The sequence below is a fragment of the Pseudoalteromonas luteoviolacea NCIMB 1944 genome, assembly GCF_001625565.1.
GTDB classification, from domain to species: domain Bacteria; phylum Pseudomonadota; class Gammaproteobacteria; order Enterobacterales; family Alteromonadaceae; genus Pseudoalteromonas; species Pseudoalteromonas luteoviolacea_F.
In genome coordinates this window covers 173,015-274,098 of the sequence record NZ_AUXS01000013.1, presented here as the reverse complement: position 1 = coordinate 274,098, position 101,084 = coordinate 173,015, and the positions used below count along the sequence as shown (strand labels likewise).

80 protein-coding genes and 1 tRNA gene (1 of these 81 cut by a window edge) are annotated in these 101,084 nt (G+C 43.3%); 22 read left to right on the top strand and 59 right to left on the bottom strand.

Translation table 11 applies throughout. From position 1 onward, the window contains the following. Positions 1-285: 285 nt before the first annotated feature. Positions 286-756 carry an RNA recognition motif domain-containing protein gene (locus tag N483_RS03090; protein ID WP_023400637.1) on the top strand — a complete coding sequence of 157 codons (471 nt, stop codon included), beginning with the start codon at positions 286-288 and terminating at the stop codon, positions 754-756. On the opposite strand, the gene murI is transcribed toward N483_RS03090, so the two are convergent. Further along, a complete protein-coding gene (gene murI / locus N483_RS03085) occupies positions 740-1,552 on the bottom strand; it encodes a glutamate racemase (protein ID WP_023400638.1) in 813 nt (270 codons plus the stop codon). The genes N483_RS03090 and murI overlap by 17 nt on opposite strands. A gap of 75 nt (positions 1,553-1,627) precedes the next feature. Next, positions 1,628-2,731 carry a DUF5610 domain-containing protein gene (locus tag N483_RS03080; protein WP_023400639.1) on the bottom strand — a complete coding sequence of 368 codons (1,104 nt, stop codon included), beginning with the start codon at positions 2,729-2,731 and terminating at the stop codon, positions 1,628-1,630. Positions 2,732-2,892: 161 nt separating this feature from the next. Here N483_RS03080 and trmA point away from each other — a divergent pair, with 161 nt between their 5' ends. Then, positions 2,893-3,990 (top strand): tRNA (uridine(54)-C5)-methyltransferase TrmA, encoded by a 1,098-nt coding sequence (gene trmA, locus N483_RS03075; RefSeq protein WP_023400640.1) that lies wholly within the window; start codon positions 2,893-2,895, stop codon positions 3,988-3,990. Positions 3,991-4,053: 63 nt separating this feature from the next. On the opposite strand, the gene N483_RS03070 is transcribed toward trmA, so the two are convergent. From N483_RS03070 to ccoG, 4 genes are all read right to left on the bottom strand, one after another. Further along, a complete protein-coding gene (locus tag N483_RS03070) occupies positions 4,054-4,686 on the bottom strand; it encodes a thiol:disulfide interchange protein DsbA/DsbL (RefSeq protein WP_023400641.1) in 633 nt (210 codons plus the stop codon). Positions 4,687-4,701: 15 nt separating this feature from the next. Next, positions 4,702-5,325, bottom strand: a complete 624-nt coding sequence (locus N483_RS03065; protein ID WP_023400642.1) for a thiol:disulfide interchange protein DsbA/DsbL — start codon at positions 5,323-5,325, stop codon at positions 4,702-4,704. A gap of 19 nt (positions 5,326-5,344) precedes the next feature. Then, entirely contained in the window at positions 5,345-6,319 is a 975-nt protein-coding gene (locus tag N483_RS03060; RefSeq protein ID WP_023400643.1) for a serine/threonine protein kinase, read from the bottom strand. Between the two features lie 151 nt (positions 6,320-6,470). Further along, the gene (gene ccoG, locus N483_RS03055) at positions 6,471-7,892 is read right to left on the bottom strand and encodes a cytochrome c oxidase accessory protein CcoG (protein WP_023400644.1); all 1,422 of its coding nucleotides are present in this window, start codon (positions 7,890-7,892) and stop codon (positions 6,471-6,473) included. Between the two features lie 216 nt (positions 7,893-8,108). On the opposite strand from ccoG, the gene N483_RS03050 reads away from it, so the two are divergent. Both N483_RS03050 and N483_RS03045 read left to right on the top strand, forming a co-directional pair. Further along, entirely contained in the window at positions 8,109-8,465 is a 357-nt protein-coding gene (locus N483_RS03050) for a hypothetical protein (RefSeq protein WP_023400645.1), read from the top strand. Then, positions 8,465-8,671 (top strand): hypothetical protein, encoded by a 207-nt coding sequence (locus N483_RS03045; RefSeq protein ID WP_023400646.1) that lies wholly within the window; start codon positions 8,465-8,467, stop codon positions 8,669-8,671. Before N483_RS03050 ends, N483_RS03045 begins: the two co-directional genes overlap by 1 nt. A gap of 30 nt (positions 8,672-8,701) precedes the next feature. Here the strand turns inward: N483_RS03045 and N483_RS03040 are convergent, their stop codons facing one another. The 13 genes from N483_RS03040 to gspC form a co-directional block, all read right to left on the bottom strand. Further along, positions 8,702-9,277: a UPF0149 family protein gene (locus N483_RS03040; protein WP_023400647.1), complete on the bottom strand. Its 576-nt coding sequence runs from the start codon at positions 9,275-9,277 to the stop codon at positions 8,702-8,704. Between the two features lie 3 nt (positions 9,278-9,280). Continuing rightward, a complete protein-coding gene (locus N483_RS03035; RefSeq protein WP_023400648.1) occupies positions 9,281-10,039 on the bottom strand; it encodes a type II secretion system protein N in 759 nt (252 codons plus the stop codon). A gap of 2 nt (positions 10,040-10,041) precedes the next feature. Further along, on the bottom strand, positions 10,042-10,518 hold the full coding sequence (gene gspM / locus N483_RS03030) for a type II secretion system protein GspM (RefSeq protein WP_023400649.1): 477 nt from the start codon (positions 10,516-10,518) through the stop codon (positions 10,042-10,044). Beyond that, positions 10,515-11,723 (bottom strand): type II secretion system protein GspL, encoded by a 1,209-nt coding sequence (gspL, locus tag N483_RS03025; protein WP_023400650.1) that lies wholly within the window; start codon positions 11,721-11,723, stop codon positions 10,515-10,517. Before gspL ends, gspM begins: the two co-directional genes overlap by 4 nt. Further along, the gene (gene gspK / locus N483_RS03020; protein ID WP_023400651.1) at positions 11,720-12,700 is read right to left on the bottom strand and encodes a type II secretion system minor pseudopilin GspK; all 981 of its coding nucleotides are present in this window, start codon (positions 12,698-12,700) and stop codon (positions 11,720-11,722) included. The genes gspL and gspK overlap by 4 nt, the downstream gene beginning before the upstream one ends. After that, positions 12,697-13,431, bottom strand: a complete 735-nt coding sequence (gene gspJ / locus N483_RS03015) for a type II secretion system minor pseudopilin GspJ (protein ID WP_023400652.1) — start codon at positions 13,429-13,431, stop codon at positions 12,697-12,699. The genes gspK and gspJ overlap by 4 nt, the downstream gene beginning before the upstream one ends. Further along, on the bottom strand, positions 13,431-13,817 hold the full coding sequence (gene gspI, locus N483_RS03010) for a type II secretion system minor pseudopilin GspI (RefSeq protein ID WP_023400653.1): 387 nt from the start codon (positions 13,815-13,817) through the stop codon (positions 13,431-13,433). The genes gspJ and gspI overlap by 1 nt, the downstream gene beginning before the upstream one ends. Then, positions 13,810-14,412 (bottom strand): type II secretion system minor pseudopilin GspH, encoded by a 603-nt coding sequence (gene gspH, locus N483_RS03005; protein ID WP_023400654.1) that lies wholly within the window; start codon positions 14,410-14,412, stop codon positions 13,810-13,812. Before gspH ends, gspI begins: the two co-directional genes overlap by 8 nt. After that, entirely contained in the window at positions 14,412-14,837 is a 426-nt protein-coding gene (gene gspG, locus N483_RS03000; protein WP_023400655.1) for a type II secretion system major pseudopilin GspG, read from the bottom strand. The genes gspH and gspG overlap by 1 nt, the downstream gene beginning before the upstream one ends. Positions 14,838-14,911: 74 nt before the next feature. Further along, entirely contained in the window at positions 14,912-16,138 is a 1,227-nt protein-coding gene (gene gspF, locus N483_RS02995; protein ID WP_023400656.1) for a type II secretion system inner membrane protein GspF, read from the bottom strand. Beyond that, positions 16,138-17,697 (bottom strand): type II secretion system ATPase GspE, encoded by a 1,560-nt coding sequence (gene gspE, locus N483_RS02990; RefSeq protein ID WP_023400657.1) that lies wholly within the window; start codon positions 17,695-17,697, stop codon positions 16,138-16,140. Before gspE ends, gspF begins: the two co-directional genes overlap by 1 nt. Further along, positions 17,690-19,750 (bottom strand): type II secretion system secretin GspD, encoded by a 2,061-nt coding sequence (gene gspD / locus N483_RS02985; RefSeq protein WP_023400658.1) that lies wholly within the window; start codon positions 19,748-19,750, stop codon positions 17,690-17,692. The genes gspE and gspD overlap by 8 nt, the downstream gene beginning before the upstream one ends. Before the next feature lie 28 nt (positions 19,751-19,778). Further along, the gene (gspC, locus tag N483_RS02980; RefSeq protein ID WP_023400659.1) at positions 19,779-20,675 is read right to left on the bottom strand and encodes a type II secretion system protein GspC; all 897 of its coding nucleotides are present in this window, start codon (positions 20,673-20,675) and stop codon (positions 19,779-19,781) included. Between the two features lie 263 nt (positions 20,676-20,938). On the opposite strand from gspC, the gene hslR reads away from it, so the two are divergent. The 3 genes from hslR to N483_RS02965 all read left to right on the top strand — a co-directional run bounded on the left by hslR (position 20,939) and on the right by N483_RS02965 (position 24,005). Then, complete coding sequence (hslR, locus tag N483_RS02975; RefSeq protein ID WP_023400660.1) at positions 20,939-21,349, top strand: ribosome-associated heat shock protein Hsp15; 411 nt, start codon at positions 20,939-20,941, stop codon at positions 21,347-21,349. 10 nt (positions 21,350-21,359) lie between these two features. Further along, the gene (gene hslO / locus N483_RS02970) at positions 21,360-22,205 is read left to right on the top strand and encodes an Hsp33 family molecular chaperone HslO (RefSeq protein ID WP_023400661.1); all 846 of its coding nucleotides are present in this window, start codon (positions 21,360-21,362) and stop codon (positions 22,203-22,205) included. 261 nt (positions 22,206-22,466) lie between these two features. Next, positions 22,467-24,005: a phosphoenolpyruvate carboxykinase gene (locus tag N483_RS02965; RefSeq protein ID WP_023400662.1), complete on the top strand. Its 1,539-nt coding sequence runs from the start codon at positions 22,467-22,469 to the stop codon at positions 24,003-24,005. Between the two features lie 358 nt (positions 24,006-24,363). Here N483_RS02965 and envZ read toward each other — a convergent pair whose 3' ends face one another. Both envZ and ompR read right to left on the bottom strand, forming a co-directional pair. After that, on the bottom strand, positions 24,364-25,668 hold the full coding sequence (gene envZ, locus N483_RS02960; RefSeq protein ID WP_023400663.1) for a two-component system sensor histidine kinase EnvZ: 1,305 nt from the start codon (positions 25,666-25,668) through the stop codon (positions 24,364-24,366). Next, positions 25,668-26,387, bottom strand: coding sequence for a two-component system response regulator OmpR (gene ompR / locus N483_RS02955; RefSeq protein WP_023400664.1), 720 nt, complete (start codon positions 26,385-26,387; stop codon positions 25,668-25,670). Before ompR ends, envZ begins: the two co-directional genes overlap by 1 nt. A 149-nt stretch (positions 26,388-26,536) precedes the next feature. Between ompR and greB the strand changes: the two genes are divergently transcribed. After that, the gene (greB, locus tag N483_RS02950; protein WP_023400665.1) at positions 26,537-27,010 is read left to right on the top strand and encodes a transcription elongation factor GreB; all 474 of its coding nucleotides are present in this window, start codon (positions 26,537-26,539) and stop codon (positions 27,008-27,010) included. 85 nt (positions 27,011-27,095) lie between these two features. After that, a complete protein-coding gene (locus tag N483_RS02945; RefSeq protein ID WP_023400666.1) occupies positions 27,096-29,429 on the top strand; it encodes a Tex family protein in 2,334 nt (777 codons plus the stop codon). Between the two features lie 65 nt (positions 29,430-29,494). On the opposite strand, the gene N483_RS02940 is transcribed toward N483_RS02945, so the two are convergent. The 3 genes from N483_RS02940 to bioH form a co-directional block, all read right to left on the bottom strand. After that, positions 29,495-30,403 (bottom strand): putative metalloprotease CJM1_0395 family protein, encoded by a 909-nt coding sequence (locus tag N483_RS02940; protein WP_023400667.1) that lies wholly within the window; start codon positions 30,401-30,403, stop codon positions 29,495-29,497. 2 nt (positions 30,404-30,405) lie between these two features. Continuing rightward, positions 30,406-30,714 (bottom strand): hypothetical protein, encoded by a 309-nt coding sequence (locus N483_RS02935; RefSeq protein WP_023400668.1) that lies wholly within the window; start codon positions 30,712-30,714, stop codon positions 30,406-30,408. 103 nt (positions 30,715-30,817) lie between these two features. Then, positions 30,818-31,555 (bottom strand): pimeloyl-ACP methyl ester esterase BioH, encoded by a 738-nt coding sequence (gene bioH, locus N483_RS02930; protein WP_023400669.1) that lies wholly within the window; start codon positions 31,553-31,555, stop codon positions 30,818-30,820. Positions 31,556-31,612: 57 nt separating this feature from the next. Between bioH and N483_RS02925 the strand changes: the two genes are divergently transcribed. Beyond that, positions 31,613-32,290, top strand: a complete 678-nt coding sequence (locus N483_RS02925; protein ID WP_023400670.1) for a ComF family protein — start codon at positions 31,613-31,615, stop codon at positions 32,288-32,290. 4 nt (positions 32,291-32,294) lie between these two features. Here N483_RS02925 and N483_RS02920 read toward each other — a convergent pair whose 3' ends face one another. Continuing rightward, positions 32,295-34,829: a M14 metallopeptidase family protein gene (locus N483_RS02920; RefSeq protein ID WP_023400671.1), complete on the bottom strand. Its 2,535-nt coding sequence runs from the start codon at positions 34,827-34,829 to the stop codon at positions 32,295-32,297. A 144-nt stretch (positions 34,830-34,973) separates the two neighbouring features. On the opposite strand from N483_RS02920, the gene nfuA reads away from it, so the two are divergent. Continuing rightward, complete coding sequence (nfuA, locus tag N483_RS02915) at positions 34,974-35,549, top strand: Fe-S biogenesis protein NfuA (RefSeq protein ID WP_023400672.1); 576 nt, start codon at positions 34,974-34,976, stop codon at positions 35,547-35,549. Between the two features lie 10 nt (positions 35,550-35,559). Beyond that, positions 35,560-35,835 carry a hypothetical protein gene (locus N483_RS26530; protein ID WP_036976815.1) on the top strand — a complete coding sequence of 92 codons (276 nt, stop codon included), beginning with the start codon at positions 35,560-35,562 and terminating at the stop codon, positions 35,833-35,835. Here N483_RS26530 and dinF read toward each other — a convergent pair. Beyond that, positions 35,780-37,111: an MATE family efflux transporter DinF gene (gene dinF, locus N483_RS02910; protein WP_080672641.1), complete on the bottom strand. Its 1,332-nt coding sequence runs from the start codon at positions 37,109-37,111 to the stop codon at positions 35,780-35,782. The genes N483_RS26530 and dinF overlap by 56 nt on opposite strands. Here dinF and N483_RS02905 point away from each other — a divergent pair. Next, a complete protein-coding gene (locus tag N483_RS02905; RefSeq protein ID WP_023400675.1) occupies positions 37,097-38,122 on the top strand; it encodes a polysaccharide deacetylase family protein in 1,026 nt (341 codons plus the stop codon). The genes dinF and N483_RS02905 overlap by 15 nt on opposite strands. An 8-nt stretch (positions 38,123-38,130) precedes the next feature. On the opposite strand, the gene N483_RS02900 is transcribed toward N483_RS02905, so the two are convergent. From N483_RS02900 to N483_RS02840, 13 genes are all read right to left on the bottom strand, one after another. Further along, positions 38,131-39,162: a protein-glutamate methylesterase/protein-glutamine glutaminase gene (locus tag N483_RS02900; RefSeq protein ID WP_023400676.1), complete on the bottom strand. Its 1,032-nt coding sequence runs from the start codon at positions 39,160-39,162 to the stop codon at positions 38,131-38,133. Positions 39,163-39,173: 11 nt separating this feature from the next. Further along, positions 39,174-39,797 (bottom strand): chemoreceptor glutamine deamidase CheD, encoded by a 624-nt coding sequence (gene cheD / locus N483_RS02895; RefSeq protein WP_023400677.1) that lies wholly within the window; start codon positions 39,795-39,797, stop codon positions 39,174-39,176. Next, positions 39,794-40,618 carry a CheR family methyltransferase gene (locus N483_RS02890; protein ID WP_023400678.1) on the bottom strand — a complete coding sequence of 275 codons (825 nt, stop codon included), beginning with the start codon at positions 40,616-40,618 and terminating at the stop codon, positions 39,794-39,796. Before N483_RS02890 ends, cheD begins: the two co-directional genes overlap by 4 nt. Before the next feature lie 107 nt (positions 40,619-40,725). Next, positions 40,726-43,461, bottom strand: a complete 2,736-nt coding sequence (locus N483_RS02885; protein ID WP_023400679.1) for a methyl-accepting chemotaxis protein — start codon at positions 43,459-43,461, stop codon at positions 40,726-40,728. Between the two features lie 12 nt (positions 43,462-43,473). Beyond that, positions 43,474-43,980, bottom strand: a complete 507-nt coding sequence (locus N483_RS02880; protein ID WP_023400680.1) for a chemotaxis protein CheW — start codon at positions 43,978-43,980, stop codon at positions 43,474-43,476. Beyond that, positions 43,977-46,142 carry a chemotaxis protein CheA gene (locus tag N483_RS02875; RefSeq protein ID WP_023400681.1) on the bottom strand — a complete coding sequence of 722 codons (2,166 nt, stop codon included), beginning with the start codon at positions 46,140-46,142 and terminating at the stop codon, positions 43,977-43,979. Before N483_RS02875 ends, N483_RS02880 begins: the two co-directional genes overlap by 4 nt. Positions 46,143-46,160: 18 nt before the next feature. Next, on the bottom strand, positions 46,161-46,523 hold the full coding sequence (locus N483_RS02870; protein WP_023400682.1) for a response regulator: 363 nt from the start codon (positions 46,521-46,523) through the stop codon (positions 46,161-46,163). A 9-nt stretch (positions 46,524-46,532) separates the two neighbouring features. Next, positions 46,533-46,805, bottom strand: coding sequence for an STAS domain-containing protein (locus N483_RS02865; protein WP_023400683.1), 273 nt, complete (start codon positions 46,803-46,805; stop codon positions 46,533-46,535). 133 nt (positions 46,806-46,938) lie between these two features. Further along, the gene (locus N483_RS02860; protein WP_023400684.1) at positions 46,939-47,538 is read right to left on the bottom strand and encodes an SCO family protein; all 600 of its coding nucleotides are present in this window, start codon (positions 47,536-47,538) and stop codon (positions 46,939-46,941) included. Further along, the gene (gene cyoE, locus N483_RS02855; RefSeq protein WP_023400685.1) at positions 47,538-48,443 is read right to left on the bottom strand and encodes a heme o synthase; all 906 of its coding nucleotides are present in this window, start codon (positions 48,441-48,443) and stop codon (positions 47,538-47,540) included. Before cyoE ends, N483_RS02860 begins: the two co-directional genes overlap by 1 nt. Then, positions 48,440-49,435, bottom strand: coding sequence for a COX15/CtaA family protein (locus N483_RS02850; RefSeq protein WP_023400686.1), 996 nt, complete (start codon positions 49,433-49,435; stop codon positions 48,440-48,442). Before N483_RS02850 ends, cyoE begins: the two co-directional genes overlap by 4 nt. A gap of 9 nt (positions 49,436-49,444) precedes the next feature. Beyond that, the gene (locus N483_RS02845; RefSeq protein ID WP_023400687.1) at positions 49,445-49,918 is read right to left on the bottom strand and encodes a hypothetical protein; all 474 of its coding nucleotides are present in this window, start codon (positions 49,916-49,918) and stop codon (positions 49,445-49,447) included. Beyond that, positions 49,911-50,651 (bottom strand): SURF1 family protein, encoded by a 741-nt coding sequence (locus N483_RS02840; protein ID WP_036976842.1) that lies wholly within the window; start codon positions 50,649-50,651, stop codon positions 49,911-49,913. The genes N483_RS02845 and N483_RS02840 overlap by 8 nt, the downstream gene beginning before the upstream one ends. Here N483_RS02840 and N483_RS26525 point away from each other — a divergent pair. Next, complete coding sequence (locus tag N483_RS26525) at positions 50,635-50,952, top strand: DUF2909 family protein (RefSeq protein ID WP_331245856.1); 318 nt, start codon at positions 50,635-50,637, stop codon at positions 50,950-50,952. The genes N483_RS02840 and N483_RS26525 overlap by 17 nt on opposite strands. Here the strand turns inward: N483_RS26525 and N483_RS02835 are convergent. The 8 genes from N483_RS02835 to N483_RS02800 form a co-directional block, all read right to left on the bottom strand. Further along, the gene (locus N483_RS02835; protein ID WP_023400689.1) at positions 50,858-51,733 is read right to left on the bottom strand and encodes a cytochrome c oxidase subunit 3; all 876 of its coding nucleotides are present in this window, start codon (positions 51,731-51,733) and stop codon (positions 50,858-50,860) included. The genes N483_RS26525 and N483_RS02835 overlap by 95 nt on opposite strands. Beyond that, entirely contained in the window at positions 51,726-52,325 is a 600-nt protein-coding gene (locus N483_RS02830) for a cytochrome c oxidase assembly protein (RefSeq protein ID WP_023400690.1), read from the bottom strand. Before N483_RS02830 ends, N483_RS02835 begins: the two co-directional genes overlap by 8 nt. Next, positions 52,326-53,915, bottom strand: coding sequence for a cytochrome c oxidase subunit I (gene ctaD / locus N483_RS02825; RefSeq protein WP_023400691.1), 1,590 nt, complete (start codon positions 53,913-53,915; stop codon positions 52,326-52,328). Beyond that, positions 53,915-55,060, bottom strand: coding sequence for a cytochrome c oxidase subunit II (coxB, locus tag N483_RS02820; RefSeq protein ID WP_023400692.1), 1,146 nt, complete (start codon positions 55,058-55,060; stop codon positions 53,915-53,917). The genes ctaD and coxB overlap by 1 nt, the downstream gene beginning before the upstream one ends. A 338-nt stretch (positions 55,061-55,398) precedes the next feature. Then, a complete protein-coding gene (locus tag N483_RS02815) occupies positions 55,399-55,602 on the bottom strand; it encodes a hypothetical protein (RefSeq protein ID WP_023400693.1) in 204 nt (67 codons plus the stop codon). Positions 55,603-56,213: 611 nt separating this feature from the next. After that, positions 56,214-56,363, bottom strand: a complete 150-nt coding sequence (locus tag N483_RS02810) for a hypothetical protein (protein WP_155250790.1) — start codon at positions 56,361-56,363, stop codon at positions 56,214-56,216. A 261-nt stretch (positions 56,364-56,624) separates the two neighbouring features. Beyond that, positions 56,625-57,839: a serine hydrolase domain-containing protein gene (locus N483_RS02805; protein ID WP_023400695.1), complete on the bottom strand. Its 1,215-nt coding sequence runs from the start codon at positions 57,837-57,839 to the stop codon at positions 56,625-56,627. A 46-nt stretch (positions 57,840-57,885) separates the two neighbouring features. Next, a complete protein-coding gene (locus N483_RS02800) occupies positions 57,886-58,719 on the bottom strand; it encodes an alpha/beta hydrolase (RefSeq protein WP_080672643.1) in 834 nt (277 codons plus the stop codon). A gap of 277 nt (positions 58,720-58,996) precedes the next feature. Here N483_RS02800 and N483_RS02795 point away from each other — a divergent pair, with 277 nt between their 5' ends. Beyond that, positions 58,997-61,150, top strand: a complete 2,154-nt coding sequence (locus N483_RS02795; RefSeq protein ID WP_023400697.1) for a winged helix-turn-helix domain-containing protein — start codon at positions 58,997-58,999, stop codon at positions 61,148-61,150. A gap of 376 nt (positions 61,151-61,526) precedes the next feature. Here the strand turns inward: N483_RS02795 and N483_RS02790 are convergent, their stop codons facing one another. The 4 genes from N483_RS02790 to N483_RS02775 all read right to left on the bottom strand — a co-directional run bounded on the left by N483_RS02790 (position 61,527) and on the right by N483_RS02775 (position 65,408). Then, positions 61,527-61,994: a hypothetical protein gene (locus N483_RS02790; protein ID WP_023400698.1), complete on the bottom strand. Its 468-nt coding sequence runs from the start codon at positions 61,992-61,994 to the stop codon at positions 61,527-61,529. 714 nt (positions 61,995-62,708) lie between these two features. Beyond that, positions 62,709-64,358 (bottom strand): chaperonin GroEL, encoded by a 1,650-nt coding sequence (groL, locus tag N483_RS02785; protein WP_023400699.1) that lies wholly within the window; start codon positions 64,356-64,358, stop codon positions 62,709-62,711. Positions 64,359-64,417: 59 nt separating this feature from the next. Then, on the bottom strand, positions 64,418-64,705 hold the full coding sequence (locus N483_RS02780; RefSeq protein ID WP_023400700.1) for a co-chaperone GroES: 288 nt from the start codon (positions 64,703-64,705) through the stop codon (positions 64,418-64,420). A 169-nt stretch (positions 64,706-64,874) separates the two neighbouring features. Next, complete coding sequence (locus tag N483_RS02775) at positions 64,875-65,408, bottom strand: FxsA family protein (protein ID WP_023400701.1); 534 nt, start codon at positions 65,406-65,408, stop codon at positions 64,875-64,877. Positions 65,409-65,648: 240 nt separating this feature from the next. On the opposite strand from N483_RS02775, the gene cutA reads away from it, so the two are divergent. The 7 genes from cutA (at position 65,649) to N483_RS02740 (ending at position 73,674) form a co-directional block, all read left to right on the top strand. Beyond that, the gene (gene cutA / locus N483_RS02770; protein WP_036976846.1) at positions 65,649-65,969 is read left to right on the top strand and encodes a divalent-cation tolerance protein CutA; all 321 of its coding nucleotides are present in this window, start codon (positions 65,649-65,651) and stop codon (positions 65,967-65,969) included. Then, positions 65,969-67,801: a protein-disulfide reductase DsbD gene (locus N483_RS02765; RefSeq protein WP_023400703.1), complete on the top strand. Its 1,833-nt coding sequence runs from the start codon at positions 65,969-65,971 to the stop codon at positions 67,799-67,801. The genes cutA and N483_RS02765 overlap by 1 nt, the downstream gene beginning before the upstream one ends. A 216-nt stretch (positions 67,802-68,017) precedes the next feature. Beyond that, positions 68,018-68,479: a type II 3-dehydroquinate dehydratase gene (aroQ, locus tag N483_RS02760; RefSeq protein ID WP_036976820.1), complete on the top strand. Its 462-nt coding sequence runs from the start codon at positions 68,018-68,020 to the stop codon at positions 68,477-68,479. A 19-nt stretch (positions 68,480-68,498) separates the two neighbouring features. Continuing rightward, positions 68,499-68,960 carry an acetyl-CoA carboxylase biotin carboxyl carrier protein gene (gene accB / locus N483_RS02755; protein WP_023400705.1) on the top strand — a complete coding sequence of 154 codons (462 nt, stop codon included), beginning with the start codon at positions 68,499-68,501 and terminating at the stop codon, positions 68,958-68,960. A 20-nt stretch (positions 68,961-68,980) separates the two neighbouring features. Continuing rightward, entirely contained in the window at positions 68,981-70,321 is a 1,341-nt protein-coding gene (gene accC / locus N483_RS02750; protein ID WP_023400706.1) for an acetyl-CoA carboxylase biotin carboxylase subunit, read from the top strand. 198 nt (positions 70,322-70,519) lie between these two features. Then, positions 70,520-70,596: transfer RNA gene (locus N483_RS02745), tRNA-Ile, on the top strand. A 1,050-nt stretch (positions 70,597-71,646) separates the two neighbouring features. Continuing rightward, complete coding sequence (locus tag N483_RS02740; RefSeq protein ID WP_023400708.1) at positions 71,647-73,674, top strand: hypothetical protein; 2,028 nt, start codon at positions 71,647-71,649, stop codon at positions 73,672-73,674. Positions 73,675-74,447: 773 nt separating this feature from the next. Here the strand turns inward: N483_RS02740 and N483_RS02730 are convergent. The 8 genes from N483_RS02730 to N483_RS02700 all read right to left on the bottom strand — a co-directional run. Next, on the bottom strand, positions 74,448-75,656 hold the full coding sequence (locus N483_RS02730) for a prohibitin family protein (protein WP_023400710.1): 1,209 nt from the start codon (positions 75,654-75,656) through the stop codon (positions 74,448-74,450). Next, complete coding sequence (locus tag N483_RS02725; RefSeq protein WP_023400711.1) at positions 75,653-77,257, bottom strand: cyclic peptide export ABC transporter; 1,605 nt, start codon at positions 77,255-77,257, stop codon at positions 75,653-75,655. Before N483_RS02725 ends, N483_RS02730 begins: the two co-directional genes overlap by 4 nt. A 140-nt stretch (positions 77,258-77,397) precedes the next feature. Next, on the bottom strand, positions 77,398-77,574 hold the full coding sequence (locus N483_RS27210) for a hypothetical protein (RefSeq protein ID WP_023400712.1): 177 nt from the start codon (positions 77,572-77,574) through the stop codon (positions 77,398-77,400). A gap of 79 nt (positions 77,575-77,653) precedes the next feature. Then, on the bottom strand, positions 77,654-78,217 hold the full coding sequence (locus tag N483_RS02720; protein WP_023400713.1) for a YcjF family protein: 564 nt from the start codon (positions 78,215-78,217) through the stop codon (positions 77,654-77,656). A 217-nt stretch (positions 78,218-78,434) separates the two neighbouring features. Then, positions 78,435-79,805 (bottom strand): serine hydrolase domain-containing protein, encoded by a 1,371-nt coding sequence (locus N483_RS02715; protein ID WP_023400714.1) that lies wholly within the window; start codon positions 79,803-79,805, stop codon positions 78,435-78,437. A 95-nt stretch (positions 79,806-79,900) separates the two neighbouring features. Beyond that, complete coding sequence (locus N483_RS02710) at positions 79,901-80,869, bottom strand: TauD/TfdA family dioxygenase (RefSeq protein ID WP_023400715.1); 969 nt, start codon at positions 80,867-80,869, stop codon at positions 79,901-79,903. Positions 80,870-80,915: 46 nt separating this feature from the next. Beyond that, positions 80,916-92,987 carry a non-ribosomal peptide synthetase gene (locus N483_RS02705; RefSeq protein ID WP_023400716.1) on the bottom strand — a complete coding sequence of 4,024 codons (12,072 nt, stop codon included), beginning with the start codon at positions 92,985-92,987 and terminating at the stop codon, positions 80,916-80,918. After that, a protein-coding gene (locus tag N483_RS02700) for a non-ribosomal peptide synthetase (protein ID WP_023400717.1) crosses the window boundary here: on the bottom strand, positions 92,984-101,084 show its 3' portion. It continues 1,793 nt past the right edge of the window; only the last 8,101 of its 9,894 coding nucleotides appear in the window; its start codon lies beyond the right edge, outside the window; its stop codon occupies positions 92,984-92,986. The genes N483_RS02705 and N483_RS02700 overlap by 4 nt, the downstream gene beginning before the upstream one ends.

Here is a 101,084-nt window from a genome sequence, read left to right as displayed (position 1 = left end):
CCTTCACTTTGGTTTGCGTTTCTGTTTGCGTCCCGCCGTGTCAGTGGGTGCGCATTATAGGGAGATTTAAGATTGGCGCAAGCGTTTTTTTATTAAATTTAAAAAAAAACATTCAATCGCTCAAAATCCCAGCAAAACCATACCTTAAGACGCTTAAAGCTCAATAAATCAGCATAATTTTACACAACATCTATATTTTATTATTGCGATGTTTAATTAAGTCGTTAAGATAGCAACCTTTCTTTGTTAAATTAATGTGTATTCACTGTTTATTGGTAGATCGTTATGAATTCTTCAGGTCGTAAAACACTCGTTACTATTTTTATACTCGCAATTCTAGGGTATGCAGTAGTGACGTTTTTATTCGCAAATAAAATCGATTCCGCGATTTTATTTGCACTTGGTATTGTGGTAGGTGGTCTGGTAGCACTAACAATTAATAAAACAACTATTGCGCAGCCGGATAATGGCAACACAATTCCAACCAAAACGCTTTATGTAGGCAATTTGCCCTATAGAGCAAATGAACAAGCAGTCAGAGAACTTTTTGAGGAAAAAGGGCAAGTTTTCTCTGTTCGTCTATTAAAAGATAAAAATACTGGGAAAAGAAGAGGCTTTGGTTTTGTTGAAATGTCTGAAAACGATGCAAACAAAGCAATTAAAGAACTTAATGAAATGGAATTTCAACAGCGCACTTTAAAAGTCCGCGAAGCAAAGCAGAAGCAAGAAGAGTCTGAGCCTAATTCTCTAGCTTAATTAATTGCAGCTTTGAACATTGCGCGGCACCATTTGTGTGTGTCGCATACCAATGCGTCATGTCAATTTGAGATGACGCTAACTCTTCTACTCCAATAGCTGTTTGGCTACTTACTATTGATAACCTGCCTGTTTGCATTAATAGATATTCTACCCGCTTTGCTATTGCGTAACCTGAGTCCACCAATTCAACTTCATTATGCAAAAGCTCTTTCAGTGCTTCTTTAATGATTGGGAAATGAGTACAACCTAAAACTAGTCTATCGAGGCGAGGATCTACTTTTAAACGTTTCAGTTCCTCTTTCAATCGCTCATAGGGTAATTCTCTATGCCAGTAGTAAGACTCAGCAATATTTACCAATTCTGTCGAGTGGTGAATATCTACTTTACATCCTTGTGCAAAGTTTGAAATTAAATTTGCTGTGTATGCATTTTTGGAAGTCGCTGGCGTCGCAAGGAGACCAATGTGTTTATTGGTGCTACTAAGAGCAGCAGGCTTAATGGCAGGCACGACACCAACAATTGGGATTTCAGTGTGCTTTCTGGCAGTCTCTAAGGCGTAAGTGGAGGCTGTATTACACGCAATAACTATAATATCAACGTTCACGTCATTTTGGTGTATCCAAAACAACAGAGATACTAATCTATTTGTAATTGTTTCTTGTGACTGGAGTCCATAGGGCAAAAGCGCATTATCCATTACATAGCTGTAACGTGCATCAGGAAGCCTTAGCTGAAGCTCTGATAATACACTTGTCCCACCAATTCCTGAATCAAAAACTAATATATGCGGCAAACTTCAATCCCCCAAAAACGAGGATTGAAGTTTGCCATGCAATACACATAAAATAAACTGCGCCGTGTAAGCTATCTAGCTATTTTGCGTCTCAGCTTTATTATTTAACGCTCCAAAATAGGATTGTGCATAATCTAAAAACTGATTGAGTCTTTGCTGCCCTTCATTCATCCAGGCCATAATATCTGGCAATTGTGCTTGTATTCCCAAAGACTCCGCATCCGCGTTAATTCCTTCAAGCCTCTTGTCAAGTGGTGCAAACGCCTGCTCCAACTCTTTCATTGGATTGCTTTGTTGATACTGTGCAATAGCAGCTGATGTTTTACTCTGCCTTAAATCCATAGTGAAGTTTGATATTTGTTCACTGTTAAGGCTTAATCCTTGAGCAAGCTCAAACGCTTCGTCATATTCACCCGCAAAAAACGAATCACTGACGTCACGAATATCTTCCATCATCGCATTAATGGCTTCTTGTTCTTTTTCATTAAGCTCACCATTGACACTTATAGAGAAGCTCACTTCTTGAGATTGACTTTCTCCATAGGCAAAACCGACATTGTTTCCATCTCGTTCGTAACTGGCTGCGCGTGATTGGCTGTAGGCATCGCTAAATGAAATTACCACTTCATCGCCTTCAGCGGTAGTAAACGCGTACTCAGCTTTATTAGATAAACTCGCAAATTGGGCCGCGCTCACAGACAAATGCTGAGGACTTGGATCAAACAATTCTTTTTCAAATTCATCCAAGCCATTAAAGATGCCCTCTTTAGACTTTTCAATTCCCTCGGTGATGTCATCATTCAATAAACCAGATTCGGTTAATTCATCGGTCGCTTCATCAATCCCCATCTGCACCCCTTTACGGGCTTGCTCAAGCATACCTTTTAATGTGTCATCATCTTTGCCATCAGCTTTTGCTTTATTAATTGCACCTTGTACAAAGCCAAGGACATTTTTGACAATCTCTTCGAAATCAAAGAGCGGTTTTTCTTGCTCTTCTTTTTTCTCAATACCAAGCGCTTGCGCCAACTTATCATCGAGCACTTTCGCTGCGACCTGAGACTTATTACCTTGATAAACATCGGAGTTTATTGAGATATTAGGAATGGTCGGTTTAGCTTTGGCAGCATTGTGCTGCATCGCTGGGTTTAACAGCTGATTCAACTGTCCGATCTTCATGATTGCTCTCCGCTATACCCTATCAGTTAATTATCGGCCATATACGCTAAAGCTAAAGCTATTTTGTACAATAAAAGTGCAATTTTAATGGTAAGCACTGGACAAATGTTCCTCGCCACCTAAAATAGCGCCTCCTTGCAATACATAAAGGTAATCTCAGCATGGCCGTGATCAATATTGATACTTCTTTGTATAGCCAACAGCTATCAGAAAAAAAACAGCGCATCAGCACGCAATTTGCACGCTTTAACGCACCTGAATTAGAGGTTTATGACTCTGAAAAAAATCACTACAGGCAACGCTGTGAATTTCGAGTATGGCACGATGGAGAAGACTTGTATCACATAATGTTTGATCAACAAAGCAAAGAGAAAATACGCGTTGATCAATTTGATCCAGGTGCACCATTGGTCAATGAGCTTATGCAAGTGATGATGAATAAATTACGTCACAATGAAATACTGAGACGCAAGCTATTTCAAATCGACTATCTGTCAACACTCAGTGGTGAGATATTAGTTAGTTTGCTTTATCACAAAAAGCTGGATGATGACTGGCAGCAAGCGATGACCACGCTTAGAGCTGAGCTACAAGAAACTTATAAAATTGATTTTATTGGCCGCGCGCGAAAGCAAAAAGTCGTTTTTGGTGATGACTTTGTGACTGAAAGGCTCAATGTAGATGGTAAAGAGTATATTTACCAGCAAGTAGAAAACAGCTTTACACAGCCTAACGCCAAAGTGAATGAAAAAATGTTGTCATGGGCAAAATCTATCGCGGCCCCACTATCGAATGATTTGCTAGAGTTATATTGCGGTAATGGTAACTTTTCAATCGCCTTAGCTGAGCACTTCGATCGTGTTCTTGCAACTGAAATATCAAAATCATCAGTCCATTCTGCACAGTACAATATTGCAGCGAATCAAGTCGGTAATCTTGATATTATTCGCATGTCGAGTGAAGAGTTTACTGACGCAATGCAAGGCAAACGCTCCTTTTCTCGACTCAACGGAATAGATTTACAATCTTACAACTGTCAGACAATTTTAGTTGACCCACCCCGTGCAGGCATGGATGAACTAACCTGTCGCTTAGTGAGTAACTACGACAACATTATCTACATTTCTTGCAACCCAGATACACTAGAGCGAGACCTCGAGATATTAACTGAGACGCATACTATCGCGCGAATAGCTATATTTGATCAGTTCCCTTATACGCATCATGTCGAATCAGGTGTATTTTTAACTCGTAAGTAAGCCACTTGGCCCTAGAACAAAAAAACCCCGCACATGCGGGGTTTTTGTATGCTAAACGTTTTGTTATTTACTCGCCAAGTAGTTAATTAGTTTAGCGATATCATCTGGACTCGTAATGCCAGAGCTTCTACCTAATACCAACTTATATTTACCATTAACGATAAATGTAGGTACACTCGATAGAGCACCTTTATCTTGAAGTTGTTTTTGCTGCCTCGCCATTTTTGAGGCTTTAGTACGCACAGAAAAACTCTTGTACATCTTGTCAAATTTTGCGCCATCTACACCTTGAGCAACAAACACATCTTTAATGTCTGCAAGTTCATTAAACTTCCCACGCTTAGTATGAATGTGACTAAAAATTGCCGATACAATTTGTTTTTTCTGAGGTAATACCTCTGCAGTAGCCAATGCTGTAGCAATCATTTTTTGATGTTCAGGATCACGGACACCAACAAAGTCAACGTGGCTTTTTTTGAACTTAACACCAGAGTCTAACTTAGGCTTGAATTGATCTATTAGGCCTTCAAAGTTATTACATGCTGGGCAATAAAATGAAAAGTACTCCGTCACTTCTGGCTTTTTAGTGCCACGCTCAGCAATCACTTCATAGTGTTTACCTGCTTCAAAAGTCATTGCATTGGCCGCCAATGGCAGCATAAGTGCCAACAAGGCAGCTTTAATTGATTTCAACATCATATTCTCCGACAATTATTTTTCTAGTAAGTGTTTAACTAATTCGTTGAACTCGGCTTGGCTTCTTAATGAATGCGTGATAACGCGATATTTATCGTTAACAATAAAAGTAGGTACGCCTTTCAATGCGCCAGCTTCGCTAAATCTCTTTTGCTCACCTTGCATTGCTTTCTCTGCAGAGATAACAGGCATACTTGCCAATGCAGAGTCGAACTTCTCAGCTGATACGCCGTGCGCTTCTAATAATTTCTGAACATCTTTCATGCTTGCGAAACGACCATTTTGCTCATGTATGGTCTTAAAGATTTGCTCAACTACCTGAGAGTCAACACCAAACTGCTTAGCAATTATGTAGCCATAACTCAAAAATGACTGTGCTTCAGGCGGGATCCCGCCCATAAAATTTACGTGAATTTTTTCGAATGGCACAGTAATAGGCAAGCTCGCTTGTAAAGCGCGCGCTGGCCCCTCAAATTTATAACAATGTGGACAATAAAAAGAAAAGAACTCAATTACTCTAGGTGTTTTGCTCTTTTCTAAAGTCAGTGTTTCATAGTGCACACTTTCTTTGAATTCAGCAGCGAATGCAGCAAGTGGCATGCATAGCGCCAATAATGCCACTTTAATAGATTTTAACATGTACTTTCTCTCTTAAATTTTATGGATAAACTGTTAGTGCCGGCTCATCTAGCGCGGCTAATTGTTCTTTTAGTGCCAAGATCTGCTGTTCCCAATATTTGTCTGTCGCAAACCAAGAAAAGTTCCTTGGAAAGGCAGGATCATGCCAACGTTTTGCCAACCACCCCATATAATGGATCATACGCATCGCTCTTAACGGTTCAATCAGCTGTAACTGAGCCATATCTAATTCGCTAAACTCTTCATAACCACCTAGCAAAGTGTCTAGTTGCAATACTTGATTTTGGCGATCGCCATTTAACATCATCCAGAGATCTTGAATAGCGGGTCCCTGACGGCAGTCATCTAAATCTACGATCATCAATTGTTCTTGAGACCACAGAATATTGCCAGCATGGCAGTCTCCATGCAATCTGATCGTATCATTAACTACAAATTTTTCTTCCGTTTTTTTAACAACTTGCTCTAGCACTGTCGAAAAAGCCAATTGCAGCGATTGCGGCAGACATTCACTGCTTAAAATGTCTTGGCTAGCCTGTGTCAAATAACTATCGGTATTTATACTTGGACGATGGGTGAAATCATATTGTTTTGCGACACTGTGCAACCGACCAATGTAACGGCCAAGTACTTCGAGCTGATCCAAACTATCCATTTCAAATTGTCGTCCCCCCACACTAGGAAATAAAGCAAATCGATAGCCTTGATGTTCAAACAAACTTTCACCATCTCGTGTGATAGGGCTAACAACCGGTACTTCTGAATCAGCCAATTCAAATGAAAACGCATGCTCTTCTTTTATTTGCTCATCAGACCAACGGTTTGGCCTATAAAACTTAGCGACATAACGCTTCGCATCGTCGCTGCGAAACTGGTAAACACGATTTTCGTAGCTGTTCAGAGGGAGTAGCCCCGACTCAGGATAAATACCAATACTCTCTATTGCATCCAGAATTAAATCTGGCGTGAGATTTTGATAACTAAAGTCACTCATTGCTGCTGTCCATTTATAAAGTAAAAAGTTCTGGTATTGGCAAATAAAGCCTGTGGGTCACAGCGCACTAGGATAAAGCGAAGTATGATAGGAAGCAAAATATATTATGGCTTCAGGGTCACACTAAGTATGGAACCCTGAAGCCAATGGTTCAACGGCCTTTAAAAAAGTTTGTTGGTTGAGATATTTGAGACTGAGAGAGTCCATCGCTTGACAGCACAAAATGAAACTCTGTTACCGGTTTATTTAAGTCGAAGGGGTCCATTACAACTGATACAGGCACATCTAAAGTAGAGCCAGCTGCAACCGTGACCGCTTGCTTACCTAGTAATTCGAAATGAGACAACCCTCTTACAGAGATCGAAAACGTTTGCGAAGTTTGTGCTTTGTTGATCAATTTAAGTGTGTAGGTGTTTTCAACCATGCCGTCAAAGTTAACCCTGTATAGCTGATTTCTATCCCGAATAATATCCAATTCAAAAGTTTTTCGCATCGCGATATTCATTGCAAGCGCACCTGTCAACACCAGTAAAATCAGTACATAGCCAATGAGTTTTGTGCGCACGGGCTTAGTCACTTTTTTTGCATGTTCCAAGTTACGCTCTGTGGTATATGAGATGAGACCTTTGGCATAATTCATCTTGTCCATTACACCATCACAGGCATCGATACAGGCGCCACAGTTAATACACTCATACTGCAGGCCATTTCGTATATCTATGCCGGTGGGACAGACCTGAACACAGAGCTTGCAGTCTATACAGTCACCTAGACCAAGCTCTTTCGGATCTTGTTTCCGACCTCTCGGTCCGCGCCCTTCACCACGCTTATTGTCATAACTGACCGTAAAGGTGTCTTTATCAAACATCGCCGATTGAAAACGCGAATAAGGGCAAATATGTAAACACATGATCTCCCTCATCCACCCCGCATTACCATATGTACAAACTGCAAATACGACCACACTCAAAGTGGCATAGCCACTTGCAGAAAGCATCATTAAGTCCGGTAACAAGGTTCTGATCGGCGTAAAATAGCCAACAAACGTGACGGCCGTATATAGTGAAAAAGCCCCCCAGAAAAAATGTTTAGCACCTTTCCTAAGAAACTTATCGAAATCCATTGGCCGTTGATCTAATTTTTTACGCTGGTTTGCTGAACCCTCACATTTTTCTTCAAACCAGATAAAAATAAAAGTCCAAACCGTTTGCGGGCAAGTATAACCACACCACACACGACCATAAAAAGTCGTTACTAAAAATAAGGCAAACGCCGCTATCATCAAAATGAATGCCAGAATGGTCAAATCTTGTGGCCATAGTGTCAAACCAAAAATATTGAACTTCTGTTCCAATAGGTCAAACAACACCGCTTGCTGTCCATTAAAATTGATCCAAGGAAGAAGCATAAAGGCCAACATCCCTAAAAAGCCGATTCTCTGACGCAATAGTTGATGCATCCCCTTAACAGCTCGGACATAAATTCGATTGCGAGGGTTAAATCGATCAGGTTGAAGGTTTTCTGGCGTTTGGACCTCAACGGGAATATTTTTAATTTTGATCTTATTGTCCATACAAGCTCCTTAAGCGCCTTGGACAGGTTACTTGCTACAGTGACCTTACTTTTACTAAGGATATTATATGCAACAGCTCGCTTTTCGCGTAGCCATAAATCGCACGACGGTGACAAAAACTACGAATAATTCCTGAGTAATTCGCTTGCTTTTGATTCTTGCATTTTATTACACTGTGACTTTGATTGAGTCGAATAGATCAAATTAGCGAGCTTTATGAAAAAATATCTGTTACTTGTACTGATTGTATTAGCACTATTCACCATTGATCACCCTTTGATCAAAGAGCCCAGAGATAAATTGCTAAAGCAAGGTGTAGACACCCTTGGAGAGACCAGTGAAACACAATATAGTCTTGCCGCTAAGCAAGCTAGGCAACATATTGCCAACGAGATTGAATTAACTGAATCTGAAAAAGAATATTTGCTGACAGCACTCGCTACAAACGAAAAAGTAAAAGTCTTTCACGTACGTTATTGTCAAGAGCACGAGCTGAACTTGTACTTTTACGGGCCTAAATTAAAAACAATTTGTGACGCAGCTGCAAAGGCTATAAACAAAGCGGAATTCTAATGATAGACATAGCACAATTTAATAAACTAAGAGCACGCTCTTTTAATGAACAGCGCGCCTTGCTCAAAAAATTATCGAAAGGGCAAACTGTATTGTGCCAGACATGTGGTAACGCGATAAGTTTAAATATTGCGGTTAAAGAGGGTGAAAAAGCTGTCGCACAATGCGCCAAAGGTTGCACACATATCGAACTAGATGTAGCTTAAGCATACCAGCTTAAGCTACAGCACTTTATTTTACTCATCGTATAAGCCGCTATTCACAGCAACTTGTTCTATTAGCTCAGCGTAAGCGGGCGCAATTTCAGCCGCGAGTTGATATTGTTGCTCCACAAATGCATTGATGTCAGCTTCTATCGATTGACAGTAAGCTTCTATTTGATCATGTCCTAGACTAAAAAAGCCTAACAGCTCAGTACTGGTTACCAACGCCTGTTGCAACTCCTCTGAGAGCTGCTCACATTGACTCAACTTATTCAAATACCCTTGGCAGCCATGCAAAAAACCTACGCTCCATTGTTGTTTATCCTGCCACGAGGACGACAACGTGAATGGCAGCGAAAAGCCCTGCGTAAATACCTGCTCACTAATTTGATGGTGCAGAGCTAATAATGCAAATACCACTTCTTCGGAAATATGTTCATCCGCAGCGGTTGCTTCACTCAACCACATTTCAGGTTCCACACCGTCAGGACTACAAACGATGGCAAACAAAAAACCCTCGAGTGCATGTAAGTTAAGTGCCTCTGGACGCTGCTCCAAATATTGAGTGAGCAACGTTTCGTGTGCAGGCAAGTAATTAAAATCCATCATCGGTTACATACTCACCGGATATCGGCCTTCAGCATCCGGACGACCTAAATACTTAACCGCTTCGTGAACTTCTTTAGGCAGTGATGCATCTGGTTTTACGTTTCCTGCAACTTTAAATTGCATATTCTCAGCAAGCGTTGCATCTGCGCGTAGGCCTAGCAGGTTTTCTGGCTCAACAACAATCGCTATATCGCCCGATTTACAGCTTAATAAACCGCTTAAATCTCCAATGCTAAACCAACCTGACATACCTTTAACTTGAATCTCAGGGCTACTGATATCGCCTTTTAGATTTTCGCAATAAGGCTGGCCACTATTAAATTCTTCAAGCTTTAATATGATGCGACCTTTGGCGTCAACGGGTAAAGGCAGATTAACTTGATGCATTGCCTGCTCGACGCTAAACCTTAGAGTTGTTTGACTCAACTCTAAATCATTGCCAAAAAGTGACACTCCAAATGTACTGCGACCAGATATTTCAGACGCTTGGCGCGGGTTGCCAAAGTTTAATTTCCCCTGAAGCTGGCCCGATAATAAGCCCCAGCCGTTGAGCTGCCACTTCACATCGTTAAACTGTAAATTCTGATATCTAACACCGCTGATTTGCCCCTGCCAAAGGGTACCTGTCACCGCCCCTAAACGTACATTATTTGGGATATGTGATTGCACTAATTGTAAGGCTACGGGTGCCGGAATACTTATGACCGTAAAAACAATAAACGCGAATAAGAAAGCCAATACTACACTAACTGCATTTTTCATATTTAATTCTCTAACACCAAACGACTAACACGTACATAGCCTTGTTGTGGCTCCTCACCTAAATCAAGATTGGCTACCTTTACACCGTATTGGTTCGTAAGTACATCCAGCCAGCTGACCAATTTGTTAAACTCAACATTGTCGATATTAATTCTTAGCGTATTGTCTCTCGGCTGCATTTTGCTTATCTGAATACCATGTCTGCCTCGAGTGCGGTTCACTAGCTGAGTTAAATTCTGATTACTTGATGTGGCACGGTTCGCACCACTGGCTTTTAGTTGTGCAACACTTTTTGAAACCCATGCATGAAAGTTTTGCTGCTTTTGCAAATCGGCTTGTGCTTTTTCGACTCCTGCATTAAGTGGCTTTATCACGCCCATCACCAGTACAAAAATAACAAACACCACACCCGCTACAATGAGTAACTTTTGCTCCTGCTCTTTAAGCGATTGCCAATAATTAATCACTTGCTGCTTCATGCTGCACCTCTAATTCTTATTTCACCAATGACATAATCGCCGTCATTGTTCAGAGCACCTTGTTGTACTTCAATGCCTCTTTGCTCGAGAATAGATTTCACTTGGCTGAATATCTGAAACCCTTTGGCTTTTGCTCGGATCCTAAGCTCATTGCGTTTACGATCGTAACGGAAAGTCTCTGGACTAAAATCATCTACTTGCGAATAAATCGATACAAAGTGATTAGTCAACTCTAAAAAGCCGCCTTGCTCGCCACCACTGAGCGCATCGAGCTCATCTTGAATTTGCTTACGCAACAGGTGAGGCCTAACCACTTTATTTGGAAACGCTTGCTTGTACACGCTCATGGCTTGGGTTTTATACATGTCAGCTTCGCTTTGCAGCATAAACAATTGTGCAGATTTAACTGACACAAATGCCAACAAAGCAACACTTGCCGCAATCAAACCAGATCTCCAATCACGCCACCATTGAGGCTGCTTTTTCTTCGCTGCAAATGGACCTTGGCGCAAGTTTATTGGCAGCGCATTTAAGCCCTGTGCACAAATTGCCAAAGGCAAGTCATATTCAGCTTCTTTGGCGCATAGACTCTTGGTCGTCGCTAAACTATCAGCGGGACTATAATGCACAACCTCCGACTCGGGCGAGAGCATTAAATAGTCATTCACCCAATCAAGTTCTACTGCACCGATATGCCAATGGGCACCTTTAAACAACCACTGATGCTGTAATTGAATGGCGCTTAATGTTCCCTCTTCTGGTGTGGGTAACAATAGCGCATCTGGGACTATCACAGTTGGTTCAATATCAAAATCACCAAATACAGACATCCAGCTTTGCAACCACTCTAAATCACACAATGCGATATTGATATAGTGCTGCTCTTCAACTGTGGTCGGTTCACCCAGTGCGATGAATACCTCATCGATGTCACTGGCTACGTGCTCTTCAAGCATAAAGGGTAGTGCCCTTTCCAACTTGCGATTCCACTTTGTTGGTAAGGCAACTTGTTTAAGTTGCACGCTTGATGCTGGTAGCAACAATGCTACGCTGCGACCCGACGCTTTTTCCGTTAACTCTCCAAGTAACCCACTGTGTTCTAACTCACCACTGGCAATGATCTGTGAATCTGAATCAGACCATATTAACCAACTGACAGGTTCCTGCTGTGACTGGCCGACACGGACCAATAATTTTTCTGTCACTGAACGCCTCCAAACTTGCGTGCTAATACAGTTGCTCGACCATCTTTTATTTCGAGTATTGAGGTCATTTTAAACAACCGCTCATCAAATGATGCCTTGGCACGCAACTTAAAATAATTGCTTGTTATTGTGAAAATTTTCTCAGCTTTTTTAGTATCCTGAGCACCTTGATTTTTTGCTTCGGTAAAGAAGTCTTGCAAGTTATCAAATCCTTCTTCCGGGCGCGCGGCAATCACAGCCTCAGCCCCTGATAAGCTCAGCCCATCAAATAATGCACTTAATAATAATGCTTGCTCAGGCAATACAGTGTTCACGTTGATGGCTAAATCTGTACTGCCAGGGATAACACACACATAAGGCAACAGTTTTTCCATTACCAATGGATTGAAGCCTTTAATTACTCTTAACTCGCTTTCTGACGCCATTAAATTATTGGCTGTCATGTAGGGCATTTGGCGAGACATATACTCATCTTCTTCAGCACCTGAGCGATACGTAATACTGTCTTCATCTAACCAGTCATAGACACTGTCAGCCATTGCCTCTTCACTTTCTTGCGCTGGCAAATCTTCAATATTTTTCAAAAGCTCTAAAAGGGCTTTGTGAGCTGGGTTGGTATCAGTGCTCTTGGCATTTTGCTCTTTTGGTGCTCTGAGCGCATTTAAGTTTAAACACGCTTGTAAATCAGTTACTTTTCCACTCAATGTACCATGGTCTACTGGGTAGGGGACTTCGTCAATTGCCCACGGCTGACCTAAATGGACTTTATCAGGATCATCTTTGCGGCTTTCTAAAAGCACTTTTTTTACCAATTCCTCTGTGCCGTAGCTATACCATTTAGCTTGCTGATGAGTTTGAATATTCGCGGCCTTTTGCACTTGCACCATCAAAGAAGACGACATTTCAGCTGCGAGACTCGCAGCCAGTGCAACAATAAACAATACAATGATCAGTGCAGCACCTTGCTGTTTTCTCATGGCCTGCCTCCTCGCTGGTTATTATTACCGCCGGCATTATTATCTCGATTTTGGTTATCATCGAGACCATTGGAGATATTGTTGCCATTGCCCCGTGCCGCTTTTGCTTGTGTAACTTTGCCATCTCCCGGGGTTAGAAATATACGTCGTAAGGGCTCTGAATCCTGTCTTTGAATAGTAACGGCAACTGCTAGCGGCAGTGCCTTTAACTGCCAATTATCCTGCCATTTATGTTTGTCGTCTAAAAACTCAAACTTAAGTTCTTCAACGTCTTCTAATAGCACCTGAGCGCGCGGCTCAGCGCCGTCTAATTCGTCAATGTATACGCGATAAATTCGTTCAAGGTTATCATCTTTTACCCGATAGCCCACGGCCTGCAATTCAGAGCGCGGTAATAAACTCACTGGGTTAGTCCAACCATCACGTACAAATGCAATTCCATCATATTGGCTTTCCAATGAATAACGGCCATGGACAACGTAAGTAGGGCTAAAATCCCCCGCTTCGTTACGTACTTCCCGTTTGGTCATTTGATTGAAGTCTTGATCCATCAAGCGAAAGGTGGTTTGCAACCCTTCGAGCTCGGCAATCGTTTCATCCGATGCTTCTTTGGCCATGATAGAAGTATCTAAGATCTGGTGAGACGCGATCACTATAAATGTCAGAATAAATAGGGCAACCAACACTTCAATCAGTGTAAAACCAGTTTGTGTGCGCTTAATTGACAACATCACTTTTTGCCCTTATGCATAAAAGTGGTTAAATCATAGACTGAGTTTTCTCGCCTCTCGTCTTCAAACACTTCTATTGTCAATTTAACAAACTCAGCATCTGCGGTTTTTTCGACTTTTTGGCTCCAATACCAAGTATGCCCGGCAAACTCTTCATCGCCATTGTCTGAGTTTTTGCCACTCCATTTGCCACCACTGGCTTTTGCTCGCGCCATTACCATTTGGTTTTCAGCAACCCAAGCCGCATAGGTTTGCTGCTCGATGGTGCTCATATGATTAATGTGAGCGCCTGTTGCTTCTAATGCTGCAATACCGGCAACTGCGCAGATCCCCATCGCGACCATCACCTCCAGCAAAGTGAACCCCGACTGCTTTGACTTAATCATGTTCAGGCTCCCGTCGCAATTTTACCGGTGCCATAAACTCACCTTCAACGTAATAAACTGGCTCAGGCTCCTGCGCCAGTTCAAGGGTGACTTGAAACGCGCTCACTTCTCCAGACGATAAAATCAGCACTTGCGGGATTTTTTTCTTTTGAAGTTCCAACAAATTATCATCTTCACCGGAGCCCATAATTTCCTGCCAGTCGGATTGTTCTAGCAAATTATCCTGCGCCCAAGATAAATCCTCTAACACCAACTCAACCTTGTATTCTTCGCCATACTCTATGGGCTTGTAAAGCTCTTCGGCTTCGAAAGTAGTCCATTGCTCACCGTCGAAGACCAAGAACTCTAGCGTCCTCTTGTCCAAGTGAAGACCCAACTCAACTTGATTCAAAACGGCAAACTCCGATGCCATATTCACTATGCCATGCAGTTTTAGGGCTTCTTTCTCCAGAAGGTCCTCGTCACTTTCACCCACAGTGAAAGTCACAAGCTGAATTGAAATACCGATTATCAAGAGAACCACCAAGATCTCAAGTAGACTAAATCCACGAGATCTTGTTGGTAATTGAGTTGAGTTATTCACAGGCTGAGACATTAGCGGTCTTCTTCATCTCTCCAGTTACCGATATCATCTTCGGTACCTACTTCACCATCTGGACCCATTGAGAAAATATCGATTTTACCGATCTCACCTGGACTCACTAGCTGGTAAGGGTTGTCCCATGGATCTAGTGGAAGTTCATCTAAAAAGCCACCGTCAGGAAAACGCTTTGGTACTGGATCAATGGTCGTTTTCTCAACCAGTGCTTCTAAGCCCTGCTCAGTTGTTGGATAGCGCTTATTTTGTAGCTTGTAGATTTTCATCGCACTTTCAATTTGCGTGATATCAAGATTCGCTTTATCAATTGCAGCTTCCTCTTGGCTACCCATGATATTTGGTGCCACAATTGACATGATCATACCGATAATAACCAGTACGACCATTACTTCTAGTAATGAAAAACCTGACTGTTTCTTCACAATTTATACCTCTATGCTGTTGCATTGGCTACACGACGTGTGTAGTCCAGTGTGTTTATCTTTAAATATGTTGACTACAAACCAATTGCTTTGTTCATTGCCATAATAGGTTGGAGTATTGCCATGACGATAAAGAGTACAATTAATGCCATACTGGCAATCATCGCCGGCTCAAGTAATTTGAGTGAAACACTCACCATACTTTCAAACTCCCTGTCTTGGTTATTGGCAGCACGTTCTAACATTTGCTCCAACTCTCCAGACTTTTCACCACTGGCAATCATATGTAGCATCATTGGCGGAAATAGCTTTGTTTGATGCAGAGCTGCTTTGAGGCTCGCACCTTCACTTACGTGGGTTGCAGCTTCAGCAACTGCGGCTTTAATTTTTTGATTTTCAAGTACTTGCCCGGATATTTTCATACCTTCAAGCAAGGGCACTGCACTCGATGACAAAATACTTAATGTTCTTGCAAAGCGCGCAGTATTGATACCTCTGCTAATCTTACCAATGCCCGGTAATTGCAATAACTTAGTATCATACCAAAAGCGTGCTTTAGGGCGCTTTAACGTTTGCTGAACAGCAACGATCAATCCAATCAATGCCAGGGTCGCTTGCATCCAGTAGTCCTGAACAAAGTTACTCGCAGCCAGTACCCATTCAGTCGTCCAAGGCAGCACTTGGTTCGATTTTTCAAATGATTTAAGAATTTCTGGTACCACGGTACCAAGCAAAACCGAAACTATGGCAATGGCAAAAATAACCAGAATCGTCGGATATACCATTGCTTGAGTAATTTGGCTGCGCATATGCTGGCGCTGCTCAGTGTAATCAGCGAGGCGATTTAGTACTTCATCAAGGTGACCTGACTTTTCACCCGCAGCAACCATTGAGCGATACAAGTTATCAAATACGTGTGGAAAATCAGACATCCCATCTGCTAGCGTATAACCTTCAACAACTTTTGAGCGCACAGCCATGAGCATGCGTTTTAAACGCGGTTTTTCACACTGCTCGGCAACTGCCATTACAGCGGCTTCAACAGGCAAAGAAGATTGGATCAAGGTGGCAAGTTGTCGCGTAATAAGTGCGATGTCGCTCACCGAAGGCTTGTACCCTCTCGATAGCGTAAAGCCACCCGTAGCTTGCGACTTCTCTTTTTCAGCTGCGGGCTCTACTTCTAAAGGCATCATTGCCTTTTCGCGCAGCATTTGCCTGACCTGCTTGGCTGTATCGGCTTCTAAAATGCCTTTTTTTTCCTTGCCTTTTGCATCCAAGGCACGATATTCAAACGCCGCCATTACCCTTCCTCACGCGTCACTCGCATTACTTCTTCTAGCGTGGTTTGCCCTGCCAGAACTCGTGAACAACCATCTTGACGAATGCTTGGGCTGTTTTTACGAATATACTTTTCTACGGCCTGCTCACCTTTACCATTGTGAATAAGCTCGCGAATATGCTCATCAACAACCAGTAACTCGTGGATACCTGTTCGGCCTTTGTAGCCGTTAAAGTTACACTCTTCACAGCCAACTGCACGATAAATGGTAGTTTGAGAATCTTTGTCTATGCCCAACAACTCACATTCACGCTCATCAGCAAAGTGTGGCTCTTTACAACTTGAGCAAAGCGTACGCACAAGTCGTTGCGATAATACACCTAGCAAAGATGAAGATAGTAGGAATGGTTCAACCCCCATATCTTCCATACGTGTAATCGCACCTGATGCGGTATTAGTGTGCAGCGTCGACATCACTAAGTGACCTGTTAATGACGCTTGCACAGCGATTTGACCTGTTTCTAAGTCACGGATCTCACCGACCATAACCACATCAGGATCCTGACGTAGAATCGCTCGTAATCCGCGCGCAAATGTCATGTCCACTTTCGGGTTAACTTGCGTCTGACCAATCCCAGGGATTTCATATTCAATGGGATCTTCAACGGTCAAAATATTTCGATCTTTGGAGTTTATTTGCGTCATGCCCGCATACAAAGTGGTACTTTTACCAGAGCCCGTTGGGCCTGTTACCAAAATGATACCGTGTGGCTTAGCAATAATTTCAGAGAACAATTCACGATTGCGCTCCGTCATCCCCAAATCTTCGAGGTTAAGTCGCGCGTTATTTTTATCGAGTAGACGTAACACCACACGCTCACCAAAACTAGATGGCATAGTTGATACACGCACATCAACGGCACGCCCAGCAATTCTCAAGCTGATCCGGCCATCTTGCGGTACACGTTTTTCAGCGATATCTAGTTTCGCCATAACCTTAATACGAGAGACTAAAAGCGAGGATAGTTTACGGTTTGGCTTGAGTACTTCTTTGAGTACACCGTCAACCCTGAAGCGGATAACCAGATCTGCTTCAAAGGTCTCAATGTGAATATCCGACGCCCCTTCTTTGATTGCTTCACTAAGCATGGCGTTGATCAACTTAATGATCGGCGCATCATCGTCCGCCGCTAACAGATCCTCTGTTTGTGGCATCTCTTCAGCAAGTGAGAATAAATCGACTTCATTCCCAATGTCTTCCATCATTTGCTGAGTTTCAGAGCTGTCTCGCTGGTAAGACGCTTCAAGCAATAGTTCAAACTTTTCTTCGTCGATAACTTCAATGGTAAAGCCGCCACCGGCGACTCGACGCACTTCCAATAGGGCCTCAAGCGAAACATCACCTTTGTGAAATACCTTCAAGCCCTTGGGGTCGTCACTGAGCAATACACCTTCTCGGCGAGCGAAAGAGAAAGGCAAACGCAATTGAACTTGCTGTTCCTCTAATGTAGCCTCGTCAGTCACTGCCGCAGACTCTGCTTCAATAGGTGCCTCAACAACACTCATACTTGCTTCAGTCATCGTTCTTCTCGTTTTGCTGATCTAAGTATTGTTCATATGTCGGTGGCAACACCATCGCATCATTCCACTCTGGCAGTACTGGTGCATCTTCAAGCGGCATCAATTGAATGCCATCATCTTGCTTTTTGATCTGCTCGTTGCGAATAAACTTATATTTAGCATGGCTTAACTCATTCATGCTGCGGCTATCGCGAACAATAGTTGGGCGAATAAATACCAATAGATTACGTTTACGCTTGCTCGTATTAGTCGACTTAAACAAGTGACCTAAGATAGGAATATCGCCAAGTAGTGGTACTTTAGACACACTTTCTTGGACATCTTCATCAATTAGGCCGCCAAGAATAACCATGCCACCATCATCAGCAATAACCGTGGTATTAATCGCACGCTTGTTCACTGAAATATCGACTGACGTTGCACCACTGACGCTTGATACTTCTTGCTCAATCGTTAATTGTACCGCTGTACCATCATTAATTTGTGGTGTGACTTTTAACTTGATACCAACTTCTTGACGGTCAACTGTTTGGAATGGATTGGAGTTATTATCACCAGCCGCTGAACCAGTAATAATCGGAACCTCTTGACCCACAATCATAGATGCTTCTTCATTGTCCATGGTGGTCACAGACGGCGTTGCTAGAATATTCGAGTTGGTATCTGTCGACACAGCCTGGATAATTGCACCCCAGTCATTTTTAACCACACCTGCGGCTAGACCGTTTACACCACCTAGCAACTGACCTAATGCATTTAAATCACCTTCAACGGTTTCTTCAAAGTCATTTAGCTGCGCATCATCACCGGTAACGGTTCTTTTAATCGTTTTGTCACGGGCTTGCTCTGCTGCTACAGCCAGTGCGCCAACAGGTACCGTTGTACCATTGTTGAATTGCAGCATACCACCTTGCTCTGTGATCCACTGTAAGCCAAAGTTGATACCATCACCTTCAAGCACTTCAACGACAATTGCTTCAACCAAAACTTGTGCACGGCGTACATCTAGTTTTTCGATGACGTTTGCCAGAGAACGCATGGTATCCGGCTGAGCGGTAATAACTAGCGAGTTTGAGTCATCATGCGCTTCAATACTGGTTTCATTTCGATTACTGCTACGAGAGCGGTTAGATTTACCGCCACCTTGCGCTTCTTCTTGTAGTGTTTTACTAACACCTTGCAACACTTTTACAAGGTCTTCAGCTTTGGCATAGTCAAGATAAAATACCTGTGTATTACCATGATTCTCAAGCTCATCATCAAGGCGCTTAATTAACTCTATTGCTTTGGTACGTGCTTGGCTTTCACCACTGACAACCACGCTATTGGTTCGGCCATCAGCAACGATTTTTGGTATTAGGAATTCAGGAACACGGCCTTTACCCGTGTCCTTATAGATTTTTTCTACAACTTGAACCACATCATCAGCGGTAGCGTGCTTTAATCTAACAATATCTACCCGCTGATCACCCGCTTGGTCGACCGACTTGATAATATTAACCAATCGATTTACCGATGCAGCATGACCTGTCAACATCATTACGTTTGCAGAGTTAAAGTTGGTGACATGACCACCATCTTTTTGGTCACTAAATTGGCGAATAAGCGGACCAAGCTCTTGTACCGATACATTTTTCACTTCGACGACGCGAGTGATCATCACATCTCCATCGCCTTCGCTGCTATCGTTTACCAGAGGTACGTTGGACTTTTTAGCATCAGAGCTTCGTACAACCTTCATAATGCCGTTTGGCATTTCTACCACTGAATAGCCATATACTTCTAGTACACTTAAGAAAAACTGGTAATACAATTCTTCGTCCATCAGTTCAAAACTGCGCACATTGATATTACCGCGCACGTTTGGATCTATGATGATGGTTTTATTAAGCGTTTTACCAACAATGAGAATAAACTCATTGATATCAGTCCCTTTAAAGTTGGCCGCATACTCAACCGCAGACACTGACAATGACAATCCAGCCGCAAACAACAGAGCTGCATATTTAGCTAACCCTTTTCTGATTCTTGTGAGGTGTAGCTTTCTACCCATTATTCTTTAACTCCAAAATTAGTGTCTTTTACAGGCTGAATTGCACATCTAAAGTGCGGCCATCGCGTTCGATAGTTATGTTGGCATCCGTACTCTCTCTGAGCTCGTTCATTGCCGACATAGCCTGTTTCATATCCGTGAGTTGATAACCATTTATCGCAATGGCCAGATCGTTATTTTTGAGACCCATCTTCGCGAAAAGCTGAGGATCTTTACCAGGGCGCAAGCGATAACCAACAAGTTGACCATTGCGACGCTCTGGCGAAATTCTTATGTAATCAAATAGTTTACCTGGCTCGTTTAAAAGCTCTTGGCGACGTTGGGCAAGCTCTGAACGTGTTTCATCACTGATACGACGCTTTGCGGGTTCTGAATTACGCTTAGCTGTTGTAGGCATAGCTACTGTCTGCGTAAAATCCAAGCCATCCAACATGAGTGTTTCAAATCGGCCGCTGACGTCTAAAATAACGCGATCAGGTAACACCTGAGCTAGTTTAGCTCGAGTGCCTTTCACCACATCTTGCACTAAATAAGTTTCCTGTCGGCCTTGAGATTCAATAATTGCAAGTCCTGCACTGTCATTTTTACTAATCGCAACAATCCCCGTTAACTTCACATTTAAGCGAGTTTCAGGTGCATTTGAGATGACAGGTTTTGGCTTTTCAGCTTCTTTCGGCTTCTCATTGGCTTTGCCAAAAATGTTTTGCGCAAGAATGGTTGCACTACTTACAGCTTGAGCGCTGCTTTGAGCTTGATGAGGCGCAATATCTAACGGCGCACTATCAGGTTTGGGAAAAAGTAACCAGAATAGCTGAGAGAGTAAAAATGCAATATATACAACAGCTAAGAACACCACTGCACGACTAAGCTTAGCGTGGGGCAAGCCTTGTAATATTTTCTGTAACTGTTGTATTTGTAATTCCATATAAAATTCTTTAATGAGACTGTTCTTATTCTATTAAGCGCCTCAGTGTACCGTTTAGATTTCGATTCAACAAGCGCCCAAATGTGAAACTTTAAATTAAATCGGTACAAGATATGACACGAGTAACATGAACACAGTATTAACCATTTGTTCATCTACTCTTCATATGCCATTCCTTGACCTATCGGGCGGTATGCTTTTTTTGACGGTTAAAATATGATAAATTTCACCATCGAGCAAGACGCCAACGTAGTTAAAGAATTGTGACAAAAGTCAATCCAGAAAACAACCAAGATGATACAAAAGTCAGATTGGACAAATGGCTTTGGGCTGCGCGCTTTTATAAAACGCGTACAACAGCCCGTGAAATGATCCAAGGTGGCAAAGTCAGATATAATGGCCAGAGATGCAAACCAAGCCGTCATGTCGATGTCGGGGCCACCATCGAACTCGCTCAGGGTCACGATGAAAAACACATCACCGTTTTAAAGTTAATGGACAAACGCCAAGCCGCTCCAATAGCCCAAACTCTTTACGAAGAGTCGGCGGAAAGCATTGAAAAGCGGGCTCAAAATGCCATTGCTAGAAAAAACAATAGTTTCTTCGCACCGCGTCCGGAGCACAAGCCAGATAAAAAGCAGCGCCGTGAGCTGCTTAAGTTAAAATCAAATTAGGGTCTCATAGATGAAACAAGATTTACTTCATCGCTATATTTTTGACGATCTCGACGTACGAGGTGAATTAGTCCAGGTCGAGCATACACTGAAGGATATTGTTGCTGGTCACAACTACCCAGTAGAAGTTCAAACTTTGTTAGGTGAGCTATTAGTCGCCTCAAGTTTACTGACTGCAACACTTAAATTTGAAGGGGATATTGCAGTACAACTTCAAGGGGACGGCCCAGTGAAGTACGCTGTTATCAATGGTAACCACCAACAAAATATGCGTGGAATCGCACGAGTTGAAGGTGAAATCACCGGTTCAGGTATTAGCGATCTGATCGGCAAGGGTCATATGATCATTACTATTTCTCCCGAAAAAGGCGAGAGATACCAAGGCGTAGTTCCTCTTACCTCAGATTCCCTAGCAAAATGTCTTGAAGATTATTTTGTTCAATCTGAACAATTAAAGACGCGATTATGGTTTGCAACTCAAATTGACCAAGACTCAGTAAAAGCAGCAGGTCTATTTTTGCAAGTTCTGCCTGTCAACAAAGAAAAGTCTCAAAGTGACTTCGAGCACCTCGAGGCATTAAGTGACACAATTAAGGAAGCTGAATTATTAACGTTAGACGCACAAACTGTGTTGACACGCTTATATCATGAAGACAATCCTCAATTATTCGAGCCACAAGAAGTCAACTTTGTTTGTGGCTGCAGTCGAGAAAAAACCATTAGTGCTTTAGTTAATGTAGGGCAACAAGCACTTTTGGAAGATGTAGAGCAACATGGTGAAGTTAAACTCAGCTGTCACTATTGCTTAACTGATTACCGTTTTAGCGAACAGGACATCAAATCTATTTTTAATTAAATAAGGTACATCCTGTGCATTCGAATTAAAGCCGCCATTTTGGCGGCTTTTTGTTTGCAAAAAAATGATACCGGTGTCATAAAGATGGCTAATTTTATGACACCGGTATCATTGAAATTATTCAGTTTTTTTGTCAAAAAATTGCAATTTCTGCCCCCTTTAGGGCTCGAATATCTCAAATGCTTCTGTTAGTATGAATTCAAGCTTTAGGTACTTAATAACCAGAGCTATCCCGTTCAATTCTCACATTTAGGTATAAACATGACTTCAAGCGCTACTCGTTTTGTCGATTTAACTGCAGCTGAACTTGTCGAACACGCTATCTCGCGTGGTGAAGGGACTTTAGCAGCGAATGGAGCTTTTGTAGCAAAAACAGGCCGCCGTACAGGTCGCTCTCCAAACGATCGCTTTATCGTTCAAGAGCCAAGCACTGAAAATGACATCCAATGGGGTAACGTAAACCGTCCATTCGATGCCGAAAAATTTGATGCTCTTTGGGCTCGTGTAGAAGCACACGTACACAGCAATGACCACTTTGTCTCTCACTTAGAAGTTGGTTCAGATCCTGAGCACTATTTACCAGTAGTCGTTACTACTGAAACTGCTTGGCATCACATTTTTGCTAAAAACATGTTTATTGAACCTAGCAAATACAATGCAGCTGATTTACCCCAATGGCAGGTAATGAATGTTCCTTCATTTGTATGTGACCCTGAGCGTGATGGCACAAACAGTGACGGTACAGTTATTATCAACTTTGCAGAGCGCAAAGTGCTAATCGCAGGTATGCATTACGCCGGTGAAATGAAAAAGTCGATGTTCTCTGTTCAGAACTTCTTGTTACCAGCAAAAGGTGTTTTACCTATGCACTGTAGTGCAAACGTTGGTGAGCAAGGCGACACTACATTGTTCTTTGGGTTATCAGGTACTGGTAAAACAACCCTTTCAGCAGACCCTAAACGCTTCCTTATCGGTGATGATGAGCATGGCTGGGCACCTGGCAGTGTATTTAACATCGAAGGCGGTTGTTACGCAAAATGTATCGACTTATCTCAAAAAAATGAGCCTGTAATTTGGAACGCAATCAAGTTTGGTACAATTTTAGAAAACGTTGTACTTGATGAAAATCGCGTACCTGACTTTGCAGATACAAGCCTTACACAGAACACACGTGCAGCTTACCCATTAGAGCACGTTGAGAAACGTAAAGTTGAAAACCGTGCAGGCGAGCCTCGCGCAGTTGTTTTCCTAACTTGTGACGTAAGTGGTGTACTACCTCCGGTATCTATCCTATCTGAGGAAGCGGCAGCTTATCACTTCCTAAGTGGTTACACTGCAAAAGTTGGTTCAACAGAAATTGGCTCAACATCTGATATCGAGTCTACGTTCTCTACATGTTTTGGCGCGCCATTCTTCCCACGTCCAGCAGGTGTTTATGCTGAGCTTCTGATGAAGCGTGTTCGTGAATTTGGTGCAAAAGTATACCTAGTAAATACTGGTTGGACTGGTGGTCCTTACGGTGTAGGTAAGCGTTTTGATATCCCAACGACTCGTGCAGTTATCGACGCAATCGTTAATGACACGCTAGAAGGCGTTGAAACGCAACATATCGAAGCACTTAACCTAGATATTCCTGTTGCTGTTGAAGGTGTAGATGAAAAACTACTTAACCCTGTCAATACATGGGAAGATAAAGACAAGTATGCGGAGTACGCGGCTAAACTAGCGGCTGACTTTAAAGCTAACTTCGAGAAATACGACGTATCTGACGCAATCAAGTCAGCTGGTCCTCGCGGTTAAGCACTACCTTTTCCTTTATCAAAGGCGCCCCTCGTTGGGCGTTTTTTTATGCCTGTAATTTGGGAGCTTGCAGCTATAAATTATTACGTCATTGAGAATCGAATTAAGCAACAAGGCTGCTCCCCTCTCTCGGTAACAGTTCACCTACAGAAACTTTGAAGCTGAACACTCCATCGTAAAGCAGCACTACAACACGCGCAGCGGCAGCTAAAATAGACATTCATTATTGCCAACCACCTTAGACACAGCTCTAAAACTGCTTGGCTTTAGACTCCGTTAGACTGTGCCATTAGAAATGAGTGTGATGTAAAGGAGGTAAGCTTGGCAAAATACCAAGCTGTATGAGCGGAAAAGTGAATTACTTTTTACCTAGCGGTAAGGCAACTTCTGCAGACAGCCCTCCCTCAGCCCGGTTCCTCAAGGAAACTTTGCCACCATGTGTTGCAACAATGCGTTTGATAATTGCCAAACCTAGCCCGCTACCATCAGAGCCCCTAGCTTGATCGCCTTGTTTAAACGGTTCAAATACTGATTCTAGCTCAGATTCAGGGATCCCCGGTCCTCTATCTTTTACTTGGATAACCATCACTTTATTTTTGGGATCTAACTGGGTATGGACGTCAATTTCGCCTTCTGAATACTTGATGGCGTTTTCAATCATATTGGTTAAAACACGCTTTAAAGCGACGTGATTCGCCACAACCCAAGGCGTGCCTTCAGCTAAACTCAGGTTGATCACCCGCTTATGTTGCTGCTCCGCATGAACCACTTCTTCCACCAGAGTATTGACGTTTTCTAAGTGCATCTCACCACTGCTATGGTGTCGAAGATACTCAATAAACTGATCAATGATCGCGTTCATATCTTCAATATCGTCAATGATGCCCTCTTTGAGATATTCATCCTCATCAGACATCATTTCCGTTGCTAGTCTGATCCGAGTTAAAGGTGTGCGCAAATCATGAGAGACACCCGCCATTAAAAGCCGTCTATCACTTTCTAATTCAGCAATCCCCTTAGACATTTGGTTGAACGCCTTCGTTACCTCAATAACCTCTGTGGATCCTTGCTCAACAAGCCGAGTCGAGAAATCACCTACCCCAACTCTACTTGCAGCTGTTTGCAATGCTCTAAGCGGTCTATTTAAATGCCGAGCAAAAAGCCACCCACCCAAAACACTTAAAAAACCAATGCTGGATAAATAAAACACCAAAAATTCTAATTTGGTCTCAGAAAAGCCGGTTAGTGGAACTCGAACCCAATACCCAGGAGCCTGGGGAGCTTCAACCCAATAAACGATAGGGTCCCCTTGGCTGATCCTCACTCGCGCTGACCCATTTAGTTGTTCTGACATGCTGCGAGAGAGCAAGCTGTATTCACGCGCTTGCCCCAAACCATTTCGATAAGCCTCTTTTTGCGTCATGACATCGATCCCCGTTATCTCAAAAAATTTATTCGATAACGCGGTGTCGACTTCAACGCCTTCCTCCCAGTCAATAAACACCGTTTTGACCTGTTTAGCGAGCATCAAATTCACTTGCTCAAAAGTCGGCTTAAACACATACAGTGTCACCGTAATATAAGAGACAACCTGATTGATTAATAACAATCCCGCGACAAAAAATACAGTCTGACCAAACGCACTACGAGGAAAAATGCTCATTATTTTTCGCCATCAGGCACAAACACATATCCAAGTCCCCAAACCGTTTGTATATACCTTGGGTTTGATGCATCTTCTTCTATCATTCTGCGCAGTCGGGAGACTTGTACATCGATACTCCGCTCCAATGCACTATAGTCTCGACCACGGGCTAAATTCATTAACTTATCTCGGCTCAGCGGTTCTCTCGGGTGACTGACCAATGCTTTTAATACAGCAAACTCACCACTGGTGAGCGCAATCGTTTCGTCCCCCTTTTGCATTTCACGGGTGGCCAAGTTCAATTTAAATATACCAAATTCAACTTCGTTTTCTTCCGCGGCGGGCGCTCCGGGTACTTCTTTTGTTTTTCTTCTTAAAACAGCTTTGATACGAGCCAATAACTCTCTAGGGTTGAAAGGCTTCGGTAAATAGTCATCAGCCCCCAACTCCAAACCGATAATACGGTCAACTTCATCCCCTTTTGCAGTCAACATCACAATGGGAATTTCATTTTCTTTTTGTCTGAGACGGCGACAAATAGAAAGCCCATCTTCTCCTGGCAACATGAGGTCTAAAACCATTAAGTGAAAGTTTTCCCTTTCCAATAACCTATCCATCTGCTCGGCATTCGCAGCGCTTCGGACAATAAAACCTTGCTCTACAAGATAACGCTCCAATAAGCTGCGTAATCTCATATCGTCATCCACGACTAGTACTTTTGTTGTTTCATTTCCCATCGAATTCTTCTTGTTATCACTGAACTATTGGTTAAATATAATTGAAATTTAGCTCCTTAGACACCATAACATACTGATAAGATTGTTACTGAACGTTACAGTTATCTAAACACGCGTACCTTATATAGGTTTTTCCGATATATTGCATTATGAAAACAAACTTAATTACGCCCGAAGGGTATCGAAAACTGCAGCAAGAGCATGACCACCTATGGTTTGAAAAGCGTCCTGAGATAACAAAGATTGTCAATTGGGCGGCCAGCCTTGGAGATCGCTCCGAAAATGCCGACTATACCTTTAACAAACGCTTACTCCGACAGATAGATAGACGTGTTAGATATTTACGCAAACGCTTACCTGATTTAAAAGTGATTGAGTATGACCCACAACAAGCAGGCAAAGTGTATTTTGGCGCTTGGGTCGAAATAGAAAACGACGAGGGGGAAACTAAGTTTTTCAGGATCGTCGGGCCAGATGAAATTTACGAGCGCAATGACTATATTTCTATAGATTCGCCAATGGCCAGAGCTTTACTCGGAAAATCAGTCGACGATGATTTCATGGTGAAAACACCGCAGGGTGACGCACAATGGTATATCAATAGAATCGAATATCAGGCCTGATAAATTTTCCACTAATATGGTATGATAAACCCCAACGCTTAATAGATTTTTTAGCGTAGCTAATTGAACTTTATAAGGATTTTGCATGAGCAACATCTCAGCTCGTTTAGCCCAAGAGCTAAATGCCTCAGAACAGCAAGTGCTGGCAGCCACCACATTGTTAGATGAGGGCGCAACAGTTCCCTTTATCGCCCGTTATCGTAAAGAAGCCACTGGTGGCTTAGATGACTCTCAACTGCGTCTTTTGGAACAACGCCTTTCATATCTAAGAGAGTTAGAAGAAAGACGTGCATTTATTATCAAAACAATCGAAGAGCAGGGCAAATTATCATCTCAACTCGCCAGTGATATTGCACAAGCCAGCAGTAAAACGGAGCTTGAAGACCTGTATTTACCCTATAAGCCAAAGCGCAGAACCAAAGGTCAAATTGCGATAGAGGCTGGGTTAGAGCCACTAGCCGATCAACTTTTTGCGGATCCACAATTATCGCCAGAACAAATGGCACAAGACTTCACAAACGCTGACGCCGGATTTGCCGATGTAAAAAGCGTACTTGAAGGCGCTAAGTTTATTTTAATGGAACGTTTTGCTGAAGATGCCAAGTTGCTTGCTAAATTCAGAAAACACATCACCGACAATGCTCAATTACAAAGTCGCGTGGTCAAAGGACAAGAAGAAGCAGGCAGTAAATACAGAGATTACTTTGAGCACAACGAAGCGCTTTCAAAAGTACCTTCGCACCGTGCATTGGCAATGCTCAGGGCGCGTAATGAAGGTATTTTACAATTAACCATTAACCCTGAACCAGAAGCGCAAGACCATCAACAATACTGTGCTCAAATGATCGCAGATCATTATGGATTGAAAGTACAAGGTGCCAATGCCAGCGATTGGTTAATGGTCGTGGTGCAATGGGCTTGGAAAATCAAATTAGCTCTGCACCTTGAAAATGAATTCCTAGGTTCTTTGAGAGAAAAAGCAGAAAGTGGGGCAATAGACGTATTTGCTAAAAACTTGCAAGACCTATTAATGGCTGCGCCTGCAGGACCAAAAGTAACCATGGGTATTGATCCTGGTTTGCGAACTGGCTGTAAGATTGCGATTGTTGATGCGACTGGTAAGCTACTTTCTACAACAACGATTTATCCACATGCTCCACAAAATCATTGGGATAAATCAATTCGAACAATCGAGCAGTTATCTCGTCAACATAAAGTACAACTGATTGCCATTGGCAATGGAACTGCGTCGCGAGAAACCGATAAACTTGCTGGCGAAGTACAAAAAGCAGCCTCAGATTTAAATTTAACGAAAATCATGGTCAGTGAAGCTGGCGCTTCTGTCTATTCAGCATCAGAGTTTGCAGCAAATGAGTTCCCTGACTTGGATGTATCACTGCGTGGCGCTGTATCTATCGCTAGACGATTACAAGATCCCCTTGCTGAACTCGTTAAAATTGAACCTAAATCAATCGGTGTCGGCCAATATCAGCACGATGTATCACAAAGCCAGCTGGGGCAAACCCTTACAGCTGTAGTAGAGGACTGTGTAAACTCTGTCGGCGTTGATGTAAACACAGCATCTGTACCACTTCTCACTCGTGTATCTGGACTAAATAAAACTCTGGCCAGTAATATTGTCAAATACCGAGACAGCAATGGCTCTTTTGCCAACCGTAAACAACTGAAAAAAGTTGAGCGTTTAGGTCCAAAAGCATTTGAGCAAGCAGCCGGTTTCTTACGTATTCAAGACGGTGATGATCCACTTGACGCCTCCGCTGTTCACCCGGAAGCTTACCCAGTGGTTAAGCAAATATCTAAATCTAACGGTTTGGAGCTGCAAAACTTAATCGGCAATAGCGACGTACTCAAAAAGTTAACGCCGAATGATTATGTTGATGAAAAGTTTGGTTTACCTACCGTTACTGACATTATTGCTGAGTTAGATAAGCCTGGCCGAGATCCTCGCCCCGAGTTTAAAACTGCCCAATTTAAAGCTGGAGTGGAAAAAATATCTGATTTAAAAGTTGGAATGGTGCTTGAGGGTGTAGTCTCTAACGTTGCTAACTTTGGTGCTTTTGTTGATGTAGGTGTTCATCAAGATGGTCTTGTTCATATTTCAGCGATCACCGACAAGTTTATTTCAGACCCTCGTGAGGTGGTCAAAGCTGGTGACATCGTGAAAGTAAAAGTCATTGAAGTCGATGTAGATAGAAAACGCATCAGCTTTACGATGCGCCTGAATGATGCCACCCCGTCTCAATCCGAAGGACATAAAAATAAGCCGCAGCAAAAAGCTGGTCAAAACCACAGCCGTAAGCCTGAACGTCGCGACAACTCAAAAGGCAACCGCCGTGATCAGGGCAATGCCGCCATGGGTAACGCATTTGCGGAAGCGTTTGCCAAATTGAAAAAGTAGCTATACTCAAACAAAAAAGGAAGGGTTAGCCCTTCCTTTTTTTAGTTATTACAAACAAACCCATTTTATACTGTCACTGAAAGCTGTGCGTCTTCATTGGGTTTTGTGATTTGCCCATAAAAGCCTTCGATTCTCAGGGCTCTAGACTCTATTTCAGGATCTCTCTCAATTGGCAATGCAACTGCAAATGGATCGGCTTCTTGTTGCAATCTCGCTCTTTCCAATACCGGCTGCTCTGACTGCGCTGCGCCTTCCTGAGTCAAACGCCTATTTTGAAATTTTTGCACCCCACTCGGGGCATTATCTTCTTCTGAACCACTGATAGATTTTTTTGCCAACTCTGCCTGTGCCGTCGCTATTTTTGACGTTGCATCTGCAGCAATAGCTCTATCGGCTCCAGAAGGCTCGGCAGGTGCCAAAGCCGCCGCTCTGACAGTCTGCATTTTTTCAATCGTTTGCTGAGGGTCCCCTTCGACAGGTGCCACATCAATCATCACTTGGCCACCTACGGCATAATTATTGCCGTCTGGGCCTCGTTGATATTCGTAACTCGGTGCACCAGCATACTGACCGCCGACTCGCGCATGGGCCTGCTCATGGAGTTTTACTTCTCTGTCTCTATCTTTGAGCTCTTTTAACTGCTGCTCGTCCTGTTCCTGCTGTGCCTGTTCGCGTTCGGAAAGTTCTTCTTCTGGAGTTTGATTCTCTTTCTGGCCTTCGCCTTTTTCGTCGCCACGCTCATTGACAGATTTGCTGTCTTTCAGCTGTCCGTTTGCATCGTATGTATCTTGCGAGTCATGTTCTGCGGTGCGAGACTTGTCATTGTCTTGGAGTGCTTTATTTTCCGTCGCAGGTGGGGTGATCGCTGCGGGCTTGGGGATCACTTCACGCAGCTGATTATCTCGCCTAGCCGTTTCCGTGTAGACGTTTGCGGTATTGAGGTTAATCGCCGGTTGAGGCGTGACGATGTTCATACTTACACTTTAATATCAATCAAAGTTCCTAGCACTTCGTCAGCAGTTTGAATCGTCTGCGCATTTGCTTTGGCATTGAACTCTTCCACCTTTAAATTGACCAATGATTCATCAATTCTCGGAGGTTGAGAAACAGGTGCCGTAACAGCCTCTTCAGGTCTTGCTGCTTCAAGTTGCCGTTGTTGAGCCAACTGTTCATCACTTTGCTGGTCAATCGTCGCACGATTTATATCAGCAGAGGCCCTTTCAATATTTTGTTGAGCACGATTAAAACCTTCAACGCCTGCGTTTAGTACGTCTCCAATAGGCATAATAGACTCCAAGTTACTTTTTTACTAACCTAATTATTGCTCATATTATGTGCAAAATAAAGTGCAGGCGGCAATTTTTTGCCGCCTTGAAGGTGAATATATTTTAAAGGACTGATTTTAGGTAACTAATAAAATCATCTCGGTGAGAAATAAACGGTGCATGAGATGCTTTTGGTAAGATCTCATAGCTAAATTGTGGGTTTATGAGTGAAAGCTCAGCTGCAACACTTTGAGGAACTAGCGAATCTAATCGGCCAAAAATGCCATAAACTGGGCATTTTAAGTTGGCAAAATCAGGTCTTAGGTCAACGCTTTGCAAAATGTCTAAACCTGCACTGAGAGCAGTATCATGCGGCTCAGATGCCAAAAACAACAACTCTTTTAGTTGCTTGATATCTGCTTTGGCGTGTTCGCTACCCATAGCTTGTATTGCCAAAAAGCGCTCAATTGTTTTTCGGCTATCTTTTGCCAACTGAACTTTGAATTGCTCAAGAACTTGCGCCTTAATACCAGGCCATTCTTCATCCTCGCAAAACTGTGCATTTGAGGACACTAACACTAGGCTGGCTACTTTTTCCGGATATAAGGTGGCTAATTTGGTTGCCACTAACCCACCCAGAGACCAGCCAATCACAATACTATTTGGCTGAATTCGATTAGACAATGACTCCACTATCACATCTAGTGAATAGGTATCTACAGGCATAGGTTCTCCGCCAAAACCTGGTAAATTAAGGGCTTTCACCGGCTTTCCCAAAGCATCATTCAATGCAGCCTCTATAAGCTGCCATACTTCTTTATTCATTCCCCAACCGTGCAGTAGCACAATTTCACTTTGCATTTTAATCCGCCTCAAGCCAAAATTACCGCTATGATATCGTTTCAAGGAATGAAAGCAATGTCGCTACTACAAGCTTTAACAAAAAGCTTTTTTCCAGCCAAATGCGCAACTTGCCAATGCTATATAGAAAGCCCCGGCTTATGCACTAGCTGTCATCAATCACTCCCTTTGTTTGACCATACGGATCAAAACTTGCTGTTGCGCCCCGATATAAACCGTATGTTTAATTTACCAAATTGTGATGGTTTGAGCGCCTGTGGTTGGTACCATGGACAGCTTGCAACTTGGGTAAAACAAGTTAAATATCAACACAGTCGCCAAGCAACTATGGTACTCAGGCAGGTTATCGACGCGCAGTGGCACAGGCTCAAATTGCAAAATCTTATCTGTGCTGACGGAGTTATACTCGTACCATTGCCCAGTAGTCGGCTGATCTATCGTGGCTACAATCAAGTTTATCAAATGTGGGCACCAATGCTAAAACAGCACAATGCGAATATCCTCAATACCATTGGCAAACGTAGTAGACCATCGCATGTTTCGCTGTCTAAGCAAGCGCGACAAAATAACGCCAAGCAGGCGTTTTATCTAAAACAGACGTTAGAGCACAAACGGATCTTAATCATTGATGACGTGATCACCAGCGGTGCCACAGTCAATGCCATAGCCGCGCTATGCAAGTCAGCAGGCGCACAATCCGTCTGGGCTTGCGCTACCTGCATTACGGAATTATGAAAGTCTATTCCACACTGCTTGCAAAAAATAGTGCGTTGTTTAGTAGTCGACTTGTGCCGTACCAATAGCCGCGAAATACCGGGTTGTCGGTCATTGCGATCACCAGCCCTTTTCCATATTTCCTGGCAACCAATGCATTGCTATTAGCTATTTGTGCAACATTCTTTTCATGCGCATATCCCGATAACAAAGGAGCGTTACTATATTTCAGCACATTACTAAAGGGCTTACTGTTATGTTTCATAACCCAAGTACTATTTTTAAAAAGCGGCAGTGTGCTATCTTCAAAGCCAAAAGCCAATGGGTGGGTCACATCTACATCAGCTTGAAAAATCGCGCCAGCAATGCGTTGTTTTGCTGCCAGTGCGTCACGCTCAGAATAAGGTAAATTCTCTGCCTTAAACAATGCTTTCATTTCTTTTGTTGAAACTGTTTCAACGCTGAGTAATTGCTGCTCAATTAGCCACTTGGCGCCGCGTTTTTGACCCCAAATTATGCCGCCACTTTTTACCCATGAGTATATTGCAGCCTTGGCCTGTTTAGTAAGCTGATCGTAACGGCCGTCTGCCAAGATAATATGTGTATATCGAGAGAGGTCTATTTTTCCTAAACGGTGCTGTTCGACAATTGTTGGGGCTAGATTTACATGTCTGTCTAAGTGATACCACAGCTCTCCAACTTCATATTGACTCGTACCTTCGCCACCAACCAACAAAACTTTGGGTTTCTCAATTGGGGTCATTAACCTTGAACCTAAGTCTATTCCATTCGCTGTTAATCCTGTGTCAATTGTGAAGAGCTTTATCTCTGTATTATTTGCGATATCAGCTAACTTAACCTGCCAATTGGGTAGTGTTTGAAGTCCTGCTGGGATCACAATGCTGCCAGCGGAAAAAGGCTGCTGTCCATGCTGTGTTTGCGCGGTAAAAGGCTTTAGTGCCCCCCTAACTTCAAATCCCTCTTTCAACAATAAGTTGAGTAGCTTTGGTGCTAAATAATGATGCCATTCAAAGGCATAAGCATAGGCATTAGATACTTGCTCTGCAGAAAAACTAGACTGTGTTGGCTCCCAAGGTGACTCGCTATACTTTAGCCCCCAACTGCTAGTAACAGCAGAAAAGTTCAAATCAAACGCATAAGGTAATGTCCAGCCCGATACGTCGTAAAAGGTGTTGTCTTCAAATTCTGTCTGCGTAGAAAAAGCAGCTTTGATAAAGCGATATTGCTGTTGTTGCAAAGGAACAAATAAATCACCAACTTGATATTCATGGTCAGCTATAGTGATCGCTTTTGTTATAGGGTAAGCATTGATTTGATGGCTTTTAAGTAAAGCTGCGAATTGCTTAAAACGATATGTATCTTTTCCTTTTGCAACAATATACCCCTTGAACTTTTCTTTGCTAGCTAAGTGCTCGGCTTCAGCAAAAAAACTTCTTTGATACGCCATTAAAGCTTCTTTGTGTTCTGTAGCACCAGTGAATGTGGACAATGACGTGAGCAATTGATTCTTAATAGTGCGATGAAAATATAACTCACCGTTTATAGACTCTTGAACGTGGCCTCTACTGCTCGCTTGTTCAAATAAAATCCCAATCGTTCCATTTACATCTGGATAGGTTGAACCTTTGCCTATGTAAAAGTCATCAAAACTTTCTTGAGTAAAATATAGTTGCCGCTCTTTATCTAATGTTTGAGCATGATATTTTGCCAGGGCGTGAGTCAGAGTTTGATTCTTTTTTGGCGTAATTGGATGCGTTCTAGATGGGATCCCTGGTTGAAAAAAGTAGCTGCTATTTGTTCCCATCTCATGAAAATCAGTGAGCACTGTTGGCTTCCAACGATGAAACTGTGCAACTCGCGCAATGGATTCAGGATGTTGTAATAATAGCCAATCTCGATTTAAGTCGAACCAATAGTGATTCGTACGCGCCGATGGCCAAGATTCTACATGCTCTCGATGAGCCGGGTCCGACGACAATGTCTGTCCTTTGTGACTGTTAGCCCAGTGAGCAAAGCGTGCTAATCCATCTGGGTTCATCGCAGGATCAAGCAAAATGATATTATTTTTCAATATATGTTCAACCTCCTCTCCCTGCGCTGCGGCTAAATAGTAGGCCACCAGCATCGCTGCATTGCTGCCTGACGGCTCATTACCATGTACGCTATATCCCATCCATATTACATTAGGAGCACTTGGTGATGTTTCGCCCTCTTTTAAACTGGTCAGATGTGCTTCGCGCAACGACTCTAACTTCTCTAGTTGCGTAGGGTTAGTGATTGCAAGCTGTAATAAAGGTCGCTGCTCATGACTGTAGCCAATGGTCGATAAGCTAATCCTTGGGCTTTGCTTAGCGAGTAAAGTGAGGTAGTGAACTAACTGGTCATGACGTACATGCCACTCACCCACTTCATAACCCAAAACTTCGCTGGGTTTAGTAATATTTTGGTCAAATTTTATATCGGGGGAAAAATAATAGGTGATCGGCTTCGCATGGCTTGCAAATACAAAGAAAGCCAGCAGTAACAAAAATATTCTCATACTAATTCCATCTTAAATCGCTCACTTATAAGCTAACAAGTTGACCCAATTTACCGCAAATTTTTACGTCCAACACTAGCTACAACCGGACGAGGGGAGTATCATAGGGAGTAACCGAGTAAATTAGTCAAGTATAGCCAGATTATGATCACAATTTCAGAATCAGCCCAAACACATTTTGCCAAACTGCTCAGCGACCAAGCTGATGGCACGAGTATCCGCGTATTTGTTGTAAACCCAGGAACTGCACAAGCTGAATGTGGTGTTTCTTACTGTCCTGCAGATGCTGTTGAGCAAAGCGATATGCGCTTTAACTTTAACGGATTTGATGCCATCGTCGATGAAGAAAGTGCGCCTTTTCTTGAAGAAGCAGAAATCGATTTTGTTACCGACAAAATGGGTAGTCAACTCACATTAAAAGCGCCCAATGCAAAAGCGAAAAAGCTCAAAGATGACGCGAGCTTGGCAGAGCGTGTGGAGCATATGTTAGTCACTGATGTTAACCCACAGCTTGCCAATCACGGCGGTCAGGTGAGCCTAGTAGAGATCACAGCCGAAGGCATCGCCGTATTGCAATTTGGTGGCGGCTGTAACGGTTGCTCAATGATCGATGTCACTCTAAAAGAAGGCATTGAGAAAGAAATGGTTGCAAAATTTGACGAAATCACAGGCGTGCGCGATATAACAGAGCACGCACGTGGCGACCACTCATACTACTAACCGATTCAGTATGTTTACGCAGTTTATCTATCGCTTGGGGTCCGACCCCAAGCGCAGCCTACGATTCTTTTTTACTGGCATTGGTATATTTGTGCTCGCAATGGGGTTGTTCGCACTGAGCTATTACCATGACCCAAATTGGCGCTATGCTGGACTCGCCGTGTTATTTCCAGCATTAGGGATCGCGGGGTATGGCTATTTAGGGATCTTTGCAAACCGCTTTTCGCAAGTTATTTCAGCAAGGCGTTCTGCACGTCAAGCTTTCGATAACGGTAAATCAAAGTAATTCCACGCAGAGCCATAAAACATGTCATCGCTAACCACAGTGCGTGATTGCCATGGTCCAGCAGCAAATAAACGGGCAGGAAAAAACCAAACAATGCAGAAAATATCATACTGTTACGCATTTCTCTTGCCCTTGTTAATCCAACAAACACACCATCGAAAAGAAAGCAGTTCATCGCGATTAAAGGCAATACTATAAGCCAAGGTAAGTAAACCAATGCCGTTTCCACAACACTTGGAATACTGGTTAACATACCAATGATAGTCGGCCCAAAAACAGCAAACACAAAACAATAAAGTATTGCAAAAACACCGCCCCACAGTACGCTCACAGCAACCCATGATTTTAATTTTTCGGTATCTTTTTCACCTTTTGCCTGCCCGACTTTTGCTTCAACCGCATATGCAATGCCATCCATTGCAAAGCTCACCAGCATTAAAAAGTTGAGCAACACGGCGTTTGCAGCAAGCGTATTATCCCCTAACCGTGCACCATAAAATGTCATGAAGCTAAAACACAATTGCAATACCAGTGAGCGAATAAAGATATCTTTATTCAAGGTCAATAAATGAATAAGGTGTTGGCGGCTCGGTCTTAACCACAAAAATATCCACCCCTTCTTTTTCAGTAGTGAGCTGGTTAGCCACACAGCCAACGCCAATGCACTATAGTCGGCGATAACAGACGCCCACGCAGCACCAGCTACTCCCCATTCAAAACCAATGACAAACAGTAAATCCAAAACGATGTTGACTAGGTTAGTAAACAACACAATATAGAAAGGCCCCTTGCCATACTGTAATCCCAACATAAAGCCCAGCAAGACCAAATTCATCATTGCCGCAGGCGCACTGTATATACGGATTGAAAAGTAGAGCGAGGCTTGTTCCATAACATCGCTGCTGGGGTTGGCTAGCCGCTCTATCACCTCCAGTAAAAATGGCGATAACCCAATGAGCGACATAGCAAATAGCAGGGCAATGGTCATACTTGCCAACAAAGATTGGTATGAACGAGCTTGATTTTTCTCGCCATAAGCTTGTGCTATTTCCCCAGTTGTACTCATACGCAAAAAGCTGGCAAGCCAAAATAACAACGCAATACTGCCCGAGCCAAGCGCGATGCCCGCTAAATAGTGAGCATGACTTAAATGGCCTATCACAGCAGTATCAACTAACCCTAGCAGTGGTACCGAAATATTTGATAAAATCATCGGCGCTGCGAGAGTAAGTAGTGGAATATGATAAGGTGTACGCAGGTAATGAAAAAGCTTCATAATTTAGTTCTATTTGTTGGTTTAGCAAGTGTGCAAGCGCACAGTGCGACTATCTTACAATATCATCATGTCAGTGAGAAACTGCCGCCTGTCACCAGCGTCAGTGAAGATACCTTTAAATCTCATTTAGAGCATTTAAAAAAGGGCAACTATAACGTCATTGCACTAGATGAATTCCTCAATCATCTTAAACAGGGAAAGCACCTCCCACTAAATGCCGTGGCAATTACTTTTGACGACGGATATGACAACAATATCGAAGCGGCTGCCCCGCTCCTTGAAAAATTTAACTTTCCCTACACGATTTTCGTCAACCCTAAACTGATTGACGAAGGCAAAAGTTATGTCATGACATGGGATGAATTAAGAGCTCTGTCAAAACGCGGCGCATTGATAGCAAATCACAGTGCCCAACACGACTATTTGCATATACGCCAATCCGGCGAATCTGAGCAGCAGTGGGCCAAACGCATAAGTCATGATTTAACTTGGTCACAACAGCGCATCAATGCTGAAATAGGGCATAATTACCCCTACATTGCATACCCCTATGGTGAGTTTGACTCAGCACTACAATCACTTGTGCAAAAACTTGGCTTAATAGGTATTGGCCAGCATTCTGGTGCAGTTGGTCCAACAACTGACTTTACGCGAATTCCTCGATTTCCAGCCTCTGGCATTTATAGTAATTTAAAAACACTGAAAGTTAAAATTGACTCTCTCCCTTTCGAGATTGACCAATTGGCCTATAACAACTCAGTCACCAAAGAGCGTCGCCCTTCAGTTACGATAACATTCAAAAGTAAGGACTTTAGCAAACATCAATTGGCGTGTTTCGTATCAGGAGTTGGTCGCGCAGAATTGACCTGGCGCTCAGAAAGCCAAGTGACTGTGACGAGTCCAGAGCGCCTACCGAAAGGTCGTTCTAGATACAACTGCACTGCGCCTTCAAAAACACACAAAGGCCGCTTTCACTGGTTTTCCCAGCCTTGGGTGATACAGATAGACTAATTAATGGTTTAACGACTCGCGGAGTGTAGTAGCGCCTTAGCCATTGCATCTAAAGACACCACTTTATTTGCGGCATTGAGTTCAACCGCTGCGCGAGGCATTCCCCACACAACGCATGAGGCTTCGTCTTGAGCAAATGTGTTTGCTCCTGCCTCTTTTAATCTCAGTAATCCCTGCGCCCCGTCAGAACCCATGCCAGTCAATAACGCTGCATGAACATAAGTCGCGACTGGTAACAAGGAGTCAAATAACACATCTACAGCAGGCTTATGGCGATTGACCTTATCGCTATCACTCAGCTGGCAAACCAATTTAGACCCTTTTTGTACCACCAGTAAGTGTTTATCTCCCGGAGCAATGAATACCTTACCAGCACCAAGCTCGTCACCCTCCTCTGCCTCTTTAACATTCACAGTGCAGCATCTATCCATACGTTGCGCAAATGAAGAACTAAAAACAGGAGGAATATGTTGAGTAATCACAACAGGAGGGCTATTAGGCGGTAGCTTAGTTAATACCTCTCTCAGCGCTTCGGTGCCGCCAGTAGAGGCGCCAATTGCCAAAACACTCAAGCTTTGAAAACGTGTATCACTGGGCATAGCTTGCGCTGTGTTTTGCTGCTTGTCAGGTTTAAACGCTCTTACCCTCGCTCGACTTGCCGTGCGAATTTTTTGGTAAAGTACATCAGCATATGCTTCTAATTGCTCCGCAACATTAGACATAGGTTTGGCAATAAAGTCTACAGCCCCCGCCTCTAACGCTTCAAGGGTCTCTGGCGACCCTTTTTGGGTCAACGTAGATAACATGACTACGGGCATTGGGCGCAACCTCATTAGGTTCTTTAAAAAGCTTAACCCGTTCATTTTTGGCATCTCAATATCGAGAGTAAGCACATCAGGCTGTAGCGCCTTAATCATATCTCTTGCTTCATAGGGGTCTTTGGCCGCCCCCACAACTTCAATATCTCCAGCTTGCTCCAATACCGCTTTCAAAACAGCCCTAAGCAAAGGTGAGTCGTCTACTATCAAAACCTTTATCATTGCTAATTACTCTAAAATAACTCGATATCGGTTTGTGCATCTTGCGCCTCGATATCATGTAAGTATTTAACCTCACGTTTTTCAATCGTGTCATTGTGTACCTGCCGCAGTTTTTTTACCTTTGCAGAACCCGACTGAGGATGAAATACCACCTTTCTGGGCCACGGCCCTCCCACATCATGTGACACTAACTCTAAATGCTCTTCCTCTACGTAAGCTCTGGCAAAACGGATGTTGCCAACACCAATATCCGTCATCGCACTAATTATTTTTCCACCACCAAACAGCTTTACTTTGAGGTTGTTGCGACTGGCACCATTTTTTAGCACTTCGTTTATCAAAAACTCCATCGCCCAATTTCCATAGCGGCAATTAAAGTCATCTGAATGAACATTAGTCACATTCGTCATATTTTGAGCACCCGGCAACATAAAGTGATTCATGCCACCGATCCCTAACTTTTCGTCATATACACAAGCGGCAATACACGATCCTAATACCGTCGAGATCAATTCGTCATTTTTCGATACGTAAAATTCTCCCGGTAAGACCTTGGCAACAACCTTACTCCGCCCCGCATCCCAAAACCGTTTTACATGCTCAAAGCCATTTATCACAGGCCTAAAGTGGCTCATGTTACATCCACCCTCTTATACATAGTTTTGCCCAAATTTTTAAAGTCTCTGCGCTCTTTACTCATTGTTTCTGAGTGACCTATAAATAAGTGTCCATGTGACGGCTCTAACATGCGATGGTATCCATCAAATAGACTGTCTTTTGTTTCTTTGTCGAAATAAATCAATACATTTCGACAAAATATCAAATCAAACGGGCCTTTCATTGGCCAAGGTTCGAGCAAGTTCAATCGCTTAAAATAAATGAGGCTCTTCAACTGCTCTTTAACACGGTATTGACTGCCGTCACTGCTTTTCAAAAACCACTTTCTTAAGTGGTTTTCATCTAAGCCAGTCACTGACTGGCTGCTATAGATGCCTTCCGCCGCTTTTGAAAGTACATTGGAGTCCAAATCAGTGGCTAACACCTTCACGTCCCAGTCACTAGGAAACTCATCTTTCACCGTCATCGCAATACTGTATGGCTCCTCGCCTGTTGAACATCCCGCAGACCAAAAGCGTGCTCTCTTGGACATTTTATTGTCCTGTTTAATACGTGGAATTACGTCGCTTTTTAAATATTCGAAATGGTGCGACTCTCTAAAAAACGAGGTTAAATTCGTCGTAATTGCATTAATAAAGTGGCTAAATTCTTGATCACTGCTGTTGTCTAAAAACGTTAAATAGTCCTCAAAGTTTTTCAGCCCGTTTGCTCTGATCCGCCTAGCAAGGCGCGAATACACCATTTCTCGCTTATGTGGCCCGAGCACGATGCCACATGCGCTATATACCTTTTCAGAGACTTTCTGAAAATCAGTGTCTGTAAACTGAAACTCTTTCATACGCTCGCAACGCTTAAATAGTTCAATTAATAACCAAAAAGTTAGCCAGTGCTATTTTTTTCTCAGAAGGGGGGCCTCAGATCAGAGGCCCTCTTTCAAACTTGCGGTTAAAACTCTTCCCACTCTTCAGAGTCATCTGCAAAGCGGTTTGCAGGCTCAGTAGATTTTTGTGAAAGATTAGAAGTGACTTTCGCAGGCGTACTATTATTCAATTGCATGCTTCCGGCATTACTCACTGGCTGCTGAGGCGTATTCAACCGCTTGGTTGGCAAACTGCTGACAGATGCTGGCAGGCCATCGGTATTTGAGTCGCCAACATTAAAGAAGTTTAATAGCCTTCTCATATCATTTGCTTGCTCAGCCATTGATTCCCCAGCTGCAGAAGCCTGTTCCACCAACGCCGCATTTTGCTGTGTCATCTCATCCATTTGGGCAACAGCCTTATTGACCTGCTCAATACCAGAGCTTTGCTCCTCGGATGCTTCAGCAATATCAGAAATCATTTCTGTCACACGTTTTACTGCCGCAACAATTTCTTTTAACGTTGCACCTGATTCATTCACTAATAAGGTGCCATCTTCAACTTTACCAACACTGTCTCTAATCAAGTCTTTAATTTCCTTCGCAGCACCTGCTGAACGCTGCGCTAGATTCCTAACTTCACCAGCTACAACAGCAAAGCCTCGCCCTTGCTCGCCTGCTCTTGCCGCCTCCACCGCGGCGTTTAATGCAAGTAGATTAGTTTGAAACGCAATTTCGTCAATGACGCTGATGATATCGGCGATCTTTTTACTAGATTCATTGATCTCTGACATACTAGAGACGGCTCTGTTAACCACTTCGCCCCCTGTCACCGCTTTTTCACTTGTTTCTGCTGCAAGCTCATTGGCAACTTTTGCGTTGTCCGCATTTTGTCTTACCGTACTGGTCATTTCTTCCATACTCGACGCAGTTTCTTCTAGCGATGATGCTTGCTCTTCTGTTCGCTGACTTAAGTCCGCATTACCTTGGGAAATTTCTTCAGCGCCACTGGCCACCATCGCAGCAGAAGAACTGATTCGATTCAACACTTCTGTTAATTTATCCGCTGTGGTATTCGCATCTTGCTTAAGTTTGTCAAACGCGCCTTTATAGTCTGCATTGATCCTTTGAGTTAAGTCCCCGTTAGCCAGTGCATCTAACATGTTTACGGTATCCGATACCGCATCATCTACTAGAGAAACCAAACCGTTTAGCCCTTTAGCTAAACGAAGGTAGAACCCTTGCTTATCATTTTCATTGAGGCGCACGGCCAAATTACCTTCACGAGCTGATTCGACTAACTCATTAACTTCCGATTCAATCGCAACTTCATCAGTGCGGTCTTCCCATTCAACCACAGTGCCGATACGCTCACCATCTGATGCCAAAATAGGGTTAGCGACTAATCCAAATGTGCGCCCACCTACTTGGATCTCAGTTTTATAGGTGTCAGTTAAGTTACTGACCATATTGCGCTGATGCGCAGGGTTCTTATGGAAGACGTCAATATTTGCCCCCATCAGTTTATTGCTATCAAAGTTGGGGAGGTCTTGTCGAATATCGCGTTCAGCATTTTTCATCATGGATGTCACTGACTCGTTCATATAAACAATATTGAAATGGCCATCCGCAATCATGGTATTGGTTGCAACGTTGTCCAAAGCGCGACGTACACGTAGATTTTCGTTTGCCGCTTTTTGCGCTTCGCGCTCTTGTACCAACCGCTCGGTTTTGTCTTCCCACTCAACAACCGTGCCCAGACGGTTGCCATTTTCGTCTTGTACAGGTGTCGCAATTAAACCAAATGTAAAACCAGCAACTTCGATATCCGTCTTGTAGGTGTCCGTCAGATTACTCAATAAGTTCCTTTGATGACTCGGATTGGCATGAAATATGTCAATGTTTTGCCCCATCAATGTATCTACATTAAAGCGTGGCAATGCCGTTTGTAATTGCGCTTGGTTTTTTCTCAACATACTCATGACTGACTCATTGCCATATACAATATTGCAGTCATCATCCGCCAACATGACATTCGCTTGGCACACATTTAAAGCACTAGATATCCGTGCATTTTTCGCAGCTTCGTCCTTTTGTTTTTGTTCAATGGCTAGCTGTTCTGTCAAATCCTTCCACTCAACTAACGTGGCAATACGTTCATTGTTTTTATCAAACACAGGTGTCGCGATTAGATCAAATGTCAGCCCGGCAACCGTGATTTGTGTTTTGTACACATCTCTCAAACTCGCTAACAAGTTTCTTTGATGACTGGGGTTGGCATGAAACATGTCTATGTTTGTGCCGATCGTGGTTGCAACGTTAAAGTTAGGTAACTCTTTTCTAAGTTGATGTTCATTTTGTCTCAGCATGACGGTTACTGAGTCATTCATATAGACAATATTTAGATCGCTGTCTGCGACCATAATGTTTGCCTGACAACCTTTCAAAGCCAACAACAAACTTTCTGTATGATCGTCTTCATGATCCTCTTCTCTCACATCTTCATCTACGTTCGACAACACCCTATGCAGTTGGGGAAAACCTGACAGATCCAACTGCTCAAACTGTGCTCGATTACCTACTTTAAGCAATGGCATTGCGGCATACACAGCCACTAACTGGCCTGTTATGGGAGTTAAACCATTTTTTAAAAATACTAAAGCAGCCGCAATACCCAGAAGCGGAACTAAAAATGACATCATTCGTATTTGCTCTGATTCAGCTTGCCCTAGCTGAGCACCAACAATGACACTAATAACCAGAATCACCCCAGTTACTAAGATCTTGTTATTAATACTGCTTTGGATACTCTGTTCGCTCATTTCGACCCCCAATTAGCCTTTGAGACCACTTTTATCACTCAAATCTAAAACTTTTTCTAGATTTAAAAGCACAACCATTTTTTGACCTACATTCACTAGTCCGTGAACAAAATATGCATTATCTGAATCTTGGAAATCAGGCACATCTTTGGCCTTTTCCTCTGCAATGCTATAAACATCTGATACCGCGTCCACAACTAGCCCCATAATTTTCTGCTGTTCCTTAATTTTTACAGAGACCACAATCACTACAGTCAACGGTCCATACTCAATTGCATTAATGCCAAAGCGCATCCGCAAGTCGATAATTGGTACTATTGTGCCGCGTAAATTCATCGCGCCTCTGACAAAATTAGGAGAGTTTGGAATGGTGGTGACAGGCTCCCACCCACGAATTTCTTGCACGGCTAAAATGTCCATTCCGTACTCTTCATCGTGCATCATGAAAGTTAAAAACTGCTTTTCATCAGATTCCCCGTCAAACATAAGCTGCTGATTTACTTCAACTTGGTCAATCATGCTGGTTCAGCCTCCTCACCTTTCAAGTCAACTAATAATTCAGTTGAACCAGGCCGGCGTAAGCCACTCAATTTGATGAGTCCACTGATATCAATGATCAGAGATACTGTCCCATCACCCAATATCGTCGCTCCAGAAATGCCGTCAACTTTCTGATAGTTCGCCTCTAAACTTTTAATCACCACTTGCTGTTGCGCAAGTAAATCATCAACCAATAGGCCTATTTTATAATTGTCGCTCTCAACCACGACCAAGAGTGTTTTGTCCAGCTCTTCACGCGCGCCCTGATGGCTAAAAATGTCGTACAGTCTCAATATTGGAATATATTCATCACGCAAGCGCAGAACTTCTAAGCCTTTGCCAACCTTGCTGACTTTCGTAATGTCAATTTGAAGCGATTCAACTATCGAAATAAGTGGAATGATATAAGTATGCGTTGCAACTTGTACCAATTGACCGTCGAGGATAGCGAGTGTAAGTGGCAGCCTTATTGTAAAAGTCGAGCCAACCCCTTGTTTTGACGTGACCTCTACCGAACCATTGAGCGCTTGAATATTGCGTCGCACAACATCCATTCCAACTCCTCGGCCAGAAATATCACTTACGCTGTCTGCCGTTGAAAAACCTGGCATAAATATAAGCTCATTGATTTCTTCAGAACTTAGCTCGTCCGACTCATTAATTAATCCATTCGCAATTGCCTTACTGCGAATTTTTTCTGTATCCAGCCCTTTACCATCATCCATAATTTCAATAACGATATTACCGCCTTGGTGAAAAGCATTTAGTGTCACTGTGCCCACAGGATTTTTACCATTGGCGATGCGATCTTCCGGAGTCTCTAAACCGTGATCTAATGAGTTTCTCACTAGGTGAACCATAGGATCGGAGAGTTTTTCCATCACGGTTTTGTCGAGCTCAGTTTGTTCACCGACCAGTTTAAGCTCAACTTGTTTCTTTAATTTTTGAGACGTATCTCTTACTAATCTAGGAAAGCGACTAAATACAAAGCTAATTGGCAGCATCCTGATCCGCATTACATTTTCTTGCAAATCACGGGTATTGTGCGCTAATTGAGTGAGCCCTTCCTGAAGCGCAGCAATACTAGATTCAGTGATATCCTGATCACCAATTTGGCTTAGCATCGCTTGCGTTATCACCAGCTCACCAACCATATTGATCAAAGAATCTACTTTATCTATACCTACACGAATAGAAGTGGCGGCAGAATCTGTGGACTTTCTACTTTCAGCTTTATTGCTTTTCACCGACTCAACTTTTTTCTGCACTGCAGCGAGACTCTCTTCTGCCTGCTTGTTTTGTTCATTGTTAGTCGCACTTTCACTTTGTGCAGGTGCTTGCTGAACAGTCTCTAAGTTACCTGCATCAGAAGATGTCGATGACGCTGATGGCTGTTGCTCAGAAGGACTTTCATCTTCAAACAACCCTCCGCACGCCTCAATTTTTATTTCTGCATCATCTTCGACCCACTCGAAGATTTCAGAGATTGCTTGCTCTTCTCTCGTTGTCGTCAGGAAAAAGCGCCAGTGTAAAAAACAATCTTCTGGATCAAACTCTAAAAACTCAGGAAGACCATCGTGAAACACATTGACTTCTAACTCGCCCAATTCGGCAAGCTCAGAAAACATATAAAGCGGTTCATTCCCAGTTTTAAATAGATGAGATTCAGGCTTGAAATCAATTTGGTAAGTTGTACTTTGCAATGCCTCACTGACTGTTTCGCTCTGTTCAGCTTCAACAACCTCTGGTGATTCATCACCCAGTATCGCTTCAAAGCGAGCCTTGAGCTCATTTGATTCACTCAGATCTGGCTCTTCTTCCGCTTGTAATGCGCTGAGCAATCCTCTTACACAATCGACAGACTTTAAAAGTAAGTTCACATGCTCAGCGGTGAGGACCCGCTGTCCGTCACGGATTTGGTCTAGGAGTGTTTCCAGTACATGAGTAAAGTCTGAAACAGACACAAAACCAAATGTACCACTGCCGCCTTTAATCGAGTGGGCAGCTCTAAATATCGTGTTAATGGTCTCTGAATCTTCAGTTCCAGGTTCTAGATTTAGAAGCTCAGCCTCCATCGCATCCAGACCTTCAAAACTTTCTTCAAAGAACACATCAAAAAACTGGCTTAAATCTATGCTCATGCCTATACCTCGTTGGTACTAGCGGATGACTTTCTTCAATACAGCTAACAATTGATCCGGGTTAAAAGGCTTTACAATCCAACCCGTTGCACCTGCGGCCTTGCCTTCGCTTTTTTTATCAAGCCCTGATTCTGTGGTCAGCATCAAAAGCGGCGTAAATTTATAGTTAGGTAAGCTACGCAGCTCCCTAATCAGGGTTATCCCATCCATAACGGGCATGTTTACATCAGAAATTACAGCGTCAAAACCCTGCTGTTTTGCCAAGCTTAATGCCTCGCTACCGTCCTTTGCTTCTGTGACGTCAAACCCTGCTTTTTTAAGAGTGAACCCAACCATTTGTCGCATTGAAGCAGAATCATCCACAGCTAAAATCTTTTTCATATTGACCTCTTAAATCTTACTGCTAAAGGATAAAATTTCGGTTAAACCAAGTTGTTCTACAGACTCAAACAGAATAGGGCTATCACCATGCCAAGTTATCTGCTGATCAAAATTCATTAAGCGTTTTTGCAATGCACACAACATTTGAATTGAAGCGGTGTCAACTTTACAAACATCATTGATATCGATACAGATTGGTTGCCCTGTTTCTAGTTCTTGAACAAACATCTGATACAGTTCTTCAACTTTATTGATGGCTAACTCAGAAGGAAGTTTAATCATGCGCTTGGCACATTCCCTGTAAAAATTGTAGATAAGATTAGATTAGACGTTGATGATGAAATTGCCAAAATTCTGAGCAAAAGAAATAAAAATATTATTAACTTAGATGCAGGTACAACACTCGATGGGGTTATTAGTAGGATTGAGAGATAATTTTAAAATCTTCAACGATATGTTGCGTATTAACGGTTGGAACCTGGCCTTTTAAGAACTCCGGCTTAAAGATAGCGCTTAGTTCCCCTAAAGGATTAATAAGTGCGATTGAAGCACTATGGTCGACATAGTAATCCTTATCTGTCCCATCATTAATGGCATAAATTAAACCTATATCTCTGACAAAAGGAAAAAGCTGCTTATGTTTATTGGTTACTGCTAAAAACTGCTCATCAAAATACCCTATATAATCCTTTCTTTTTTGTGGGCTATCTCGTTGCGGGTCAACAGAAACAAACCAGATTTGAGTCTGCTGTACAGTGCTGATCTTGCTGTTTATTTGTGTCAACTTTGCAAGCGTCATCGGGCAGACATCTGGACAGCTTGTATAACCAAGAAACAGTAAGTTCCATTTTCCAAGTAATGCCTCATTTGTCACTATATTATTATTTTGATCAACTAATTCAAACGGCTTTAATTGCTTAGGCACAGGGTAGCGCACAGTAAACTCTGAAACATTCTCAGGCTGTTTACATGACAATAATAGAGTCGATATAAGAAGCAGTAATATTAAGCGCATTAGGTCACGAGCTTATCAATAAATAGTGAACCAAAGAGTAGCAACAAATAACTAATGGAAAAATGAAAAACTTGCATTGCAGACTCTGAATTTGATTCAAAATATAAAATCATCACTTTTTGTAAAAATCGTATATTTAAAATACACGCTGCAACCAAGTAAAATACACCAGACATACTAATTAAATAAGGTAAAATACATACCAAAGCAAGTAGTACCGCATATACACACATACAGAGTTTGGAAAATTTAGTACCGTGGGTCACAGGCAGCATAGGCACGTTTGCACGTTTGTAGTCGTTTTTTCGTGCTATCGCCAAAGCCCAAAAGTGAGGGGGAGTCCAAGTAAAAATAATCATCACTAATAACCAAGGTTCAGCACTTAGTACTTGGGTTTCACTCACCCACCCCAGCAATGGCGGCATCGCTCCCGCTAAGCCACCAATCACGATATTTTGTGGAGTCGAATGCTTCAGAAAAACGGTATACACGACGGCATACCCAAACAGCGCCATAACCGTTAACAGGGCGCACAGCCAATTACTAAACAAAAGCAACATGCATACACCAAATACACCAATCATAAACGCAAAAATGTAGGCTTGCTGTACACTTAATTGATTTTGAACTAAAGGACGATGCCGAGTGCGTGCCATCTTTTTATCTCGAGCACGATCCAAAATATGATTGATGGCAGCCGCTGCAGCGGATACTAAACCGATACCAATCAAGCTCCCCGCTTGAAACCAGCTACTTCGCTGTGTATCTGGTGCCAATACAATTCCAACCCACGCAGTCAATACAAGCATTAGCACAACTTTTGGCTTACAAATGTTCAAGTAAGCGAGCCCGGCACGCGATACGCTGTCAAAAACATAGGTATACTTGCTCAATCCTATATTCATATCCACACCTGCCTAGCTCGTGAGAGTAAAAAGCACGTTCTAACCAAAGCTAAAAGCAACAAAGCAGCCATAAAGTTATGAAATAGAGTTAAAAGGATAGGAAACTTAAAATAAACAATCACACCACCAATGAACACTTGAAGCAAAACTAAAGCCAATACTTGATTCGCTCCTTTACGAATTATCGGCTGAGCTATTTTTATGTGAACCAACACAGCCATCGCAACGATTGACAGTAACGTAACACTTGCCCAAATCCGATGCATCAAATGTATCGACAACCGCGTTTCAAAAGGCAGCACTCCATATTCATAGGTGCTTGATTTTTCTGGCAGTCTCAATAAGCTTTGCCAAGAGAACAATTCACTATTTGAACATAGTGGTAGGCCAGTACAATGAGGAGCTGCATAATTTGCCGCCAACCATCCACCCAGTGCAATTTGCAACACCAAAATACACGTACATACTATGCCAGCTTTAAAACACAGCGCAGCATGATCTTCATACTCAACGAGCGGCGGTGACCATCTTAAATATAATAGCGTCAACAAAGACAACACTGTAAAACCACCGAGTAAATGCCCCATAACCACGAACGGTTGTAAGTTCATTGTCACGGTCCACATACCAAGCAGCGCTTGAATAGCTATCATCATTAACAATGCACCAGCCAATATCTTAGGCGCATGCTTTTGTTTGGAGCGAACAATCACAAAGAATAACAGCAACACAACCAAAGCAAGGCAGCCCGCAAAGTATCTATGTATCATCTCTATCCAGGCTTTGCGCGGTTCAATTGTGCTGCTAGGGTATTTTAATTGGGCTGCTGTAATTTCGTGCATCTCATTGGGCACAGTTAAAAACCCATAACAGCCCGGCCAGTCAGGGCACCCTAGCCCAGCATTACTCAAGCGAGTGTATGCGCCTAGCACAACCACACAAATCGCCAGCATACAAGCAAATGTAATAGTACGTTGAAGTACATTAGACATAGCGCCTCCTTACTGTGAACGAGCGTAATTTAAGAGTTTTTTCATGTCCTTTAATAGCCCTTTCAGGACTAATCTGTTCGCTTCTGGATCGGGTTTGTACAGATACTCCAGCACAACAAGGCCCTGCTTATTTACAAGATAAAATGACGCCGGAGTGAGCTTCTCTTGCACGCTTTGTTCAATGGCAAGTTCCCCCGCCCCTACCATGACAATAGACACCTTGCTGCGATTCTTTCCAAGCGCGACGTGTAGATTTTGCGCATTGCTTTTCTGGATTTCGCAAGCTGATACACAACCACTTGGCAGATTTAAAACAATGGTCCATAGCTTGTCGTCCTGCTGAACAGGCAACCAAACTTCATGCTGGAGAAAATTACCGTTATTGGTTGTTGAAGAGGGCCTCAAATCGAGTTTAAGTACTGTTATAGCCAAGATTACAGGCAACAGAAAACATCCAATAAATAACCACAGTGTTTTATTCATATTTTAGCTTCCCCGATTCTCTTTTTGACGCAAAAAGCGCTATGACTCCCGCAGATAATCCGATCAGTAACCATTGCAGAGCATAAGCTCGGTGTTTCTCTGGACTCATCACAACCGCCTCGTAATGAGGAGTAATACCTTCAATAACGGTCTGATCTGCGATCAGTAGCAGTGGTGAAATCTTAGCCTCTAGTTCTCGACTAAAAAATGTGTGCTCCAAGTACTGTAAAACGTTGCTGTGATGTGCGCTTTGGTTTGGATATTCGGCCAGCGTAAAACCCGACCATTTGCCAATCTTAAACTGTGCATTGATCTTAAGCTGACCACTAGGAAACCTAATTTCCGGAAGGTGAGACCGGTTCTTTCCTGCTGGTACAAACCCTAGGTTAATGACAAAGCGTTCGGCACTGTCATCTGCGTCAAATATTGCAATTAGGTCATAACCAACTTGGCCGTCCACAATTTGATTATCAAGTAGCCACCAGTGTTTTTGGTCTAGCTTTCCCGTCAAAACCGCCTTAACACCTTGCAGTGAATCGGGGTCTTGACTGAACAGGGTCTTCTGGTCTTGAGACTGCTCTGTTAGCTGTTCTAAGAGCGCTTGCTTATTTGTGGCTCTTTGCCATTGCCAATATGACAATCTAAAGCACACTGACATCACTACAATCACTGCCAAAATCACCAGAACTGTACTAGTCTTTTTATTAAATACACTGATGGCAGACTCCTTCATGCTCATAAAATGGATTATTACAGCATTACTTTTAGTTGTTCTTTTTCATCTTTTTCATGCGTTAATTGTTATGCTTCAAGGCGCTGATAAATCTAAAAACATGTCTCAATTACTTGGTAAGCGAGTGTTGTATTCTCTGATCGTAATTTTATGCATCACACTTTTTAGTCAAATCGGCTTTATCAATTTTAACCCTCAACCTATGGCTACAACACATACACAAACACGAATAGACACAACCACACAACATCAACAAAGTGCCAGTACCAAGCCGCAGCCTGAAACGCAAAATGTTGATTAGAATCTAGATGTCCTTTCATCACCCTGAGCCAAACAACAAGCAACATGAGCGCCCCTAACGTTACATGCATGCCGTGAAACCCGGTTAACATAAAGAATGTGTTTCCGTAAATCCCTGAGTCTAATTTTAACCCCAGCTCCATATACGCATGCACATATTCTTCAACTTGAAAACCTAAAAATACGAAACCGAGTAGTATCGTTAATCCGAGAAAGGCCTTTAGTTTTTGACGTTCATCGCGCTCTATTGCTGTGTGTGCGAAATGCAATGTGACAGATGAGGTAAGAAGAATAATAGTATTGGTCAACGGCAACCCGTGCCACGGCATAGCTTGTGTTACATCTCCATTTGGCGTTACTAATAGCGGCCAAACAGCTTCAAATTGAGGCCACAATACTTCGTTGGTCATCAAATTATTACTACTCCCTCCCAACCAAGGTACCGCGAACATTCTGACGTAAAACAAAGCGCCAAAAAATGCAGCAAAGAACATTACTTCGGAGAAGATAAACCACCCCATACCTTGGCGGAACGACCTATCCATTTGCGCCGAATATAAACCACTCATGGACTCATCAATAACATGCCTAAACCAACCGACTATCATGGCAATCAAAGCCACAATCCCAGAGAATAAAACCCAAGCGCCAGAGCTACTTTCCTTCTCTAATTGCATCACTGTAAGCCCCGCTCCCACTGCAATTAAAAACATGGCAACGGCACCTATAATTGGCCATGGACTTTGCTCTGGCACATAATAAGTTTGGTAACTTTTATCCATTTTGAGGTCCTCGCATAATACTATGCTTAGTCGAAATATACTGTTCCACCTTCAAACCGGGCACTTGAATTAAGTTGCTCGCTGTTGTGTCTGTTACATCATATAGCGTGTAAGATAGGGTGAGCTCTTGTACGTCCGCTGGTAATTCAGTATCTACGTAAAATCGCAAAGTGAATTCCATTGACTGATTCGCCGCCAGTGGCTGCTGATCAAAACAAAAACATGCCAATTTATGAAGATACTTGGCAGCTTGGCCAGGAGAAACCGACGGTATTGCCTGCATCACTCTCGCTCGATCGCTGAGGTTATATGCTACAAATTGCACTTCAGACAGCTTGCCGGGCTGCACACTCACAGAATATTGCTGAGCTTTGACACTAAATGGCGCGCTACTTTTTGCGTGAGTTGTAAAGCTGACTTCGACCTGCCGAGAATCATCTACCGTTTCACTTTGTTGAGCAACAACCAAATCTACTTTGCCATTCAATCCTGTTATGTCGCAAAAAACGTCATATAACGGCACTAATGCAAACGCAAATGCAAACATCCCTAGCACCGCAAGTATCAGTTTTCGTAAAAGGGCAGTGTGCATTTAGTCCACCTTAGGAGGTGTTGAAAAAGTATGATAGGGCGCTGGCGAAGCCACTTGCCACTCTAGCCCTTCTGCACCATCCCACACTTTGTTAGCAACAGCTTTACCGCCAGCAATACACTTAAATACGACGGCAACAAACAGCAGTTGAGACAATCCAAATGCAAAGCCACCGATACTGATGATGGCGTTAAAATCAGCAAATTGCAGCGCATAGTCAGGGATCCTTCTCGGCATACCTGCTAAACCGACAAAATGCATTGGGAAAAAGAGCACATTGACACTCACCAAAGATAACCAAAAATGCCACTGAGCCAGTGTTTCGCTATACATGTTGCCTGTCCACTTTGGCAACCAATAGTATGCAGCAGCCATTATCGAGAACACTGCACCTGTAACCAATACGTAATGGAAATGCGCAACAACAAAATATGTATCGTGATACTGAAAGTCTGCAGGCGTTATGGCTAACATCAGACCTGAAAACCCACCTAACGTGAATAACACAATAAACGCAATAGCAAACATCATGGGGATCTCAAAACTTATCGCCCCTCGCCACATAGTCGCGACCCAATTAAACACTTTTACGCCAGTAGGCACGGAGATCAACATGGTTGCATACATAAAAAATAACTCTCCTGCCAAAGGCATACCTGTGGTAAACATATGGTGCGCCCATACCACAAATGAGAGCAAGGCAATTGAGGACGTCGCATAAACCATAGAGGCATAGCCAAAGAGCTTTTTACGAGAAAATGTTGGTACTATGGTAGAAATGATACCGAATGCAGGGAGGATCATGATGTACACTTCTGGGTGACCAAAAAACCAAAAAATATGTTGAAACATCACCGGATCACCACCCCCAGCGGCATCAAAAAAGCTGGTGCCAAAATACTTGTCGGTCAATACCATAGTCACAGCGCCAGCTAACACAGGCATCACCGCAATAAGTAAGAATGCAGTTATCAACCAGGTCCATACAAATAATGGGAGTTTCATCCATGTCATACCTGGCGCACGTAAGTTAACAATGGTGACTATGACATTGATAGCTCCCATAATGGAGCTAATCCCCATAATGTGGACAGCAAAAACGAATAATGCAGTGTTGTCGTTACTGTAGGTTGTCGATAGTGGAGCATAAAACGTCCATCCAAATGCCGGGCCGCCACCTTCCATGAAAAGTGAAGCAAGTAAAATGGCAAAGGCAAATGGCAGTATCCAAAAACTCCAGTTGTTCATTCTGGGCAAGGCCATATCTGGTGCGCCTATCATCATAGGGATCATCCAGTTTGCTAACCCAGTAAATGCAGGCATAACCGCACCAAACACCATTATCAAACCATGAACAGTGGTCATTTGATTAAAAAAGTGGGGGTCTACAAGTTGCATTCCTGGTTGAAATAACTCTGCGCGAATGACCATCGCCATCGCACCGCCGGTTAAAAACATCAGCAGTGAAAACAGCAGATACAAAGATCCGATATCTTTATGATTAGTTGTAAAAATCCAGCGTTTCAGCCCAGAGGGAGCACCGTGGTTATGTTCATGCGGTACAGCTTGTTCTTGTGCGGTAGTCGACATTACTCTTTCTCCTTTGTACCATCAATGAAGGCCTGAATTTGTCCAGGCTGAACTACCTCTTGGGTATCGTTACCCCAACTATTTCGCTTATAGGTAATGACTCCAGCAATCTCGGTTAATGTAAGCTGCTTGCCAAACGCTTGCATCGCAGTACCAGGGCGGCCATTTACTAAAATGTCGATATGCGCCTTAAGTTCGCCATTAACCACCGCACTGCCTTTCATGGCAGGGAACACGCCGGGCAAGCCAAGCCCCGTAGGTTGATGACATGCGGCGCAATAAGCCATATAAACCTTTTCACCAGTAGCCATAAGCTCATCTTTAGACAAGGTTGCGCCAACCGACGCTGCTTCGGCTTGCATTGCATCGGCTTTTGCTTGCTTGGCATCCGCCAACCAAACATCGAAGTCTTCTGGAGAACGGGCTTCCACTACAACGGGCATAAAACCATGATCTTTTCCGCACAACTCCGCACACTGGCCGCGATAAATGCCCTGCTCATTTACACGGGTCCAAGCTTCATTTATAAAACCAGGGTTGGCATCTTTTTTCACCGCAAAATCAGGCACCCACCAAGAGTGAATAACATCATCTGAGGTCAATAAAAACCTTACTTTGCGATCTGTTGGGATCACCAAGGGCTTATCAACTTCGAGTAAATAGTGTTCATCTTTTGCTTGTAGGTTATCAATTTGATCTTTGGGGGTGGAAAGAACTGAGAAAAAATCAACGTCATGCCCCATGTATTCATAGTGCCACTTCCACTGAGAGCCTGTAACTTTGATTGTTAAATCAGATTTACTGGTATCCTCCATAGCTATCAATGTTTTGGTCGCGGGAATGGCCATCACGACCAGTATGACAAATGGAATCGCCGTCCAAATTATTTCTACTTTGGTGCTTTCATGGAACTGAGCTGGTTGCGCTCCTTTGGATTTACGGTGATGTATTAGTGCCCAAAACATCACCGAAAAAACAATCACTCCTATCACACAACAAATTAAAAAAATTGTCATGTGCAGTTCATACACCTCATTACTCACATCAGTCACACCCTGACGCATATTGTAATCACTGGCTACAGAACTGAAGCTAACCAGAATAAGGCTTAAAAAATTGAACAGCTGTAATTTAGCAAGATTCATGTGACGTCTCCGAGCCCTTATATTTTTAGTCTTGAAGGGTTTTTATTATTGGATGACTGTCAATAGGCCTTTTATTGCCCAAACTGCATGACTTCTTTAACGATTAGTAAAAAAACAACCACCTTGCAAGTTTTGTTTTGTGATAAACATCACCACGTTTGAGTAATTACTTTATTTTGAATTGCTGCAAAGATAGTACTGATGAAAACATCGTAGAATGGAAGGAAAAAATAATTTAATATTAAAATACAGATAGATAGGTAAAAACAACGAATATATATAGAAAAGTAGGGCCGTACTTTAAGTACACTCCCTACAATTGTAATACTTTAATGGTATTAGCAGAACTGGCTGCCAGTTTCAGGATCTGTACCAGTGATAACACATCTTCCTGCTGGTCGTTTTGCCGTGTTACAGCCGAAAGAGTCGCAATGATGGCTATGCTGTATACCACCTGCGATCTGTGGAGTCATATCCTGTGAGATTGAATCGCTATTTTTTGTTAGTGACTTTAGTTTTGTTTTTTTCAGTTTAATATTCATTTTTATTCCTTTTGCATTGTGATTAAGCGCCTTTAAAAAATATCAAAAAAAGAAAATAAAACCACAAAAAACAACACCAAAACAGACAATTAATAAATATTTTTATTAAAAATAAATATCATAATACTGCTCCGATAAAAAACCATACAAACCTTTAAAAAAATCAAGATTTGGAAGAAATTTTAATCTCCGCCCTAAAAATTACTCCTTATATAGATACCAACTACATAAACAACAAAAAAAGACTTTAAAAAATATAAATCTCATTATTTTGTACATACAACACACAATTCATTCTTAAATATTTTCTTCACTCAGCATTGACTAAGACTCAAATTGTTCGGCTTCTATTGCTAACTATTAAGCTGTGTTTCCAACACCCCTTTTTTATTGAAGCGTAAAGAATAGAAAACAAACACTCCACGAAGATAGTCAATGCACTTTAAACCTGATAAAAACTCAACCTAGTACAGTGCTTTACTTTGGATGGAAAACCAACTTCATCTACAATGGCGCTGAGGGTTAATTATTAACCGGTGAGGACTTTAAATTGAGGTGGCAATACGGAAACTTAGAAAAGAGCTCAATTAAGAGCTCATATCTGAACTAGATTAATAATCTACCATAGTACCTGTAATATCACATGGTCTGCCTGGGCCTGGAGATGTATGACACTCATAATCTACACATGAGATTTCAGCAGTAGGGACATAAGTACCACCACCTGGGCGACTGCTACCGCCGGCTACATGAGGTGTCATATCTTTACCAAGCGAGTTATGGTTTTTAGTTAACGATTTCAATTTTGTTGTTTTTAATTTGATATTCATTTTTTTATTCCTGTTTTTTATAATTGACAACCCCAAAGTACCCAATTTAAAAACAAAGTACAAACATTCTAACCTTATAAAAACCACAACTTTTTCTGAATAAAATATAACCTTTTCTATCTAGCTAGTTAGGGGTATTCGAATTAAAAAAAATGAGTTTTCTAAAAAGAAAAACTCATTTATTTAAACCTATCACTTATTTGCTATAAAAATAGGTAACACTTTTGTAGCAATGATCTTCATTGTTTGTTCGTTTCGCTCATGACCTGTTGTAACTATTATCAAGTCTAAGTCATCTATCACAACAATATACTGCCCACCTCCTCCTTGAGCTGATCGAGTAAAATAGCGCATATTGGCAACTAACATATCTGCTTGCCACCAAAAATAACCATAGCTAGGATTCTTAACGTATTTTCCTGTAAAAAATATATCGCTATCTTTAAGTGCCACAACTTTGTTTGATGACTTGGCCAAATACGCTTTGGGTATCAATTGTACCCCTTGCCAATTTCCCTCTGACTTAACTAGCAGCCCCAGTTTAACCATATCCCTTGACGTTAACTGGGCGCCATATGCGCCTATCGGTAAACCATCGTCACCTTCACGCCATCGGTAATTGAAGATCCCTAACCGATGAAATAACTCCTTTTCGATAAAAGCGTTAGCGCCATTGGGCACCACCGCATTGAGTACCTGCATTACCAACGCGGGGTCCTCACTTTGATAGTGAAAAGTACGGTTAGTGGGGTCAATTGGCGATGTAGATGACAATAACATTTGCAATGGATTGTGACTCGATTGCACACTAGACGCCGGCAAGAGCTCATCCCTTACACGTAACCCTGATTGCATCGTTAAAGCTTGATGCAATGTGATGCTATTAACTCCTGAAGTAAGTTGGTTAGAGTTCAAACCGTTAAAAAATGACACAATAGGTTTATGCAGATCTACCATTTTTAGATGGCCCAGAGCAATAGCTCGACCAATTGCTAGACTCAGTATTGCTTTAGTAACAGACGCTTGGCGGTGAGGCTGGTCAACTCTCCCCTTCAAATAATAAGACTCAAAAATAAGTTCACCACCTTTCATCACCAACAAGCTATCGTACTTACCTAGTTTTTGAGCGCTTATTTCCTCGGCCAAACTTTTTAACATGTTTTTATCGCCATTGGCGCTATCAAAATTACCAACCCGAATACCGTCATTTAACTTTTCTGGTAAAAAGCTAACATAGGGCACCGTCAAACTGGGGAATTCTAATAATGGTAGCTTTTTTTCCGTCTCAGCAGCCTTTGGCGCAGTTACCGTAGCAACCGGAGCAGACATAGCTGTAGCGGTCAGGCCTGAAAAAAAGCTTAATATAATCAATAACCTTCTCGTTAATAAATTAATCGGTGATATCATAAGTGACTCCTATATACTCGCACTTATCAGCGCAAACAACTGTTTCTTATAGATTTGATAACCATGTCACGCCGCGGGCGACGGTCATTGGCACTGCTTGCGAGTGGTCACCATCCATCACTTCATGTGTCAAAGACAGCTGGCCCTGTTTATGCTCATTCAACCTAGATATCAGTTTATCAACATACTTTTTCAGCCGCGGTTCTTTGTTTCCATATGAAATAAACACATTTGCGTCTAGTTGCTTCTGTTTGATCAGTAATTCACTTAAATAATCCACGCTGCCACCGAGAGCAGGACTACCCAATATGTAGTGATTAAAAGTATCTGGCTGTGCAATCAATGCGTACATTCCAAATTGCCCGCCAAGTGAATAACCAAAATATGCGCGCTGTTTTGGTTTGGTGTTATAAAGTGCGTCAATCCGTTTAAAAACATCTTTGCGAATAAAAGCTAAATGCTCCGCAGCTTGGCCAAAATGATATTTTGCCTGCCTAGCCTGATCCTTTGACGGAGTGACCGTATAATCACGAAATCGACTGGCATGTGGCGCTGCGGGTTCACCATTGATCTTAGGCATGTCTTTTTGCCAAGATATGCCAACTAAAATGACTTCATCCATTAAAAATGTGGTTGCCGCTGACAACAAATCAAGTTGCCATACCGCATCGGTGAAATAAACAACTGGGTAGCGACGTTTTGGATCTTTTCCATACTCTTCAGGTAGCTTGACCAATAACTCGTATTGGCCACCGTTGACTGAATTGGTGATTGGCACAACTTGCGTTCTTGGCATGGTATACGATGCAAACTCCGCGGCCTGGATGTTCATCAGTGGTATCATCATGTATATCAATGTCAGCGCATATTTTTTCATCATTATTCCTCGTTATTTATGCTAAGTGGGCTCGGCTAAAACAGCCGCTTTATAGCTTGCCCATCGGTGTCTCTTTGGCTAACTCGGTGATAAGATTAACGTGCTTAGAGTGAAATGCTTGATGTCTTACTGACGTCTCTTTGACTTTACAATGAAAAATAAAATAGCAAAATTTTCAAAAGGTTATGGTTTGATGTTTATCTATCAAATGCATATGTTAACCTTGCTTTATGCAAGTTAAGATAATTACAACAATTGCTGACTATCAGTAGGAAGGGCTATGCAACAACAGTATTGGGTAGGCGACTTTTATATCGATTTGTCCAGAAACCAAATTTCACACCAAGATCATATCCAAACTCTGGCACCAAAGGCCCTAGCCGTGCTTACCGTCTTAGCCAAACACCAAGGAGAAGTGCTCAGCCAAGATATGCTGCTCGACAGCGTTTGGCAAAATACCATTGTATCCCCTAATACTTTGCAACGTAGTATTGCCCAATTGAGAAAAGCACTCGGTGACGACGGTAAAGTACAAGTTGTAATTAAAACTCATGCAAAACAAGGCTACAGCTTAGAATCGAAAGTTGAATGGGGTGAAAAAACCGGTGCCTCAACAGCGACAACCGTAACGGAGCCTTTGAATACAGCAATTCAGTCGAGTGAGCAAACGGTACATACAAAAGACAGGGTGAGCACCAAGCCTACAAGCAATAAAAAAGTCGCGTTATTTGGTACACTGCTATTTGCCATAATTGGCGCCTCAGTTATCTTTCTTAAGCCGCAACCCACTTCTTTATCAGTCGCCAAACTAACCGCTTTAACAGCAACCGATGATAGGGAAAATGCCGGTATATACTCACCAAATGGTGACTATGTGGTTTTCCATCGCTATGAAGAGCGCCTGTGTATTAACAATATATGGGCAAAACATACGGGCACTCAGAGAGAATATCAATTAACACAAAATTTAAGCTCACATGGAAAACATACTTTTTCAGAGGATGGCCGTACACTTTATTTTGTTCAACAACAAGATTGCAGACAGCCAGTTACACAAAAGCAGTGTTATAAACTGATGAGCCTAGATTTTGCAGAGTCACTCGTCTCACCACAGCAACCTAAAACGCTCATGGAATGTAAAAACTCGCGGATCCGCTCACCTAAGTGGATGAAGGGTAATCACCTTGCGCTGCTACAGCAGCATCAAAATAGATGGAAGCTGATCAGTTACGCCATAGATACTCAGCAAAGCCAAAAAATTTACGGCTCCCTTGATGACAACGTCATTCAGTTTGCTTATTCTCCATCAGAGGATCTTATCGCCCTCACCAGCGTCAATACGCAGGGAGAGTACTACCTGCAAATCCTTTCCCCCGACGGAGAGGTCCATTCAAAAGTCGCCATTAACTATCCAAGTGAAATCGCACAGTACCGCTTTATTTCCCCTAACTTTTCGCCTTTTGATGAGCAGCTTTTATTCAGTACCGGTAGGCAGTTATTTACTCTTTCTTACGACGGCCAAATTGATAATGTGAGCCTTCCTCTCGATGAGCCTATGGGATCACCAAACTTTCACCCCAGTGGCAGTCGTATCCTCGTGACCAAAGGTTTCTACGATAGTGACATTGCATCGGTGTCACTAAATGAACTTGAGAACTCGGCTCAAGATCCAATGCATGACAATCATCGCAAGGTATACAGTATTATTGAACGCTCAATTTCTGCAGAAGATAGCGCGACATTCCAACCTATGGGTAATAAACTGGCCTTTAGTTCACAGCGCTCTGGCATTGACCAAATTTGGATAAGCGATGGGAAGACAACTCAGCAGCTCTCACATTTTGCTATGGATAGCTATATTGATGGATTTTACTGGGCAAAAGATGGACAGAGCCTTTTAGCTAATTCAGCGAAGGAAATCTATCAACTTAGCCTCAACGGAAACAGCCAGCACTTTACGTTCCCCTTCCCTATTGATCAACTTTTTCACTGGGACAGTGGCGCTCAAACTGCACTGGCCAATATCAGGATTGGCGGCTTACTCAAATTTGCCCAACTTGATTTGGCAAACTTATCTTATACAGAACTAAGAGATACGCCTGTAAACTGGGCGCAAAAAAGTACCACAGGGCAAATCATCTACACTGACAAATTGGATAGGTTTTGGCGATCAGGCGACATTGAAGATACCCTGATAGAGACGCTAATAGACCAAGGCAGTGACAAGCGATTTATACTTGATGGAGAACGTCTATATGGCATCAATGAACAATATGAGTTATGGCACTATGAACTTGGTAACAAACAATTTAACGTGATCGGAGAACTGCCAAAAAACCTCGATTACCTTACCGATGTACGCCAATCACATGCTCTCATATCACTGCGCATTAATGCCAAAAAAGAATTGGCAGAACTGGTGCTTGCTCAGTAAATCTAATCTTTGAGGTTATTACTGAATACGTAAAAAACACATTGATTTTGATATAGAGCGAGAACTTGAGGACCATGTGAGCGGCGATTTAGTAGAGCTCAAAGTCAACAACATTTCAAAAATACGCTCTAAAACAGGATCTCAATAGTAAACGCACTCTTAAAGCGAAAAGCAAAGCCCATCTCGAAAAAAATTGAACATTTTATTTCTGAGGATAACACCTGTGAGGGCAAGGCGTTTTTGTGAATAATTCAGATTTCGTACTATTAAAAACTTAGCAATTTTCCCTTGCTCTCATCAGCTCCACAACAAGGAGTATCATCGCGTGATCTGCTTACCAAACAACCAAGAAGATGAACGCCTGTATATCAGATAGTTAAACACTCGCGTGGAATCTCCCCGCACCTCCAAAATGATAAGCTTCTAGTGTATGGAGAAGCTCTTTGGAGAACGCTACTTGAGAGGCTGGTGCACCGCTCGCAGTGGCCTCTCTTAATCGCTCTTTTTGCATTGCAATAACATCTACTTTCTCATTTTCGGCTTTAGATAATGCACTCAAGGAAACTTGCCCATCCCCCTGATTTAGCCCTGTCGCCGTCGCTGTATAATTCAGTGAAAGTGACGCGTGTTGCCCCAAGGTCAGTACACCTTCGTCATACAAAGCTTTTGATGCTTGAGAAAGCTCTTTCATCGTCATATTGGTAAAATCAAATTTATCATTTTCCGTATGACCACTTGCCGCCCCAGATGACGGCAATATTTTGCCTGATTTTTCACCAGATACAGTTTGCTGAGCTTGAACTATTTGCTGACTATATACAAGCGATTGATTTTGAACCTTCATTGTATAAATCCTTCTATTAGTGGCTTTACAAACTAGGCAAAGTTTATGCCTATCTCATAGATGCTTTTTTATTTGGCTCTATTTAGGTGAAAGTGCAAAGTATCTCCTCCATAAACTGAAACAGCTCATAAGTAGAACTTCTATCAATATAAGAAGGCGTAGAGCTTAGCTCAAGCTCTTACGAGCACGGTTTGAAGTCAATGTGGCATATACTTGTAACGTAGCAGGACTAAGTCGCGACGTTTATTGCTAACGATGTATACAAACGCCTGATGATAAAGTGATTGATGTATTGTCCATGTTTGTTGAGCAGTATCTTAGACAGGGAATGCCAAAACAAATTCAACAGCTACCATGAGCCAGAATTGACATCAAGTACGGTAGGAATTGGGCCACTGAACAGTGTATAAAGCTTGGTTTTATTAGTCTTGCAGGTCCGTATCAGCATGAGAGTTGTCGAGCTATTTAATCGCAACTATCAAGAAGAGGTATTGGATTTATATCTGTTTGAATCACTGTAACAGGTTAGTGACATTACAAACGAGTGATTAGGTATTTATGATTATAAACAACCCCATGATACTCTATAAGATCAAATTTCAATGGGCTATCTTGAGACAGCATCATTCTACTAACGAGCTGTGCTAAATCAGTAACATAAAAAACCCAAGCAATGGCTTGGGTTTTTCAGTATTAGCTTAGGCTAAAGGCAGATTACATCATGCCGCCCATACCGCCCATACCGCCCATGCCACCCATATCAGGTGCAGCAGCTGGCTCATCTTTAGGAATTTCAGCAACCATAGCTTCAGTTGTGATCATAAGACCCGCTACTGATGCTGCGAACTGAAGTGCAGAACGCGTTACTTTAGTTGGATCAAGGATACCCATTTCAATCATGTCGTCGTACTGACCGTTTGCGGCGTTGTAACCATAGTTACCTTCGCCAGCTTTTACTGAGTTAACAACAACAGATGCTTCGTCACCAGCGTTTGAAACGATTTGACGTAGAGGCGCTTCCATCGCACGTAGTGCAACTTTAACACCGTGGTTTTGGTCTTCGTTTTCACCTTCAAGACCTGCGATCTTGCTAGCAACACGTACTAGTGCAACACCACCACCAGGTACAACACCTTCTTCAACCGCAGCGCGAGTTGCGTGTAGTGCATCTTCAACGCGGTCTTTCTTCTCTTTCATTTCAACTTCAGTAGCTGCGCCAACCTTAATTACTGCAACACCGCCAGCAAGTTTTGCCATGCGCTCTTGTAGTTTTTCTTTGTCGTAATCTGAAGTTGCTTCTTCGATTTGTGCTTTAATCTGTGATACGCGGCCGTCAATAGCTGCTTGCTCACCAACACCATCAATGATTGTCGTGTCGTCTTTAGTGATAACAACGCGCTTAGCAGTACCAAGGTCTTCTAGTGTTGCTTTCTCAAGTTCTAGACCGATTTCTTCAGAAATCACAGTACCACCAGTTAGGATAGCGATATCTTGTAACATTGCCTTACGACGGTCGCCGAAACCTGGTGCTTTAACAGCAGCTACTTTCACGATACCACGCATGTTGTTCACAACTAGCGTTGCCAGTGCTTCACCTTCAAGGTCTTCAGCGATGATAAGTAGTGGCTTACTTGTCTTAGCAACACCTTCTAGTGTAGGAAGTAGTTCACGGATGTTAGATACTTTTTTGTCTACTAGTAGAATGTGTGGGTTATCTAGTTCAACTTGGCCTTTTTCAGCGTTGTTGATGAAATAAGGTGATAGGTAACCGCGGTCAAACTGCATACCTTCAACAACATCTAGTTCATTCTCTAGAGATTGGCCTTCTTCAACCGTGATAACACCTGACTCACGACCTACTTTTTCCATTGCCTCAGCAATGATGTCACCAATTTCTTTATCAGAGTTTGCAGAGATAGTACCTACCTGTGCAATTGCTTTTGTATCTGCACACGGAGCAGAAAGCGCTTTTAGTTCTTCAACTGCAGCAACAACTGCTTTGTCGATACCACGCTTAAGGTCCATAGGGTTCATGCCTGCAGCAACAGACTTAAGGCCTTCGTTTACGATTGCTTGTGCTAGTACTGTCGCTGTAGTTGTACCGTCACCCGCAGCATCATTTGCTTTTGACGCAACTTCTTTAACCATCTGTGCGCCCATGTTCTCAAACTTGTCTTCAAGTTCGATCTCTTTCGCTACAGATACACCATCTTTAGTGATAGTTGGTGCGCCGAATGACTTGTCTAGTACAACGTTACGACCTTTAGGACCCAGTGTTACTTTTACTGCGTCAGCCAATACATTTACGCCCTTCAGCATTTTAGTGCGAGCGTCACCTGCAAAACGAACTTCTTTTGCTGCCATGTTTTTATTCCTCTAAATTCTTTTCGTTAAAAGCTACTTTGTTTTTTACAAGCTAATGCTTAGCCAACAATACCTAGGATATTGTCTTCACGCATGATCAGATACTCTTGACCTTCGATCTTTTCAGTCTTCTCAACATATGAGCCGAAAAGCACTGTGTCACCTGCTTTTACTTCTAGTGCTCTTACTTCACCACTGTCCAAAACGCGGCCGTTACCTACAGCAACAACTTCACCACGAGTTGATTTTTCAGCTGCTGAGCCAGTCAATACGATACCGCCAGCAGATTTAGTTTCTTCTTCTAGACGCTTAACAATAACGCGATCATGTAAAGGACGAATGTTCATAGATTTAGTTCTCCTAACTTTTCTGAACAATGACAGAAATAATCTTTCTATTCAGAGTGAGTCGCTGCCAATAAATGCGGCTTAAAATGCGACTCTCTGGATTAAAACTTAACTTGCAATTCTAGATGGGGGTGGATATTTAAAACCCAAGAGAAAAAACTAAAAAATTTTAATCTTTTCTCTGATATTCACCTTCGATGGTGTTTGCAGATTGAGATTCCGACTGAGGTGCTTTGCGCTCGAATGGGTCAAACTTTTGCTCTTCAAAGGGAGCTTGAGTATCTTGATGTGAATGCTGTTGACCAAAACCTTGGCCAAACATACTGCCTTGGGCAGAACTTTGCATTTTCACACTCGCTTGCTCTATTAATGATTTCGCTATTTTTCCTCGGATCGCAGGTGTTAACAGCATAAAACCGATTGCATCTGTCATGATCCCGGGCGTCATTAGAAATACACCTGCAATAATGACACACAACCCTGTAAACAAATCTTGTCCTGGCAACTGACCGGATGCCATTTGCTTTTGCACATTAGAATATGCACCGAGTCCCTGCTGTTTTACCAACTTTGCACCTAAAATAGCAGTGGCGATCACCAAGGCGATGGTAGCAAACCCACCAATGACGTCACTGACTTGGATCAGCAATGCAATTTCAACAATAGGAACAACGATAAATAACAAAAAAAGAACTTTAAACATAGATTCTCCAAATAAACTGAAATAGATGTATGGCTTGTCAGGTCTATTTTCAAGCTTACAGTCAGCATCAATTACACTGCGGCTTATACTGCTGTCTCGGTTTTGCTCAAGAATGCTCTTTAGAACAAAACTGAGATTGAAAGTTCAGAGTATCTTAATGCAACTCAACGAGCACACCTTGGGATCCCGGTTGTCATTCGTTACTATATGGACACAACTAATTTTGTCGGCAATAACACGATGAGTACCCCCTATAGAATGGTTATGACAACTTGTGATAGTCAAGACAATGCCCGCCATATCGCGGCGCATTTAGTTTTAAATAAATTAGCCGCTTGTGTGAACATCTTGCCTAAAATAGAGTCAATCTACGTGTGGCAAGGAAAAGTCACACAAGATGAAGAAGTTAAACTACTAGTCAAAACAAAATCCGCACTGGTTAGTAAAGTCATTGCAGCGATACAAGCTGAGCACACTTACGATGTGCCCGAAGTCCAGGTGATTGAGGTCACAGCAGGCTCGCAGCAATATTTTAACTGGATGGAAGAGGTACTAAATTAATGCGACTGACGACGCTGTTATTCTCCTTTATATCGCTGCTGCTTATTGGCAGCTTTCAGGCTACGGCCAATAACACAGTTTTGGACAGTTTACTTGAACCAAAACAGCAAACATTTTTACCGGTCGATCAGGCGTTTCAGTTTGATTTTGACCAGCAAGGCACTGTGCTCTTTACTGGTTGGGATATCGCTCCGGGCTACTATATTTATAAACACAAGCTCGAATTTATTGCTAAAGATGCCGACATCAAGGTACCTGAGTTACGTGAAGGTAAAATGATTGAAGATGAATTCTTTGGTCGCACCGAAGTATATTTTGATGAGCTCTCTGTGGTCTCTAAACTCTCGAATATTGGCCAAAACGCAGTGGTAAAAATTCGCTATCAAGGGTGTGCTGAAGCTGGGCTCTGTTACCCACCTGAGATCATTGAGATCCCACTCACAGCCTTAGCTGGCGCAACTAGTGCTCCAACCAACAACACCGAGAGTGAGTCAGAACAACAACCAAACGTAGTTAAATCAAGCTCGCAATCAAAAACATTCAACAGTGACGACGGCGAATTATCATTCAGTGAAAAACTTGCCCAGCAAAGCTTTATCACCAATTTAGGCGCGTTTTTCTTAGTGGGCGTGCTACTGGCTTTTACACCATGCGTGTTTCCGATGTTCCCTATTTTGTCGAGCCTCATTGCCGGTCAAAGCAACCTGTCGACCAAAAAGGCGTTTTCACTGTCATTTGTTTATGTACAAGGTATGGCCGTAACCTATGCGGCACTCGGTCTTGTGGTTGCCTATTTTGGCGGCCATATTCAAGGCTACATTCAGCACCCTGCTGTACTTATTAGTTTTAGTATCTTATTTGTGATTTTAGCATTTGCCATGTTTGGCTGGTTTGAACTGCGCCTGCCAAGCGGCATGATGAGTAAACTTACTGAGATCAGCAACCAGCAAAAAGGTGGTAATTACACCGGTGTGTTTATGATGGGTGTATTATCAGGCCTTATTGCCAGCCCTTGTACCACAGCCCCTCTCTCCGCTGCACTTTTATATGTAGCGCAAAGTGGTGATTTCCTAGTTGGCGGCTTAACCTTGTATGCACTGAGCTTAGGTATGGGCTTGCCACTGTTATTACTTGGTACCTCAGGTGGTAAATTACTGCCAAAAGCAGGCGGCTGGATGGAGCAAGTTAAGACCCTATTTGGTTTCTTGATGCTGTTTGTGCCACTTATTTTGTTAGAGCGCATCTTGGATTTCGATATTATCGTCATGCTAGCCTCAGTCCTTGCCGTTGCCACTGCTCTTTATCTGCACTATTGGCAAAGCGCACAATCGCAAGGTAAAGGGAAAACATTTTTATGGGCACTGTCGATGACCTTGTTTGTCAGCGCCTTTTTCATGGGTAAGTCAGTCCTTTTCCCACAGCCTGTGACACAAATAAGCGTTGCATCAGGTCCAATCGAAGAGAAAAAGTTTAGATTGATAGAAGGACTTGATGGACTGCATAGCGAAGTCGCTAAAGCAAATCAGCAGGGGCAAATTGCGGTCGTTGATTTATATGCTGACTGGTGTGTGGCGTGTAAAGAGTTTGAAAAGTACACTTTCCCAGAGGCGCAAGTACAAAAAGAGTTCCAACACTTTGAACTGTTGAAGCTGGATCTTACTGAGAGTAACGACACCACTTTCGAGATCATGGAGTACTTCACGGTGTTTGGTTTACCTAGCATGCTGTTCTTCGACAAAGACGGAAAAGAGATCCCTGAATTACGTGTAACTGGCTTTATGAGTGCGGAAGACTTTGCCAAGCACCTACAAAAAGTCCGTAACTATTACTAATCCTCCCCTTTACCCACAGCCTATTTGAATATTTAAGTCAAATAGGCTGTACTTTATCTCTGATTAGACCAGTATTTTGCTGCTATTTACCTCGAACACTCTATAATAGTTCACGAACGTGAGAAATATTTGCTATTTAAGGCGCAAGCGCTTAAGTTAGACAAAGTAAAAGACGAAAAGTCTCGTTATTTCCCATTTAAAGGAATTTCACGCATTATGTCAGCAAATTTTAAGGTTTTAGTACTTAATGGTCCAAATTTGAACATGTTGGGCCGACGCGAGCCAGATAAATATGGCACACAGACCTTAGCGGAAATAATGCAGTCACTTATAAAGTGCGCAGAACAACATAATGTGATGCTGACTCATTTTCAGAGCAACAGTGAAGCAGAGCTGATCAATACCATCCATGACCATTACGGCGAAGTGGATTGTATTATCATCAATCCAGCAGCTTTCACACACACGAGTATCGCCATACGCGATGCCTTGCTCAGTATCAGCGTCCCATTTTATGAAGTGCATATTTCAAATGTGCACGCACGTGAGCCATTTCGTCATAACTCCTACTTCTCGGATGTAGCGAAAGGCGTCATATGTGGATTAGGTGCAATTGGCTATCAAGCTGCATTAATGGCAGCGATTGACCAGTTGCGCAAACAAGATAACTCAAATTAACTAACAGGCGGGCCAAGTTATGGATATTCGCAAGATTAAAAAACTAATCGAACTAGTAGAAGAATCAGGTATTGCAGAGCTAGAGATCACCGAAGGTGAAGAGTCAGTACGTATTAACCGTCACAGCAGTGCTCCTGTTATGGCTCAGCCTCAGCAATTCGCTGTTCCTGCACCTGCTGCAGCTCCAGTAGCTGCTCCTGCGGCGGCACCAGCAGCTGACGCACCGGCAGAAGCCGCAACTCCTGCAGGCCACCAAGTTAAGTCTCCAATGGTTGGTACTTTCTACTCAGCGTCTTCTCCAACTGCTGCGGCTTACGTTGAAGTTGGCACAAAAGTAAACGTTGGTGACACACTTTGCATCGTAGAAGCGATGAAGATGATGAATCAGATCGAATCTGACAAGGCCGGTACTGTTAAAGCTATCCTAGTTGAAAACGGCGAGCCAGTTGAATTTGATCAGCCGCTATTCATCATCGAATAATTCCCAAGAAGGCAAACACTATGTTAGATAAAGTAGTCATTGCAAACCGAGGTGAAATTGCACTTCGTGTATTGCGTGCCTGCAAGGAGCTTGGGATTAAAACGGTTGCAGTACACTCTACTGCTGACCGTGACCTTAAACACGTTCTACTTGCAGACGAAACAATTTGTATCGGTAAACCAGCTGCGGCTGAGAGTTACCTAGATATTCCTCGCATTATCGCTGCGGCAGAAGTAACAGACGCTGTTGCTATCCACCCAGGATACGGTTTCTTATCAGAAAACGCTGACTTTGCTGATCAAGTTGAGCAAAGTGGCTTTATCTTTATCGGTCCAAAGGGCGACACTATTCGTTTGATGGGTGATAAAGTTTCTGCAATCGAAGCTATGCGTAAAGCTGGCGTACCTTGTGTACCAGGTTCTGACGGCCCATTAACAGAAGACAACGAGCGCAACGTGCAAATCGCTAAGCGCATCGGTTACCCTGTTATCATCAAAGCAGCAGGCGGCGGCGGTGGTCGTGGTATGCGTGTTGTTCGCTCAGAAGAAGAGTTACTAGACTCAATTGCACTGACACAAACTGAAGCGCAGCAGTTCTTCGGCAATGGCATGGTTTACATGGAGAAATTCCTAGAAAACCCACGTCACATCGAAGTACAAGTACTTGCTGACGGTCAAGGCAATGCGATTCACCTAGGTGAGCGTGACTGTTCAATGCAGCGTCGTCACCAAAAAGTAGTTGAAGAAGCGCCAGCACCGGGTATCACAGCAGAAATGCGTAAGTTCATCGGTGACCGTTGTACTCGTGCATGTATCGAAATCGGTTATCGCGGTGCTGGTACATTCGAATTCCTATACGAGAATGGCGAATTCTACTTCATCGAAATGAATACTCGTATTCAGGTAGAGCACCCAGTAACAGAAATGGTTACAGGTGTTGACCTAATCAAAGAGCAGCTGAAAATTGCTGCGGGTCAACCTTTATCAATCACACAAGATGATGTTGTGATCAAAGGTCACGCTATCGAGTGTCGTATCAACGCTGAAGACCCAGAGTCGTTCATCCCGTCTCCAGGTAAGATCACGCGTTTCCACCCTGCTGGTGGTTTAGGTATTCGTTGGGACAGCCACATTTACGCTGACTACACAGTACCACCACACTACGATTCAATGATCGGTAAATTAATCACTTATGGTGAGAACCGTGACGTTGCAATCGCACGTGCTCGCAATGCGTTAAACGAACTTGTGATTGACGGTATCAAAACAAATACACCGTTGCACAAAAAGATCTTAGCAGACGAAAACTTCCAAAATGGTGGCACAAACATCCACTATCTAGAGAAGAAACTAGGTCTGTAATTGACGTATTAGTAAAAAAGCCGGTATTTACCGGCTTTTTTGTTTTCTTTGATTCGTCCTAATCATGACTTTTTGCGTTTTTATTAATCAATTGAACAAGATAAGTTATATTTTTCAGTTTTAGATAGTGACAAGCGACGAAAAAGTTCATATACTGCCAGCGCTTCATAAGATTGTTTTCACACAATCACAAAAAATGGCCCTATAGCTCAGTTGGTTAGAGCACCCGACTCATAATCGGTAGGTCCCTGGTTCGAGTCCAGGTGGGGCCACCATTTTTTTCCTACATACTTAATTTTCCCAATACTTCTGCTTTTATGCATATAGAGTTTAATAAATTGATGCTTTTAGGCGGCCTAAACTAGTCTAAAGACACCATGTTTAAGTTAATACTTATCTTCAACTTAGTAGCTTTGAATTTCTCACAGCCTGATCCCATTAGCTCGCTTTAAATAACATAGCGATTGTAAAGCTGTAATTTTTTTTAAATGCTCTGTTTGTACCTCCAAACCATGATTTTTGAAGCAACTTAATTGGCTAAAAACCAGTTAATAACCATTTTAATTGCTCTAAAAGAATACAGACATAGCAGATGATGTTACTTATTTGTATGTTCAAAGATTCTACTGTCATTATTACAGGTATTTATGCAATCCACAGCTCTCCAATCAAACCAAAATTTGACCTGACCAAATATCGCCGCTAAACAAAAGATCCATGGAGTTCAGCATTCGGACAGAGACCAAGAACAACCTCAGCAACTTAATTACCTTCAAACCATTGCATTCCAATGACAGCGCTCTCGCAATAGAAACTCACCACAGTTGCAACTAACCTTGATTTTTCTTACCATTTCCCGATCAGAGCAGATGTTGAAAGAAGACCTGATGAAAGATTCATTGATTTACCCAGAGCAAATCAGGCATAAAAATGTTAAGAATAAGCTTGTATTGATAGCTTTCAACTGCTACTTTTTTACTCATCAGTGGCATTATTTAGCATTCCACAGCCTGTTTTCGCATAAAAAAACAGACCGTAGATATTGATTTACAATGTTTTATCTGTATAATATTCAACCCGGTTGAATCATAGAATAGGTTCTAAACATGACTTTTGAAAAGTTGGCGAAACTTGCGGAATGCGCAGAAGCTGATAGGAAAGTGGCTCAAGGCTTCAGTAGCCGCCAGAACGAACGCGACAAGGCCTACTCGGAAAAAGCCCGCAGTCAAACCCCTACAGACAAATTCTTTTCTCGTAGTTATAACCTTTAAACATTTCTGTGGATGGAAAGGCAGTAATAAACTGCCTTTTTTGATGGAACAAAAATGCAATCAGACTTTCTCCTTTGTGAATTTGCTAAAGAAACTTTGAGTAATTTGGTAAAAGAACGTTTCGGTTCAGAGTTCCCCGATATTAACTCGAAATACCAGATTAAATACCTATACCGATATCTATCTGATTTTGAAGCAAAGACAATTCTACTTGAGCCTGACTATGTAGATCGAGATTTTTTGGAAGACTATTCAAGATACTATGTAAAATGCTTTAATCAATATGGTGATCGTTGTGCGAGATTGCATTTCTTTTCTAAAGATATAAACCACCCTGAATTCCAATCTTACCTCTACGAATATTCTACCGAGAAACATCAAACACTTCAGGATTCATATATTGGTTTTATAGTTATTAAACCGTTACCCAAAACCTTTATTGGCAAATCTTGCTTGAGATTATACAAAAGCTTTGATAATAGCGACTACAAAAAAGCACTAAGTCACAGGTATAAAGTCAATTTATTCGGTCTTAGCTTACATGTAGATACTGTTGCATTCCAAGAGCAAGATAAAGTTGTCTCGGCATGCGCAACAACTTCGATCTGGAGTGCACTTCAGGCACTAGATAAAAAGGATTTACGAACAGTACCATCTTCCAGCGAAATTACACTGGCAGCAATAAACCATGTAGTAGATTCTCACAATAGCTTTCCCAATAAGGGGCTGACCAATAAACAAATTCTTCGTTCTTTAGATATACAAAAGCTGAGAAACCATAAATTTAATATTGATACTAGGTCCAGTACTGAATCTGATAACTTTTTCAATATTGTAAAAAGTTATTTAAATAGCGACCTCCCGTTAATTCTTGGAGCTGATGTGTATTGGAAAGAAGAACACGCTCAGCTAATAAGTGAGGGGCGAGGTCACGCTGTCACAATTCTTGGGTACAAAGAACTTAAACGTAACAATTACCTATATATTCATGATGACAGAATCGGTCCATTCGCAAGAATGCGAATAGTTACTAATAATAAAGAAGTTAACTCACTCATTGAAGGAAAAACCGAAGCGTCTATTAATTGGGGCCTTATGTTAGAAGAAAAAGACGAACATGGTAACTGGCAAGATGCCGAACAGCTGCTTATACCTGATAGCCTAATTATCCCGAATTATAGAAAGATCAGAATTCCCTCGGAGTATATTGCTAACACATGCAACTCTGTCATTCAAGAATACATCCATTACTACCACGAGCTTGGGGAAGGCTGCCCAGCGGTGACATTCGATATAGAGCTAATTAGCTCCGCTATTTATAAAAGCAGCCTAATTAAAACACCTAATGTAGCGAATAAAGAAGAAATTTTGTGTAAACCTTTGGCTAAATACATTTGGTGTGCGAAATTTCAAAGTGAAAAATTATCTTTATTTGATATTCTATTCGATTCTACTGAGATTCCTCAGGGCGATGCAATCGCAGGAATTTCAATTTACGATCAAAGTGGCTTTGACGCTATTATTCGACCCCTTAAGGTTATTCTTGAATATGACACCCTACATGAAGTTAATTCAGGCAAAGACTTTCTTATTCCATTAATACGTTCATTTCAAACAGAAAAAGATAATTACTTTGCTTATCTGGACAAGCAGTTCGGTAAACCAAGGGCTCCAAAACGCATTAATAAACAAGAATTATCAGGTGACAGACTACATAATCAAGTTGGGATTAGTTATTATGGGAAACAAGATAAATGTCTAAAAAATGACTTCCCTGAATTATGTAATGGCGACCAGAATGAGTTTAAGATTTGGGTAATATCTCTAGATGGAGCCCTATTGATAGGAGAAGAAATTGATAGACGTGGGCACCCAACCCTAACAGGGTTTAAGTCAGCTCGTATCGGTGGGGAACTCCATTACAAAAACGAAAAATGGATTATTAACTCTAAATCGGGGCGCTATAGCGCGGACTACGAAAACGGAAACGAGCTATTAGCCAATGCCAGAAATAAGTTCTTAGAGATTTACTCTAACCTCAGCCCTTCTGATATAGAGATTGACGAATACCATCCGAAATAACATTCAAGAAAAGTAAAGCAACATATTATGTAGAGCCTTACAAATTAAATAATCGCAGCCATTAGCGCTAGTTAATTTTCTTTAGAGAGCCCTTGCAAATAAGTTTTGAAGCCTTTCTATTTCTATTAAATCTCCTATGTCATTAGCCGCTAAATAAGAATAAATTCTATCTTCCGCATGCTGTACTAGCTCATAAACCTCCTTAACTGTTAATATTAATATAGCCAGCTTTTTTCAAATCACTTTTATCAGTTAATTGATTTAGCATGTATTTAAGGCGGAGTCCTGATATGCCATTACTCTCTGTAATAGACGTAAATGTGCAGCGTAGGTTATTAAACGTGATTGGCACATTAACTAGCTCACATATTTTAACGAGTGTCTTTTTATAAACGCAAAACAACATTCTACGCGCTTTGGTAAGTTCTAAAACAAGACCTGGTAAGAATCAGTCAAAATACCGAGTGCGTTTATCGCTTGAAATCAGCTTTTAGAACAGTTGTTCCATGAAGTGAAATTTGGTGTTTGGCATACGGTGCTACCTCAATGCTACTTTGAACGCAAAAAATTACGTTCTGACTTACCTTAGCATTTCGCTACCCATTTCATTCGGACTTTTTAGTATGTATCTTTCGAATGACCAGAGTACACCTGAATATTCACAACCTTTTTTCTGTGCACTTTGATTAGGGTCGGCTTGTTATGCCAACACGATAAGTAATTCACTAAGCCAATATAAAAACGCCCCTGTTTTACCAGAGGCGCTTTAGTCTCTACTTTAAATATTCCATAGGTTCGCCGGTTTGCAGCGACCTATCAGATAGGGTTTTATCAGGCTGGCGTAGATCAGGCTTGAGCTTATGACCATACTTATCGACACTGTTTAGGTACTCGTCTTTGCTGTGCGCTTCATCCGTCGCCGGTGCATCTAGCTCAGCTTTTAACTCTCCTGGTTTGTGGGTTTCTTTAAAGCTGCTGTTTGCAGGTGTCAGGCTGCTCTCGGTGTTTAAAATCAGCGGTAAGCCGTCTTTGCCGCTACCAATGACCACCACCTTAGCATTGTTAGATTTGGCCAGTTCAATCGTGGCCTCAATACCACGCCATTTAAGGTAGGCTTCAGAGATCCCATCACTGACCATCTCTTGAAATAGGGCAATCCCCTTGGCTTCTTCCTCTTTGCGCAGCGCTTCTTTTTTAGCCACTTCAACACGCATTTTATACTCTTCCAAAATGTAATTTTGATTCACTTTAGAAATGATCGCACTGTGTACTTTGTCAGGTAAATCGACACGTTTGATCAGTACATCATCCAAGTTTACGAGGTGATGTCCCGCCATCATTTGTGCTTCTTGGCGCAGCATGGATTTCTCTTTAAGCTCCAACTCATTCAGTACTTGGCCTAGCAGTTCCTCTTGTACTTCTTTGCGCTGATTGCCATATACCTGCTCTGCATCATATTGCGATACAATCATGCGTACCCCAGAGCTGACCTCAGGAAGAATGATCTCATCAACGTAATCAGGCCCCACCAACTTATGTAAATAAGGAATATAATCCACTTCTGGGCGATAACGCACTGTAATGTCTAACGTAATACGTAACCCTTCATTGGTGATGGCGTAGACATTAGTGTGCGCGGTTTGATAACGGCTGGAATAGATTGTCAGCGTATCCCAAGGGAAGACTAATACCGTTCCTTCATGTAGCGGTGCATCTAAATAAGTACCGCCCGCAAAACGTTTCCATAGCACCCCAACTTCACCCGAGTCGACCTTAATAAAAATAACCGGGATCAATGCAATCACAATGAAAATTGTGACTAACAAAGTTAAGCCAGCGCGAAAGCGCCACGATAAAATCCGTCGTCTGAGTTTAGGTTGGTAGCGCTTCAGTATGCGCATTAAGATATTAGATAGGATTATCGCCACTATGGCACTGATGATTATCGTCAGTGTTATATCAGAAGGGAGAATGATGTTCATGATGTTACTCCTTTACCCTCAACTTCATGGTGTTCCATTAACTGTCCTTCAACCATTTTTAGGTGTACATCTGCCAGATGGAAATAGGCATCATCATGGGTGATGGCGATGACCGTATTGCCTCTAGCTTTGAGCTTAGGCAGTACTTGCTCATAGAATTTCCGCCTAAATATGGGATCTTGATCCGCCGCCCATTCATCGAAAATATAAATTGGGCGATTCTCTAAAATAGTACTTAATAACGCTAGCCGCTTTCTCTGCCCCGATGACAGATCAATGCTGCTAAACGCACCGTCTACCACTTTGACCTTGGTGTTCATCTCTAAAAATGCCAACCAATCGTCGATTTCCTCTTGGCTGGTATGATGAATACCGTACAGCTGTTTGAATAAATGGAAATCGGCAAATACTGCGGTAAATAAGCTGCGATACGCCTCTTTAAGATTATCTGTGATAGGTTGGCCATCAACGAGGATCTGCCCGCCTTGCAACTCATACAGCCCCGTAAGCATGCGGATAAAAGTCGTTTTACCACTGCCATTACCGCCAGTAATAAAAGTGACTTGGCCACGTTTTAAGGTCAAATCAACCGGCCCAACAAAAAACGGTCTGTCGCCGCCTTTTTGGCCATGTTGGTAATATGTCCCTTCGAGTTTGAGTTCCTCAAAGTCATGAACATGAGAAAAGTGGTCTGTATCGAGATGACGATTGTCCACTTTGGCACGTTTTAAGTCTTCCTCTAGCGTCAGGACATTTTGCGCAGCTTCGGTGGCGGTGGTGTAAATTGGGATCCCACCAACAATGCTGGTAATTGGACCAATTAAAAACAGTGATGCAGTGGTTACTTTTATCACCACATCGGTATACACATGAGACAAGCTCGGAACAATAAATACCATGGCCCCAGTTGCAGCAAAAAAGGTTATTTGCGATAACACAAAGTCGGTCGCAAATAACGTTTGTGTGGTCGTTTTGGCTTTTTTGGCCCGCGCTGAGTCCATCACAAATTCATGCTCTAAATCATCAGCGCGGGGAACACTGAGCTTTACTTCTTTAAACCCGTCGAGCAAGTCAGACAAGCGCTGGATCAGCATGTTTTCACTTTCAAAAGACAGCTGCATATTGCGTTGAATTTCATTGGCGCGCAATCGGTGAATACTGGCTCCCATTAAAATTAGGATGGAGATCACCAAAAACGCCACAAAGGAATGCCAGGCAATATAAAGGGAGGTAAAAAACACTAAACTAATTGACTGTCCGATGATCACAAACAATTGTGCAGACTGCGAAATAGTCTGTAACTCTTTGCTCAGCGTATTAAAAATACGCTCTTTGCCAATGGTTTCTAGTGTCGACAGTTCGGTATGACGCACGCATTCAAATAACTCAACACGCAGCCGATCAATGGCTTTTTCAACCATTTTAGCGGCTTTAGTCATCAGCCTTTGCTGGGTCAGACCGTAAATTGAAATTGTCAGGATAAACAGCACCAAATAATAGAGAATATGATTCTCTTTGTGGATATCTGAAATGTTTTCAGACACATTGTTTATCAAGGCAAGGACTAACGCATTAGCAAGGCCAGAGATACAGCCCAACATCACGAAAGTCCTTTTCTTTATTTTTATATTCCGACTGATTAAATCGTATAATACCATTTTGATTTTCTTATCATTGTTGTTATCGGCTCGATAGCCTAAAAGCGAGTTTTATCGCCAAGCGCACATAATCTGGTTTAAAACTAGTCGTCTTCAGCATCCTGCTCTGGCTTGCGGCCCTGTGTCAGCAGCAACATCAATAAACTAACAATTGGCGTCAAAAACAATGAGATAAGAAAAAAGCCCACAGGCCCGGCAAATGTATTGCGTCCCCAATAACCTGATAAAATACATAACACCAAATACAATGCCACTATCATAATGTACTCCTCAAAAGCCCAATGTTGATAAATAAACCAACAGTTAGCCTGTTGGTTTATTATGGTTCAGCCACTGTGATTACACAGTGGCATTGCTCGGTTGTGTGCTGGCATTACCCTTATCTTTACGATATTTTGCTGCAATACCTGCAATATCGCCCTTAATGCTCGCAAGATTAAGGTCAATCAAAGTGCCACCATTTTCAAAATGACGAATGAAAGTGCTGCCTACTGCGTGTGTAGATGCGGCAGACACTACAGGCATAAATGCGATTGCACTCAGCGTGCCAATTACCGGTACCGCTTTTAAGAAGCTGCTCAACCCAGCTCCACCAAGCGTTTGCGGAAATGACCCACCGATCACAGCACTGACCGTGCCACGCAATTTATTGTCACTGTATGACTGACCATACACATTGGCAATTTCGCCAATCATCTTCATTTGAATGCCCGTTAAAGCCACTAAATCAACCGCTGGAATTGGGATTAACCCAGAACCAAACGACCACTTAGAGTACTTGTCGACAATGATCTGCGCCACGGCTGCTCGGTCTTCTGCCTGAACTACAGTGCTTTGCGGCTCCGTAGCAGAAGCATTTGCTTCATTTGCCTTGTCGTCCTTTGCTGTTTTTGTCGCTGTCATAATTCATCCTCTATGATGTAGATTTAAACAGTTGTGAACCCACCAAGTTCATGCGAAGTGTTTAAACATCATTAAACTTTGCATTTACTTGCCCTTATCACTGCAATTTCACGTGAAAAAGCAGAAATTCGCTTCTTTAAGGCCGACAAAAGCACAGAGACACACTTCACCCAACACTCTACCGCAGGCAGCCTTATTCTGATTTTTGTTACTTCACTTAATTTATCGTGCCATCCAATACACCTTGGCACTGCTCAGTACGATGTCGATCGTTATAAAAAATAATGTTGCGAAGCTCTTCTGCAATACAATCGGACTCATAACCGGTTTTGTTGTAATTGCTAAAGGCCATCACAGCTTGATCACGCTCTAACAGTCGTGAAAAGCTCGTCACCCATGAATATGGATAGCTTCCAGAGTACTGTAAAAACTTTTCATATTTGTTCAAATTGGTACTGTTTGGATCATCTGGGCAATCTGGCACTTTGCCGTACTGATTCGGATCGATATACGTCACAAACCAACCGTAGCCAAAGTATTCACACTCATCTTCGCTTTGTGTATTTTGGTAAGGCGCAAACGCCATTTCTTTCTGTGCTTCATTTAAAATCGTATCCCCATACAAGCCTTGATCCCACTTGGACATATCTTTCACTGTGGAGTACATATCTCCTGCGGAATAGAGCACCAGAGGATTGCTGTAAGGGTTTTTAAAGATATTTTCATACGGTGCAGGACCACCTGTTTCTGGTGGACGTCCCGTGGTGAGCGGCAAATACTGGTTTTGGTCAAAGACATACCCAGTGGTCATATTTTCAACTATACCAATGGCATTGAATGTGCCGCTGTCTTGCATATTGAGCGGGTCTAATATTTGCTCTTTAACAATATTTCTAAAATAAAAGTTCGAGTCGATTTGACCTTGCTTGCCCGCTGCTAATTGCTCGAGAATATTACCGATTATGTAATAGTTACAATTGCTATAGTCAAATTTGGAACCCGGCTCAAAGCTCGGCTTATTATCTTGCTCTTTGCATGTACAAAAGCGATTGCTAAATCCCTCAGGTCCATTTAAATTCGTTACATCATTGTATAAATATGGCCGCCAACCCCAGTTTAAAAACACCTCCGGGTTCGCGCTATAATCATTGATCCCCGACGACATGCTCAATAAATTGTGCAGCGAAACATCCGCGCACTGGTTGTCTGGATACCAAGGTAAATAGTCGCGGATCGTTTTGCTGTGTAGATCCTCACCAGCAAGCGTGCGCAGTAAAATAGCGGCAGCAAACTCCTTGGTATTGGAGCCAATACGGAATTTAGAATCAGAGGTATTGGCGACATCATATTGAATGTTTTGTGGACCACAATTAGTCTCATACACTACATCCTCGCCTGAGGTGATATAAATACTGCCAAAAAATACCATTTTATCGCAGTAGTCTCTCACCGTGACTTTGAACTTTTCAATCTGCTCAGCCGTGATTGTATTGTCTTGCGCCACACTGTTTTTAAAACAAGAAGTTAGTAATAAACTCATACAGCATAGGCATACTACCTTGAGTTGTTGCTGATAAAACCCGTTCATTGTGTGTTTCCCTAGCGTTGTTTAGTTACTTTGCCAACTTCTTTACTACTAACAAACCCGTTTTCGACACGAAAAACGCGCATATAGCCTGTTACCTAGCCATACGCCGCTTTTGCCATGCCCACCAGTACCTTTCTGGTGCCTGTATACGCTTCTCGACCATGTGTATACAGCATGTTGTCGAGCAGCATAATGTCATTGCGCTGCCACTGATAAGCAAAGGTCAGCGATTGATAGACCTCATTGATAGTTGCTATGTCGCTTGCATCAATGTCACTGCCATCACCGAAATAAGCATTGCGCGGTAAATTGTCCATTCCTATACTCTCGCGCATCGATTCGGGTAGCTGATTATCAATGCTTGAACAATGAAATAAATGCGCCTGATTGAACCAGACTTTTTCACCCGTTTTTGGATGCGTCGCTACCGCTGGCCTGATTTGCCGTGTCTGCAAATGATTGTCAGATTTCCACTCAAAGATAATGTCGTTCTTCCAGCAATATGCTTCAACATCAGCTTTATTTTGCGTTTGAAATACTTCCTGCCAAGGCAAGTCTATCTCGCCATAATTGCGCACGTACATCACCCCGAGCCGTTCAAACTTGTCTCGCAGTGCAACAGGTAGCTGCCGATAGACGGCGCGGCTATCCGCAAGAGGCGTATTGCCGCCCGTTTTAGCTGGCACCACGCAGAAAAACCCCATTCTCATTGGCCAGCAATTAGAATAGGCATTTTCATTGTGTTGTAATATCACCTGATCAGCATGATATTCTGTGGTGGTGTAAATATTGTTTCTCAGTGCTGTTCGCGGTGACGAACGATAAATATATTGGGCCAAAGGCTCTTGAAAAATGGTTTCTAAAATAGTGCTAAACTGATTGGTACTGACGATGTTCAATCCGCGTAACAATGCCACACCATCCCTGTCTACCCATTCATTGATCTCTTTTATGTGACCTTTAACCCAAGCCAACCCGCTTTGCCTGTGAGCGGACAGATCATGCACAAAACTATTTATTCCTGTCCTCATATCCTCTTTGTCGAGCGCTAGTAACTGATCCATTCTATTCCCATCCTTAACTAGGTAAGATAAAATTACAACATAATATTTACATTTTGCTATGCAGTATGTAGTGATCTTCTATCTGTTCAACGAGTGCTTTCATATCCGTTGTCTTTTGCAATATCGACAGGTGATCACCTGTGATTTCCAGCGTATCTAAATTCGCCACCACGCGCTGCCAGCCCATGTCCAATTTCACTGCTCGCCCCTCAAATTCAGTGGTGTTTTCGGCTTTGATTACTGTGACTTTTGTATTTGTCAGTGGCTTATCAATCGCCACATCTGCCAGTACTTGCGCTTTGTAAACTTGATAAAAATTGTTTAACTGCTGCACTGATATCTGCACATCTTTTTGTGCGAGCCACTCTGACAAAATCGCTAACTTTGCCATTCCAGCCATTTGAATATAGTGCTCAATTTCATTTTGTCGCGGCGAAATACAGAAAAAAGTACACAAGTCTTGCAACATAAATTTATCAATTTGCTGCGCATCCACAGCTGGTGTGGCATTGCTTGGCCGTGGTGTATCTAAAATTGTCAGGGAATCACAGGTAAAACCGCTGCTTTGTGATAATAGAGCCAATTCGTAACCAATAAATGCGCCAAATGAATGTGCAACAATATGCGCATGAGTAAACTCTGTTTGGTTCTGCAGCGCTTGTAAATAGTGTTTGGCGGTCAAGTGAATATTGCCAATCAGTTCAGGGTTATCGGCAATAGCATCAGGTTGTAAACCATACACAGGTATGCGTTTGTCTAGCATGTTCACCAGTTTGACGAACGACATTAACAAACCACCAGCACCCGCAATAACAACGAGCGGTGTGAATCCGATTTCACCGTGTTGCAGGCACATCAACGTATTTGGCATACCGCTTTGCTGCGACTGAGAAGACAGCTGTGAGTCAATATAACTCGCCAGTTTTCTCACTGAGCTATGTTGCATTATCGCCGCGATTGGTACATTTAAGTGTAGTTGAGATTGAATTTCAGCGACCAACTGCATGATCAGCAGAGAGTGACCTCCAAGGGCAAAGAAATCATCATCCAAGCCCACTGTGTCTACTTTGAGTAACAGGCCAAATTGTGCTGCAATGCGTTTTTCGAGTGTGCTTTGTGGTGCTTCTACTGCATTAGTGTGAAGAGACAACGCTTGTGCTCGCACAGTCAAAGCTCGACGATCTAACTTTCCACTCGCGGTGTGCGGTAACGCGTCAATCGGCTCGATGATATTAGGCACCATATAACTGGGTAACTTAATACTAAGCTGCGAAGTAACCTGTGACATATCTTGGCATGTGGATAGCCTTTCAACAAAAGCGACCAACTGCTCATTGCCACTGCCATCTTGGCGCACCACGACGGCACAACTTGCGATGCCGTCAATTGTCATAAGTTGGCTTTCGATGTCAGCGAGCTCAATACGATAGCCGCGCACCTTAACTTGACCATCACGACGACCTAAAAAGACCACTTCGCCACGCGTATTGACTTTCACCAGATCGCCCGTTTTATAGAGCCTTAATCCGGATACTGGGTGGCAAATAAACGCTTTAGCGGTTTTTTGCTCATCGCCCAAGTACCCTCTCGCTAGACCGACACCACTAATGTAAAGCTCCCCTACCACATAGTCAGGTACCGCTCTGAGTTGAGCATCCAATACATGTAGTTGCAATCCTGCCACAGGCCGCCCAATCGCAATATCACCATCTTGCCATTGGGTAACTTCTTGCAAGGTGGCAGATATAGTTGTCTCCGTTGGTCCATAGGCGTTTATCAACCGTATACTTGGGCTCTGGTGCTGCTGCCAAGCTTTAAGCGCAGCCAACTGCATTTGCTCGCCGCCAATGGTGATGAGTCGCAAGCCTGGGTTAAATTGCAGTGGGGCCGCACATAATTGATGCCAGTAGGCAGTCGGTAAACTCATTAAACTGATATCAGCCTCATGAGTTAACTGACAAAGCCTTTGGGTATCGAGCAATTGGGACTGTTCACTGATCACCAAGGTGGCACCATTGAGCAACGTACAAAAAACCTCTTCAGCAAATACATCAAAGCTAAAGCTGGCAAACTGGAGGTAATTGTCTTGCGGCGCAATACCGTACTGCGCAGACAAAGAGTTTACGTAATTTAAAATACTACGCTGTTCAACCATCACCCCTTTTGGCACCCCTGTTGTGCCCGAGGTATAAATCACATAGCCCAAGTCTGCACTTGAGATCTCTCGCTCTACTGGCAGATCAGAATAACTCGTGAGTAAATTATTTAATTCACCGAGCAAGTATGTTGAACAAGGTACATTTTCAGCTTGCCAAATCACCTGATCAGCCAAAACCAAGGAGGCTTTGCACGACTCGACAATCTGCTGTTTTCGCTGTTGAGGAAGGCCCGAAGTCATCGGCACATAGGCCGCCCCCGCTTTTAATACGCCCAAAATTGCCACTATCAACGAAGGGCTCGGCACGAGACAAAGGCCCACAATGGGTTGCTCTGAATGATGCCCAAATTGCTCGACAAGCCAGTGGGCAAGCTGGTTAGAGCGTTTATCCAATTCTCGATAACTCAGCGTACTACCAAAGGGCTCTTGCTTGTCGGCAAAATATGTAATAGCTGTTTCATCGCCATATGCCACAGCCGCTTGTGCAAATGCAGCAGGTAGTGTTTGCTCTCGTGCACCTTGATGTGAGGTGTTTGAGGCGGGCTCGAATGGACCCGAATTTAGCTCAAATGTAGCAAAAGCGGTGTTGCCTTGAGGCGTCAGACAATGTGCCAACTCCTTCAGTTTACGCTGTGGGTTTGCACAGACTTGTGTCAGCAAGTGGCTGAGCATCGCAACAAATTGCGCGCCGTGACGCCGCGTAAGCAAGCTACTTTGATAACACAAAGTCAGCGACAACTGCTGCTCACCGCCAACAACTAAGGTCAGCGGGTAGTGTGTTTGATCCCGGTAGTCACTACCAATGATGTCAAAAGGTAGATCCGGCCCTTGCGTCAATGGCGAGGTCGGATAGTTTTCAAACACATAAAGTACATCAAAAAGGTCTTGGCTATTGTCAATGCGACTCCAGCGGTGCACGTCACTCAAACTGGTATGAGGGTGTTCACTTAAAGCAGTCACGTTCTCTTTAAACTGCTGTAAAAAAGTCGCCACACTCATGTGCATGTCTACCTCGGTGTAGACCACTTGAGTGTTGATGTATGGGCCGACTCTATCCGCCATATTGTTCAATTGGGCAGGACGCCCTGCAATGGTCTGCCCAAACATCACATCCTTTCGACCACAACAAACACTCAGCCAATATGCAAACACACCTTGGATCATATGATTAGATGTCAGACCCAATTCGGCCGCGCTCTGTCCAATGGCGTTACACAGCGACTCACTGAGCACTTCATGCTGTTCGATATACTCTGTGGTAGACGTTGTCCCCGAGTTTAAATGCTCGCTGATTAACATTGGCGTATCAAGCTCAGCTAGATAGCTTTGCCAAAAGCGCGTTTCTTTTTGTATGTCGCGCGCCTGTATATAACCAATAAAGTCGGCAAAATTATCCTGTTGAGTGGTAGCGCTATACCCTGCGATCCGCGCCCGATAAAAACGTAAAATCTCGCTAAATAAAACCGGTAAAGACCACCCATCCATGATCATATGGTGATAAGTCCAAATAAACCCAACGCGCTGCGCCGACATGGGCACGAGTTGCACCCGCATGCTATGACCACCATCTAAGATGGGTCCTTGGTCATACGCTTGACGCGCCTTCACCTTCATATATTCAGCCTGCGCGTCTACTGCGATTCCTTCACACGGTACAATTTCAATGGGTAGTTCACTTTCACGCAATACAACTTGAACTGGCTGACCATCAACCATCTCAAAGCGACTGCGCAAAATACTGTGTTGTTTGATAACCTGTTGCCAAGCATACACAAATGCCTCGCAATCAAATTCTCCGGCAAAGGTAAAACAACACTGTTCAAGGTAGGGGCGTGCTGAGTCATCAGTGGCTTTGGCCAATTGAGTCTGAAACCACATGCCCTGCTGCAATGGGCTCAATGGGTAGATATCCTCCACCGAATCAATCGGATATTTCGCAATCAACTGATTGAGTTTTCTCTCAGAGCACGCGGGCAATAAACTGAAGTCACTCTGGGTATAATGGCGTACTTGCTGTTGCGTACAGTGTAAAGCCACCGTATCAATGGCACGGTGCAGCTGCTGAACAAATGCGTCTGCTGCCTCTGGCGACACCCTTTGTGTATCAAACTCAAATTGAATGGATAAACATGCATTCTGAATGGCAGAGGTCATTTGCATGGCATAAAAACAGTGATTGTTTGCACTTATCAATGTCCCTGATGACTCTGCGGCATCACAGATCACACCGCCTGTTTGGATCACACTGTCAAGCTGACCAAGGTAGTTGAAAAATATCAGCCCGTTGGTGTCTAGATGCAGTGCCTCGCGTACCGCAGGATCAGGATGAAAATAGCGTAAAGCGCCAAAATCACTGGCCTTATCTTGGGTTGCAGCCAGTGTTTCTTTGACTTTGCATATCATATCGCTGAGTGCACTCGAATTGACATACAAATGCAGCGGATACATAGCTGTCATCCAACCTAGCGTTTGACTGCTATCAATGCTGTTTTGCGATATATCACGGCCATGTCCTTCCATCATGATCACATGTGATTGCGCACCATACAACTGATTAACTGTTAAGTGCAGTGCTGACAGCAATAGCACTTGAATATTGGTGCCGTAAGGCTGATTTGCGTGGGTCAGCAAGGCTTGAGTCATCGAACTAGACAGCTTCAATTGCTGTTTACCCAAGATGTATTGTTTTGCTATTGGCGTATCTATCTCAAATAGCGTCTGCGCTCGCGCCGCTTGCACGGCAAACTGCCAATCAGTACTGTTTGCTACGTACTTAGCATGATCTACAAATGCCTCGGCTACCTGTTGAAGACTAACGGGCGGACAAGGCAACATGATTGTTTGTCCATTACTACTCGCCAAAAGCCCCTGAGATAAATCTTCCAGTAAAATACGCCATGACACACCATCAATTAACAAGTGGTGTGCAATGATACACAAGCGATTTTGGTCGCTGTGGAGCCCACTTCTAACAAATAGGAAGCGAATTAATGGTTCACCGTTAAAACATAAACTCTGCTGATACTGCTCACATAAACGCTGCAATTCACCTTGCCAATGGGAAGCATTACTTAAATCCGACACGTGCAATAAGGAAGCCGCTGATACATGCTCACTAAAATACATGGTCTCACTACGAGGGTGATCCACAACTAACCTCAAGCTATCATGGCGTGAAATTAAAGCCGTGATAACTGCACTTAATTGGCTTGCTTCAATGCCTTTGTCTAACCCCAACATCACAGCTTGGTTCCAATGGGTCGGCTCTTCAAACTGCTGCTCAAAAAACCACTGCTGTGCAGGCAGCAAGATGGCTGTTCCACAACTGGCCACATAGTTTGATTGAACATCATTTAATGTTTGGCTCTGACCAATATGGGCGCTCAATTGCGCCACACTGGGATAAGTGAATACATCTGAAACAGCCAGTTCAACCCCCTGAGCTCGGGCCCGGGTGGCAATCTGAATACTGAGGATAGAATCTCCACCCATAGCAAAGAAGTCATCTTCCAAACCGAGTGTGGGGCGTTTGAGTAGTTCCCGGTAGATACTAAGCAGAATATCGCTATGCGCTGAAGCTGTAGTTTGCTTCTGAGAAGCAGCTGGCAAAGTGGCCATCTTGCCAACTCGGGCGCGCAGTGCGCCTTTATCAAGTTTGCCGTGGGAAGTCAGCGGCATATTAGCCAGCAGTACGTATTCACTGGGCAGCATGTGTGCTGGCAACACCTGTCTCAACCGAGTTTCTAACTCGGTGGTCAAAGCTCGCTCTTGCAATTGGCCCGTTTGCGTCACAAATGCGATAAGTCGAGGTCGGGCACCGTCATCATCACACAGCATTACCGTCGCCTGCTCTATGCTTGGCAATTTACTGAGCTGTGCCGTGATCTCATCGAGCTCGATACGGTAACCGCGTAACTTCACTTGGTCATCATTGCGCCCAACATAAGCAATACGCCCACAGGCAAGCTGTCGAACTAGATCACCACTGCGATAAACACGCAACGTCTCACCATTGGGCGCAGTCCACAGTTCAAAACGTTCATCCGTTAAGTCCTGACGATTTAGATAGCCACTCGCTAGACTGGCGCCTGCTATATATAGCTCACCAATGGCCCCTGCTGGCTGTTGTTGTTGCTGTTCATTGAGGATCAACAATTGCGTGTTATCAATCGGCAGGCCTATATCTGGCACATCTAAACTGGGGTCAACTATCCCTGATGTCGTTACTACGGCACTTTCGGTAGGGCCATAATTATTGACGAGGTTAAAACCGTATCGAGTCATATCAACTTGGCCCAGTTTATCGCCACCGACCAGCAAATAACGCAAGGTTTTAGGTGAAAACTCGTGGTCCGCCATCACAGCTTGTGCTACTGGGGTCGCCAAAAAGCTATGTGTTACGCCGTACTCATCCATAGTTTGAGTCATCAAGCGTGCGTCACTGTAGTTTGCTTTTGCTACGAACAACAAGGTCGCGCCCGATACCAGATAGGGCCACACCTCCCAAGCTGCAGCGTCAAACGCGACACTGGCTGTCTGTGTCGAGACCGATTGTGCGTTCACCATAAAGGTGCGCTGATGCCACTGGCACAGGTTCATCAAACCTCGATGTTTATTCATCACCCCTTTAGGCCGACCAGTTGTGCCAGAGGTGTAAATCACATAGGCAAGTTGCTCTGCATTAGTTGGCAGTGGTCGCGACGCGCATTCTTTAAAAGCGTCTAAATTCAAAGCATCTAAATTGATAAGCGCCTTTGTTTCAATACCAGAACGCTCCAACAGTTCGGAACATTCGGAATTTGTAAGTACAAACTTACATCGACTATCCTGAGCAATGTAACGGAGTCGTTCTAAGGGGTACTCTGGGTCAACAGGTACATAGCAAGCTTCAGCTCTCATCACTGCCAACATCGCCTTGACCCACATACTACCTGCTGGTAAGCACACCATAACTCGCTCTTGTGTTTGCAGCCCAGCAGCCACTAAATAAGCTGCCAACTGATCTGCAAAACACAGTAATTCACCATAGCTCGTGCTACTGCCTTGTGGGTCAATTAACGCGACTTTGTCGGCCAATTGAGAATTTTGATGCGCCCAAAGTGGCGTTAAAATACAAGGTGAATTGATTGCATGGTTCTCTCCACAAAGCATATGCTCGCGCCAGCGTTCATGCGCCACTAAAGGAATATCAACAACAGGCTGCGTGATGTCTGTCACTGCCGACTGCACGAAAGTCGTAAACGCATCAGCTAAGTTTTTTATGCTACTGAGATTGAATAGCTCGGAATCAAATACCCAATTCAATCGGATCCCATCAAGCTGTTCGCTGCATGTCAGTTCTAATTCAAACTTCGCGTGCGTTTGCGGCTGGTCAAGTGAACAGACCTCAAGTCCATCCAACAATAACTGACTGTCCTCTTTGGGGTCAAAAGCGAAACTAATTTGAAACAGGCTGTGGTGACTTAAATCTTTACGTTGCTCACACAATTCCACGATTTGCTCAAATGGTAACGATTGATGAGTGTGAACCGCTAATATGTGCGCTTTTTGTTGCACCAGCACATCGTGTAAAGACATTTTCTCAGTAAACTGGGTGCGGATAGGCAGAACATTAATGAAAAAGCCAACGATATGCTTCAGCTGTGCATTCTCGCGGCCAGAAAACGGCGAACCAATAACCACATCAGAAACCTGGCTAATACGCGCAACACACAAAGAGAATAACGTGTGCAACCACATAAAGTGGCTTATTCCCAATGATTGGCACTGGGCAGTTATCTGTTGGCACAGCGATGTGTCAAAATAACTCTCATATTGAGCACCCAGCTGCAATGATTGGCTGTTTCTTGCCCCATCGAGTGCCAAGCTATGAACTTTAGGAGCCCCAGCCAAATGCGCTTGCCAAAACTCTCTATGTGACTCACCAGCGAGACCTTGCAAATGCGCTCTTTGCCAAGCCGCATAATCCAAGTATGTAAGCACAGCTTCGTTTTCCATGCTGACAGCCAGCTTACTTCCTCCTCGTGCCTGTTGATATGCTTGGGCAAGATCTAAAACAAGGCGGCGTAAAGACTGTGCATCACAGGCTATGTGGTGCAAATTAATACGCAACTTATATTGAGTAGGTGCTATTTTCAGTAGCAACACCCTAAGCATCAGATCTTGCTCTAAATTAAAAGCACATTGACTATCATCACGCTGCAATTTCAGCCAAGCCACCTCAATTTGCTGTGGTGTTTGGCCACTAACATCACGCACACTCACCGGGCTTTTGCTGCATGGCTGAACGGCCTGCCTCGGTACGCCGGCTTGGTCCACAATCAGTACGGTTCTTAATATAGGGTGTTGCTCTAATACCTGTCGCCAGGCCTGCTCAAAAGCGGGAATATCCAATTCACCTTGCAGTGAGAATGACATAGGCACATGATATAAAGCGTGGTTATGTGACCTTCCTTGCAAGCTATCTAACGCCCATAGACGTTGCTGCGCAAAAGATAAAGGCCCGGTTGTTTGATGTGTAGGCGATATTGTTATCTCAGCTTTGTGAGACGACAATGACTTTTCGTTGACCGAATTGGCCAGAGCTTTGACACTCGGATATTGAAAAATATCGCTCAGTGATACATCCAGTGCATACTGTGACTGCAAACAATGGCTCAACTCAACGGCAAGCAAAGAGTGACCACCTAAGGTGAAAAAGTCATCGTGTAACCCGATAGTTTGCGGGCATTGCAACACTGATTTGAAAGCCGCTGCGACTTGACATTGCACTTCAGTAACTGGCACCTCAAATTCAACTTTGCTGCCTTCCCATTGATGCTGCGCTCGCAATGCTTTTTTATCCACCTTGCCATTGGCTGTCAGTGGAATACTCGGTAACGACGACAAGGTCGTCGGCAGCATAAAATCAGGTAGCGTCTCTTTTAGAAAAGCAGTTAACTCAGACCTTAAATCAATAAACTCAGCACCTTGATGTTCGGTAATAAATGCTGCGATATAAGCGCCTTGCACAGGGTGCTGATTAAGTATTACTACCACCTCATCAACCCACGGGTGCAACCTCAGCTGATTTTCTATTTCCCCTAACTCAATACGATAACCTCTGACTTTTACTTGATCGTCTATTCGACCAATGTACGTCATTTCACCGTTTGGCGATAAGCGTACTAAATCTCCCGAACGGTAGAGTCGCTCGTTGTGCCCTGCGGCTAGACTCAGCTCAGAAAATCTCGCCTGATTCAGCTCTGGACGTTGCCAATAACCTCGTGCAACTCCTTCTCCACCAACATATAGCTCGCCAACAGCCCCCTGAGGCAAGAGTCGCTGTTTATCATCTAATACATAGCAGGATGTGGTGTAAATTGGCTGACCAATATTGCTTTGTCCAAGTGTTAGGTCATCGTCACTTAATCGCTTAAAAGTCACATGTACTGTGGTTTCGGTGATCCCATACATGTTGATCAACTGGCAACTAGGTAACAGTGTACGCCACGGTCTAATTTTACTTGGTTGTAGTGCCTCACCACCAAAAATGACATAGCGAACTGCCGCTGTCTGACCTGTTTTACCCAGCATTCTTTGCATACAACTTTGCAGTACATAAAACGCACTTGGGGTTTGATTTAAAACACTGACTTGTTCTTTTAACAATAGCTGAGCAAACGCTTGGGTATCTTTAGCTGTTGCCTTATCTACCACCACCAGCTTTGCGCCAAACAGCAGTGCGCCATACATTTCCCACACAGAAAAATCAAAGCAAAAAGAGTGAAACAAGCTCCATACATCTTGTTCATTGAAATCAAATAAACTAGGTTCTGTGAACAGCAAGCGAACCACGTGACGGTGCTCTATTTGCACCCCTTTTGGCTTACCTGTTGTGCCAGAGGTATAAATGACATACGCAAGTTGCTCAGGCTTAATTACCGGTGCGTCGAAGCGACAGTTTAAATATTCAGCAATCGCATCTTCAACGACTACACATGTTACGTCGACTTGGGAAAACTGCACAGCAGTATGCCTGTCACACAGTAATAACTCGCTGCCTACATCGGTCAAGATGTAATCAATTCTCTCTTGAGGGTAACTGGGGTCAATCGGCACATAGGCCCCACCCACTTTTAAAATGGCAAGTAAAGCGATCACCATCTCATTGCTGCGTACCATACTCACAGGCAGTAGCTGCTGAGACTGCACACCTTGCGCTACTATGGCACTGGCAAGGGCGTTAACTCGCAGACCAAGTTCACTATAAGTGAGAGCATGCTTGCCGTCGGTAATGGCAATGCGCTCTGAACAGCGCATAACTTGATCATCAAAAAGTGACACTATGCTGTGATCTTGTGGCCAACTCACCTCATGACATTGCGTCTGAGACAATAACTTTTGTATATGTTGCGTGTCTAGCAGTGGCAGCGATCCGACAGCCATAGTCGGATTGTGCAAAATAGCCTCTAACATCACAGCAAAGCTGTTCGCCCAATTTTGAATGGTCTCAAAGTGGAATAAATCGCTGTCATACTTCCAATTTAAGCACAGCACTTGGCCATCTAACTGGGCATGTAGCTCCAAGTCGCACTTTACTGCAATAGACTGTGCATTACTTTCTTTGGACTCACTGACTTTAAGGCCGTTCAGCTCAAGCGGGCTTGGCTGAGTTTGAGTCAGTGAAAACAAAATTTGTACCAGCGGATGGTGGCTCAAATCTCGGCTTTGACCGAGCTGTTCTACCAATTTGTCAAAGGGCAGAGCCCGATACTCTAGCGAAGCCAAATTTCGCGCTTTTTGCTCGGCAAACCACTGCTCACATGACAGTTCACTGTCAATTTTAGCGTGCATCACCAGAGTATTAACGAACATCCCTATAAGGTGCTCAAACTCCGGATGATCGCGCCCTAATACAGGTGTGCCAACAACCACGTTTGACTGCTGATTTATGCGCGCAACAAACAGCATAAAGCTGCTTATCAGCCACATAAACAACGAACTTTGCTGCGCCGCTGACTCGGCGATAATTCGCTGACTCAATGACTCGGGCAAATGCTGAATATACCTCGCCCCGCGATCAGTTTGTATCGCTTGCCTCGGCTTATCACTTGGCAAAGATTGCAGCGGCTCTAGTCCAGCTAACTGCGATTTGAAGTAGTTGATATGCGGGATAAAGTGATTGTCACTTAAATGTGTTTGTTGCCACGCAGCATAGTCGAGGTATTGCCGTTCAAGGGTCGGTAACTCAGGTGATGCATTGCTTACATTGGCATTGTAGATGGCTGCAATTTCTGCGACTAAATTAGCCATAGAGGCACCATCGGAGACAATATGATGCATATTAAAAAAAAGTGTGTGCTGCTGCGCATCAGACACCACCAAAACTCGGATCAAACAGTCTTTATCGAGCTTAAATGGTCGCTCACAAAACGCCTTTATATGTGCATCTATGTGGCCCTCTTTGTCTGACGCAGTGAGGTGCTCCATGTCCACATATTCGAGCGGAACACTATCCGTATCTTGGATAACAAGATAGGGTTTACCATTGGATTCAGGCCCTGCAACAAAGCGGCAACGTAAGATCTCATGTCGCTGTATTACTGACTCAATGGCGTTTTTCATCGCATCTATATTGAGCATACCAGTTAAGCAAAAAGAGGCGGGCATATAGTACTGTCGGCCACCTTGAAGCTGCTCAATAAACCACAACCCCTCTTGGGCAAAACTGAGTGGCAAGCGTCCTCTGCGATCCGCCAGCGGGATCTGTTCAGGCGCTATGACTGCGTCTTTTTGTGCTTGTTTCTGAAAATACGCAACTAAATTGGCTTTATTAGCAACCACCTTGGCTTTTAATTGTTCGGGAAACCCCTGCTGTTGACGAAACGCTAACTTGCCATCTTTTTCATACAAGGTGACGCCTGCATCCAGCGCTTGTGTGATCAAATCTTCTATCTCTTGTAGCTGAGCGTTTATCACAGGAACATCTCCTCTGACGAATCACTTTCGTTATCAGTACGTTGAGTTTGCTCATAAGCAGTATGGATCCTGACCCACTTGGTCAAAGCGGCAATGGTCGGCCGTTCAAACAAGACTTGCATCGGCATAGCAATATTCAACTGCTCCTGCATTAAACCGACACATTGTGCGGCTAATAGTGAATGACCACCAAGGGTGAAAAAGTTATCTGTGATGCCAAATGTTTCAACGTTCAATACTTGAGCAAATATTGTATGTAACGCGCTTTCCAACTCAGTGCTCGGTGCGATAATGCTTTGCGTTTCAAGACATTGTTGCGCCCACGCATGCAGTCGCGCAACATCAAGCTTGCCATTGCCTGTCAAAGGTAAATGGGGCACTTGAATAAATCGATGGGGCAACATATACGCAGGTAACTGTAATGCGAGCCCTTCGCTATAGGTCATGCTGCAAACTTCATCCAGTAATTGTGGTTGTTGCTCCACGTCATTTGGCATGCTTTCAAGAACCACATAGGCTTCTAAATTATCCCTTTTATCGTTGAGTAATACCCGTGCTTCTCGCACCCCTTTTTGTTGTTTTAAGTGATGGGAAATCTCGCTCAATTCAATTCGATAACCACGCAGCTTTACTTGTTCATCAACACGTCCACAAAAGATAAGCTGCAAACTCTGAGATGCGGCTTCCCACTGCCACTTCGCTTTGTCTCCTGTGCGATAAAAGCGCTCTTCTCGATTTGAGGTAGCGAGCGTTAAATTGACAAACTTGTCTTGATTGAGTTGTGACTGTCCCAAATACCCTGCCGTCACACCCTTTCCTGAAACATATAATTCTCCTAGCACACCAACTGGCACTGGTTGATGAAATTCATCGAGCACCACACAGTGACTGTATGGCATGCCTTGCCCAATGGGCACGTCATGTACTAAGGCTGCTCTCAACTGCGCAATAGTTTTACTGTTGCATCGATAAATACTCGTGCCAACGGTCGCCTCTGTCGGACCGTATTCATTTACCCATTGCACCTCAGGCAGAAAAGTATCTAGCTCGCTCAGCAAACTACACGGGAGTACCTCTCCACCCACAATAACGTGGTGCTGGGCATTGAACTGGCGTTTAAGTGACAGCCGCTTGGCCACTTCCAACGCACCTTGAAGATGCGCTGGGGTTACTTTGAATAGACAAGACTCTTGACCAAACAGGCGCTTTGCCAATTCAACCAACATGGTATCGTTGTCTTCAAGCAACTCGACCCCTAGCCCAGCGAGCAGTCCTCCCCACAGGGATGTCACCGTCGCATCAAAAGCAACCGGAGTACTGACGACAGCGCGGTTCAATGCGCCATTGGTATACTCACGAATAGCGTAAGATAAATAGTAATGTAGGTTTTGGTGACTGATCTGCACACCTTTAGGCTGCCCTGTTGTACCCGAGGTATAAATTACGTAGGCCAATGCATCAACATCAGGACTAGGTAACCCCTCTTGACTGGCCGTTTCAGGCCAACTTGCACTGTCACTCACTGAGAACAAAGTTAATGGAGACTGTGCAACCGAGTCCGACAAATTGGCCAATTCACGCACTAAACCATCACTGGTGATAAGCCCTGACGCCCCGCTGTCTTGCATAATGTATTGCATCCGTGCGGCGGGGAGTTTTGGGTCCACCGGTACATATGCGCAACCAGCTCTAAGCACAGCCAATAGCGTCACAGTCATATCCACATTCGGAGGTAAACAAACAGCTAATTTATCGCCCGCTGTGATGCCATTCTCTAGCAAGTGATGCGCAAAACATCCTGCTCGCTGCCATAGCGCACCATAGTTGAGAGACTGACCATATGCGTCGGTTACTGCAATACGGTCTTTGTGCATATAAGCCACATTTTCAAAACGCTCATGTAAACACACGGGCACATCATATTCACACGCCGCCTCAGGCTTTTTCGTCAGCTTATGTTTTTGATCTTCAGTTAAAATTGCCAAGCGGCCAACTGGCTGATCTGAGCTCGACAGCGCCGCATTCACCAACACGGTATATGCCTCAGCCATTGACTTAATGGTATGCTCTGTAAATAACGCACTACTGTAGCGCCATTCAATCTCAATCTCTTTGCCTTGCTCCGTGGCATTCACCTCTAAGTCAAACTTCATATTAGGCGCATCATCGCACTCTTCCTCAATATGTAGGTCCGGAAGCGCCATATCCACAACATCGTTATTTTGCAGCGCAAATAAAATCTGAAACAGCGGTTGATGACTTAAACTTCGCTGTGGTTTGAGCGCCTCAACAACTTGCTCAAAAGGCAGTGATTGGTGAGCAAAGGCGTCCAGGATCACCTTTTTTTGCTGCGCTAGCCACTGATTAAACGTTAACCTGTGATCTGCCTGCGCGCGAATAACAACTGTATTGACAAAAAAACCGATTAAATCACTGAGCTGGCGCTGGTCGCGGCCTGCCACGGGCGAGCCAATTGCCACGTCATTTACGCCACTGTAGCGCATTACCAAAAGAGCAAATACGCTATGTAACCACATAAATAAAGTCACCGACTCATTTTGACAGTGTGCTTTAATTGCTTGAGTGGTCGCTGTATCGAGTCTCAACGTCAACTGCTTACCCGCCAATTGCTGAACCTTAGGGCGAGCGAAATCTAACGGCAACTGATGTAAAGTCGGGCTATCTGTTAATTGAGATTGCCAGTAGTTAATTGCCGCTTGCTGTTTTTGTGGTGTGTAAAACCCTCTTTGCCAGTGAGCAAAATCGGCATATTGCACCGCGAGAGGCTGGGTCAAATGGTGCTCAAGTGCAAACTTATCTTCACCACTGTGATGGCGATAAAATGCGATAATTTCATTTACTAATACCGCCATAGACCAACCATCACTGGCAATATGGTGCATATTAAAATGCACCCAATACGCCCTTTGAGCCCGTTTCACCACAACCACACGAAGCATGACATCCTGACTCAAATCAAAAGGTTTTTGGCATAACGTCGCTTTGATATGAACTTCTCGCTGTTGCTGCTCTGAAGGGTCCAGTGCTGAGATATCTTCCACTATCAACGGTACTTCTACATGATCTCTGACTAGTTGCTCTGGTGATTCTCCACTGGCGCCTGGCAATACAATAGTCCGTAGTACTTCATGGCGTTGAATTACGCTCCTCAAGGCAGCCCCAAACGCCGTCAGGTCTAAATCTCCTGTAAAAGTAAAGCTGGCGGGCATATGATATTGCGCACTGCCGCTTTGCAATTGATCGATAAGCCACAACCGCTGCTGAGAAAAAGACAAAGGCAGTGTTTTTGTGCGTGAAACAACTGGTATGTCATCGTCCACTGTGAGCCTTTCAAATTTCGGCAATGCCGCTGCAAGCGCAGCTATACTCGGGGTTTTAAATAATTGAGGTAAGGTAATATCCAGCTGCATTTGTTGGCGAATTTGGCTAATTAGTTTGATGGCCAATAAGGAATGGCCGCCAAGTTCAAAAAAGCTATCTTCTAACCCTATTTGAGTCGCTGGTAAGATTTGCTGATAGAGTACAAGTAGCGCTTGCTGCGAAGGCGTTAATTGTAATTGTTGTGTACTTGAAGCTGTATCAACGTCCTTATTTTGTTGCGATTCAAATTCAAGCGCTGCCATTAATGCCGCTTTATCAACTTTGCCATTTCGCGTTAATGGCATCACAGTAACTACATTAAATACGGCGGGCAGCATATACCCGGGGAGGTGCTCTGAAAGCTGATGCCGTAATTGTCGCTCTGACATACTTGGCGTATCTTGCCACATGATATGTGCCGCTAAAGTTTGCGTAGCATCATCTACCGTCAGCACACAATCGGCTATCCCTTCAATATCTAAAATAATGTCCGCAATAGCCTCTAAATCAATGCGATACCCTCGCAATTTAATTTGCTCATCGGCACGTCCTAGGTAGCGCAGATAAGCAGGCTCTTGGCACGCATCTAGCCGCCATTTCACCCGATCTCCAGAGCGATATACGGGCTGAGGATGGGCCCGTATAATCTCTCGCCTTGAAAACTTGCTGGCCGTTAGCTCTGGCTGATTTAAATAGCCTGTGCTCACCATATTGCCTGCTATCAACAATTCTCCGGGCATATTGCGCGCTGCAGGTTGCTCAAATTCATCAACCACCAGCATAGTTACACCATCAAGTGGTAAACCGATTGGTACATCAGGAGTTTCAGACAGCACGTCTGTAGGCATGCTTGGTGGGATCTCAAAAACACTGACTCCCACAGTAGTTTCTGTAGGGCCATACTCATTCACTATATGGATGTTAGGCAACTTCCCTTTCAGCTTAACCACCACATCTGAACTAAGTGCCTCACCACCGACAATTAATCGGTGACCCGTTTCACAAATTGCCGCATCACTCGTCAGTGTTAATACAGCTCGCAAATGAGCGGGGGTTAGCTTAAATAAAGTGGCCCTAGGTGACCACAGCTTATCTATTAATGTCGTGATCAGAGTCGCTCCTTGCGACAAAATACTTAATTCGCCGCCACTGACAAGCGTTGGGACGATGGCCGTGACCGTTGCGTCAAAAGCCATTGGAGTGCTCATAACACATGTGAGAGGCTCCATTGTTGCGTAGTTACGTATGGCATGATGTAGATAGCCATGCAAATTACCGTGACTAATGGGTACGCCTTTGGGCTGCCCTGTCGATCCTGAGGTATAGATGATGTAACAACACTGTGTCGCTATTGGTTCTTCACATGGAGGTAAATCCGCCTCGCTTGGTGCGCTACTTGGGTAGGCTGAGAGTAGTGACTCTTGCTCTAGTGCATCGTCAAGCAATAAAAAGTCGCTACCCGCTTCAATGAGCCTTTCTGCATCCTCGCTGAGCGCTAAAGTCAACATCACATCGGCATCTGAAAAAATATGCTGCAAGGTTTGGGATGGCGTTTCATGGTGCAATGGCACATAAACATGATTGGCTTTAAGCACGCCTAACATGGCAATTGGTACCAAAGGTCCAGCTGGCAGCGCTAATGCAATGCGAGTTTGCGGCTCAAACGCCATTTCTAATAAACAGTGCGCCAACTGATTCGCAATTTGCTCAACTTTGGCGTAACTCCAGTTTTGCTCAGCAAAGCTGATAGCGGTGTTATTGGGAAGCTGAGCTGCTATTTTTGAAAACTGAGTCGCCCACGAAGACACCGTCGGGTCTACTAATTCAATGGGTGCAGTCGCACGAACAAATTTTTGCTGCGCATCATCATCCCATAGTGCTAATTGCGACAATGCAATACTTGGCTGCTCAATACATTGGCGCAATATGTAGAGGTATTGCTGGTGGAAAGCTTCAATACTGGCACTATCCCACAGCGCAGTATCATAAAGCCATTCAATACTGCATTGTTGCTGCCCGTCTATAATACTCACTTCCAAATCTAATTTGGCACTGCGCGGGCCTTGTGGCAGTAATTGGATATCTAACCCTTGCAGCTGTAATACTTCATTCACCTCGTTGTTGACTCGAAAAACGACTTGAGCCAGTGGATGAATCGAAAGGCTACGAGGCACATCTAGCGCTTCTACTAATACATCGAAGGGCACCATTTGATGCGCTTGCGCTTCTAAAAACTGCTCCTTACTTGCCGCCAATGCTGCGTCAAATTGCGTCTCTGGGGTGAATATGTCCCTCAATACCAGAGTATTAATAAAGTTGCCTATCAGCGGCTCAAACGCTTTTAGCTCTCTCCCTGAGACAGGTGTTGCTAAAACAATATCACGCTGCTGTTGTGCTCTGCTCATCCACAGGCTAAATGTCGTTTTGAGTACTTGGAACAATGTGCTGTTGGTGCGCTGACAAAATGAGCCTACATCCTCTCGTAATCGCCGTGGTATCTCAAAGCAGGCTAACTCACCCCCTTGAATCACATTGTTTTGTCTCGCCCTATCTGTTGGCAGTGAATGTAACTGAGGCAGATCTTTTAACTCATCGCGCCAATAATTTAAACTTTGTTGCCACAGCTCAGTTTGAGATAAACGCTGCTGCCAATCAATATAGTCAATATAGCTGTGTTCAGGTCGCTGCTCGCACTGCTCTGTTCCCCCTTGATATGCTTGGCTCAATGCCTCTGCCAATACCGCAATTGACCAGCCGTCGGAGACGATGTGGTGCATGGTGATCAGCAACACATGTTCGTTGCGGTTTAATCTCAGCAGTGCAGCTCGCAGCATTAAATCACGCCCTAAGTCAAAACTTTGCTGTGCATCTGCTCGAATAAATTTGTCGATACTCGCTTGCTGATCCTCAGTAACAAGGGTCGATATGTCCTGATAATGAAGTGAGAATTCACGAGCTATATTGTCTTTTTGATAAGCCTCGCCCTGTTCATCCTGATGAAACGTAAAGCGTAACATCGTATGGCCATGTATGACGGACCTAAACGCACATTCAAGGCGCTGGTGGTCTAGTTCACCCGCAAGTTTATAAACACCTTGCAGATTATATTGCTCGCTGTGGCCTTGCATTCGGTCAATGAACCAAATCCGCTGCTGTGCAAAAGAAAGCGGGGATTGAGTTTGATCAGGTACGTGATGCAAAGGTGCGATATCTATTGAAGTATCTTGTGCCTCAATACACATGGCCAGCTCAGCCACACTTGGGTTGGCAAAAATTTGCTTCAAACTGAGCGACACGCCGCACTGCGCTTTGATCTCATTGAGTAAGCGCATTGCAAGCAATGAATGGCCGCCAATTGCAAAGAAACTATGGTCGATACCAACACCAGTGCAACCAGTCAGTGATGCAAAAATACTGATGAGCTGATGGTGCAAAACACTCTCTGGCTGACGCGTCGGTACAGCGACCACAAGCTGTCGATGTTGAAGTTGTTTACGGTCAATTTTGCCACTACTGAGTTTTGGTAAAGAGGGTTGGTGAATTAGATACGCTGGGATCATGTATGCTGGTAAACAGGCTTTGAGCTGCTGACGAATTTGCTGTTCGCACTGAGCTAAGTCTGTTTCCATAGCATTCGTAACAAAATAGCCTACCAAAGTATTTTGTTGGGCCACTTCACGGCAAATTACCGCAGCCAACTGCACATCATCGAGAGATTGCAACTTGCTTTCAATTTCAGCAATATCTACCCTAAAACCATTAATTTTAGGTTGTTTGTCGAACCGTCCAACAAATTCAAGCTGGCCGTCAAAATTGAGCTTTACGCAGTCACCAGTCCGATAATAACGGCTCTGGCGTTCCGCATCACAGGGTAAAGATACGAAAGCCTTGGCCGTTTCTAACGGCGCATTGATATACTCATTTGCGAGACTATCTCCTGCAATATATAACTCGCCAGGCACACCTTTTGGCACTGCCTGCTGCTGTGGATCCAAAACAGCAAATTGCACATGTTTAAATGGTTTACCAATTGGGATACATAGTGTTTCGCGGTGCTCTAATACCTCATAGACACAGACACCAATACAAGCTTCCGTCGGCCCATAATGATTGAAAATCTTCGCTTCTTTATTCAAAGATTGTAGCTGTTGCGTCAATGTCCCTGTGAGTGACTCCCCGCCTAACACCCACTGAGATATTGCAGGTTTTGAAGTCTGCAACCAAGGAAGCAGCGCGTTAGCCAAAGAGGGAGTTAATTTGACCAAATTTACGTTATGTGCGACACAAGTTTGTACCAGCTGCTCGGGCTCAACGCTATCACACAGCACCACACAGCCCCCGCCAGATAACACGGGGAAGATGCCAGTCAGACCTAAGTCAGTTGCTAATCCCGTCACAACAGCCGAGCAGGTGTGTTGATCGAAATGAATACGCTCTGATACACCTGAGACATAATTAACCAGCGCATGATGCGAAATCACCACCCCCTTAGGGCTGCCTGTACTGCCTGAAGTAAACATCACATAAGCGAGATCCGAATTCAACGGCATGGCTGGCAAGCCCTGAGCGAAACTCAATTCATGCAGGGCATTGGTATCTAAAACATCTACCCCTTTATTTTTAAGAGGCTGCATATCTGGCAAGTGCTCACTGGCACACAATAACAGCTGACTGTCTGCCTGAGCCATGATCTCCGCGACCCGCGCAACTGGTGTC

What these genes read in the sequence shown, in the direction of transcription:
- N483_RS03090 (WP_023400637.1), top strand. Translation starts at nt 286, where the DNA reads ATGAATTCTTCAGGTCGTAAAACACTCGTTACTATTTTTATACTCGCA.
- N483_RS03080 (WP_023400639.1), bottom strand. Translation starts at nt 2,731, where the DNA reads ATGAAGATCGGACAGTTGAATCAGCTGTTAAACCCAGCGATGCAGCAC.
- trmA (WP_023400640.1), top strand. Translation starts at nt 2,893, where the DNA reads ATGGCCGTGATCAATATTGATACTTCTTTGTATAGCCAACAGCTATCA.
- N483_RS03070 (WP_023400641.1), bottom strand. Translation starts at nt 4,686, where the DNA reads ATGTTGAAATCAATTAAAGCTGCCTTGTTGGCACTTATGCTGCCATTG.
- N483_RS03065 (WP_023400642.1), bottom strand. Translation starts at nt 5,325, where the DNA reads ATGTTAAAATCTATTAAAGTGGCATTATTGGCGCTATGCATGCCACTT.
- N483_RS03060 (WP_023400643.1), bottom strand. Translation starts at nt 6,319, where the DNA reads ATGAGTGACTTTAGTTATCAAAATCTCACGCCAGATTTAATTCTGGAT.
- ccoG (WP_023400644.1), bottom strand. Translation starts at nt 7,892, where the DNA reads ATGGACAATAAGATCAAAATTAAAAATATTCCCGTTGAGGTCCAAACG.
- N483_RS03050 (WP_023400645.1), top strand. Translation starts at nt 8,109, where the DNA reads ATGAAAAAATATCTGTTACTTGTACTGATTGTATTAGCACTATTCACC.
- N483_RS03045 (WP_023400646.1), top strand. Translation starts at nt 8,465, where the DNA reads ATGATAGACATAGCACAATTTAATAAACTAAGAGCACGCTCTTTTAAT.
- N483_RS03040 (WP_023400647.1), bottom strand. Translation starts at nt 9,277, where the DNA reads ATGATGGATTTTAATTACTTGCCTGCACACGAAACGTTGCTCACTCAA.
- N483_RS03035 (WP_023400648.1), bottom strand. Translation starts at nt 10,039, where the DNA reads ATGAAAAATGCAGTTAGTGTAGTATTGGCTTTCTTATTCGCGTTTATT.
- gspM (WP_023400649.1), bottom strand. Translation starts at nt 10,518, where the DNA reads ATGAAGCAGCAAGTGATTAATTATTGGCAATCGCTTAAAGAGCAGGAG.
- gspK (WP_023400651.1), bottom strand. Translation starts at nt 12,700, where the DNA reads ATGAGAAAACAGCAAGGTGCTGCACTGATCATTGTATTGTTTATTGTT.
- gspJ (WP_023400652.1), bottom strand. Translation starts at nt 13,431, where the DNA reads ATGTTGTCAATTAAGCGCACACAAACTGGTTTTACACTGATTGAAGTG.
- gspI (WP_023400653.1), bottom strand. Translation starts at nt 13,817, where the DNA reads ATGATTAAGTCAAAGCAGTCGGGGTTCACTTTGCTGGAGGTGATGGTC.
- gspH (WP_023400654.1), bottom strand. Translation starts at nt 14,412, where the DNA reads ATGTCTCAGCCTGTGAATAACTCAACTCAATTACCAACAAGATCTCGT.
- gspF (WP_023400656.1), bottom strand. Translation starts at nt 16,138, where the DNA reads ATGGCGGCGTTTGAATATCGTGCCTTGGATGCAAAAGGCAAGGAAAAA.
- gspE (WP_023400657.1), bottom strand. Translation starts at nt 17,697, where the DNA reads ATGACTGAAGCAAGTATGAGTGTTGTTGAGGCACCTATTGAAGCAGAG.
- gspD (WP_023400658.1), bottom strand. Translation starts at nt 19,750, where the DNA reads ATGGGTAGAAAGCTACACCTCACAAGAATCAGAAAAGGGTTAGCTAAA.
- gspC (WP_023400659.1), bottom strand. Translation starts at nt 20,675, where the DNA reads ATGGAATTACAAATACAACAGTTACAGAAAATATTACAAGGCTTGCCC.
- hslO (WP_023400661.1), top strand. Translation starts at nt 21,360, where the DNA reads ATGAAACAAGATTTACTTCATCGCTATATTTTTGACGATCTCGACGTA.
- N483_RS02965 (WP_023400662.1), top strand. Translation starts at nt 22,467, where the DNA reads ATGACTTCAAGCGCTACTCGTTTTGTCGATTTAACTGCAGCTGAACTT.
- envZ (WP_023400663.1), bottom strand. Translation starts at nt 25,668, where the DNA reads ATGAGCATTTTTCCTCGTAGTGCGTTTGGTCAGACTGTATTTTTTGTC.
- ompR (WP_023400664.1), bottom strand. Translation starts at nt 26,387, where the DNA reads ATGGGAAATGAAACAACAAAAGTACTAGTCGTGGATGACGATATGAGA.
- greB (WP_023400665.1), top strand. Translation starts at nt 26,537, where the DNA reads ATGAAAACAAACTTAATTACGCCCGAAGGGTATCGAAAACTGCAGCAA.
- N483_RS02945 (WP_023400666.1), top strand. Translation starts at nt 27,096, where the DNA reads ATGAGCAACATCTCAGCTCGTTTAGCCCAAGAGCTAAATGCCTCAGAA.
- N483_RS02940 (WP_023400667.1), bottom strand. Translation starts at nt 30,403, where the DNA reads ATGAACATCGTCACGCCTCAACCGGCGATTAACCTCAATACCGCAAAC.
- N483_RS02935 (WP_023400668.1), bottom strand. Translation starts at nt 30,714, where the DNA reads ATGCCTATTGGAGACGTACTAAACGCAGGCGTTGAAGGTTTTAATCGT.
- bioH (WP_023400669.1), bottom strand. Translation starts at nt 31,555, where the DNA reads ATGCAAAGTGAAATTGTGCTACTGCACGGTTGGGGAATGAATAAAGAA.
- N483_RS02925 (WP_023400670.1), top strand. Translation starts at nt 31,613, where the DNA reads ATGTCGCTACTACAAGCTTTAACAAAAAGCTTTTTTCCAGCCAAATGC.
- N483_RS02920 (WP_023400671.1), bottom strand. Translation starts at nt 34,829, where the DNA reads ATGAGAATATTTTTGTTACTGCTGGCTTTCTTTGTATTTGCAAGCCAT.
- nfuA (WP_023400672.1), top strand. Translation starts at nt 34,974, where the DNA reads ATGATCACAATTTCAGAATCAGCCCAAACACATTTTGCCAAACTGCTC.
- N483_RS26530 (WP_036976815.1), top strand. Translation starts at nt 35,560, where the DNA reads ATGTTTACGCAGTTTATCTATCGCTTGGGGTCCGACCCCAAGCGCAGC.
- N483_RS02905 (WP_023400675.1), top strand. Translation starts at nt 37,097, where the DNA reads ATGAAAAAGCTTCATAATTTAGTTCTATTTGTTGGTTTAGCAAGTGTG.
- dinF (WP_080672641.1), bottom strand. Translation starts at nt 37,111, where the DNA reads ATGAAGCTTTTTCATTACCTGCGTACACCTTATCATATTCCACTACTT.
- N483_RS02900 (WP_023400676.1), bottom strand. Translation starts at nt 39,162, where the DNA reads ATGATAAAGGTTTTGATAGTAGACGACTCACCTTTGCTTAGGGCTGTT.
- cheD (WP_023400677.1), bottom strand. Translation starts at nt 39,797, where the DNA reads ATGAGCCACTTTAGGCCTGTGATAAATGGCTTTGAGCATGTAAAACGG.
- N483_RS02890 (WP_023400678.1), bottom strand. Translation starts at nt 40,618, where the DNA reads ATGAAAGAGTTTCAGTTTACAGACACTGATTTTCAGAAAGTCTCTGAA.
- N483_RS02885 (WP_023400679.1), bottom strand. Translation starts at nt 43,461, where the DNA reads ATGAGCGAACAGAGTATCCAAAGCAGTATTAATAACAAGATCTTAGTA.
- N483_RS02880 (WP_023400680.1), bottom strand. Translation starts at nt 43,980, where the DNA reads ATGATTGACCAAGTTGAAGTAAATCAGCAGCTTATGTTTGACGGGGAA.
- N483_RS02875 (WP_023400681.1), bottom strand. Translation starts at nt 46,142, where the DNA reads ATGAGCATAGATTTAAGCCAGTTTTTTGATGTGTTCTTTGAAGAAAGT.
- N483_RS02870 (WP_023400682.1), bottom strand. Translation starts at nt 46,523, where the DNA reads ATGAAAAAGATTTTAGCTGTGGATGATTCTGCTTCAATGCGACAAATG.
- N483_RS02865 (WP_023400683.1), bottom strand. Translation starts at nt 46,805, where the DNA reads ATGATTAAACTTCCTTCTGAGTTAGCCATCAATAAAGTTGAAGAACTG.
- N483_RS02860 (WP_023400684.1), bottom strand. Translation starts at nt 47,538, where the DNA reads ATGCGCTTAATATTACTGCTTCTTATATCGACTCTATTATTGTCATGT.
- cyoE (WP_023400685.1), bottom strand. Translation starts at nt 48,443, where the DNA reads ATGAATATAGGATTGAGCAAGTATACCTATGTTTTTGACAGCGTATCG.
- N483_RS02850 (WP_023400686.1), bottom strand. Translation starts at nt 49,435, where the DNA reads ATGTCTAATGTACTTCAACGTACTATTACATTTGCTTGTATGCTGGCG.
- N483_RS02845 (WP_023400687.1), bottom strand. Translation starts at nt 49,918, where the DNA reads ATGAATAAAACACTGTGGTTATTTATTGGATGTTTTCTGTTGCCTGTA.
- N483_RS26525 (WP_331245856.1), top strand. Translation starts at nt 50,635, where the DNA reads ATGGCAGACTCCTTCATGCTCATAAAATGGATTATTACAGCATTACTT.
- N483_RS02840 (WP_036976842.1), bottom strand. Translation starts at nt 50,651, where the DNA reads ATGAAGGAGTCTGCCATCAGTGTATTTAATAAAAAGACTAGTACAGTT.
- N483_RS02835 (WP_023400689.1), bottom strand. Translation starts at nt 51,733, where the DNA reads ATGGATAAAAGTTACCAAACTTATTATGTGCCAGAGCAAAGTCCATGG.
- N483_RS02830 (WP_023400690.1), bottom strand. Translation starts at nt 52,325, where the DNA reads ATGCACACTGCCCTTTTACGAAAACTGATACTTGCGGTGCTAGGGATG.
- ctaD (WP_023400691.1), bottom strand. Translation starts at nt 53,915, where the DNA reads ATGTCGACTACCGCACAAGAACAAGCTGTACCGCATGAACATAACCAC.
- coxB (WP_023400692.1), bottom strand. Translation starts at nt 55,060, where the DNA reads ATGAATCTTGCTAAATTACAGCTGTTCAATTTTTTAAGCCTTATTCTG.
- N483_RS02815 (WP_023400693.1), bottom strand. Translation starts at nt 55,602, where the DNA reads ATGAATATTAAACTGAAAAAAACAAAACTAAAGTCACTAACAAAAAAT.
- N483_RS02810 (WP_155250790.1), bottom strand. Translation starts at nt 56,363, where the DNA reads ATGACACCTCATGTAGCCGGCGGTAGCAGTCGCCCAGGTGGTGGTACT.
- N483_RS02805 (WP_023400695.1), bottom strand. Translation starts at nt 57,839, where the DNA reads ATGATATCACCGATTAATTTATTAACGAGAAGGTTATTGATTATATTA.
- N483_RS02800 (WP_080672643.1), bottom strand. Translation starts at nt 58,719, where the DNA reads ATGATGAAAAAATATGCGCTGACATTGATATACATGATGATACCACTG.
- N483_RS02795 (WP_023400697.1), top strand. Translation starts at nt 58,997, where the DNA reads ATGCAACAACAGTATTGGGTAGGCGACTTTTATATCGATTTGTCCAGA.
- N483_RS02790 (WP_023400698.1), bottom strand. Translation starts at nt 61,994, where the DNA reads ATGAAGGTTCAAAATCAATCGCTTGTATATAGTCAGCAAATAGTTCAA.
- groL (WP_023400699.1), bottom strand. Translation starts at nt 64,358, where the DNA reads ATGGCAGCAAAAGAAGTTCGTTTTGCAGGTGACGCTCGCACTAAAATG.
- N483_RS02780 (WP_023400700.1), bottom strand. Translation starts at nt 64,705, where the DNA reads ATGAACATTCGTCCTTTACATGATCGCGTTATTGTTAAGCGTCTAGAA.
- N483_RS02775 (WP_023400701.1), bottom strand. Translation starts at nt 65,408, where the DNA reads ATGTTTAAAGTTCTTTTTTTGTTATTTATCGTTGTTCCTATTGTTGAA.
- cutA (WP_036976846.1), top strand. Translation starts at nt 65,649, where the DNA reads ATGAGTACCCCCTATAGAATGGTTATGACAACTTGTGATAGTCAAGAC.
- N483_RS02765 (WP_023400703.1), top strand. Translation starts at nt 65,969, where the DNA reads ATGCGACTGACGACGCTGTTATTCTCCTTTATATCGCTGCTGCTTATT.
- aroQ (WP_036976820.1), top strand. Translation starts at nt 68,018, where the DNA reads ATGTCAGCAAATTTTAAGGTTTTAGTACTTAATGGTCCAAATTTGAAC.
- accB (WP_023400705.1), top strand. Translation starts at nt 68,499, where the DNA reads ATGGATATTCGCAAGATTAAAAAACTAATCGAACTAGTAGAAGAATCA.
- accC (WP_023400706.1), top strand. Translation starts at nt 68,981, where the DNA reads ATGTTAGATAAAGTAGTCATTGCAAACCGAGGTGAAATTGCACTTCGT.
- N483_RS02740 (WP_023400708.1), top strand. Translation starts at nt 71,647, where the DNA reads ATGCAATCAGACTTTCTCCTTTGTGAATTTGCTAAAGAAACTTTGAGT.
- N483_RS02730 (WP_023400710.1), bottom strand. Translation starts at nt 75,656, where the DNA reads ATGAACATCATTCTCCCTTCTGATATAACACTGACGATAATCATCAGT.
- N483_RS02725 (WP_023400711.1), bottom strand. Translation starts at nt 77,257, where the DNA reads ATGTTGGGCTGTATCTCTGGCCTTGCTAATGCGTTAGTCCTTGCCTTG.
- N483_RS27210 (WP_023400712.1), bottom strand. Translation starts at nt 77,574, where the DNA reads ATGATAGTGGCATTGTATTTGGTGTTATGTATTTTATCAGGTTATTGG.
- N483_RS02720 (WP_023400713.1), bottom strand. Translation starts at nt 78,217, where the DNA reads ATGACAGCGACAAAAACAGCAAAGGACGACAAGGCAAATGAAGCAAAT.
- N483_RS02715 (WP_023400714.1), bottom strand. Translation starts at nt 79,805, where the DNA reads ATGAACGGGTTTTATCAGCAACAACTCAAGGTAGTATGCCTATGCTGT.
- N483_RS02710 (WP_023400715.1), bottom strand. Translation starts at nt 80,869, where the DNA reads ATGGATCAGTTACTAGCGCTCGACAAAGAGGATATGAGGACAGGAATA.